Annotated in this window: 95 protein-coding genes and 1 other RNA gene (2 of these 96 only partly in view); 31 read left to right on the top strand and 65 right to left on the bottom strand. The window is 53.9% G+C overall.

Features of this window, described 5'->3' with window-relative positions; genetic code table 11:
* On the top strand, nucleotides 1-244 hold the final stretch of the coding sequence (locus tag GRX76_RS08400) for a LysR family transcriptional regulator (protein ID WP_160152899.1). Its footprint begins 626 nt before the window's first position; the window shows 244 of its 870 coding nt (coding positions 627-870); its start codon lies off the left edge, out of view; its stop codon occupies nucleotides 242-244.
* Between the two features lie 42 nt (nucleotides 245-286).
* Here the strand turns inward: GRX76_RS08400 and GRX76_RS08395 are convergent, their stop codons facing one another.
* The 6 genes from GRX76_RS08395 to GRX76_RS08370 form a co-directional block, all read right to left on the bottom strand.
* On the bottom strand, nucleotides 287-1,186 hold the full coding sequence (locus GRX76_RS08395; RefSeq protein WP_160152898.1) for an ExeA family protein: 900 nt from the start codon (nucleotides 1,184-1,186) through the stop codon (nucleotides 287-289).
* 9 nt (nucleotides 1,187-1,195) lie between these two features.
* Nucleotides 1,196-3,571 carry a tetratricopeptide repeat protein gene (locus tag GRX76_RS08390; protein WP_160152897.1) on the bottom strand — a complete coding sequence of 792 codons (2,376 nt, stop codon included), beginning with the start codon at nucleotides 3,569-3,571 and terminating at the stop codon, nucleotides 1,196-1,198.
* The gene (xrtD, locus tag GRX76_RS08385; RefSeq protein ID WP_160152896.1) at nucleotides 3,571-5,124 is read right to left on the bottom strand and encodes a VPLPA-CTERM-specific exosortase XrtD; all 1,554 of its coding nucleotides are present in this window, start codon (nucleotides 5,122-5,124) and stop codon (nucleotides 3,571-3,573) included. Before xrtD ends, GRX76_RS08390 begins: the two co-directional genes overlap by 1 nt.
* A gap of 196 nt (nucleotides 5,125-5,320) precedes the next feature.
* Nucleotides 5,321-5,782: a hypothetical protein gene (locus GRX76_RS08380; RefSeq protein WP_160152895.1), complete on the bottom strand. Its 462-nt coding sequence runs from the start codon at nucleotides 5,780-5,782 to the stop codon at nucleotides 5,321-5,323.
* A gap of 232 nt (nucleotides 5,783-6,014) precedes the next feature.
* Nucleotides 6,015-7,445: an undecaprenyl-phosphate glucose phosphotransferase gene (locus GRX76_RS08375; protein ID WP_160152894.1), complete on the bottom strand. Its 1,431-nt coding sequence runs from the start codon at nucleotides 7,443-7,445 to the stop codon at nucleotides 6,015-6,017.
* Nucleotides 7,445-8,290, bottom strand: coding sequence for a helix-turn-helix transcriptional regulator (locus GRX76_RS08370; RefSeq protein ID WP_160152893.1), 846 nt, complete (start codon nucleotides 8,288-8,290; stop codon nucleotides 7,445-7,447). Before GRX76_RS08370 ends, GRX76_RS08375 begins: the two co-directional genes overlap by 1 nt.
* Nucleotides 8,291-9,304: 1,014 nt before the next feature.
* On the opposite strand from GRX76_RS08370, the gene GRX76_RS08365 reads away from it, so the two are divergent.
* From GRX76_RS08365 to GRX76_RS08315, 11 genes are all read left to right on the top strand, one after another.
* Nucleotides 9,305-9,883, top strand: coding sequence for a polysaccharide biosynthesis/export family protein (locus GRX76_RS08365; protein WP_160152892.1), 579 nt, complete (start codon nucleotides 9,305-9,307; stop codon nucleotides 9,881-9,883).
* Between the two features lies 1 nt (nucleotide 9,884).
* Nucleotides 9,885-11,042: a hypothetical protein gene (locus GRX76_RS08360; RefSeq protein ID WP_160152891.1), complete on the top strand. Its 1,158-nt coding sequence runs from the start codon at nucleotides 9,885-9,887 to the stop codon at nucleotides 11,040-11,042.
* Nucleotides 11,043-11,047: 5 nt separating this feature from the next.
* On the top strand, nucleotides 11,048-12,637 hold the full coding sequence (locus tag GRX76_RS08355; RefSeq protein ID WP_160152890.1) for a lipopolysaccharide biosynthesis protein: 1,590 nt from the start codon (nucleotides 11,048-11,050) through the stop codon (nucleotides 12,635-12,637).
* An 8-nt stretch (nucleotides 12,638-12,645) separates the two neighbouring features.
* A complete protein-coding gene (locus GRX76_RS08350; RefSeq protein WP_160152889.1) occupies nucleotides 12,646-13,476 on the top strand; it encodes a CpsD/CapB family tyrosine-protein kinase in 831 nt (276 codons plus the stop codon).
* A gap of 129 nt (nucleotides 13,477-13,605) precedes the next feature.
* Nucleotides 13,606-15,975 carry a discoidin domain-containing protein gene (locus GRX76_RS08345; RefSeq protein ID WP_160152888.1) on the top strand — a complete coding sequence of 790 codons (2,370 nt, stop codon included), beginning with the start codon at nucleotides 13,606-13,608 and terminating at the stop codon, nucleotides 15,973-15,975.
* A gap of 543 nt (nucleotides 15,976-16,518) precedes the next feature.
* The gene (locus GRX76_RS08340; protein WP_160152887.1) at nucleotides 16,519-23,730 is read left to right on the top strand and encodes an Ig-like domain-containing protein; all 7,212 of its coding nucleotides are present in this window, start codon (nucleotides 16,519-16,521) and stop codon (nucleotides 23,728-23,730) included.
* Nucleotides 23,731-23,764: 34 nt separating this feature from the next.
* Nucleotides 23,765-24,664 carry a hypothetical protein gene (locus tag GRX76_RS08335; RefSeq protein WP_160152886.1) on the top strand — a complete coding sequence of 300 codons (900 nt, stop codon included), beginning with the start codon at nucleotides 23,765-23,767 and terminating at the stop codon, nucleotides 24,662-24,664.
* Complete coding sequence (locus tag GRX76_RS08330) at nucleotides 24,648-25,595, top strand: sulfotransferase (RefSeq protein ID WP_160152885.1); 948 nt, start codon at nucleotides 24,648-24,650, stop codon at nucleotides 25,593-25,595. The genes GRX76_RS08335 and GRX76_RS08330 overlap by 17 nt, the downstream gene beginning before the upstream one ends.
* Before the next feature lie 175 nt (nucleotides 25,596-25,770).
* Nucleotides 25,771-26,841: a glycosyltransferase gene (locus GRX76_RS08325; protein WP_160152884.1), complete on the top strand. Its 1,071-nt coding sequence runs from the start codon at nucleotides 25,771-25,773 to the stop codon at nucleotides 26,839-26,841.
* A gap of 70 nt (nucleotides 26,842-26,911) precedes the next feature.
* Nucleotides 26,912-28,399, top strand: coding sequence for a lipopolysaccharide biosynthesis protein (locus GRX76_RS08320; protein WP_160152883.1), 1,488 nt, complete (start codon nucleotides 26,912-26,914; stop codon nucleotides 28,397-28,399).
* Entirely contained in the window at nucleotides 28,396-29,364 is a 969-nt protein-coding gene (locus GRX76_RS08315; protein ID WP_160152882.1) for a glycosyltransferase family A protein, read from the top strand. Before GRX76_RS08320 ends, GRX76_RS08315 begins: the two co-directional genes overlap by 4 nt.
* An 8-nt stretch (nucleotides 29,365-29,372) precedes the next feature.
* Here the strand turns inward: GRX76_RS08315 and GRX76_RS08310 are convergent, their stop codons facing one another.
* The 10 genes from GRX76_RS08310 to GRX76_RS08265 all read right to left on the bottom strand — a co-directional run bounded on the left by GRX76_RS08310 (nucleotide 29,373) and on the right by GRX76_RS08265 (nucleotide 39,862).
* Complete coding sequence (locus GRX76_RS08310) at nucleotides 29,373-30,137, bottom strand: SGNH/GDSL hydrolase family protein (RefSeq protein ID WP_160152881.1); 765 nt, start codon at nucleotides 30,135-30,137, stop codon at nucleotides 29,373-29,375.
* Nucleotides 30,121-31,242, bottom strand: coding sequence for an acyltransferase (locus GRX76_RS08305; protein ID WP_160152880.1), 1,122 nt, complete (start codon nucleotides 31,240-31,242; stop codon nucleotides 30,121-30,123). The genes GRX76_RS08310 and GRX76_RS08305 overlap by 17 nt, the downstream gene beginning before the upstream one ends.
* Nucleotides 31,239-32,219: a glycosyltransferase family 2 protein gene (locus tag GRX76_RS08300; protein ID WP_160152879.1), complete on the bottom strand. Its 981-nt coding sequence runs from the start codon at nucleotides 32,217-32,219 to the stop codon at nucleotides 31,239-31,241. The genes GRX76_RS08305 and GRX76_RS08300 overlap by 4 nt, the downstream gene beginning before the upstream one ends.
* A complete protein-coding gene (locus tag GRX76_RS19435; RefSeq protein WP_160152878.1) occupies nucleotides 32,203-32,652 on the bottom strand; it encodes a DapH/DapD/GlmU-related protein in 450 nt (149 codons plus the stop codon). Before GRX76_RS19435 ends, GRX76_RS08300 begins: the two co-directional genes overlap by 17 nt.
* Nucleotides 32,639-33,949, bottom strand: a complete 1,311-nt coding sequence (locus GRX76_RS08290; protein WP_160152877.1) for an O-antigen ligase — start codon at nucleotides 33,947-33,949, stop codon at nucleotides 32,639-32,641. Before GRX76_RS08290 ends, GRX76_RS19435 begins: the two co-directional genes overlap by 14 nt.
* 60 nt (nucleotides 33,950-34,009) lie before the next feature.
* Nucleotides 34,010-34,492: a glycosyltransferase gene (locus tag GRX76_RS08285; RefSeq protein WP_160152876.1), complete on the bottom strand. Its 483-nt coding sequence runs from the start codon at nucleotides 34,490-34,492 to the stop codon at nucleotides 34,010-34,012.
* Nucleotides 34,493-34,621: 129 nt separating this feature from the next.
* Nucleotides 34,622-35,107, bottom strand: a complete 486-nt coding sequence (locus GRX76_RS08280) for a UDP-N-acetylglucosamine--LPS N-acetylglucosamine transferase (protein WP_160152875.1) — start codon at nucleotides 35,105-35,107, stop codon at nucleotides 34,622-34,624.
* Nucleotides 35,108-35,137: 30 nt separating this feature from the next.
* Nucleotides 35,138-35,986: a glycosyltransferase family 2 protein gene (locus GRX76_RS08275; protein ID WP_236250604.1), complete on the bottom strand. Its 849-nt coding sequence runs from the start codon at nucleotides 35,984-35,986 to the stop codon at nucleotides 35,138-35,140.
* A 668-nt stretch (nucleotides 35,987-36,654) separates the two neighbouring features.
* The gene (locus GRX76_RS08270) at nucleotides 36,655-37,836 is read right to left on the bottom strand and encodes a PilT/PilU family type 4a pilus ATPase (protein ID WP_160152873.1); all 1,182 of its coding nucleotides are present in this window, start codon (nucleotides 37,834-37,836) and stop codon (nucleotides 36,655-36,657) included.
* Nucleotides 37,837-38,035: 199 nt separating this feature from the next.
* A complete protein-coding gene (locus GRX76_RS08265) occupies nucleotides 38,036-39,862 on the bottom strand; it encodes a sodium:proton antiporter (RefSeq protein WP_160152872.1) in 1,827 nt (608 codons plus the stop codon).
* 225 nt (nucleotides 39,863-40,087) lie between these two features.
* Between GRX76_RS08265 and GRX76_RS08260 the strand changes: the two genes are divergently transcribed.
* Nucleotides 40,088-40,474, top strand: coding sequence for a DUF2750 domain-containing protein (locus GRX76_RS08260; RefSeq protein WP_160152871.1), 387 nt, complete (start codon nucleotides 40,088-40,090; stop codon nucleotides 40,472-40,474).
* A gap of 57 nt (nucleotides 40,475-40,531) precedes the next feature.
* Here the strand turns inward: GRX76_RS08260 and GRX76_RS08255 are convergent, their stop codons facing one another.
* The 3 genes from GRX76_RS08255 to GRX76_RS19430 all read right to left on the bottom strand — a co-directional run bounded on the left by GRX76_RS08255 (nucleotide 40,532) and on the right by GRX76_RS19430 (nucleotide 42,668).
* Complete coding sequence (locus GRX76_RS08255; RefSeq protein ID WP_201276943.1) at nucleotides 40,532-40,804, bottom strand: YdcH family protein; 273 nt, start codon at nucleotides 40,802-40,804, stop codon at nucleotides 40,532-40,534.
* Between the two features lie 182 nt (nucleotides 40,805-40,986).
* Nucleotides 40,987-41,658, bottom strand: a complete 672-nt coding sequence (locus GRX76_RS08250; protein ID WP_160152870.1) for a hypothetical protein — start codon at nucleotides 41,656-41,658, stop codon at nucleotides 40,987-40,989.
* Between the two features lie 593 nt (nucleotides 41,659-42,251).
* Nucleotides 42,252-42,668, bottom strand: a complete 417-nt coding sequence (locus tag GRX76_RS19430; protein WP_305075899.1) for a prepilin-type N-terminal cleavage/methylation domain-containing protein — start codon at nucleotides 42,666-42,668, stop codon at nucleotides 42,252-42,254.
* A 445-nt stretch (nucleotides 42,669-43,113) separates the two neighbouring features.
* On the opposite strand from GRX76_RS19430, the gene pilB reads away from it, so the two are divergent.
* The 5 genes from pilB to yacG are packed head-to-tail and all read left to right on the top strand — an operon-like array spanning nucleotide 43,114 to nucleotide 47,863.
* A complete protein-coding gene (gene pilB / locus GRX76_RS08240) occupies nucleotides 43,114-44,838 on the top strand; it encodes a type IV-A pilus assembly ATPase PilB (RefSeq protein WP_160152868.1) in 1,725 nt (574 codons plus the stop codon).
* Nucleotides 44,839-44,888: 50 nt separating this feature from the next.
* Entirely contained in the window at nucleotides 44,889-46,112 is a 1,224-nt protein-coding gene (locus GRX76_RS08235; RefSeq protein ID WP_160152867.1) for a type II secretion system F family protein, read from the top strand.
* 1 nt (nucleotide 46,113) lies between these two features.
* Nucleotides 46,114-46,998 carry an A24 family peptidase gene (locus GRX76_RS08230; RefSeq protein WP_160152866.1) on the top strand — a complete coding sequence of 295 codons (885 nt, stop codon included), beginning with the start codon at nucleotides 46,114-46,116 and terminating at the stop codon, nucleotides 46,996-46,998.
* Nucleotide 46,999: 1 nt separating this feature from the next.
* Nucleotides 47,000-47,614, top strand: a complete 615-nt coding sequence (gene coaE, locus GRX76_RS08225; protein WP_160152865.1) for a dephospho-CoA kinase — start codon at nucleotides 47,000-47,002, stop codon at nucleotides 47,612-47,614.
* A 42-nt stretch (nucleotides 47,615-47,656) separates the two neighbouring features.
* A complete protein-coding gene (gene yacG, locus GRX76_RS08220; RefSeq protein WP_160152864.1) occupies nucleotides 47,657-47,863 on the top strand; it encodes a DNA gyrase inhibitor YacG in 207 nt (68 codons plus the stop codon).
* On the opposite strand, the gene GRX76_RS08215 is transcribed toward yacG, so the two are convergent.
* The 21 genes from GRX76_RS08215 to trmJ all read right to left on the bottom strand — a co-directional run bounded on the left by GRX76_RS08215 (nucleotide 47,860) and on the right by trmJ (nucleotide 67,787).
* Entirely contained in the window at nucleotides 47,860-48,312 is a 453-nt protein-coding gene (locus GRX76_RS08215) for a protein disulfide oxidoreductase (protein ID WP_160154887.1), read from the bottom strand. The two genes, yacG and GRX76_RS08215, sit on opposite strands and share 4 nt — an antisense overlap.
* Before the next feature lie 86 nt (nucleotides 48,313-48,398).
* Nucleotides 48,399-49,115: a tRNA (N6-threonylcarbamoyladenosine(37)-N6)-methyltransferase TrmO gene (gene tsaA, locus GRX76_RS08210; RefSeq protein ID WP_160152863.1), complete on the bottom strand. Its 717-nt coding sequence runs from the start codon at nucleotides 49,113-49,115 to the stop codon at nucleotides 48,399-48,401.
* A gap of 28 nt (nucleotides 49,116-49,143) precedes the next feature.
* On the bottom strand, nucleotides 49,144-50,601 hold the full coding sequence (locus GRX76_RS08205; protein WP_160152862.1) for an NAD-dependent succinate-semialdehyde dehydrogenase: 1,458 nt from the start codon (nucleotides 50,599-50,601) through the stop codon (nucleotides 49,144-49,146).
* Between the two features lie 288 nt (nucleotides 50,602-50,889).
* Complete coding sequence (gene der, locus GRX76_RS08200) at nucleotides 50,890-52,284, bottom strand: ribosome biogenesis GTPase Der (RefSeq protein ID WP_160152861.1); 1,395 nt, start codon at nucleotides 52,282-52,284, stop codon at nucleotides 50,890-50,892.
* 128 nt (nucleotides 52,285-52,412) lie between these two features.
* Nucleotides 52,413-53,579 (bottom strand): outer membrane protein assembly factor BamB, encoded by a 1,167-nt coding sequence (gene bamB / locus GRX76_RS08195; RefSeq protein WP_160152860.1) that lies wholly within the window; start codon nucleotides 53,577-53,579, stop codon nucleotides 52,413-52,415.
* On the bottom strand, nucleotides 53,576-54,292 hold the full coding sequence (locus tag GRX76_RS08190) for a tetratricopeptide repeat protein (protein ID WP_160152859.1): 717 nt from the start codon (nucleotides 54,290-54,292) through the stop codon (nucleotides 53,576-53,578). The genes bamB and GRX76_RS08190 overlap by 4 nt, the downstream gene beginning before the upstream one ends.
* Before the next feature lie 66 nt (nucleotides 54,293-54,358).
* Nucleotides 54,359-55,621, bottom strand: coding sequence for a histidine--tRNA ligase (gene hisS / locus GRX76_RS08185; protein WP_160152858.1), 1,263 nt, complete (start codon nucleotides 55,619-55,621; stop codon nucleotides 54,359-54,361).
* 70 nt (nucleotides 55,622-55,691) lie between these two features.
* Complete coding sequence (ispG, locus tag GRX76_RS08180) at nucleotides 55,692-56,813, bottom strand: flavodoxin-dependent (E)-4-hydroxy-3-methylbut-2-enyl-diphosphate synthase (protein WP_160152857.1); 1,122 nt, start codon at nucleotides 56,811-56,813, stop codon at nucleotides 55,692-55,694.
* A gap of 252 nt (nucleotides 56,814-57,065) precedes the next feature.
* Nucleotides 57,066-58,178, bottom strand: coding sequence for a RodZ domain-containing protein (locus tag GRX76_RS08175; RefSeq protein WP_160152856.1), 1,113 nt, complete (start codon nucleotides 58,176-58,178; stop codon nucleotides 57,066-57,068).
* The gene (pilW, locus tag GRX76_RS08170; protein WP_160152855.1) at nucleotides 58,165-58,953 is read right to left on the bottom strand and encodes a type IV pilus biogenesis/stability protein PilW; all 789 of its coding nucleotides are present in this window, start codon (nucleotides 58,951-58,953) and stop codon (nucleotides 58,165-58,167) included. The genes GRX76_RS08175 and pilW overlap by 14 nt, the downstream gene beginning before the upstream one ends.
* A 69-nt stretch (nucleotides 58,954-59,022) precedes the next feature.
* The gene (rlmN, locus tag GRX76_RS08165) at nucleotides 59,023-60,168 is read right to left on the bottom strand and encodes a 23S rRNA (adenine(2503)-C(2))-methyltransferase RlmN (RefSeq protein ID WP_160152854.1); all 1,146 of its coding nucleotides are present in this window, start codon (nucleotides 60,166-60,168) and stop codon (nucleotides 59,023-59,025) included.
* A 119-nt stretch (nucleotides 60,169-60,287) separates the two neighbouring features.
* Nucleotides 60,288-60,713, bottom strand: a complete 426-nt coding sequence (ndk, locus tag GRX76_RS08160) for a nucleoside-diphosphate kinase (protein ID WP_160152853.1) — start codon at nucleotides 60,711-60,713, stop codon at nucleotides 60,288-60,290.
* Between the two features lie 177 nt (nucleotides 60,714-60,890).
* A complete protein-coding gene (gene iscX, locus GRX76_RS08155; protein WP_160152852.1) occupies nucleotides 60,891-61,085 on the bottom strand; it encodes a Fe-S cluster assembly protein IscX in 195 nt (64 codons plus the stop codon).
* A gap of 28 nt (nucleotides 61,086-61,113) precedes the next feature.
* Nucleotides 61,114-61,452 carry an ISC system 2Fe-2S type ferredoxin gene (gene fdx / locus GRX76_RS08150; protein ID WP_160152851.1) on the bottom strand — a complete coding sequence of 113 codons (339 nt, stop codon included), beginning with the start codon at nucleotides 61,450-61,452 and terminating at the stop codon, nucleotides 61,114-61,116.
* An 84-nt stretch (nucleotides 61,453-61,536) separates the two neighbouring features.
* Nucleotides 61,537-63,429 (bottom strand): Fe-S protein assembly chaperone HscA, encoded by a 1,893-nt coding sequence (gene hscA, locus GRX76_RS08145; RefSeq protein WP_160152850.1) that lies wholly within the window; start codon nucleotides 63,427-63,429, stop codon nucleotides 61,537-61,539.
* 94 nt (nucleotides 63,430-63,523) lie between these two features.
* Nucleotides 63,524-64,048: a Fe-S protein assembly co-chaperone HscB gene (gene hscB, locus GRX76_RS08140; RefSeq protein WP_236250603.1), complete on the bottom strand. Its 525-nt coding sequence runs from the start codon at nucleotides 64,046-64,048 to the stop codon at nucleotides 63,524-63,526.
* 101 nt (nucleotides 64,049-64,149) lie between these two features.
* A complete protein-coding gene (gene iscA, locus GRX76_RS08135) occupies nucleotides 64,150-64,473 on the bottom strand; it encodes an iron-sulfur cluster assembly protein IscA (RefSeq protein ID WP_160152849.1) in 324 nt (107 codons plus the stop codon).
* 36 nt (nucleotides 64,474-64,509) lie between these two features.
* Nucleotides 64,510-64,914 (bottom strand): Fe-S cluster assembly scaffold IscU, encoded by a 405-nt coding sequence (gene iscU / locus GRX76_RS08130; RefSeq protein ID WP_160152848.1) that lies wholly within the window; start codon nucleotides 64,912-64,914, stop codon nucleotides 64,510-64,512.
* Between the two features lie 45 nt (nucleotides 64,915-64,959).
* Nucleotides 64,960-66,174: an IscS subfamily cysteine desulfurase gene (locus tag GRX76_RS08125; RefSeq protein WP_160152847.1), complete on the bottom strand. Its 1,215-nt coding sequence runs from the start codon at nucleotides 66,172-66,174 to the stop codon at nucleotides 64,960-64,962.
* Nucleotides 66,175-66,297: 123 nt separating this feature from the next.
* A complete protein-coding gene (gene iscR, locus GRX76_RS08120; protein ID WP_160152846.1) occupies nucleotides 66,298-66,792 on the bottom strand; it encodes a Fe-S cluster assembly transcriptional regulator IscR in 495 nt (164 codons plus the stop codon).
* 215 nt (nucleotides 66,793-67,007) lie between these two features.
* On the bottom strand, nucleotides 67,008-67,787 hold the full coding sequence (trmJ, locus tag GRX76_RS08115) for a tRNA (cytosine(32)/uridine(32)-2'-O)-methyltransferase TrmJ (RefSeq protein WP_160154885.1): 780 nt from the start codon (nucleotides 67,785-67,787) through the stop codon (nucleotides 67,008-67,010).
* 227 nt (nucleotides 67,788-68,014) lie between these two features.
* Here trmJ and GRX76_RS08110 point away from each other — a divergent pair, with 227 nt between their 5' ends.
* Nucleotides 68,015-68,821 (top strand): inositol monophosphatase family protein, encoded by an 807-nt coding sequence (locus GRX76_RS08110; protein WP_160152845.1) that lies wholly within the window; start codon nucleotides 68,015-68,017, stop codon nucleotides 68,819-68,821.
* A 51-nt stretch (nucleotides 68,822-68,872) separates the two neighbouring features.
* On the opposite strand, the gene GRX76_RS08105 is transcribed toward GRX76_RS08110, so the two are convergent.
* From GRX76_RS08105 to GRX76_RS08095, 3 genes are all read right to left on the bottom strand, one after another.
* Nucleotides 68,873-70,294 carry an EAL domain-containing protein gene (locus GRX76_RS08105; RefSeq protein WP_160152844.1) on the bottom strand — a complete coding sequence of 474 codons (1,422 nt, stop codon included), beginning with the start codon at nucleotides 70,292-70,294 and terminating at the stop codon, nucleotides 68,873-68,875.
* Entirely contained in the window at nucleotides 70,273-72,267 is a 1,995-nt protein-coding gene (locus GRX76_RS08100; protein ID WP_160152843.1) for a PAS domain S-box protein, read from the bottom strand. Before GRX76_RS08100 ends, GRX76_RS08105 begins: the two co-directional genes overlap by 22 nt.
* 222 nt (nucleotides 72,268-72,489) lie before the next feature.
* On the bottom strand, nucleotides 72,490-74,490 hold the full coding sequence (locus GRX76_RS08095; protein ID WP_236250602.1) for an ATP-binding protein: 2,001 nt from the start codon (nucleotides 74,488-74,490) through the stop codon (nucleotides 72,490-72,492).
* Nucleotides 74,491-75,112: 622 nt separating this feature from the next.
* Between GRX76_RS08095 and GRX76_RS08090 the strand changes: the two genes are divergently transcribed.
* The 5 genes from GRX76_RS08090 (at nucleotide 75,113) to nagX (ending at nucleotide 82,755) form a co-directional block, all read left to right on the top strand.
* Nucleotides 75,113-76,255 (top strand): fatty acid desaturase, encoded by a 1,143-nt coding sequence (locus tag GRX76_RS08090; RefSeq protein ID WP_160152842.1) that lies wholly within the window; start codon nucleotides 75,113-75,115, stop codon nucleotides 76,253-76,255.
* A gap of 197 nt (nucleotides 76,256-76,452) precedes the next feature.
* Nucleotides 76,453-76,911, top strand: coding sequence for a hypothetical protein (locus GRX76_RS08085; protein WP_160152841.1), 459 nt, complete (start codon nucleotides 76,453-76,455; stop codon nucleotides 76,909-76,911).
* 318 nt (nucleotides 76,912-77,229) lie between these two features.
* Complete coding sequence (locus GRX76_RS08080; protein ID WP_160152840.1) at nucleotides 77,230-80,364, top strand: glycosyl hydrolase family 18 protein; 3,135 nt, start codon at nucleotides 77,230-77,232, stop codon at nucleotides 80,362-80,364.
* A 221-nt stretch (nucleotides 80,365-80,585) separates the two neighbouring features.
* Nucleotides 80,586-81,566, top strand: coding sequence for a glycoside hydrolase family 16 protein (locus tag GRX76_RS08075; protein WP_160152839.1), 981 nt, complete (start codon nucleotides 80,586-80,588; stop codon nucleotides 81,564-81,566).
* A 91-nt stretch (nucleotides 81,567-81,657) separates the two neighbouring features.
* Nucleotides 81,658-82,755 (top strand): transmembrane glucosamine N-acetyltransferase NagX, encoded by a 1,098-nt coding sequence (gene nagX / locus GRX76_RS08070; RefSeq protein WP_160152838.1) that lies wholly within the window; start codon nucleotides 81,658-81,660, stop codon nucleotides 82,753-82,755.
* Between the two features lie 357 nt (nucleotides 82,756-83,112).
* Here the strand turns inward: nagX and mutT are convergent, their stop codons facing one another.
* From mutT to mraZ, 19 genes are all read right to left on the bottom strand, one after another.
* On the bottom strand, nucleotides 83,113-83,526 hold the full coding sequence (mutT, locus tag GRX76_RS08065) for an 8-oxo-dGTP diphosphatase MutT (protein ID WP_160152837.1): 414 nt from the start codon (nucleotides 83,524-83,526) through the stop codon (nucleotides 83,113-83,115).
* An 11-nt stretch (nucleotides 83,527-83,537) separates the two neighbouring features.
* The gene (gene argJ, locus GRX76_RS08060) at nucleotides 83,538-84,737 is read right to left on the bottom strand and encodes a bifunctional glutamate N-acetyltransferase/amino-acid acetyltransferase ArgJ (protein WP_160152836.1); all 1,200 of its coding nucleotides are present in this window, start codon (nucleotides 84,735-84,737) and stop codon (nucleotides 83,538-83,540) included.
* A 118-nt stretch (nucleotides 84,738-84,855) separates the two neighbouring features.
* Entirely contained in the window at nucleotides 84,856-87,600 is a 2,745-nt protein-coding gene (gene secA, locus GRX76_RS08055) for a preprotein translocase subunit SecA (RefSeq protein ID WP_160152835.1), read from the bottom strand.
* Nucleotides 87,601-87,773: 173 nt separating this feature from the next.
* Nucleotides 87,774-88,712, bottom strand: a complete 939-nt coding sequence (locus GRX76_RS08050; protein WP_160152834.1) for a M23 family metallopeptidase — start codon at nucleotides 88,710-88,712, stop codon at nucleotides 87,774-87,776.
* Nucleotides 88,713-88,966: 254 nt separating this feature from the next.
* Nucleotides 88,967-89,881 carry a UDP-3-O-acyl-N-acetylglucosamine deacetylase gene (lpxC, locus tag GRX76_RS08045; protein ID WP_160152833.1) on the bottom strand — a complete coding sequence of 305 codons (915 nt, stop codon included), beginning with the start codon at nucleotides 89,879-89,881 and terminating at the stop codon, nucleotides 88,967-88,969.
* Between the two features lie 531 nt (nucleotides 89,882-90,412).
* Nucleotides 90,413-91,612, bottom strand: coding sequence for a cell division protein FtsZ (ftsZ, locus tag GRX76_RS08040; protein ID WP_160152832.1), 1,200 nt, complete (start codon nucleotides 91,610-91,612; stop codon nucleotides 90,413-90,415).
* Nucleotides 91,613-91,675: 63 nt separating this feature from the next.
* On the bottom strand, nucleotides 91,676-92,911 hold the full coding sequence (gene ftsA, locus GRX76_RS08035; protein ID WP_160152831.1) for a cell division protein FtsA: 1,236 nt from the start codon (nucleotides 92,909-92,911) through the stop codon (nucleotides 91,676-91,678).
* A 92-nt stretch (nucleotides 92,912-93,003) separates the two neighbouring features.
* Complete coding sequence (locus GRX76_RS08030; RefSeq protein ID WP_236250601.1) at nucleotides 93,004-93,708, bottom strand: cell division protein FtsQ/DivIB; 705 nt, start codon at nucleotides 93,706-93,708, stop codon at nucleotides 93,004-93,006.
* Between the two features lie 165 nt (nucleotides 93,709-93,873).
* A complete protein-coding gene (gene murC / locus GRX76_RS08025; RefSeq protein WP_160152829.1) occupies nucleotides 93,874-95,331 on the bottom strand; it encodes a UDP-N-acetylmuramate--L-alanine ligase in 1,458 nt (485 codons plus the stop codon).
* Nucleotides 95,332-95,374: 43 nt separating this feature from the next.
* Nucleotides 95,375-96,475 carry an undecaprenyldiphospho-muramoylpentapeptide beta-N-acetylglucosaminyltransferase gene (gene murG / locus GRX76_RS08020; RefSeq protein WP_160152828.1) on the bottom strand — a complete coding sequence of 367 codons (1,101 nt, stop codon included), beginning with the start codon at nucleotides 96,473-96,475 and terminating at the stop codon, nucleotides 95,375-95,377.
* A complete protein-coding gene (gene ftsW, locus GRX76_RS08015; RefSeq protein WP_160152827.1) occupies nucleotides 96,475-97,704 on the bottom strand; it encodes a putative lipid II flippase FtsW in 1,230 nt (409 codons plus the stop codon). Before ftsW ends, murG begins: the two co-directional genes overlap by 1 nt.
* Entirely contained in the window at nucleotides 97,701-99,095 is a 1,395-nt protein-coding gene (gene murD, locus GRX76_RS08010) for a UDP-N-acetylmuramoyl-L-alanine--D-glutamate ligase (protein WP_160152826.1), read from the bottom strand. The genes ftsW and murD overlap by 4 nt, the downstream gene beginning before the upstream one ends.
* Before the next feature lie 43 nt (nucleotides 99,096-99,138).
* Nucleotides 99,139-100,224 carry a phospho-N-acetylmuramoyl-pentapeptide-transferase gene (gene mraY, locus GRX76_RS08005; protein ID WP_160152825.1) on the bottom strand — a complete coding sequence of 362 codons (1,086 nt, stop codon included), beginning with the start codon at nucleotides 100,222-100,224 and terminating at the stop codon, nucleotides 99,139-99,141.
* Between the two features lie 12 nt (nucleotides 100,225-100,236).
* Nucleotides 100,237-101,607 (bottom strand): UDP-N-acetylmuramoyl-tripeptide--D-alanyl-D-alanine ligase, encoded by a 1,371-nt coding sequence (murF, locus tag GRX76_RS08000; RefSeq protein WP_160152824.1) that lies wholly within the window; start codon nucleotides 101,605-101,607, stop codon nucleotides 100,237-100,239.
* A complete protein-coding gene (locus GRX76_RS07995; protein WP_160152823.1) occupies nucleotides 101,604-103,172 on the bottom strand; it encodes a UDP-N-acetylmuramoyl-L-alanyl-D-glutamate--2,6-diaminopimelate ligase in 1,569 nt (522 codons plus the stop codon). The genes murF and GRX76_RS07995 overlap by 4 nt, the downstream gene beginning before the upstream one ends.
* Nucleotides 103,169-104,929: a penicillin-binding protein 2 gene (locus GRX76_RS07990; RefSeq protein ID WP_160152822.1), complete on the bottom strand. Its 1,761-nt coding sequence runs from the start codon at nucleotides 104,927-104,929 to the stop codon at nucleotides 103,169-103,171. Before GRX76_RS07990 ends, GRX76_RS07995 begins: the two co-directional genes overlap by 4 nt.
* Nucleotides 104,930-105,041: 112 nt before the next feature.
* On the bottom strand, nucleotides 105,042-105,317 hold the full coding sequence (gene ftsL / locus GRX76_RS07985) for a cell division protein FtsL (protein ID WP_160152821.1): 276 nt from the start codon (nucleotides 105,315-105,317) through the stop codon (nucleotides 105,042-105,044).
* A gap of 7 nt (nucleotides 105,318-105,324) precedes the next feature.
* Complete coding sequence (rsmH, locus tag GRX76_RS07980; protein WP_160152820.1) at nucleotides 105,325-106,251, bottom strand: 16S rRNA (cytosine(1402)-N(4))-methyltransferase RsmH; 927 nt, start codon at nucleotides 106,249-106,251, stop codon at nucleotides 105,325-105,327.
* Nucleotides 106,252-106,331: 80 nt separating this feature from the next.
* Nucleotides 106,332-106,775 carry a division/cell wall cluster transcriptional repressor MraZ gene (mraZ, locus tag GRX76_RS07975; protein ID WP_160152819.1) on the bottom strand — a complete coding sequence of 148 codons (444 nt, stop codon included), beginning with the start codon at nucleotides 106,773-106,775 and terminating at the stop codon, nucleotides 106,332-106,334.
* Nucleotides 106,776-107,348: 573 nt separating this feature from the next.
* Between mraZ and GRX76_RS07970 the strand changes: the two genes are divergently transcribed.
* Nucleotides 107,349-108,026 (top strand): phosphoadenosine phosphosulfate reductase family protein, encoded by a 678-nt coding sequence (locus GRX76_RS07970; protein WP_160152818.1) that lies wholly within the window; start codon nucleotides 107,349-107,351, stop codon nucleotides 108,024-108,026.
* Between the two features lie 68 nt (nucleotides 108,027-108,094).
* On the opposite strand, the gene rnpB is transcribed toward GRX76_RS07970, so the two are convergent.
* Together rnpB and rsmI are read right to left on the bottom strand one after the other, a co-directional pair.
* An RNA gene (gene rnpB, locus GRX76_RS07965) (RNase P RNA component class A) lies at nucleotides 108,095-108,472 on the bottom strand.
* Nucleotides 108,473-108,520: 48 nt separating this feature from the next.
* Nucleotides 108,521-109,363: a 16S rRNA (cytidine(1402)-2'-O)-methyltransferase gene (gene rsmI, locus GRX76_RS07960; RefSeq protein WP_160152817.1), complete on the bottom strand. Its 843-nt coding sequence runs from the start codon at nucleotides 109,361-109,363 to the stop codon at nucleotides 108,521-108,523.
* 35 nt (nucleotides 109,364-109,398) lie between these two features.
* On the opposite strand from rsmI, the gene GRX76_RS07955 reads away from it, so the two are divergent.
* Genes GRX76_RS07955 through GRX76_RS07940 form a run of 4 tightly spaced genes read left to right on the top strand, consistent with a single transcriptional unit; the run spans nucleotide 109,399 to nucleotide 112,983 of the window.
* Entirely contained in the window at nucleotides 109,399-111,303 is a 1,905-nt protein-coding gene (locus GRX76_RS07955; RefSeq protein WP_160152816.1) for a penicillin-binding protein activator, read from the top strand.
* A gap of 29 nt (nucleotides 111,304-111,332) precedes the next feature.
* Nucleotides 111,333-111,746, top strand: a complete 414-nt coding sequence (locus GRX76_RS07950; RefSeq protein ID WP_160152815.1) for a YraN family protein — start codon at nucleotides 111,333-111,335, stop codon at nucleotides 111,744-111,746.
* 28 nt (nucleotides 111,747-111,774) lie between these two features.
* On the top strand, nucleotides 111,775-112,368 hold the full coding sequence (locus GRX76_RS07945) for an SIS domain-containing protein (protein ID WP_160152814.1): 594 nt from the start codon (nucleotides 111,775-111,777) through the stop codon (nucleotides 112,366-112,368).
* 42 nt (nucleotides 112,369-112,410) lie between these two features.
* Nucleotides 112,411-112,983 carry a BON domain-containing protein gene (locus GRX76_RS07940; protein WP_236250600.1) on the top strand — a complete coding sequence of 191 codons (573 nt, stop codon included), beginning with the start codon at nucleotides 112,411-112,413 and terminating at the stop codon, nucleotides 112,981-112,983.
* A gap of 114 nt (nucleotides 112,984-113,097) precedes the next feature.
* On the opposite strand, the gene GRX76_RS07935 is transcribed toward GRX76_RS07940, so the two are convergent.
* Nucleotides 113,098-114,288, bottom strand: coding sequence for an acetyl-CoA C-acyltransferase (locus tag GRX76_RS07935; RefSeq protein WP_160152812.1), 1,191 nt, complete (start codon nucleotides 114,286-114,288; stop codon nucleotides 113,098-113,100).
* A gap of 336 nt (nucleotides 114,289-114,624) precedes the next feature.
* On the opposite strand from GRX76_RS07935, the gene GRX76_RS07930 reads away from it, so the two are divergent.
* Both GRX76_RS07930 and GRX76_RS07925 read left to right on the top strand, forming a co-directional pair.
* Nucleotides 114,625-115,221: a LemA family protein gene (locus tag GRX76_RS07930; protein ID WP_160152811.1), complete on the top strand. Its 597-nt coding sequence runs from the start codon at nucleotides 114,625-114,627 to the stop codon at nucleotides 115,219-115,221.
* A 9-nt stretch (nucleotides 115,222-115,230) separates the two neighbouring features.
* Nucleotides 115,231-115,343 carry the beginning of a M48 family metallopeptidase gene (locus tag GRX76_RS07925; protein WP_160152810.1) on the top strand. The gene runs 1,909 nt beyond the window's last position, so 113 of the gene's 2,022 nt are visible here — the first part of the coding sequence; the start codon lies at nucleotides 115,231-115,233; its stop codon lies off the right edge, out of view.

Here is a 115,343-nt window from a genome sequence, read left to right as displayed (position 1 = left end):
CGCCTCGCGCAACGTCTTCACCATCCCCGACCTCAATGGCATCCAGTCGGCACTGGAAGCGGGCCTTGGCATTACCGCCCTCTGCCGCAGTACCGTCCCGGAGTCCCTACGGGTACTCAGACCCTCCCGCAGCCTGCCAAAACTTGGAGAGATTTCCATCGGGCTGCACTTCAAAAACCGCCGGCCGACGGAAGCGGCAATGCGTTTGGCGGAGCACCTACAGAGTGGCCTGAATGCGCAGTGACCCGCCCTTTTACAACATTACCGTCAACGGAAAGTCGGTAGCTCAAGGTGTACGGCTATAAGGCCCGAAATGTTTCCCGGTAGCTAATTCGTCGATCGCGCGGGCAAGGTCGTCTTGGGATGCGACCGGAGAAAAGATCCCGAACACGAGCTTGTCTCCGATAACTTCCTGAATAATCGCCTCGTCGACCAGCTTTCGACTATAAGAGAAACCATAGACCAATGCTGTGTCGCAAAGGATGTTGATCCTGCGGGGAATGCCCTCACTGAAATGGCCAATAACCTTACAGGCTGCCGGGGTAAACAGGGGCGTCTTCCGGCCGGCAACCGACAAACGAAACTCGATATAGCTCTGCACCTCAGACTCTTCCAGCGGTCGAAGACGAAAATCCACCGCAATACGCTGCGCAAACTGGCGAGATTCAGGCCTCTCCAATAGATACTCCAGCGCGGGTTGCCCTGTCACAATAATTTGCAGGAGTTGATGCTTGTCGGCATTGATATTGGACAACAAGCGCAACTCTTCCAGCGCTTCCGGAGTCAGATTTTGACCTTCGTCCACAATAAGAACGACACGTCGCCCCTCGCGATACTGACCGATCAGAAACTGCTGGAATCGATCGAATAGCGCCTGAGGAGACATACCATCAAAGGGCTCACCAAAAGCCTGCATCACCCAGGCGAGTAGATTCGACTGACTCCAGTGCGTATTGCTAACCAGGCCCACAGTGGTTGACTGCGGTAAACTATCCAGTAATCGACGAATGAGTGTGGTTTTTCCTACACCAACCTCACCCGAGATGACTGCGAAACCGGCCCGGTTTTCGATGGCGTATTCGAGCATCGCATAACCGAGCCGATGACGTCGACTGAAGTATAAAAAGCCTGGATCGGGCTGGATCGAAAAAGGCTTTTCTGTCAGACCATAATACGGTTCGTACATCAAAGCCGCCTAAAGACGCCTAATCGCCGATTCAACATCATCGCGAAATGGGAAGTCACCACCCGAGGTAAGCTCCAAGGCTAACTGTAGCTCCCTACGGGCAAGCTCCTTCTCCTCGAGAGCCATGTAGGTCATACCGAGATGGTAGCGGAATACGGGCATAGCCGGCGTTTCTCGGACAGCATCTTCTATTAGGCCGCGCGCGTCCTCGGGTTTACCAAGACGGAAATAAGTCCATCCCAAAGTATCCTTGAAGTGCGGCACCTCAGACTCCTGAAAGCGACGCGCCAATTCATGTGCACGAAGTAAACTGTCGTGGTCGTCTCTGTGTTCAGACAAAAGGCTGGCAAGGTTATTGGCAACAATATCTGCGTTGGGGCGGACATCGATAAGCTTTTCGTACCCGGCTATGGCCTCATCAAAAACGCGCTGATTCTCCAACAGTCCTGCTTTGGCAAGGCTGAGGTTAAAATCGCCGGGAACGAAAGCCAACCCCCGATCAAGGGTAGCCAGCGCCTCCTTCCACGCACCCAGACGAGACTTTGCCAGAGAAAGATATTGATACGCAGCGGTGTTAGCAGGTTCCCGTTTCAATACCTGAGAAAAAGACCGGATTGCCGGCCTTTCCTTCCCCTCGGACAAATAAACTTGTCCCTTTAATAAGCGGGCCGCGGTGCTATCTTCCTGTGCAGAAATTACCGAATCGAGGAGATCGTGCGCTTCGTCCGGCTTTCCGGCGCGCAGGTACGCAGCAACCAATGCATTCATAGAACCCTGCGTATCGGGAGAAATTTGATAAGCCCGTCGGAAAGCATCAATACTCTTTTCGTTATCCGATTGTGCCGCGTACAGCGACCCGAGAACCTCGTAGCCAATTTGTTCATCCACCACCCGTATACGATCCACAACAGAATGTGCACCCGACCAATCACCGGAAATGATGCGTATGCGAGCAAGTAAAATCAGCGACTCGATATTTTCAGGATACGCACCCAACACATCCTCAACCACTTGCGCTGCCCGATGAGGTCGCTGTAACTTGATAAGATATTTTGCCAGTGGCAGCCCAAATTGAGGCGATTGACCACCAACTTCGAAGGCACGAAAATAACGGTCCTCAGCGAGATCTCTCATTCCCGCCAACTCGTGGGCCTTCCCGAGCAGGAAAAGTGCCCTGGTTGAATCGGGGTCATCATTCAGGATCCTTCGCAAGTTCGATACCGCTTCACTTAGTTGTCGCTGTTCGATCTGCCGATAGGATTGAATCAATAACGCCTGTTCATCTCTCGGGTCCTCAGACAGTACTGTATCAACCAGCATCATGGCCTGGTCATACTGACCATTTTCCAGCCGAAACGCAGCCAGTAATCCCAGAGCCTTGTGCTTACTGTCCACGGATGTTGCGATATCAGCAATGACTTCCAAAGTTTCCCCGACGCCCTCGCGATCCCCAATCCTGTGCTGCAATTGCACCATCAGAAAACGTAGGTCTGTAGACGCGGGCTCTTCGGCCAAAAGCTTTTCCAGCTCTGCTATCGCCACCGCCGGACCCCGAGTGCGGTTAAGTAGGCGAATTAATTCCATTTGGGCCCGGCTATCCCCGCCCCTTACAACAATGAGATCACGATATACCCGCTCCGCGTCGTCCACTTTCGATTGGCTCAGGTACAAATGCGCCAACAGATAATGGAACGCATCTGTTTCTGGATATAACTCTATCAGATGCTCGAGAACGCGCTCCGAAGAGCCTGAACGATCCAGACGATTGAGTGCTTCAACCTTGATTAGCTGAAGTGCCACATTCTTTTCATCGTGCGCTATACCACGATCCAGATACTCAAGCGCTTCCGAGAGGTTTCCTCGCTCCAGGCGTTCCGTAGCAAGCACGAGTAGAGCATCAGAGTTACCGGGATCCGCTGCGAGGGCGCGATGAGCCAGATCAGCAGCACCCTCTATGTCCTCCAACGTATATATGATCGCTGCACGTAAAGCCAATACGCGAGCATCATCCGGAGCCAGTTGCAGACTCGCAGTACTAACCCCAAGAGCACGCTCCAATTGGCCAGCCCCGAGTAAAAGCCTGACCTGCTCGATATGAGCGTCCAGGTTTCCCGGGTCAGACTCAACTACCCTGTCGAGTAATGAAAATGCCTCCGACCAGTCCGAATCCTGCTTCGCGACTCTGGCCAATCCGTACCATGCCGGCGCCAGCTGGTCATTAATCTGCAGTGCGTTTTTAAACTCCAGCCTAGCCTTAACAGGGTCACCATTCCCCAGAAAAGCTTCCCCTTTTTCCACGTACTGACGCGCCTTCTCTTCGGGTGAATCGCAGCCGGAGATTAATGCACAAAATACATATACAGAAATTCGATAGGCCAATCGCATCAGATAATATCCTTTTTAAATTTCGAGCCCACTCCCGCCGGCACATAATCGGGAACGACGGAAATTACATCTGAAATAAACGCTTTAATCCGGGCATCCGCCAAGGTTATATCTTCACCACGGTGCACTACCGTGGTAACTCTGATCAGCGCGCCATCCGTTCTATTCATGGTTATTGAGTCAGACATCAAATACCATTTCAGCCAATATTCGTTGGCCAGCCGGCGACCACGCTGCTCAAACCAGTAGTAAACCAGTTGCCTTTCTGAATTAAGCTCCAACTCGGCACGATTCAGCGGGAAGCTGGTGCCATCATCAAGACTGTGATCTACCGTACTGAAATCAGTAATCGTCCATCCACCACCAGGAATACAAATTCTCGGAGAATGTACCGACCTACCCTCTAGCTGCGACGTGTAATACGCAGCATAAAAATTTACTGTGTCACCGTCAGCTTGCTCGAAGTCCACCAGAAGGTAATCGTCTGCAGCCAAAACCTTTTCAACTTCTTCTTCTAAAACAGCTTCAACACCCACCCAGGAGCCAAGCTTAAGTGGGAAATGCGCAAAATCCATACGCGAAGGAATCGAAGCCTTCTCCGTATCCAACATCAAAACTGCTGAAAAGGAAATCGCCAATAAAATTGTTGTGAAAGGCGGCAACCAACTGTATCGACGATCGCCGCTGGTTAAAGGCCTATCTGCCAGTTCCGGAACCCGCAATAGATCACGCATTGGGCGCGCCAGTCCGCTTCTGTCCAGCAACCAGATTTCAAACAAGAGAAGTGCAGCACACACCATGAAAATGAGCCATCCTTCGAAGAAATGCAGGAATCCGTCAGCCATGTCATTCCCCCAGCTGCTGACCAAAATTCCGATTACTGCGATACGAAAGCTGTTCATCATCGCCACAATGGGCACGACCGAAAGAAAAACCAACAGTCTCTTCCAAAGGGGCGCGGCATAAAGATATGCCGCTATAGCACCCAAACTCAGTAGTGGGTATAGATAGCGTAACCCGCTACATGCATCGACGACCTGCAGCTTGTAGTGGCCAAGATCTATCAGATTTCCTTGTAAGTGCACCGAAATACCGACGACCCTCAGTATCTCAACGCCGATACGCGAGGACAGTAGCTGAAGCCCCCAGGAAAGCTGGGAATCAATAAAATTGGGGATAGGTACCGCGAAGAGTAAAAGCACGAGCGATGCAGAAAATACCCGCAGTAGCGAAAACCCACCCCAAATTAGAACAAGGCCTAAAAGGCAGCAGATGAAGCCAATCTGCACCAAGATATATATCGAACCTAGCTCCCCGACAACAAGCAGTATCAGTGCGATTAAAACCAGAAAAATTCCAGATACTGAAGGTGAGTCTATGCTTTTAATTACCAGATCGCGTCGATACCACAGTAAAAATAGACTTAAAACTGGGATAAAAAATCCGTGGCTGTATTCTTCTCGGTCAAGCCAATGCGAAACAAGGTCTTCTAGACCCCTATAGAAGGCTGCCAACGTAAGAACCGACACTAAAAATACGAGTATCAACCCCAAATTAACGCCTAGAATACTTCTCGGCACCATCTTTAAAAAAGCACTACTCATCCTGAGTCAGCACAAAGCGCCTCCACTAAAATTCAATTATTCTCGGCGCGTCAAAAACTGGGGATTCTTAACTTAGCTGCCCGATGAACATCTCGAAACGGCCTATTTAACGTATAGCCTTAAAAATTCAAATTGACTCGCAATATCAAGTTGATTTTCGGTTAGACAAGAATACAAAACCGAGTAAAGCAGACCCGAAAAGCCAAAAAGCGGCCGGCAGGGGTACAGCACTCACTTCAATTTTTGTTTTAATTTTTGCGAAGCAATCGCCGACACAGTGGATACCCAAGATGTAGTCCATACCGCTTAGGAGTGTCGCGGTAAGGCTATTCACCGAAGAGGCGAACCAGGTTAGATCCATGGGGTTATTAAATTCTGATAATGAGTCGATGCCAGCAAGACTGTATTCAATATCCACTTCCCTGAAGTCGATAAAGTTGAAACCAAATATATTCAGCACTGCGGCAGACACATTCGCCCCCTCCTCTACGTGGATGCCAATATATTCACCCGGGCTCCAGTGGGAGCTTTCCAGGGACCATATCCAGGTAGTGTCGTCAGGGGAGATGGTTACCGTAGCATCAAGAGAAGCTGCATTGACGTGCATACTCTGAAAACACAACCAAACGAGTGGAGCAATTAGCAGCGACCTCCAGGGGCGGCATAGAGTCGAAAAATGACTGCGGGTTAAGAATGAAAAGGACATAAGGTTCTACCTTTGAGACGTAGCGCTGAAAGTAGAACAATACGTACCACAAGGAAAGACGACAATGGCCCACTAGGGCTATCTAAACAGCCGTTATTAAAGTGGCGAGTTCCAGGAATGAGAAGCCACTCTTTCAGTAAGCAGACTTACCTGTAAATGCATTAAAAGTACGAACCAAAATGGTGAAATCAAGCCATATTGACCAGTTATTAATATACTCTATATCCGACTCGACCCGCTGAATCATTTGACTGAGTTCAGCGGTTTCGCCCCGGTGACCACGTACCTGCGCCAAACCCGTGATACCGGGCTTGATATGATAGCGGGCAAAATACTCAGCAATACGCCTGGAGTATTCAGCGTCATGCTGGATAGCGTGTGGTCTCGGGCCGACCAGCGACATCTCCCCACGTAACACATTAATCAATTGCGGCAACTCATCCAGGCTAGTGCGGCGAAGAAATGCGCCAACCCGCGTGACTCTAGGGTCACCCCTAAATGCTTGCTGTACATTGCCACCTTCCTGCTGGTGCACATGCATACTACGAAATTTCCAAATATGGAAATTGCGGCCATTCCATCCGGCCCGCTTTTGTCGAAAGATGACGGGGCCGGAACTATCCAGTTTTATCGCAACACCAATTAACAAAAGCAAAGGACTGACCAACACCAAAAGAATCGCGGAAATGACAATGTCTTCCAAAGATTTCCAGAGCAATCGGGTACCAGTTAGGGGAGTTTCCGACAAAGTTAAAACGGGAATGCCGGCAATTTCATCAACCCCATGATTAATCAAACGCAAAGAAAAAATGTCGGGTACCCAATGTATCGCGATTTGGTGATCCAAAAGGGTAAAATACAGCTCATTCAGAACTCGTGAGTTCTCTAGTGGAGTAACGATATATGCAACACGGATGTCATTAGAAACCAGTATCTCTGACAATCGCGAAATACTGCCCAATAACGGCAACTTCTCACCATTAAACCCCAATTCGGCCCTCTCCTGCTCAGGCTCACCCAGTGAAACCGTCCCGATCAACCTCTGACCAAGCCATGGGTTGCTGCGAATCTTCATCGACAGATAGCCCGCCAGATCGCCCTGACCTATAACAATTGCATGTTCAGTAGCCCCTGAACCTTGTGATCGCAACTTTTGAAATCGATAGAAAACGTAGTGTAATAACGCTGTAAAAATAATTCCCAAAACATATAGCTGCGCAACTACCGTTCGCGAATAACTCTCACTTATATTGAATGCGAAACCAACAGAGATAAGTAGCAAGAAAGTCAGGGTCCATGCCTTGAAAAGGTTGAACACCCTGACACTGAAGCGTCTGTTACTGCGATATATTGCCAGGTGGTCAAACGAAACCGCCAAACCAGCGAGCAACAAAAGCATCATCGATAGATATTCGGTGGTAAGAGTACCTACATTTAGGCGAACAAGACCCCATGCGATAGCAATAATGACCACACCATCTAGGGCCGCCAGTGCGGTACTGGACAGATCATCCTTACGCCGAAGGGCGGATCTTCGAGGAATGGACAGCTCAATACCAGACATCAGACCGCCCCAGCGCTGCACTGAACATAAACACCGACTGCCTGCGACCTCGCTGTGACACCCATCTTACTAAAGATGCGCTTGAGGTGATTTTTCACCGTATTGAGACTTATCCCGAGAATCAAGCCGATCTCTTCATTCGACTTTCCCTTACTAACCCAGTTCAGCACTTCGCGCTCTCGCACGCTTAACAAATCGATAGTTACACCGGAGACTTTCGATTTACCACGACACACAATCGACAATGATTTTATTCGCCGCAACGCAACATCGATGTGCGGCATTAACACATCGAGCAATAAAGGATCGAAAACTGCCGGTTGCTTATCAATAGAGAATATGTAAAGACAATCATGCATACTACGCTTGTCTTGCAACGCATACACGAGAAGCATACGGGTGCGAGCCATGGCAACCCGATAAATCCTGGATCGAGTATCGATACCACACTCTTCAGCCAAGCGATGAAAATCCTTATATAAAAGCCATGTTCCACCTGCCTGCGTAACCGTATCGAATAAACGTTCCATAGCACTTTCGACACCGTCAAACCCGGATATCGTTTGCGCATCGATACGCTGGCTAGAGGAAATCACATCATACGAAAGCTCACGCTTGCTGAAATCACCCCAGGCAGCAAAAAAGCTTTCGTGAGGTAACAGAGGATGAATTTCAGAGCGAAGCCAATGATACAAGTCGGGACGACTCGCTACTGCACAAGAAGACCGAAGTGCAGTGAAAAGCTTGTTACTACTAATTGGAGTTTGGGCATATTCATGTACCCTGTAAGAATCAGTACATTCACTCAATGAAGCCAGCCCAGGCTCCTTAACCAAAGTATCCATTTTCCCCACCTGCGTTCTCTAACGCGACGACAAAATCGTCCTCGACGCTATTCCATGAACTTCAAAGTAAAGTGCTTTAACTTCCTGGGGCCCCCCCCAAAAAAAATCGCGCAAATACCGTACGGTCGTACCAGATGTTAGTCCAGCCAGACCAGGCGCCTCTAAAGCTAGCACTACTTGAGGCCCGTGTCACACTCTTCCCTTGAACTCAAACTCACAAAAAACCAGAAAGTGAAAAAAGCAAACTCAAGCGCACCATAATGAGACGAAAATCGCCCCAAAAAGTAACAAAAAATTTGTCGGTTACTTCACGGAAGCCGCGGCCTGGGAAAAAATTTTGATCCAGCCCTCTTCTTCACCTCTGGAATCGTCGCCGAATTCAACGCACTATAGGCATTACCGTCACAACCAAATGAATGGCGTGATGAACGCACCCTTCCTTCTAAACAAAATCTCTCCAGGTACACAATTCTTTCACATGCCTAAAGATAGAATTCAATTCCGACGCCTCTAGATAACGCATAAATCGAGCCAAAAGTACAAAGGCCGAGGTTTAACATCTATTTATTCCGAAAGAAAATCACATTGGAATAACATGACATTTTATTTTCGCACCCTGTCCGGCGCCTGAATCCACATAAACGACTTCCTTAACTTATTCAAATTTTTCACAGGCCTATTCAAATTATTCGAAAACTAATGAATAGACGATCACGAAAAAGCCGAGATTGCTGTTCAATGGGCCATTAGCCCGAGCGGGCCATTGTGGTTACCCGGATCCCCACATAGGATCGCGACTTAAAACCTTGAAACTCTGGAATAGCCTTACCCAGGCACCAATCTACCAATCCATTTGACCCGCATTTGCGGAGACTATTTGATTGCGCTCCCTCAGTTGAAAGCTTCAGAGTCATAAAATCCATGATCGGAAAAAGGGTATGGGAAGTTCACCAAGATCATCTCGCACTGAGGCCCGCAAGCAACTTTTCGGCACAAGCTTCTAGAATCGTAATTATGATTACTCAACACTGGATAAAACCTGGCCGGGTTAGCAGCCTTATTTTTTTTGCCCTATGGATTACGCTAGTCACCATTGATACTCAGGCAGGCGAAGCATATCAGCTGAAGCCAGGAGACAGCTTACACGTTTCTGTATGGGGAGAAGAGAAGCTAAATCGGAAAACACTGGTCCTACCGGACGGCAGCATCAGCTTTCCGCTCACTGGGAGTGTACTAGTAAGTGGCTTATCAGTACCCGAAGTGGAATCGCGACTCGCAAACAAACTCGAGCAATACGTTCCCTCGCCAACAGTTTCTATTATTGTCGAAGCAACGGAGGGAAACCGCATTTACGTTCTTGGGCATGTGAAAAGTCCCGGAACCTACATCATGAGTACACCACTGAGCGTTGTACAGGCACTCAGCTTGGCTGGAGGCCTAGATACCTTTGCCGATGAGAATGACATCCGCATACTTCGATATTCCGATAAAGGGCAAGAACAGATCGAGGTTTTTTATAGCGATATACTCTCAGGAAAAAACCTCTCAAGTAATCATGCCCTTCAAGCGGGTGACACTATTCTGGTTCCGTGACGTGAAAACTATTGGCAGGAGACTGAAGCCTGACCTGAAATTTCCTGGATTTCGATTCCTCCTGAAGCCCTTAACCCAGATATTACTTGCAGGAAGCGTTGTTACAGCGAGTAAAAGTGAAGCTGAAACTTTCGGTTATAGTCTAGCTTTCGGCGGTGATTACGCCACAAATCCTAAACTTGAATCGGAAGCGAAAGACGCAGTCTACAGTGGCCTCATCAAACCAAAAATGTGGCTTCAATGGCAGGCTCCTAGTAGAAGCTTGAATGTGAATGCGGGACTGAACCTAGTAGAGTCGTCAAATACAGATCTCATTAACGATCGAAACGACCCGAATTTGTCGCTCACTTACTCAGAGAACAGATCCCGTAGTGCACTGTCAACTACTGCCAACTACCGGGAGACCTCCACTCTTGTCAGCGAGCTGTATGATACTGGCAAAATAAATTCCGACGAAACTAGAATTGATTCAGAGGCAAGTATTGATTGGCAATATCAGTTAGCAGAAAGGAGCGAAATTGGCCTATCTGGAGGCCTATCGGATGTCAAATACTCGAGTGATGACTTCGTTAGTTATCAAGTCGGTAATCTCGGAACTTATCTTCAGCATCAGGCTAGTGAACAATTTTCTGGACAGCTTGCCTTGAAGGCGCAATTGTTATCCCCAGAAATCGATACCGCGAAGACTTCAGAGCTAGTCGGTTTATTGCTAAACATGCGCTTTCAAATTTCTGAAAACGCTGCGTCTGAATTCGGGGTAGAAACGATATATACGGAAGGTTCAGAGAACGCCAGTGATGAAATAGATTGGAACGGTTTTTTTAAAATCTCCTTTCTTGGAAAAAAAACCAGATATCAAGCGGTCTACGCAAGAGAGACAACGCCCAGCGGACTTGGAAGATTCGTCACTGCTGACAGCCTAAAAGTAAATTTTTCTTATCTTTACTCGCCAAAAACAGAATTCAACATTTCTGCCAGCTTGAGAGATGTGGATTCATTAGAGCGTAACCGTGTGTCGCTCCTGGAATTGCAAGCCAAGCATCGAATTATGGATAGATGGAGTTCTCGAATCGCATGGCAATACAAATACCTGGACCGAATTGAAATGGCAAAAGCAAACGTAATTTCTTTTTCTCTGAATTATAGCTTGGTGGACTAAGTATCATGATAGGCAATCGCTATGAACTTTCACTGGCAGACTATCTTGGAATTTTCAAGCGTAGGTGGCCGATCATGGTTCCACCATTTCTACTTATTTTCGGATTGGCCATTATCGTCGCCCTCAAGATTCCGGCAACGTTCCATTCGAAAGGAACAATACTTATCGAGTCACAGAAGATCCCTGATGACCTGATTCGCTCCACCGTATCGAGCTATGCCGAAGAGCGAATTCAGGTTATACAACAATTGGTGATGACTCGAGAAAACCTGCTCAATGTAATTGACAAGTACGATCTATTCAGTGATGTTCGTGGCAACCTATCATCCTCCGAACAACTCGACTTAATGCGGCAGAAGGTTTCTATCGCAAAAGTTACGGGGGACTCAGGGTCAAACAGGGGACGTACAACACTGGCATTTACAGTGGGATTCGAAGATAGATCTCCCAAGGTAGCTCACGCAGTAGCCAATGAGCTTGTAACACTATTTTTAGAGGAAAACGTAAAAGCTCGGACACGCAGGGCATCCGAGACAACAGAATTTCTTACCCAGGAAGCAACAAAACTTAAAACTGAACTGGAATCAATCGAGGAAAAGATAGCCAACTACAAACAAGAGAACAGTGATTCCCTCCCAGAGCATCTGGATCTGCATATTAAGATGCTCGAAAGAACCGAAGCATCTATTCTCGCCCAAGAGCGAGACATCAAATCGGCGACTGATGAGTTGAGATTGCTGCAGCTGGAACAGAGAGCAATTCGTAGAGGCGTCGGAGTCGATTCACAACCGAATACGCCTTTAAGCCGTGAGCAGGAATTAGCTGTAGCTGAAGAGTACCTTGCGCGTCTCAAAGTTCGTTATTCAGAGCTTCATCCAGACGTAATCCGTCAGCAGCATCATATTCAGAACATAAAGCTATTGGCGGAATCAAGCGCTGCAACAGGGTCTTCAAATGCGCTGCCTAACTCAGCAGAGAATCTGGATAGCGCAAGAATCCAGGCAAAAATTGCATCTGCAATCGGAAGAGAAGAATCTCTCGAGCGAGAGTTACAGCAACTAGAAAATGAGCGGAATCGTTTAGAGTCTATCATTATTCAAACGCCGCAAGTACAACGTGCGCTAATATCTTTAAACAGAAATTACGAAAATACATTAAAGAAGTATAAGGAAATTCAGTCTAAAGAGATTGAAGCAAAAATAGCTGAGAGCCTTGAGGAAGCCAAGAAGGCGGAAAGATTTTCCGTGTTGGAGCCGCCGATTTTACCGGAAAGCCCAATTAAACCAAACAGGAAAAAAATTGCTGCTGCAGGTTTCGTGCTTGCTGTAGCGGGTGCCCTTGGCCTGGTTCTTCTTTTGGAATTAAAAGGTGGCCAGCTGTTTGGAGCTAGACCCCTTACTCATCTTATTGGAGAAAGACCCCTTGTAGTCATTCCATATGTTGCTTCAAGTGAAGAGCTGGTTCACGCAAAGATTGTGAAGCGTGGAATTATCGCTGGAGGTGCGCTAACGACATTAGCGGTATTAACTGGCATCCACTTTCTATTAATGCCACTCGACATTCTCGTGTTCAAGGTAGTAGCCAGAATCGGATAAATAAAGATATGGAAAAGATTAAGGAAGCCCTGGAAAAGACAAGAACGCATAATTTGCTTGAAGTCAGAAGTGAAGGCAACGATCGAAACGTTGTGTCGGAATTACAAAGTATTCGATTACAAGAAAGACCGGCATTACATGATCTTGAACTAGAACCGACACCATTGGACTCTGCGCATCTGGAAAAAAACCGGATATTTGCCTACAGCAAGCGTAATCCTTTTTGTGGCGTATATGATCGTTTACGCACGCATGTACTACATAGAATGACTCTCAACGGATGGCGTTCACTTGCCATTATTTCACCATCACCTGGTGCCGGTAAGTCAGTTGTTGCCATCAATCTCGCGATGAGTATCGCACAACTTCCGAATCGGAGAGCACTTCTTATAGATTTTGATCTGCGCAGCCCCAGTGTGCTTAGTTATATTGGAATTCGCCCGGAACATTCGCTAAACGATTTTCTCGAAGACCGGTGTTTATTCGAAGAAACACTCATAAAACCACAACTCGCGCGGTTGTCAGTCACCGGTGCTGCTCACAGGATTGATAATTCAACCGAGCACTTGGCATCGAAAAAGGTTCAAGATGTTATCACCTCGACCAAGTCAAATAACAATGACGGTATAGTTATCTTCGATTTGCCTCCGATATTACGATCGGATGACACGATTTCGATACTACCATCTATCGACTGTGCGCTATTGGTAATCCCGGATGGATCCTATACGGAGAATGAAATAGACGAATGTTTACAGCAAATTCCTGATACAAATCTCATTGGAACGGTCTTGAACATGGTAAAAAATGAAAAAGAGTTTGCTCATTACGATTATTAAACCCGCAGGGAAAAACCATAACGAGAACAAAAATTGACCAGTGGACAATAGCTAGCCTTAATCCACGGATGAGCCGAACCTTCCGTTAGAAAATTTTCAGTGTGGACGATTTAAAGTGGAGGATCACTCATGCGAAACTTAAAGACAGCTATCTTTAGCATCACTATCAGTACAATTATTGCGACGCAAGCCGGCTGCGGCTCTGATAACTCATCGAGCGGGACACGTACTCCTTCAGAAAGTTGGCGTGAAGGACGTAGAAATGTCGACAACTCAGGTAACATTGTTGTTGTCGGTGTAAGTGCGTCCAACAACGACGGGCATCTTCCCGAATGGACCCTGGATTCATTTCTAGATGACGAATCTCGCTGGTCCGCCGAACCCCTTGAAGGAATCCATCCCTGGATACAATACGATTTCTCAAATCGTAAAACGATTGATTTAGTCAATATTGCTTTTTACCGTGGTCACCTACGGAAAACACACTTCACTATTGAAACATCCTTAAATGGCACCAATTGGGCGCAGGTATTCTCTGGGAGTTCATCCGGAAATACGAGTGATTTAGAATCATTTAGTTTTACGCCTGTTGCAGCCAAGTTCATCCGTATAATCGGAAACGGAAATACAGAAAGTGCCTTTACGAGTATTCTTGAAGTAAAAATCCCAGGAATGACAGTAGAAGGGATCGAAATTTCTGACTACGATCCAGGATCTGAAGACAATCCTGAGCCACCCGATCCCGATGATGAAGTTCAACCTGGTGATGGCAATCCTGAAGACCCGGTGAGCACCCCTCCTCAGGTTGGCTCCCTCCCGGTAGATTTATTGCTGGTGACAGACTCCAATAATGATGGACATCTTCCTGAGTATACCGTCGACGGTGATTTATCTGACGATTCTCGGTGGTCAGCACAACCCGATTCATCAGAGTCCGTTTGGATCAAGTACGACCTTTCGGGGCCAATTGAACTCACGCAGTTTCAACTGGCATTTTTTCGGGGAAGTTTACGTTATACATACTTCGACGTATTAACGACCTACGATGATACTAATTGGACATTAGTTTTCTCTGGTTCATCCTCAAGCGTCACGGATGAGTTTGAAATATTCGATATAGATCCCACAATAGCTACCTCAATAAAAGTTGTAGGTTATGGCAACTCTGAGAGTGACTGGACGAGCATTAGGGAAATTGAGATACCCGATGTAAACAAAAGTGACTTTCTTGCGGATGTAGAAACACCGGTCGAACCAACACCGGATCCAGAGCCAGAGACTGGCGAAGATCCGGCACCAGATCCGGAAGATACGCCGGCAACTGGAGACATCGTAGTCAATAACAGCTCAGAGCTTATCCGCGCTTTAGATTCTGTAACCGGAGGCGAGGTTATTCTGCTGAAAGATGGTAATTATGGTCAACTTACGATATCAAAGCAGTATAGCGACTATGTAATTTTACGTGCCGAGAATTTGTTCGGAGCAATTTTTAGTGACATAGGAATAGATGGTTCCAACAAGGGCTATGTGCACTTCGATAGAATTCTTTCTGCCGGTATTGATGCACGAAACAATGCACACCATCTAAAATATACTAATTCAAAATTCAGCTCCACGGTATATTTCAAGTATGCTGACAATGTCGTTATCGAAAGTAATACTATTGATGTCGATGGAGGCTTGCATGCGCTGCTCGTAAATTCGGTGTCGAATTTCAAAGTAATAAATAATTACATCACCAACGCCCAGGAAGACTTGATGAGGGTTACAGGTGACTCACCAAATGGATTGATAGAAAATAATGTATTTTATGATACTAAACCTCTAAATATCCCTCATTCCGGAAATGCATGTGAGTACCAGCACACTGATGGCCTACAGATGTTTGGCCTTGGTGGCGCAAACCCTAGAAATATCACTATTCGAGGAAACTATTTTTATGATAACCCGGACAATAATGCTATCAGACCCACTGAATGCGTTAGTGGAAAATCCGGGGTGAGGCTAACGATGCAGGGAATTTTCATGTCAGACCCAAGCGGTAACGGTTATGAAGATATGACTATTGAGCAAAATTTTTTACAGATTGGCTCTCCAAATACAATATATATCAATGGCGCAACAAAAAATGTTTCTGTAAAAAATAATACATTACTGACTTGGTCAGGCGGTGCAGGGGGATCAATTCGGGTTGTAGAAAAAGCAGGAAAAACCAATAGTGGTCTTACTTTATCTGGAAATGTTTCTTCTGCTGTCAGTGATGAGACAACAGCTCTTAGCAATGGAATGCAGATAGGGGATAACTTTGTTTACGAAAGAAACAACACTGCTTCAACAATCTTTAAAAACAAGATTTTTGAAGGTGCTGGTGAAGGGTCCCGTTGGCAGCATTTTCTTCCCGTATCTGGGTCGCCGATAGACTTCGGAACTGGATATGGTGCATTGGATCGGCTCAGCTCTCTCAAGGATGGTAGCGAGACAGTCCCCAAAGCCAGGTAATGTGTTTTCCAAGTGAAAACCTGTCCTTAGATATTACATCTAAGGACAGGCTCAAATAAGTGGACATAACATAAAGCGCTGCCCACCAGGCAACAGGGTACTGGAGCACAGATAACGGACTATCGGTTTCTTTGTCGCCATAGAAAACTACTGTCGGCCGAGTAGTTCGCCATCTTCGTTTTGATACCTTTCACCCCTTAATTTAGTCATCGCCTGTCTTTAATAGCTTTCTATCACTTAATGTACGTTTTTTGTCACCATAGACTGTACAGATAGATTCAAAAAAACGAGCTTTATTCAATGCTTATCACACTACCCGAATGGGCCAATGCCAACACTAGTGGCACGTGTGTACTCTATATAAAGAAGTAAAAGGCGAAAGTTATTCCCAGACTGGGCTAGCTATCTCTTCTCATAATGCAGCTCAGATCGTCATATTACGCATTGAACTGGAATACTTTCTGGATCTACGCACAGAGTACCACGTCGAATATGCCATTTAACCGAAATCTAAAGCCCGGTAGATCTAATCCTGTAGGTCTAGTGAAGTTAATCAAAGCTCTTCCCGGAATCGTATGCCTTGCACTTAGCCTGGCTTCTCCCATAGCGGCAGCACTACCGGAAGGATTTCAAAAAGAACTCGTCCTTTCTGGTGTCGATCAACCGGTATATCTGACTCAGCTTCCAGACCAGCGCATGCTGGTGCTTTCCAAGTTAGGCACCATCTATATCTTTGATCCAAGCAGCACGCCTGCTCAGCCCTCCCCTTACCTGACACTTCCAGACGTTGACAGCGCTTCGGAACGAGGTCTGACCTCAATTGCCATAGATCCCGACTTTGAAACATCCGGTAGTATTTATGTTTTTTATTCTCACTCGCCCTCTAGGAGATTTCGGATTTCTCGTTTCACGCATCAGGGGAATTCCGCTGACCTCGCGAGTGAACAGGTAATATGGCAAGACAACGAGAACATTAATGACTGCTGCCATTACGGCGGCGGCCTCCAGTTCGGTCCAGACGGAAAGCTTTATCTCACTACTGGCGAGGAATTCGATGGTCCTCAGTCTCAGGATTTGACCCGGGCTGGCGGAAAAATCATCAGGATAAACAAGGATGGCTCCTCCCCCTCCGACAACCCTTTCGCAGATGGGGTGGGAGGTAATCTTGATGAGATCTGGGCATATGGATTGAGAAATCCCTACCGGGCCCACTGGGACCTGGTCAAGCAGCGCCTTTATATCAGTGAAGTTGGTGGGAATTTACAAGAAACTGCGCGGGAAGATATTCACTTGGGGCGGGCTGGTGCCAACTATGGATGGCCCTATTGTGAAGGCGTGTGCGAAGATGATACCTATGATCCACCAATCTACAGCTATTCCCACAGTGGAACGACTCCCAGTGGAGGTGCGGTAACCGCAGGAACCGTTTACAGAGGCGATCTCTACCCATCTTTATACAATGAAGTATTTTTCTTTGCCGACTATGCGCAAGGATTCATCCGCTACCTGGCAGTCGACCCGCAGGGGAACGTCACTGGAGACTTCGATTTTGCCAGCCGCAACGATGGTGTTATCGCGCCAGTACACGTCATTCTTGGTGCGGACGGCGCACTTTATTATGTCGATTATTATTTGGGCTCCGTAAGTAGAATCACTTATAGCTCTGGCAACCAGGCCCCCGCGATCGACAGTATAGATATATCACCAAGCGAAGGTAATTCGCCGCTTACCGTAACTTTCACTGCTGTCGCCACAGATTTGGAAGATGATCCTCTTACGTATACCTGGCACCTCGGTAACGGGGAAACCGTAAGCGGTGCGTCAGCACAATATACGTACGAACAAAATGGTTCCTACAACGTTTATCTGGATGTCTCGGATGGCGACAGATCTGTAATTTCTTCTCCGTTCAGTGTGCAGGTCGGATTGAAGCCTGAAATCACCATTGACTCCCCCAGTGACGGGATGCTTTTTAGGGCCGGCGATACAATTCATTTTTCTGGTTCGGCATACGACAGTGATGGGATACTTGTCGATGAGTCTTTCGAATGGAACATCGACTTCCTTCACAATGCTCATACACATCCTGTTCTTTCCGGCTACACCGCTGCGAGCGGCCAGTTGGAAATCAACACCAAAGGGCATGATTATCACGACACTACCGGTTATAGACTGAAGCTTAAAGTTACAGATCAAGATGGGTTATCCACAAGCCGTCAGGTATCGGTTTACCCTGACAAGGTCGACCTGACATTCGAGTCTATTCCCGCAGGAATGCCGATATTTATTGATGGCGTGCAGAGTTCTGCACCCTTTGTTTACGACTCAGTCATCGATTTCAATCATGTGATCTCAGTGCCCACAACCCATTGTATTGGCGATGTAGCGTATGAGTTTGTGTCTTGGAGCAACGGGAAAGGCACTACCTACAATTTTCTGGTGCCAGACTCTGATACAACTCTTCAAGCGGAATTCCAGGCAGTAGGTAGTTGCGGTTCATTTCCGAGCGACGGATTGGTGTTCAGCCTTTCCGGAGATATCGGCGTTCAAACCACTGATGGAGTAGTAACCGACTGGCTTGATCAATCTGGCCAGGGAAATCATTTGACGGCCACTGGTAGTCCGGTTCTCCAGGAGAACGCACTGAACCAGCACAATGCAGTAGTTTTTGATGGTGCGTCCGATGCGATGACTCGCATATCCAATATTTCTGGCCTACCGTCCGGCAACGCCGATAGAACGGTCATTGCCATCGTTAACTATTTCGGCGTTGGTATGGGAGGCATTTCTTACGGTGACAAAGGATGCGGCAACACATTCGGGTTAGTGGTGGATTCAAGTGGTGATCTCGTCCTACAGGGATGGTGTAATGACTTCACTTCAAGCTCACATGCCTCCGGTGGTGGCTGGTTCACTCACTCAGTTGTTCTGAAGGACAATGTTTATAGGCACTTTGTAGATGGCGTTGAAATTGATTCAGGAACACATGAATTCAATACTTCTCTAAGTAAGATCGTCGTTGGTTCTGAGATCGACGGCAATCCTTACGTCGATATGGCTGTCGCCGGTATCTATATCTATGATCGGGCGTTGTCGGATTTCGAACTAGGCAACGCTCATGGCCATATAAACAATAACTACTTTTTAGTAAGCGACGGAGCCGCCCCGGTCGCAGCAGATGATTACGCCAATCTCGTGCAAGGAGGCACCGTTGTTATTGATGTATTAAGTAACGATAGCGACGCGGACTCTGCACTATTACCCAGCAGTATTGACGTTACACGACAGCCTCAATTCGGGACAACCTCCGTTAACTATATTGAAGGCACGATTAGCTATAGTCACGATGGAACGGCAAACTTTCAAGACAGTTTCGAGTACACGGTTAGTGATGATCAGTACCTTGCTTCGAACAGTGCCACAGTAAGCCTCGCTATTTCGGAATCACAAGCCAGTATTGGAATCACATCGCCTCTAGAGGGCCAAACGATCAACGATACCCAAGTTATTGTTGATTTTTCCGTCGAAGGTAGCGACTTTGACCATATCGAAATCTCGCTAGACGGACAGCCCGGAATTGATCTGGCCGCTTCCTCCTCGACCTACACCTTCACTGATGTAGACGCCGGCTCACATACTCTGACAGCACGGCTGGTCAATGCCACACATCAGTCCATTGTCGCCACTAATACGTCAGATACTGTAACTATTACCGTGGAGAACGATGGTATCCCCCATGCTCCAGTTGCCGAAGATGACAACGCAGCCCTCTCCATCGGGGAGTCCGTCGCGATCATGGTTCTGGAGAATGACACGGATTCCAATGCTAATCTGGATATCACCAGCGTTGAGATCCTTTCCCAACCAACCCTAGGCAGTGTACAGATCGACGCACAGGGCGTGGTGACCTACACCCACGATCAGGTGGCAGTCGGGTCCGACAGTTTCACCTACCGGGTTTATGACCTGACGGGGCTGGCTTCAAACGAAGCCACGGTTACCGTAACGGTGACAGGCAATGGTCCAGCGGTTCCAGCATCTGGCCTGGTACTGCGACTGGAGGCCGACGAGGGTGTCGCAGCCACCGCCGGTACGGTAACGCTTTGGCAAGACCTTTCAGGCCAGGGAAATGACCTGAACGAGGTCTCCGGAGATCCCCAGTGGGAGCAGGAGGGGCTGAACGGTCACGCCGTAATCAGCTTTGACGGCACGGGCGACGAGCTGCGTCGCTCCACCAATTTCAACAATTTGCCGGCAGGGGCTGCAGACCGAACCCTGATCATGGTCGCCAACTACCGGAGTCTAGGCTACGGGGGCTTTGCTTATGGAGATAATGCCTGCGGCAATGCATTCGGCCTTGGTGTTACCAATACCGGCAACTTGTTTGTCCAACGCTGGTGTGCGGACCAAAAGACGGAAATTGCGGGTACGGGGTCCGGCTGGATAATCCAGGCTGTGACGGTGTCAGCCGATACGATGACGCATTATCTGAACGGTAACGTCATCGCCACCGGTAACAACGGATTCAATACCCTGGTCGATCGCATGGTACTCGGGGCGGAGATTGATGGCTCACCAACGCTGGATATGCAGGTCGCGGCCATCTACATCTATGACCATGCACTGACGCCTCAGGAAATCAGCAGCCTGAGCGAGGAATTGACCGGGCACTTCCTGACACAGCCACTGATCGGAGAGCCACCCATTGCCCAGAATGACATCACCGATGTCATCCAGGGTAGTGAGATTCTGATTGATGTACTGGCTAACGACAGTGATACCGACGGCAGCCTGGTAGCGAATACCGTCGCCGTTGCCACCCAGCCTTCCTTCGGCATCGTAGAAGTTGATACCGAAACCGGACAAATTACTTACCGCCACGGCGGAGCTTCGACAAGCACGGACAGTTTCAGCTACACCGTTGAAGATGATGCGGGCAACACTTCCAACGCCGCAACGGTATCGATCGGTGTGCTAACGCCCGATGCCATGGTCAGTATCACCTCACCCTCCGTCGGGGAGACCATAAATTCGACCGATGTCGTTGTGAACTATACGGTGTCGGGTGCGGACTTTGACCACCTGCACTTGAGTCTCAACGGCGTAGGTCACAATACCATCACAGACTTAACAGGTACGTTTACCTTTAGCGGTGTCGAAGCCGGTACCCACACCCTCACAGCGCAGCTGGTCAATGCTGCCCACCAGCCACTGGTTACCGAAGATGCCGTCGATACCGTGAATTTCATGGTAGAAAACAATGGTGTTCCCGAGGCACCAGTTGCCGTGAGCGATACTGCAACCCTCCCCTCCGGAGAGTCTGTCGCGATCACGGTTCTGGAGAACGACACGGATTCCAATGATGATCTGGATATCACCAGTGTCGAGATCCTTTCCCAGCCGAGCCTGGGCAGTGTGCAGGTCGATGCACAAGGTGTGGTGACTTACACCCACGATCAGGTGGCAGTCGGGTCCGACAGTTTCACCTACCGGGTTTACGACCTGACGGGGCTGGCTTCAAACGAAGCCACGGTTACCGTAACGGTGACAGGCAATGGCCCTGCGGTTCCAGCATCTGGCCTGGTACTGCGACTGGAGGCCGACGAGGGTGTCGCAGCCACCGCCGGTACGGTAACGCTTTGGCAAGACCTTTCAGGCCAGGGAAATGACCTGAACGAGGTCTCCGGAGATCCCCAGTGGGAGCAGGAGGGGCTGAACGGTCACGCCGTAATCAGCTTTGACGGCACGGGCGACGAGCTGCGTCGCTCCGCAGACTTGAACAATCTACCTGCCGGAGCCGCCGACCGAACTGTGATCATGGTCGCCAACTACCGGAGTGTAGGTTACGGGGGCTTTGCCTATGGGGATAACGCCTGTGGTAATACATTCGGCCTCGGCGTTACCAACACCGGTAACCTGTTTGTCCAGAGCTGGTGCGCGGACCACAAGACGGAAATTGCGGGTACGGGATCCGGCTGGATAATCCAGGCTGCTACCGTTTCAGGGAATACGATGACGCATTACCTCAATGGCAATGTCATCGCCACTGGAGCCAACCGTTTTGATACCCTGGTCGATCGCATGGTACTCGGGGCGGAGATTGATGGCTCACCAACACTGGATATGCAGGTCGCGGCCATCTACATCTATGACCATGCACTGACGCCTCAGGAAATCAGCAGCCTGAGCGAGGAATTGACCGGGCACTTCCTGACACAGTCACTGATCGGAGAGCCACCCATTGCCCAGAATGACATCACCGATGTCATCCAGGGTAGTGAGATTCTGATTGATGTACTGGCTAACGACAGTGATACCGACGGCAGCCTGGTAGCGAATACCGTCGCCGTTGCCACCCAGCCTTCCTTCGGCATCGTAGAAGTTGATACCGAAACCGGACAAATTACTTACCGCCACGGCGGAGCTTCGACAAGCACGGACAGTTTCAGCTACACCGTTGAAGATGATGCGGGCAACACTTCCAACGCCGCAACGGTATCGATCGGTGTGCTAACGCCCGATGCCATGGTCAGTATCACCTCACCCTCCGTCGGGGAGACCATAAATTCGACCGATGTCGTTGTGAACTATACGGTGTCGGGTACGGACTTTGACCACCTGCACTTGAGTCTCAACGGCGTAGGTCACAATACCATCACTGACTTAACAGGTACGTTTACCTTCAGCGGTGTCGAAGCCGGTACCCACACCCTCACAGCGCAGCTGGTCAATGCTGCCCACCAGCCACTGGTTACCGAAGATGCCGTCGATACCGTGAATTTCATGGTAGAAAACAATGGTGTTCCCGAGGCACCAGTTGCCGTGAGCGATACTGCAACCCTCCCCTCCGGAGAGTCTGTCACGATCACGGTTCTGGAGAACGACACGGATTCCAATGATGATCTGGATATCACCAGTGTCGAGATCCTTTCCCAGCCGAGCCTGGGCAGTGTGCAGGTCGATGCACAAGGTGTGGTGACTTACACCCACGATCAGGTGGCAGTCGGGTCCGACAGTTTCACCTACCGGGTTTACGACCTGACGGGGCTGGCTTCAAACGAAGCCACGGTTACCGTAACGGTGACAGGCAATGGCCCTGCGGTTCCAGCATCTGGCCTGGTACTGCGACTGGAGGCCGACGAGGGTGTCGCAGCCACCGCCGGTACGGTAACGCTTTGGCAAGACCTTTCAGGCCAGGGAAATGACCTGAACGAGGTCTCCGGAGATCCCCAGTGGGAGCAGGAGGGGCTGAACGGTCACGCCGTAATCAGCTTTGACGGCACGGGCGACGAGCTGCGTCGCTCCGCAGACTTGAACAATCTACCTGCCGGAGCCGCCGACCGAACTGTGATCATGGTCGCCAACTACCGGAGTCTAGGCTACGGGGGCTTTGCCTATGGGGATAATGCCTGTGGTAATACATTCGGCCTCGGCGTTACCAACACCGGCAACCTGTTTGTTCAACGCTGGTGCGCAGACCAAAAGACAGATATCGCGGGTACCGGAGCTGGTTGGATGATTCAAGCTGCGACCATTTCAGGTAACACAATGACGCATTACCTGAATGGCAATGTCATTGCCACAGGTAACAATGGATTCAATACCTTAGTAGATCGTATGGTACTCGGGGCTGAAATAGATGGTTCGCCGACATTGGATATGCAGGTAGCGGCAATCTATATCTATGATCACGCCCTGACAGAACAAGAGATGGCGACACTCTCCGCGACGTTAAGTACCTACTATCTTCCATGACAGATTTAAATAATTAAAGTATCAGGATATTTTAATGAACTCACGACTACTGGTAATAATCTTTGGTGGTGCCGATCACCATTACCTTTCCAAGTTCGATTGCCCAAATTTAAAGCAAGCACATTGGGGGAAAGTCAGTGTTGATAATCTGTGGCAAGACAGAGATGTAGCGACTCAAATTACTGCCCAGTTAATCACCGGAAAAACCTGGGAAGAAAACGGTGTAAACGAACGAAAAAAAGTAAAATATATATATCACGGCCCGATTTCAAACTGGGCTGAAAACACATTATTCAAGAACATTAAAAGAGGTAGAGCGAGACGTAACGCCCTGTACACTCTACTGGGAGAAAGAGTAACAACAATTGCCCGAGAATTTCTCAAGGATGACCTAACCTGCCCTACACTATTTGATCTTGTGGAAAACAGCCAGGCAGTCTATGTACCTTCATACAACCCAGAGCCAACCTGGGCGCTCGACCGAAATATTCTCGATCCAAGGAAATACCCTGAAATGGGTGTTGAAGCAGCGCTTGATCTACGTGAAAAACATTTTTACTGGCGAAAGAAAAGGCTAATGGAGGCACTGGATGGTCCACCCAAAAACCTTCTTATGGCGCAGTTTCAATACCTCGACTCAACGCAACACCTCTATTTGTCTTATCACGAAGAAGACCAAATAGATGAAGTAGAAAAGGCTTATCATCGAATTGATAAATTCGCAGGTGAAATCATAGAAAAAGCCCGTGGCGTATACGACCGTATTTTATTCATCTCAGATAACGGCGCTGCACGTAAAATAGACTACAAGCCGACTCACCACAACAGGCCTTTCTACTCATTAAACAAAAATGAGGAAATCAGCGATACGAATATGAGAGATTTTTTCAATCATATTTTGAACTGGACCGGAAGTTATGCAGGAAGCAACTGAGATGTACAATAGAGAGTCCGATCGAAGCTGTATTATTGTGAAAGATTTTCACGGGAAACAGCTACTCGGATACTGGTACTACACTTTACGATTTGCTCGTACACAGAGACGTGTGATACCCGCATTCCTGTCGGGAATAAAAACGAGAATAGCTGCATTCTCTTCCTTACCAGATCCGATATTCATTCTCGGAAGCCCTCGATCAGGAACCACATACCTCGGAGAATTACTCGAGGAACTTCCCGAAGTTTCTTATTACTTTGAACCTCCATTACTAAAGTACCTGGCCAGAAATCTATATACCAACTCGCCACTAACATCTTCAACGAAAATATTGTACAAACTTGTTTTTCGTACACTACTTTTTTTCGCACCAGGCACTGGCCGCCAAATCGTTGAAAAGAACCCGAATCACACTTTCGTATACAATGAGCTTTTAAAAATATATCCAAACTCAAAATTCATTATTATCACTAGAGACGGTACAGATGTCGCATCTTCTCTACTTAACAAACCATGGCATTTAAAATCTTCTGAAAATTCAGGAAAGCGGGAACCAGGAGGATATCTTTACGGCCCCTACCCGCATTTCTATATTGAAAAAGAACGACAAGAAGAATATTACGATACTCACGACAGCCATAGATGTCTGTGGGTCTGGAAGCGCCACAATGATGCAATTCAAAGTTTAAAAAATACAGTACCGAGAGACAAGTTTTTTGAACTTAGCTACGAAAATCTCGTAAGCACGCCCGGGAATATCATTCCAAAGATGATCGAGTTCCTTGGGATTCACAATAAAGAGTCAGTTGGCTCCGTCCAGGAATCAAGCAAACGTGGAAAAATAGAATCCATAGGCAATGGCAAAACCCTGCTAGAAAATCTGGACCTTAGTAAAATGCAAAAAGAAGTCGAAGCATTAAATAACTAGCTACCGCTTTTGATTTTCACTTGAAAAATGGATGTAATATCAAGCGATAACGTTCGGTCAATCATCTGTAGAGATAAAGGTAACAACAGCAAGCTGGCTAAAAGTGAACTCCACCAACAAATCCGGATTTGGACTGTGAACCACCGGAACAATATGAACCAAGGAGAGATTCAAGGTGGATATAATCGCGAATCAACATATAGAACGGGAAACTAGAGTAGCTTTTCTTCCATATTTTGAAGAAAACCCCTACCAGGAAATGCTGTCAAGCGCACTTTCAAAGCAAGGAATTGGCGTTATAAAGCAGTACAAGCTCCGCGTATTCCTGACATTAATTAATCGAATAAAAGTTATTCATTTACATTGGCTTCCAGTCCTCCAGAATAAAAGATTCGCAAAACTCAGAATGTGGATATTTTGCGCCAGGCTCTTGGTGCTCAGACTATTTGGCGTCCAGGTGGTATGGACCCTGCATAACCTTTATTCACATGACTCCGAAAATCACGGTTTCGAAAAAGAATTTGTGCTCAATATAGCCAGAATCTGTAATCGCGTGATCGTTCATACATACGGAGCGAAAAACGCGTTTGAAGCCGAATTTGGTTCAGACCATTTGAATAAAATGAAATGTATACCGCACGGAAGCTACATCAATGTCTACCCTCGCACGGTCACCAAGAAAGATGCCAGAGAACGGCTAGGATACAGCAACGAAAAGATTCTCCTTTTTTTTGGAAATATAAAGCCGTATAAAGGTATTGACATACTTATCAAAGAATTCAAGAAAATAAATTTTGAAAATGCACGTCTTCTTATCGTTGGAAAGCCAGACAGCAAACAATTAAAAAAAGAAATAGAGGACTCAGCCAAAGAGGATACGCGGATCCAAACGGTATTTTCATATGTTCCAGAAGAGGACGTTCAAGTTTACTTTCATGCCTCCGACGCAGTTGTCTTTCCATACCGAGACATTTTGACATCAGGCGCTGTCATTCTCGCCATGTCATTTGGTAAACCCTGCATCATTGTGGATAAAGGTTGTATGCGAGAAACAATGCATCCAGAAGGTGGAACAACATTTAGCAGCGAACAGGATGATGGACTATACCGGGCACTTCATAGCACATTACTGAAAAGCACAAGCATGCTGGAAAAAATGGGGGAATATAATTATACAGAAGCAGAAGGATTAAATTGGGAAAAGATTGCAAAGCAAACTGCTAACGCCTATGACCTTTGTCAGTAATTTGTGATCAAATATTCTCTGGTAACATTTAAAATAACTTTTCACTAAAATTTGTTGGTAACATTTTATTATGTCGATTCCTTCCTGGGCCATTGAAGGCGAAAATGCAGATGGTCACAGAGTCGCCAAAAGTGCCGTGATTACGATGGCCTCGGGGGCAGCCAGACTTGTAGCAAGTATAGTATCAGCGGTAGTTCTTGGGAGACTACTTACACCTGATGACTTTGGCCTGGTAGCTATGGTGGCCCCACTTATCGCATTCGTTACAATATTCTCTGACTCCGGAATAAGCAACTATACCCTACAAAGAAAAACCATCGAAGAAGAAGAACTGAACCACGCGTTTTGGCTAGGAGCAATTTCAGCAACATTCATTTTTGGACTTCTGATTCTGTTGTCACCTGCAGTAGCCTTTTTTTATGATGAGGAAAGAATTAGCACAATCGTCCAAGTTTTAGCCGCGACGGTTCTTTTGACAATATTTAATAATCAGCATAACGCACTGGTAAAGCGGTGTTTTCGTCAAGATTATTACGCTATCGCGGAGATCGCTGGCGCAGGGTTTAGTCTCCTTGTGGGAATTCTTCTTGCTTTGCGTGGAGCAGAATATTGGGCTTTGGTATCAATACCGCTTACACGTCATCTTGCCCACGCCACAGTGATCTGGAAGTTAACCGGCTGGGTACCCAAAAGGCCAAAACTAAAAGTCAAACTGAGTAAAACAATTTTGACATTCGGTTTCTTCGTTATTTTTTCACAGACGATAAATGTTATTTCCAAAAATATTGATAAAGTACTACTGGGTTGGGCTTATGGCACTCAGGAAGTCGGCTTCTACAATATGGCATATAGCATTATGATGTTGCCATTCTTACAGGTCATGACCCCTGTAGCAGGTGCCGTAATTCCATATTACAGCCAATTAAATCACTCTGGTCGAGCGCTTACCGAGCCACTGTGTAATGTTACTGTAGGTCTCGGTATCATTGTTATCCCCATAATGCTGTGGGCGTCTTACTGGGCACAACCGCTGATTACCATAGTTTTGGGGGACCAGTGGCTCCCATCAGCGAATATTTTTTCGATTTTGGCGCTAGCAAGTATAACTACCGCACTAGGCTTGTGTATCAGTTGGTGTTTACTTGCAACAGGACAACCCGAAAAGCTGGCAAAACTTGCCAGTCTTTCACTGGCAGCAAATATTATCGCCTGCTTCATTGGGTTGCGCTGGGGTGGAATTGGAATCGCTATAGCTCAATTTGCAGTGAGCACTTTCATGTTTTTCATAATCGTGTTTTACGTTTCAAAGTTTGTGAACTTTGCAAAAATCGATTTCTTCAAAACAACTGCAAAAATTCTTCTCTGCTCCTCCTTATCACTGGCACTTACGGCCGGAGTTCATGAGGCAAGCCGTGATACCGATATCTACACACTAGTTGCCAGCTTAATCCAAATGATAGTTATCTTTTTGATCCTCTTTAGACTTTTATTTGGAAAAGGAAAATCTCTTGAAATAGTATCCTTTATCAAAAATACTCGGAGGGGGAATTCACTATGAATAACTTGTCTTCTGCGCCACTGGTTACAGTCGCTATGAGTGCTTTTAATGATGAAGAATATATAACACAGGCAATTGACAGCATCCTAAGCCAGACATACACAAATATTGAATTTTTGATTGGCAATGATGGAAGCACAGATCGCACCGCTGAAATAATTCAGTCCATCAGCAAGCGAGATAGAAGGGTATCTTTTTACAATCACAGTAACAGAGGCAAAGCAGCAACTCTCAACCATTTACTTTCAGTCGCAAAAGGCAAGTATTTTGTCATCCAAGATTCTGATGACTCAAGTGCACCAGATCGCCTTGAAATACTTGTAAAGGAACTCGAAATGCGGCCTCACTTGGCTATGTTACTGTCGGGTCACGCACTGATATTAGATGACAATATTGTCGCACCTAAAGTAAAATCACTAGATGATCGGCAATGTGAAGAATATATAAAGTGCCTTCAGCTTCCCGCGCATGACCCCACCATGATAGTCAAGACGGAAATAGCCAAGAAATTTTTATTTAACCCTGCGCTTAAAATTGGACAGGGAGTGGATTTCATATTTCGAATTGCTGAAAAGCACTCCATAAGTGTTATAGACAAGTGTCTATACCATTATCGAGTTCGCACCGATTCAGTGACAAAAAAAGATCCTGTGGAGAAATCGAAAAATCTGCTTCGAGTGATGAACTTGGCAAAAGAAAGAAGAGGAGAAAAGCCCTGGTCAGAACCAGAGTTTCTTCGAATCAATAGTAGGTGGGCGAAAGATAAATATAATAATCTTTCTGGTCACTTCACGGAAAGTGCATATCAGTCCGTAATGAAAAAGAAACGTTTCGAAGCATGGATAACAGCCGCACATTCCTTGGCCTTCGCACTGCATGGGTTTGCTTATCTCAAGCCCGCAATTTATGCACTATCGCCAAGATTTTTATGCGACTGGGGAAAGAAAAAGTTTGGCATGAGTTAGAGCCAACGCTAATTTGGGAAAGTATTATCTTTGGTTAATGAAGCCCTAAAGCCTCCATCAGCGTCAATGGCATCATATCCTGCGGAATTTAAATGGAAGAAATCCAGACTATATGCGTCATTCACCCTGAGATCAGAATCCCTCAGAATTGAATATGTATCGACGACTGTGATTCGTTCCTCGTACTCCTTTCGGATAAAATCATTTATCTCCAGTATTGCCAGATCTACATCTTCATTCCAGAGGAACTGACGTGCGAAATTCATATCTCCTCTTGGGAAGACCGTCGTCAACACCACTTTGGCATTAGTTTTCCTAACCAAATTCACCAATTTAGAAATATTTACTTTGCAAAGATTGATGATTTCGTTAGTTCGCGACCGATCGAAGCCAATAACTTTCAAATCATTTATACCGACCTGAATAATAATTATATCAATGTCCAAATCTGCAAGTTGGTATCCTATTCGATAGAGAACCTGTGCTGTCGTTTGTCCATCTATGCCAAGATTGATTACATCAACACCATGACGTTTTGAGAAATAGCCAGCCCAGTCGCTCGCACGCGAATCCCCCAGGAATGCTATCTTAGTTATATTGTTATCGGTATCGCCTGAGCTGCCATATTCTTTAAAACGCATTGGTCCGAGTGGTGCAAGCCGCTCTTCACTTATTTGCTTGTACAACAATAGCTTGTGAACAGCCAGCGCAAGTACAGCAAAAATCAGTGTAACTGATACCTGAATGAAACCTCGTTTAATAAGAAGCTGCACTGCTTTTAAATACCCGATTCGTTACCACTTCATAAATGACATTTCTTTTTGAAAGACTTGGCTTTTCGACAAAATACCAACTAAGAACCGAAAGCAGCAAAGTGATTGAAAATGCTCCTAAAACCATCGCCAAAACAGACATATCTTGCCATGTTGAGATCAAGGCCTGCTGAATCGGAAACGCATAAATATAGATACCGTAAGAAAAATCGCCAATCTGGTTAAAACGACGCACCCTTCCTTTTGGAACATAAGCCAAGAAGATAACAATATAGGGAAGAAATATCAGATAGGCTGATAAAAACAGTTCATGCGAATTGAAACTTAAAGCAACAGCCGTTAATGAAATGACAAATAGCTTTCCAGACAAAACAATTTTATCTCTCCACAGGAAAAACAGCGCGCCCAGAAAGAACATGTAGACTAGGCGCCCCCCCTTCCAATAAGGGATAATCGAATCCTGAAGTATAATTCCGGCAATCAAATACGCCAGACTCAAAAGGACAACCACTGACACGCAAGAACGAAAAGTCTTTTCACGTTCATTTATATTTAGAAATGAGCAAACAGAAAATAGTAGCGCGACTAAAAAATACATTTTCAATTCATAGGGAAGCGTCCAAAGCGATCCGTTTACGACGCCCGGATATGGCGCGGAGGCAAACAGATCGGAAAGCTGATACTGCACTCCCAGAAGCAGAGAACCATTTTTAATCAGATACTTCAGCCAGCTTATTTCCAGTATGTACTCAATGAGGGTGTAACCAGTAAATAACGGACCTAAAACCAATACCGTCAAAATATTCGCGACAAATAGTGCAGGTAATATCCGTATTATCCTGGAAATGGCATAACGAGTGTAATTTGGATTTTGAACCAAGCTTCCCGTAATCAACATCCCGCTGATGATAAAGAAAATATCTACTGCAACTGAACCTATAGACTTGTTGATAGAAGAAGAAAATGGCTCTAGGGATGCGTCACCAGTAACTATGGTAAAACTATGTGCAACCAAAACCATGGTCGCAGCGACAAATCGGATGAGATTGAGATTATTATCTCTTCCGGACAAGGCATTTGCCAAAAGTATACTTCGCTCCTTCACGCCCCACTCCGACAATCAGTTGAGTCAGCAATCGCTTCTCGATACCCCCCAGACCATCCCCAAGGCGCTGACACCACCACACGGAACTTCTCCACGAGGTTCCTGGAACTTCCTTTTGACGGAGTCAGACGTAGCATCCAACCTGCAACATAGCGGGACAGCGCGTATAGCCAAAGTAATGTTCCATAAAAAAAACTATAACTTATCCCATAATGCTTCCGGCAATAGTGCATTTTACCCTTGTACATCAACAGAGTCCTCTCACTACTAGAAGAGCTCTTCCCTACAAAATGTGTCACACTTGCTCTATCCGACATCAACAACATTGAATCAGTTATTTTTCTAATTCGAAAGCAGAGATCGACTTCTTCGCTATACAGAAAATACCCTGTATCAAATCCATCTAGCTGACTCCAAATCTCCCTTGAAATCATCATAAATGCGCCGGACAGTACCGGGGTCAACTTGTCTGTTTTATTCAGTGATACACGGCCAGAGAAGAAGCGAGACAATCCCAGGAGGTTGACAAACTCACTTTTCAAGGTGGGTTCAACTTGCAGAGAAGAGTATTCCCTTTTACCATCGGGAAAATATGTACTTCCGCCCCAGGCACCGCACTCGGGATACTCCTGAGAAATCGAGAGTAAGTTGCTAATTGCTCCGTCAAAAACCTTCGTATCCGGATTCAATAATAGAAAGTAATCCCCTTTTGCATACTTGGCAAGTAAGTTATTACCAGCGGCAAATCCCAGGTTGGTATTGTTTTCAATGATCTTCACTGACGGATAGCTTTTCGATACGAAATCAACAGTGCCATCATTTGAGTTGTCTACCAGTAACATCTCAGCGTCAAGTTCATACTTTTGAATATCATTCGTTACGCTGGCTATACATTGCCCTATATCAGCAAGAGAGTTATAGCAAACGATCAAGATACTTACCTTTGTAGATCGGACATCTTCAACCTTCTGTTTCATTGACTAACCTACCCCACTTGATCGTTTTTATGCCTGTTTTAATTACCTTTGCAGGATTTCCCGCGACGATGACATTACTCTCTACATTCTTGGTTACCACCGCGCCAGAAGCAACAACAACAGAATCTCCAATGGTCACGCCGGGCATAATTATGCTGCGAGCTCCGATAAAGCAATTTCTTCCTATAACAACATCCCAATAGATATTTCTGGACATATCATGACATAGGATTGTCGAGTGAAAGGCAACATAAGAACCATCACCGATATGCACACCTCTCGGATGTCGCTTATCCAAGTTCGCCTTTAATGATATACGTACATCTTTACCGATATTCATTCCATAGAAATTAATAAGGATCCACCGGCGAACCGAGAGTAAGTGATGTCGAATGAAGATAATCAATCGCTGAAAACTTTTATTGTAGATCATAGTTGCGCCTCCACATCAGCCCTGGAACCTGTTCTTTTTTATTATTCGAAGGTGATACATCCATAGTTTTTTGTAGCAATACCACCACCGCAGCAGCTGTTCCGATTACAAAGAAAAATAGTGGCTGGGCTTTTCCAAAAAGATGTACCGTCAGGCCAAGAAATAAAAACGCCAAACACATACTAATAACAGAGAACGCGAAATAGTCACTCTCTCCAGGATGAGCGGATACTCGAATTTTTCTAACGCAGTAAATTACCGAATATGAAACCAACAATGGGAATGGTATCCCGAAGAAAAATGCGGTTGCCCACCAAAAATTGTCGATACTTTGCCCCATCCAGAAGGGTGCGGACCAGGGAGCGCCAATACCTGAACCAAAGAAAGGCGCTCGTAGAATGTCATCCTTGAGATGCTCAATAATGAGCAACCTGTGCGTTCCAGTATGGGGATTGAATGTCAAGTTCTGAATAACTAACTTGACCAGCCCCCGATTGGAGACCATTTGAACAACTATAGCCGCTGCGACCACTAACCAAATAACCCGCCTCATTCCGTCGCCTATCTTTTGCTTTAATTTGAAAAAAACAATTACCGCAAGATATATCGCAAGGGCTAAAAATGCCGCGGAGGAAATTGAAGTCACTACTGCCAAAACGAGAGAAAATACTATCAACAAATATCCTATTTTTTTATCTTTAAGGTATCGATAAAAGGCTATTGGCAATACCGTAACGCATATAATTCCGTTTAGAATGGGATGAGAAAAGGCGCTGGCGGATCTCGTCATCCCCATCCGAATATATTTTTCGGTATATAGAGACGCAGGTAAATGCCTATGGCCAGTCATCGAAGACGCAATTTCATGAATCCACTTATCTCCCGTTATAAATTCAATAAAACTAAAAGGCAAGATAACCAAAACCAAAATGATATAAACTTTGTAAACCGACAATATACTATCTATTGATACAAAGGTTCTCCGTGCGAGATAGTAAGCTCCAAACAATTCAATAAAGAGTATGCCCGACTTCTCAATGCCTTTTCCAACGCCATAATTAAGAAATATGGATGCGACTGCCCACAGAATAGCTGCATTTACACATTTATCGCCCAGGTGCAGGACAGTACTCGAGCCGGTTACAAAGCGGAAGCTACTCAAGGTAGAGACCATTAAAATGACCCGATACATCTCTAACCTTAAGCCGCCTAGATTCAGATAGAATTCACCAGGAATAAATAATGAAATAATAAATAATTTTGCCAAAAGACAGTGTTCATTATGAACAGAATCCATCCCCGACCTTTTATAAATGTTTTCTGTTATCACTTTGCTGGCTCGACGTCCGCATTCCTGTCAGGCGGATTCAATCACACTCTCGATGGCTTTGATCAACGTATCGGAAACCTCGAGTCGCGGATTAGAGGTCACCTCAGAGGATTTCATTGCTGCGTTGATTGCGCCAAATAAACTGGCGGAATCTCTGACGACATGTATCAGATCAAAGTGAGAAAATTTTTCAGCTGTCGCTATTTGATGATCGTTCCGATGTTCTCCGCGAGAAAACTCCCTGGGCATTATTATGAGTGGCTTGCGGGTTTCCAAGGCGGTAATTATTGTCCCCATTCCAGCATGTGACACCACCAGATTCGCTTCATTAAAGAAATCGGTATACTCTGAAATACTCAGGCTTTTCTCAAAATTAATATTTCTCGGAACGTATCGACTTTCACCTATCTGAGCAAATACAGAAGAACCTTGGTGGCCTGACGCCCATTCGTCCATAGCTGAAATAAGTCTATCGAACGGTAATTGTGTGCCTACGCTGACAAATATCATAGCCTTATCTATTCCATGTTCTCTATACGGCTTGATAGGCCATTTTTCTATCGGGATAAAAAGCTAGCCGTATAATTCTTTCTGTGTGCAGGCCGGATCATCGTAAAATTTCTGACTTAGAATGTTTAATTAAATTACAGATCCGAAATACTTGGCACCCAGTTCTGAATCCAGGTGCGGCCATTGGGTAACCATCAAATCCGAGTGCTTAATCGCCCTCGACCCTGACATTGATATCTCCCAAACATTGGCGATACTATCTATCCAAATGGTTTTCTTACCCATTTTTTTTGCAAAGAAAACCGCAAAAAATCCTGGCGCCGCGCCTGTTGTAATGACAACCTGTGGATTGACGCGAATTATGGTCAATAGAACGGTGATCGCTTGCGCTAAAATCTTGAAAACTGTATCTGTTCTCGACGCATCAGGCACGTAAAAGAAATGTCCATCAGGAACAGTCGACTGATATGACTTATCAGTACTTGCAAAATACAAATTACACGAAACAAGACTTGGCACAAGTCGGCTTAACTGAACCCAGTGACCACCACTTGATGAAATCAGTAGCACTTTTTTGGAAGTATTTTTGGCTTCGTTAAAGTTACGTTCATCCATAAACGAAAACTCCTGTCTGTGACACAAAAACTAGGCGCGTGAACTCATATCACGTTCCCATTTGAATTTCGCGCCCGAACTCAACGCTTTCCTATTGGTAGAATTAATTCGCAGCTTCACAATCAAATAGACAATAGCCGCAGGTATAAGCCATGGTTTTTTCGTAATTAATACCAACAGATCTTTTGCGGTGTTGTCACGACCAACATCAGCGTTAGGGTTGATCGCGGACAATTCCCGGTTGCCAAAGGCAGATCGCCGTTTTATCTTGATTAACTCTATTAGAGTGTGAGGCACGAAGATTTTGAAATGGCATCCATTTAACGTCTGTCTTTCATGATCACTAAATAATGACCTGATAAAGCCATCATCCGACACCAAGTCTGGGAAGCTCGTGAATCTAGCTCGCCCTTCTTCTGAAAGAATGTAGATTCCGGACCCAATCATTTTCCCACGGGAGAAATACGGTAGTTTGGTCCAAATTGCATAAAACGATTTGACCCAAATATTGGATGAGGTCAGATCAAACTCAGCTTTTGGTGATGCGGCGAGAATTTCAGAAGACTGAATAATTTCAATTGCCTTCTTCAGAGAACCGGAACTGATTTCAATATCCGCGTCCAGGTAGACACGCGGATAAGATGCTGCAACTGAGTCACCCTTATTTAACGCCTTAATCTTGGAAGCTTCGGTGATCTCTACTACGGTGACATTCGGATACTTTTTTGCTCTAAGGGCGGTGTCATCCGAGCAACCGTTACAGACAACAATCACTTCGAACGCATCAGTTTTTGAAGTGCCTTCTTGCAAAATTGAATGTAAGCAACGGTCAATGACGCCTGATTCATTATGGGCAGGAATAATTACACTCGCCATCATCCGCTTCCAACTTTACAAGACACTAGACCAACCCAATGTGCGTTTATGTAGTCACTCACGTTGATCCACGCTTACAAACGTACTGATAGAATGAGGTAAACCAGAAAAATCCCATGACAACTAATCTTTTACCTGCCTCACCAAGACGAATAAAATTGAGATGCTGTTTTTCAGGTACACTCATGCACTGGAAAAAAATTCAGCTTGCCGACTTAAGATTTCTCCAGCGCGATTTACCAGTTTTTACGGTAACGAATGATACCTTCTTAACCGGTTAACCCACTTTGGAGCTAGAATATCGAGGTGCTCGTTTTAAACAAGGGCCCATTCGGGCTATCCGCAATAGCTTCCCTTTAGATAATGAAATGTAACTAGAGAATTAGGAGCATGTGTTTCGGGCTGATCACCGGCAGGAGCCAACAGGAGAAAAGATGATTTATGCGCAGAGTAAGTTACATCGACTTGCCGGGGGGAGAAGGGAGGAGGTGATTCAACCGTTTAACGCACTTTTTTTACGAAAAAACGGAAACAGGATTCTTTGTCGCCGATTTTAGATCGGTCGGTTAAATAGTTAATTTTTCTTTTTGTGTTGGAATTTCCGAGTAGCTTCTACTTATAAGGGTTTGGTAAGCGCACCGTTTGACGCGCTCACCTATATATACAGTAGGTTAGAAGTTGACCACTTCTTCCTCTTCATCAATGGACTCAAGGGACAGCGCGAGCCCACCGCCGGCAATGGCGCCAACGCTTTTCGCCTCATCCTCCTCAGGCACGGCCTTAGGTTTCTTTCCCTCTTCATACATTTTGATACGCAGACGCAGGTTATTGGCAGAGTCCGCGTTCTTGATCGCCTCCTCGTGGCTGATCCGCTCTTCCACGTAGAGTTTGAACAGTGCGGCGTCAAACGTCTGCATGCCAAGGTTTTCCGACTTCTCCATCATTTCCTTGATGTTGTGGAATTCACCCTTGAGGATCAGCTCGTTAATCGTCTGGGTACCCAGCAGGATTTCCACCGCGGCACAGCGCTTGCCATCGACCGTTGGCACCAGGCGCTGTGAAACAAAAGCGCGGATATTCTGCGACAGGGACATCAGCAGTTGTGGGCGGCGCTCTTCGGGGAAGAAATTCACAATCCGGTCGAGGGCCTGGTTGGCGTTGTTGGCGTGAAGGGTGGAGATCGCCAGGTGGCCGGTCTCGGCAAAGGCGATGGCGTGCTCCATGGTTTCGCGATCGCGGATCTCGCCAATCAGAATTACGTCTGGCGCCTGGCGCAGGGTATTTTTCAGGGCGGCGTGAAAGCTGCGGGTATCGACACCGACTTCCCGCTGGTTGATCACACTCTTCTTGTGCCGGTGCACATACTCCACGGGATCCTCAATGGTGATGATGTGTCCACCACTGTTGGTGTTGCGATGGTCGATCAGCGCTGCCAGAGAGGTGGATTTTCCGGAACCGGTGCCACCGACAAACAGCACCAGGCCACGCTTGGCCATCACCACATCCTTGAGGATGGGCGGTAACTTCAGGTCATCAAACTTCGGGATTTCGGTGACGATATTTCGCGCAACAATGGAAACCTGGTTGCGCTGCCAGAAGATATTGATCCGGAAACGCCCCACATGGGGAATGGTCATCGCCAGGTTCATTTCCAGTTCGCGCTTGAACTCCTCGCGCTGCTCCTCATCCATGATTTCTGTGGCGATCTTCTCGATCTCCCCGGGCGCAAGTGGCTCCTTGCTCAGGGGCTTCAGTACACCCTGAAACTTGGCACAGGGCGGTGCTCCGGTACTGAGGTAAAGGTCAGAGCCATCGTTTTTGGCGAGTACACGGAGATAACCGGTGAAATCCATTGATTCAGTTCCTGCTGGCGCGAAAATCGTCGAGTGCAGAGACTACCAAAACCGTGATGCATCGCAAATAAAAAACGAGATCGGAGTCTCGTTTTCAAGATCAATAAATCAACACTTACCTTCGGTAGCTAACAGGACTATGCGCGCAGCCGTTAAAAACCATCGATAATCATTTTCCCTTTTTCGGGGGGCAGAGCCGCTACTCCTTTTCTGCCAATTTCTCGCTACCTTCCTCTGGCGCGATCAGACTGACGAGCTGCCAGTCCGCCGTCAGTTCAAACTCGTGGGAAATCGTATTGATATGAATTTTCCCCTGTGGGTCCACCGCATACAGCTGCGTAGCACGGTTGCCGTAGGTTTCCCGGTAATCCTCGATGGTAAAGGCTTCGGTGATGCGGGTGGTTTTGATCGTTGCCCCTTTTGCCACCAGGCTGGCAAGACGGCTGTAGCTTGCACTGTCAGAGAAGAGCTCCAGCTTTTTCGCGTACTCCTCTGACACCTTGTGGCTAGCTCGCCCTTCCTGGGTACCGCTACTTAATCCCAATACCGAGCCATCTCCGAGGATGTGCTCGAAGTGGTAGGTCACCAAGGGATTGAGCTGTTTGTAGGGCGACAATACCAGCACCTTGCCCACTGTGGATAAGTCCATAGTCAGGCTCGCGTGCTCGGAGATGGGGTTACCGTAATAGGTGGGGATATTTTCCATGCGTGCCTCGCGGATGGCGTCCCAGTTGGTATCCGCAATCCGCACCGGAACGCCCTTCTCCATCAGGTCTTTCGCCAGCATGCGCGCAAACTTGGCACCGCCAAACAACAGGTAGCCATTGGGATAAGGCGCACGCACGCCCAGCAGCTTGGCAACTGTTTTGGATGTGAGGCTCTGCAGCACAACGGTGGCGATAATCACCAGAAAGACCATCGGCACCAACAATTCGGACTTGGGCAGCCCAATGGTGTCCAGCTTCAGGGCAAAAAGTGCAGAGACTGCCGCAGCCACTATGCCCCGCGGCGCTATCCAACTGAGCAGCGCCAGCTCACGCCAGCTCAAACCGGAACCGGGAGACGACAGGAATACCGAGAGCGGCCGGGCGACAAACATGATCGCCACCAAAACCAGCAGCGCGCCCCACCCCAGCTGCGTCAGTGTGAAAAACTCCAGGCGCGCGGCAAGCAGGATAAACAGTGCCGAAATCAGCAGTACGCTGAGGGTTTCCTTGAACTCCAGAATGTCATCGACATCCAGGTTTTTCATATTTGCCATCCAGATGCCCATCACCGTCACCGTCAGGAGGCCGGATTCATGGGTCATCAGGTTGGAGGCGGCGTAGGCACCGAGCATCAGCGTCAGTACCGCCGTATTGCGCAGATAGTGTGGTACCCAGTTATTCCTTAGCAGGGAGCCCACGAAATACCCCATCAAGGAACCAACGCCAAAACCGATAACCACGACTTTGAGGAAAGTGATCAGGGTATGCTCCAGCGCACCGTGCAACGCAACGATGTACTCGTAGACCAGCACCGCAAGCAGGGCACCAATGGGATCGATAACAATCCCCTCCCAGCGCAAAATATTTGAAATGCGGGTATTCGGGCGCACTGTGCGTAACATGGGCACAATCACCGTGGGCCCGGTTACCGTGACAATGGCGCCGAACAAGGCGGCCATTTGCATTGGCATGCCGAGAAAATAGTGTGCAGCAGGCGTCGCAACCAGAAAGGTCACAAGGGCACCCAGAGTACACAAATTGCGCACCATGGTGCCGTGCCCGGCAAGGTCAGAAAACTTGAGGGTAAGCGCCCCCTCGAACAGAATGATGGCAACCGCCAGCGATACAATCGGAAAAAGCAGGTCGCCAAACAGAGCGTCCGGATCGAGAATTCCCGTCACCGGCCCCAGCACCAATCCTGCCAGCAGCAAGGGCAAAATCGCCGGCAGCTTGAGCATATAGGCTAAGTACTGACAGACAATCGAGACAATCCCCACCATCACCAACAACGCCATGGGGTTTGCGAGGATATCTTCCATAATATTTGCCTGCCGAATTCAGGGAATGTTTAAGAGCGAGAGTATCATTGTGCACATATTCGCGGAAAATCTATTGCCTCGACTGTTTGGCGTCGACCATATTAGTATCGACGGTTCGCACCAAAGCCACGTTATAACAGGACCACTCCTCGACAATCCGGCTTCACCCGTCGATCAATCCCCTGTAGGCTCCGCCCAATGCCAACTGAAAACACAGGCCCCAAAATGAGTAACAATGACCTCCAAGCCGTTCTCGACCTCAGTTGCGAAGAACGCTACGAGTACTTTCTGGACCTGGTCGGTGAAGAGCGGGAAGTGTGGATACTGATCAATAGCGACGAGCACTTTCTGAAGCTGCACTCGGACGAAGATGGCGGCTTTGACTATTTGCCAGTGTGGCCCAGCAGCGAATTTGCCGAGGCGCATGCCGGTAGCGACGCGGACCTGAGCCCCAGAAGCATTCCCCTGCCCCAGTTCCTCAACCGCTGGCTGCCGGGCCTGAAAAAGGACGGAATCGAAGTGGGTGTTTTTCCGGGATCGGATGAAAGTGTCTGGATTACCGAGCCTAAGGATCTCGAACAAGACCTGCGTGACGAACTAGCCCGCTTCTGAGCGACCGCCCCGAACCATAGTTCACAGGGCGGGTCTCAAACGGGCTAAAACCGGCCGTCAGTGCTTGTGACTTTTGGCCTGCCGATACAACTGATCCTTGAGGTGGGCCCGCTGGATCTTCAGCTCATTGAAGTGGTTGTCATCGGTAGCCACACCGCGCTCTTCCAGACCGCGGATGGCCTTATCCAGCTTGTGGTAATTGTCTCTGTCGGTCTTGAACTGAATACTGTCTTGAATCAGGTGGCGGATACTGTCGGCGAGATCGGGAAATTCGGTTTCCAGGGTGCGCATGGCCATCGACTGGGACTCCTCGTTAGCGTTGGTTAACACCTAAAGTCTAGTCTCGATTGGCGCGAAATGGATTCTTGGTGCACCAGGCCAGGCTGTCCAAGCGGTCACAGACTCCCGAGATTAGCGCTATTCGGTAGGTCATATACCGACGAGAAAGTACCACCCTCACAAGTACAGTGAGGGTAAGCAACGAAAAAAGTTGGAAATTTACTCTGCCGATACTAGCGGACAGTCGCAGGCATACCATCGGCGATCTGATACACCTTACCGGTCTTGGTCACCCCGGCGACGGAGTACACCTGGTAATAAAACGCCCAAGTACCATTCGTCCGGACCCCCACCAAAGACGCCGCCTCGCCAACATCATTTTTGTAGTCCGTCTTTTTCAGGGACTTCAGCACGCCGCCCGGGAACTGACCAGAAATATCCCCATCGATCGCGTTCTGGTCAATCATGTCATTCGGCCCGGAGACACGATTAAAGTGCCCAATCTTTGGCGGGTTACCCGCGCCGCAGGCAAAAGAGCAGCCGTTCATCGTATCGGTAAAAAAGAAGTCAGCCGCATTGCCGAGATTCATTACCCGGAAATCGTTGTTCATAAAGGGCAAGTAATAGGCGGAGAACTGATGGGAATGTTTCGAAGGAGCGCCACTGGCCTCGGACACTTTATAGGCAACCGCAGAGGAACCAGTGCTCTTCAGCCCCTTGTTGACAGGGTCCTTGGCGATATTGACGGTAACCAGCCCACCCTGATTGTGCTTCGCAGAGTAGTTGGCCAAACCCCCGTTTTGCGAGGGGGTGGTCACCATTGACTGCACGTCGATAGTCAGGACGTTATTTCTCAAAAAGCTGATAGGGTTGCTTAAAAATGATTTGTTGGCACCGCCGGACATAGCACAAATTCCTTTTATTTTAGAAATTCAAAGGATTATATGTGCACTTTGTGTGAAGACGGTGAGGATTCAGCCGAAAGGCACAAAATTCATTCTATAGCACCAAGAACAGAGAGCCCTCGGCGCAATGTACACCATCGAACGGCAGGCCAATCTGCTGCCGTAAAAGCCCCGTTTAATCGCGGTAAAGCCAAATTACAACGTTGGTGCCGGGTTATAGCCCTTGTGGCTAGGCAAGAGCAGCCGTCCATCGACACTGTTTCGAGGGAACGCGACAAGTTCCCACATCAAGCAATAGCGTGGGCTTGAATCGGAAATTGTTGGTGCACATCTGCCAAAATATCGAGAAAGGAGAAGTAGTAATCCGTACCGGGAAATATTTTCTGCCGGGCCAATCCACAATTCCAAACATGATATAGGGCGTACCAGTTGTAATGGTCTACCCGCAAAGAAAGATTGGCAAGAATACTTTATGTCACGATTTGATTTCACCATCTAGCCCGAAACAAAAAAGCCCCGCATTTGCGGGGCTTTTTTTAAGCTAAATATCAAAGTCAAATTTGAATGTTAGCTTAACCGTTCACAACTAATCGTTACAGGTTTGTATCGGTAGTCGCAGTAGAACCTTCCAAGCACTGAGCGGCAGTAGCAATAGAAGAGTTCGCAGTGTTGGAGGTATAAACTACCTGGCCGTCACCACTAATAGAAGCCGCTACTTTACAGCCAGCATTGGCCCAAGTCAGAACTGACGCAGTTGCTTCAGCAAGAGTAACTGACGCAGTCAGTTCAGTAGTGTTACCAACTTCGGTGTTAAGAGTGTTACAGCCAATGCCGGTACCAATACAAGCTTGCGCTTTGCCAACAAATCCAGCTACGCCTTTCATAGCGGCACCGCCGTAGGAGGTAGCGACGTACTCGCGATAAGCAGGAACTGCAACCGCAGCAAGAATGCCGATAATCGCTACCACGATCATCAATTCAATAAGAGTAAAGCCCTGTTGCTTTTTCATTGTAACCGTCTCCATACAGACTGTTGTTGTTAGTGAAATCCCGTGAGGAAGTCGGCAGTTAAGATACAGGGGTTGTGGCAAAACGCGCAAGCGCGAAAATTGCCTTATCCCCCCGCACCTGGGGGGGAAATACCCACAAAATGGATATTTATTGACCAATCCTCCTACCCAGAAGCAGGTAATAGGCAAACTGTGACACAAATTGTCACATCCAGTTGAGAATGAGAGGCCTAGCTTCGAAGCAAATGGGGCGAATTGCGCCACTACCAATTCATCGCACAACTCCAACCTTAACAAGTCACATTAAATTTGCGTCTTAACGCTGTGAACAGATTGGCTCTTGGGGTAATTGGCGGCCAAGCCTTTATTCGTTATATTGATGCTCAATACAACACTGCTCTACGAACAACAAACATACAAACTTACATAGTAATCAGTTCCCAAAATGAGCTCCACAAACAGCCCCCCCCTGAGCGGTCTGGCCAAGCGGCTGGTGCTCGACAAAGTAATCGATGAAGCCACAGCAGCCTCAGCACTAGAGGCTGCAAAACGTGAACGCCAGAGTTTTGCCCAACACCTGGTGGAATCCAAACTGGTCAAAAGCAGAGAACTGGCCAACAGTGCGGCAGTGGCATTTGGCAGCCCTCTATATGACCTAGGCAGTTACAACTTCGAACTGCTTCCCAAAGATGTTGCCGATGAAAAATTGATCAGCAAGCATTTTGCTCTTCCCCTCTACAAACGGGGCAGTCGCCTTTTTATTGCGGTGGCGGATCCAACCAACCTCGCGGCACTGGACGATTTCAATTTCAATACCGGCTTGAACACTGAAGCGGTATTGGTAGAGTCAGATAAACTAGCCAAAGCGATTGAAAGCTATCTCTCCAATAGCGGCGATATGGGTGGCGGTCTAGAAGGGCTTGATGACGACGATCTTGACAATCTAGATGTGGACGGGGGGGATACACCCGACCAGGATCGAGATAACGAGCCTGGAGGAGACGAAGCCCCTGTTGTACGTTTTGTGAACAAGGTGCTCTTGGACGCGATACGTACCGGTGCCTCCGATATTCACTTCGAACCCTATGAAAAGATCTATCGGGTACGCATGCGTACGGATGGTATTTTGCACGAGGTAGCGCGCCCTCCAATCCAGTTAGCCGGCCGCCTTTCAGCCCGACTCAAGGTAATGTCCAAAATGGACATCTCCGAACGGCGAGTACCCCAGGATGGGCGGATCAAGATGAAGGTCTCCAAGACCAAGGCCATCGACTTCCGGGTGAATAGCCTGCCTACCCTGTGGGGTGAAAAAATCGTACTGCGGATTCTTGATCCCTCTTCAGCCAAACTGGGCATCGATGCCCTCGGCTACGAAGAAGAACAGAAACAGATTTACCTGGATGCGCTAGATCAGCCCCAAGGTATGATTCTGGTAACTGGACCTACAGGCTCCGGTAAGACCGTATCCCTGTATACCGGCCTGAATATTCTCAACACCCCGGAGCGCAACATTTCTACTGCGGAAGATCCGGTGGAAATTAACCTGGAGGGGATCAACCAGGTCAATGTATCCAACAAGGTAGGTTTGAATTTCGCTGAGGCACTGCGCTCCTTCCTGCGTCAGGATCCGGATATCGTGATGGTGGGGGAAATCCGGGATCTGGAAACTGCCGAGATCGCGATCAAGGCGGCGCAGACGGGTCACTTGGTACTATCGACCCTGCATACCAACTCTGCACCGGAAACATTGACCCGCCTGATGAATATGGGGGTTCCCACCTTCAATATCGCCACCTCGGTTAGTGTGATTATCGCCCAGCGCCTGGCGCGACGCCTTTGTAACGAGTGTAAAAAGCCCGCACAGCTTCCAGACGAAGTATTGCAAGATGAAGGATTTGATACGGTAACCATCCCAAAAAGCGAATGGCAGATATTCCAGCCAGTGGGCTGTGAGCACTGTACCAAAGGCTACAAGGGACGCGTGGGTGTGTATGAAGTGGTTCGCATCACTGATGGAATTTCGCGCATTATAATGGAGGGCGGTAATTCAATTCAGATCGCCGACCAAGCACGCAAGGAAGGTTTCAATAACTTGCGCGTCTCCGCATTGCGGAAAGTGGTGATGGGGGTCACCAGCCTGGAAGAAGCTAACCGGGTTACTAACGATTAATCCCTTTAAGACAACACTATAGATTAGCAATAACAATCGGGAATTACACCATGGCCAATGCCGCCGCCAGTGCAGTAGCAACCACCTATATATATAAAGGCGTGGATGCCAAGGGCAACAAGGTCGAAGGAGAGGCAAGCGGCACCAGTCCCGCACTGGTGAAAGCCCATCTCCGTCGCAAGGGTATTATTGCCAATCGAGTGCAGAAAAAATCCGCCCCTCTGTTTGGCGGTAAAAAGAAAATTAAAGCTGGTGATATCGCGCTGTTTACCCGTCAGTTGGCAACTATGACCAAGGCTGGTGTACCCCTAGTTCAGAGCTTTGAAATCGTCGCCGATGGTAGCGATAACGCAAGCTTAAGAAAATTAATTCTTGAAATTAGGGATGAGGTAGCTTCCGGCACCAGCTTCGCCGAAGCATTGCGTAAACATCCACTCTATTTTGATGAGCTGTTCTGCAACTTGGTGGATTCTGGTGAGCAATCGGGTGCTCTCGAGACCATGCTGGGAAGGATTGCCACCTACAAAGAAAAAACGGAGTCATTGAAGAAGAAAATCAAGAAAGCAATGACCTACCCTATTGCCGTAGTCATCGTTGCTGTTGTTGTAACTGCTATTTTGCTCGTTAAGGTGGTACCCACTTTTGCTGAAACCTTTGCCGGCTTTGGTGCAGAGCTCCCTGCATTTACACTGTTCGTGCTCGGAATTTCTGACTGGATGCAAGCCAACTGGCTCATAGCCTTTATTGGAATCGTTATCGGCATTGGCGGCACTCTTGAAATTAAAAAGCGTAACAAGAAAGTGGCACACTTTTTCGACCGACTTGCACTGAAAATTCCAGTGCTCGGCCAGATCACTTACAACTCAATTGCTGCACGTTATGCCCGCACACTCTCAACAACTTTTGCAGCAGGTGTCCCCCTGATTGATGCACTTAGATCCGTTGCTGGCGCCACAGGTAATGTAATTTATCAGGAAGCAACCTTCAGAATTCGTGACACTGTTGCTACTGGCGTGCCGCTCAATACTTCCATGAGCACATCTAAGCTTTTCCCACCCATGTTAATCCAGATGACCGCCATCGGTGAAGAAACCGGTGCTCTGGATGAAATGCTGAGCAAGGCCGCAGACTTTTACGAAGAAGCTGTGGACAATATGGTTGACAATCTTACTGCCCTCCTTGAGCCCATGATCATGGCTGTATTGGGAATTCTAGTAGGTGGCCTGTTGATCGCCATGTACCTCCCCATCTTCCAGCTCGGCAAAGTTATCTAAAATGATCGAAACGCTAATTTCCCACCCAGCGCTGCTACTAAGCAGCGCTTTTGTTTTAGGCCTGCTAGTCGGCAGCTTCCTGAATGTCGTCATCCACCGCCTCCCGATCATGATGGAGCGCGAGTACCAGCGGGACTTTTACAGCTACTTTGAAAAAACGCCCTCTGCGGCAGAACAAAAGCAGCTGGATGAAACCTACAACCTGGTGCTGCCCCACTCCCACTGCCCCAAGTGCGAGACGATCATCAAGCCCTGGCAGAATATCCCCATCATCAGTTACCTGCTGCTGAGAGGTAAGTGCGGCAATTGCAATGCACCGATTTCCAAGCGCTACCCGATGGTGGAGCTGGTTACGGGTATTCTGACCGTTATTGTGGTGTGGCAGCTGGGCTTTACCTGGCAGGCGCTGGCCGGGGTGTTTTTTACCTGGGCGCTGGTGGCACTGACCGGGATTGATTTCGACAAGCAGTTACTGCCAGACAGCATTACCCTGCCGCTGTTGTGGGCGGGCCTGTTGATTAATATCTGGGGCGTGTTTGCACCCTTACAAGATGCAGTGATCGGCGCTATTGCCGGCTACCTGGCACTCTGGGGTGTGTTCCATATCTTCAAGCTGGTGACCGGCAAGGAAGGGATGGGAGCCGGGGACTTCAAGATCCTTGCGGCCATCGGAGCCTGGTTTGGCTGGCAGGTACTGCCAATGGTGATTCTGCTCTCTGCCGCCGTCGGTGCGCTGGTGGGTATTTTGTGGACACTGATTTCCGGGCGGGACAAGAACCTGCCAATCGCCTTTGGCCCCTATCTCGCCGGCGCGGCCTGGATTGCCATGCTGTGGGGCGAGCAGATTATGGGCTGGTACTTCCGTGTTTCCGGGCTGAGCAGTTAAGGTGACTTTTACCGTAGGGCTCACCGGCGGTATCGGCAGCGGAAAATCCGCAGCAGCGGCACGGTTTCGCCATCACGGTGTGAATGTGGTGGATGCGGACTGGGCTGCGCGGGTTGTGGTGGAGCCCGGCCGACCGGCACTGCTGGCCATTGCCGAACATTTTGGCGATGACATTCTGCTCGCCAACGGTTCGCTGGATCGCGCACAGTTGCGCAAACTGGTGTTCGACAACCCGGTGGAGCGGGTCTGGCTGGAACGGCTGACACACCCGCTGATCCGGGACGAGATCATTGCGTCGCTGACTGCAAGTAAAGAGACTCACACTGCGCCTTACGCCATGCTGGAATCTCCCCTGTTGATCGAGACCAGCCAGTCTGAGCTGGTGCAACGTATCTGTGTGGTGGATTTACCGGAAGAGGTGCAACTGGCCCGCGCCAGTGCGCGGGATGCCAATTCTGTGGAGCAGATCCGCAAGATTATGGCCGCCCAGCTGCCACGGGCAGAGCGGTGTGCAAAGGCGGACGATATTCTGGATAATAGCGGCTCATTGGCGTCGCTGGAGGCCCAGGTGGACAAGCTCCACCAGCAGTATCTGGCGATAGCAACGCGCTCATGACCAACACATCATGACCCGCCCACCGTAACCAGCAGTTTTATCATGTCCGACAAGCCGACCGTCCCCTGCCCTACTTGTAAAAAGCCGATAGAGTGGAGTTCAAGCAACCCCTTTCGGCCATTTTGCTGCGAGCGCTGCAAGTTGATCGATCTGGGTGAATGGGCCAGTGAGGGGCACAAGATCCCGGGTCAGCCGGTGTATGACGATGTACTGAGTGACGACCTGGATCCGAACAAGACTCGGCACTAATCCGCCAGCCACATCCTTGCCTGCAGCCCCCACTTGGACGTCATTCCGGATGTTACTGCGCTGACCTTGCCCTCGCGATCGACAATGGCGATTGTTGGGGTCACCTGTAACCCCCAGCTGGCACTGAGTGCCCCACTCGGGTCGTTGATCGTCCGAAAATTGAGGTGGTGTTGCTGCTGGTAAGTGGCCACTTCCTCCGGGGTGCCCGACTGCAGGGCGACGGTGATGACCTGATGATCTTGCGCGAGGTCGGAAACCGCCGGGGAAATCACACGGCAATAGCCACACCAGGTTGCCCAGAAATAGATCATTACCGGGCCCTTCTGCGTCATTGCTTGCAGGTCGAGTGGCAAACCGTTGATATCCGGTGCAACCAGCACTGGAGCCACGCCCTTGGGCATATTGCGCCCGTGGTACCAGGAAACCGCGCTGACAATGACCGCGGCCATCAGCAGAAACTTGAGAAGCGACCACAGCCGCCTTTTCCAGACTCCTGTTTTTCGCAACGCTGACTGCTGACTCACTGGTTGGCTCACTAACTGCTTTCCTCGATCAGCGCATTCAGCCCGGTCACTTCAATCTCTCCACTGACGTAGCGCCACTGCAGGTTAAAACCGCAGAGTTCCATACCGTAAATCCGCTCAGGATCCGGCTGCTGGTAAGCCGGCTTGGGGTCCTGAGACAGCACCTGTTTGATGAGCTCGGGCAAATCCGTGCCCCAGTCATCGCGATAGTTTTGCGCGACCTGAGCAATCGCCTCGGGAAGATGTACCGGGGTTGCCGCCGGTGCCGCTTCTGCCAATGCACTAGTGGCAGCGGGGACACTGTCGGCATAGGGAATATAGGGTTTGATATCCAGGATCGGGGTGCCATCCAGCAGGTCGGCGCCGGCTACGATCAGTTCAACCCTGGGGTGCGTGCGCACTTCGATCAAGCGCACTACCGACAAACCGATATTGTTGGGCCTGAACGGAGAGCGTGTGGCGAAGACACCGAGCTTTTTGTTGCCCCCCAAACGCGGGGGACGCACCTTGGGGGACCATTGGCCGGCGACCTGGTGAAACTGCCAGGTAAGCCAGAGGTGGCTGTGCTGCTCCAGGCCGGCAACTGCATCCGGGTCGTTGAATGGGGGGATTAGTTCAATGGAAGCACGGCTGGCATCCGCCAGCAGGGGCTGGCGGGGGATGCCGAACTTTTCGCTAAAGCAGCTGTGCGCTACGGCTACAGGCGTGATATTTAAATTCGGGCTCAAATGTCACCCATTTTAAATTCCGTCCATACTAAATTCCGCCCATACACAGATACTTGATTTCCAGGTAGTCATCGATGCCGTACTTGGAGCCTTCACGGCCGGAACCGGATTCTTTAATACCGCCGAAGGGTGCCATTTCGTTGGAAATGATACCTTCGTTGATACCCACCATGCCGTATTCAAGCCCCTCCGCCACACGCCAGATACGGCCAATATCGCGGGAGTAGAAATAGGAAGCGAGTCCGAATTCGGTATCGTTGGCCATGCGAATGGCTTCTTCTTCGCTGGAAAATTTAAACAGCGGTGCGACCGGGCCGAAGATCTCTTCCTTGAAGAGTTTCATGGTGTCATCCACACCGGTCAATACGGTGGGGGTATAGAAGCACTCACCCATGTCACTGGGGCCACCGTCATTGAGCGCCTTGGCGCCTTTACCCAGGGCGTCGTCCACCAGGGCCTTTACGTCTTCCACTGCGGTAGCATTGATCATGGGGCCGACTTCAATTCCCTCTTCCGCGCCATTTCCCATTTTCAGCGCACTGACGGCAGCGGAAAATTTCTGCGCGAACTCGTCGTAGACTTTGTCCTGCACAAAAATGCGGTTGGCACAGACACAGGTCTGCCCGGCGTTGCGGTACTTGCAGATGATTGCGCCTTTTACTGCCTCATCGATATCCGCGTCGTCGAATACGATAAACGGGGCATTGCCGCCCAGTTCCATCGATGTTTTCTTGACGGTCTCGGCGCACTGGGCCTGCAGCAATTTACCTACCGCGGTGGAGCCGGTGAAGGTGAATTTACGCACCAATGGGTTGGTGGTCATTTCCTTGCCGATTTCCCGCGAACTTTTACCCACGACGACGTTGAAGACACCTTTCGGCACACCGGCTTCTTCTGCCAGTACGGCGAGTGCCAGTGCGGACAGCGGGGTTTCCGACGCGGGCTTGGCGATGAAGGTGCAGCCGGTGGCCAGTGCCGGGGCGAGCTTGCGCGCGATCATGGCGCTGGGGAAGTTCCAGGGAGTCACCGAGGCGGTAACGCCCACCGGCTGTTTGATCACCACGATGCGTTTGTCGCTGGAGGGCGGCGCTATAACATCGCCGTAGGCGCGCTTGGCTTCCTCTGAAAACCACTCGAGGTAGTTGGCCCCGTAGATGATTTCGGTTTTGGCTTCAGCCAGGGGTTTGCCCTGTTCGGCGGTGAGGATTTTTGCGAGGTCGTCGGCGTTGTCGACGATGAGGTTATACCAGTCGCGCAGGATTTTTGCGCGGGCTTTGACGGTGAGGTCTCGCCAGGCAGGCCAGGCGGTATTGGCCGCTTCGATGGCACGCCGGGTCTCGATTGCTCCGCAGCTTGCGATGGTGGCGACGGTTTCGCCGGTGGCGGGGTTGGTGACGTCGAGCGTGTTGCCGTTGTCGGCATCCACCCACTGGCCGTTGATATAGGACTGTTTGCGCAGCAGGTCGGGGTTTTTGAGATTAAGCATTTGGGGTCCTTTCCTCGTAGTTGCCGGCGAGCTTTGTGGCGGCACAGCTGGCTGGGTCAACCTTGCCAGACACGCCGTACACCCATCCATGGGGGCTCGGCTGCGGCCGGTCCGGCCGCTTCAACGCGGCGCCTTCGGCCCTGGCCGCAGACGGTCTGGCAAGGTTGACCCAGCCATCTGTACCTTCAATTCAAGGTTCAGTTATAACCGGCAAGTTTAGCTTTGCGCCGCATTAAACGCCTTTACCTTAAGGGTATTGCGGCGCCCCTTGACGACTGCAACCAACTACTATTTTTTCTTCTTCACAAACTTCATCAAGCGACGCTTCTTCGCTTTCTGGCGGTCGCTGAGTTTGTTTTTCTTGTCCTTGTAGGGGTTGTCACCGGTGCGGAATTCGATTTTTACCGGGGTACCGTGCAGATCCAGGGCTTTGCGATAGGTTTTTTCCAGGTAGCGCACGTAGTGGTTCGGTACCTGCTCTGTCTGGTTGCCGTGAATCACAATGATCGGCGGGTTCTGACCACCGGCGTGGGCATAGCGCAGTTTGATGCGGTGGCCGTTAACCAGTGGAGGTTGGTGCTCACTAATCGCCCACTGCAGGATACGCGTAAGGTGATTGGTTGAGAGCTTGTCGGTAGCGGACTGGTAGGCGGCCTCAATGGACTGGTAGAGGTTGCCAACGCCGGTGCCGTGCAACGCGGAGATAAAGTGGATATCCGCAAAGTCCACGAAACGCAGGCGGCGCTCCAGTTCGGTTTTTACGAAGTCGCGGTGATCCGGATCTAGCCCGTCCCATTTGTTCAGGGCGACGACCAATGCACGGCCCGCCTGAATGACACTGCCCATCAGGTGCAGGTCCTGGTCAACGAGGCCTTCGCTGGCGTCGATTACCAGCACCACTACGTTGGCATCTTCCACGGCCTGCAGGGTTTTGACGATGGAGAATTTCTCCACGGACTCTTTGACGTTTTTGCGGCGGCGAATACCGGCGGTGTCGATGATGGTGTAGGGCTTTTCGTCGCGGGTGTAGTTGATGTACACGCTGTCACGGGTAGTGCCGGGCTGGTCGAATACCACTACGCGGTCTTCGCCCAGCAGGCGATTCACCAGGGTGGATTTACCCACGTTGGGGCGGCCGACGATGCCGATCTTAATGCCTTTGGCTTCTTCCTCTTCTTCCGCTTCTTCCGGTGCTGGCAGGCCTTCGATGAGGCGCTCCATCAGCGAGCGCACGCCGCGGCCGTGGGTGGCGGTGGTGGGGAAGAGTTCGCCGATGCCTAGCTCATAAAAAGGTGCCAGGGCGATGTCCGGGTTCACGCCGTCCACTTTGTTGGCCACCAGGATGGTGGGCTTGGAGCGGGTGCGCAGGCGCTCGGCGATCATGTCGTCGGCGGGGGTGAGACCGGCACGACAGTCCACCATAAACAGGACAAAATCCGCTTCTTCGATGGCTTGCATGGACTGCTGGGCCATGGCCGCGTCGATGCCCTCTTCACCACCGCTGATACCACCGGTGTCCACCAGGATCATCTTGCGGCCTTCAAATTCCGCCTCGCCGTATTTGCGGTCGCGGGTGAGACCGGCGTAGTTCGCCACCAGAGCATCGCGGCTCTTGGTCAGGCGATTGAAGAGGGTGGATTTACCCACATTTGGGCGCCCTACCAGGGCGATTACAGGCAACATAATTTCGTTCTACTCAAAATTCTGGCCACTGCCAGAAATACAAACGCCCGCATACTGCGGGCGATGATCAATTGGAGTGGCGAGGTTCGGTTGTGAACTTCGCCAACTACAAATGCATTACTACCGGATTACTGCAGCCGCTCGAGGCTCAGTGCGACCAGTTCGCCGTCATCTGACAGGGCAAACAGCAGGTCACCATCCGCCAGCAGCGGAATCCGCACCGGGTCGCGGTCGATGCGGGTACGGCCCACAAAACGTCCGGTGGTGGGATCCAACGCGTGCAGGTAACCCTCCAGGTCACCAACTACGACCACATCACCCAGATACGCCGGCCCACTCAGCTGGCGGCGCAGCAGCTCGCTGTTGGTCCACTGGATCTGCCCATTACCCACATTGTAGGCATGGACACTACCGTTGGCGTCGCTCAGGTAAACCTGGCCCGCGCCTACGGCCACATTGTGGTTGGTAGACGCGTCACGGGCCCAGAGGCCACGGCCATCTTCCCGAGACAGGGCAACAACACGGCCCTGGTAGCTGGCGGCAAACACCAGCTCACCGCGCACCAGTGGTGCGCCGTCGATATCCACTACCCGCTCCAGTTCCGCAGAACCCTGGGGAATGGCAACCCGCTGTTCCCAGCGGGAGAGGCCATCGGCGGCACTCAGCGCAATCAGCTTGCCGTTATCCAGGCCGGCATAGACCACACCGGCAGAAATGACCGGGCTGGCAGTGCCGCGCAGGGTCAGCACCGGCAGCACGGTATTATGGCGCCAGCGCTGTTCGCCAGTGCTGGCATCCAGTCCCAGCAGCTTGCCGTCTACGGTCTGCACTACAACGACGCCGGAACCCACTGCCGGCGTGGACACCACTTCACCGCTCAGCTGGGTCGCCCAGCGCTGGCTGCCGTCGTTCAAATCCAGCGCCACCACTTTGCCGCGAAAATCCGCAACAACCGCAAGGCCCAGACCGACGCCAACACCACCGCTGATGGACTGGTCGATATCCACTCGCCACAGACGCTTACCGGTGGCGCGATCAAAGGCGTAAACATCACCATCACTGTTGGCGGCAATCACCTTGCCGTCGATGATGCCGGGCTTCAGCATCGCGTAGCGCAGGGCGTCGATGTCGCCGATATTGTTGGACCAGACTTCGCGCAGCTTAACGCTCTCGCTGATTTCCACCAGTTCTACGGGATCTGTGTCTTCCTTCTCTTCGTTGGAAGCACAGGCACTGATCACCGCGGCCAGGGCAACCGCTACTATCCGGTTAAGTGCCTTTTGAGTGCGTATCATTGCGCATCACTCTCCTTGTCTGCGTCCTTCGCTTCTGCATCACTGTCGGACTCTGCAGCGGCGCTGCCCAGGCTTTCGATCTTCAGGTCCAGCAACTGGGAACCGGAAGACTGCTCCGGCAACAGTTGTGCACGGGCCTGCTGGTAGGCGGCGCGGGCAGCGTCTTTATCGCCCTGCTGCACCAGAATATCGCCACGGGTTTCCGCGTAGAGTGCGGCGAATGCGGCGGGCACATCGCCCTCCAGCAACGCCAGCGCTTCTTTGGTTTCACCGCGGGCGGCCTTTACTGCCGCCAGACGGCGCTTGGCAACGAACTTGAGCGCGTCATCACTGGAGTTATCCAGTGCCCACTGCAGCTCTTTGATGGCCGTTTCCAGGTCGTTTTTCTTTGCCGCCATCGCTGCCAGTTCCAGGGAGGCTTGGGTGGCGTAGATGCGCGTGGCGTAATCGTCTTTCAGTTCGCGGGCCAGGGACTGAGCCGTGGTCAACTGCTTGTTATCCGGTTTGCCCTGATTGGCAGATACGGCTTCAACAAAACCCTGGTACAGATTAGAGGCCGCTTCCGCTTCGCTGCGCTCCTTGCCCTGCCACCACTGCCAGCCAAAGTAGCCGGCCAGCGCCAGTACGATACCGGTGACGATGCCGGTGCCGTTTTCTTTCCACCAGCGCTTGATCGATTCAATCTGTTCTTCTTCGGTCAAATGGTCAGCCATTTCTTATTCGCCTTATTTTTAAATCCAATATCCGAGTCAACCAGGGGCGATCAGCTCTTTAGCCAATCAGCCCTGTAAAATGCTTGCCAGTTCCGCCAGTGCGACGGTCTGCTGTTCAACCTCTGCGCGCAGGGACTTCACGGTTACCTGCCCCGCCGCCGCTTCATCTTCACCGATGATCAATGCGTAGTCAGCGTTGCTTTTATCGGCCTTTTTCATCTGGCTCTTGAAGCTGCCGCCACCGCAGTGGGTCTGCAATCTCAGCCACGGCAGCTCGCTGCGCAGTTGTTCCGCGGCCGCCAAGGCAGCGGATTGTACATCACCCACCGCAACCAGGTAGGCGTCTACCTGCTGGTCCAGGGTATCCGGCAGCACTTCAAGGGTTTCCAGCAACAGCACCAGGCGCTCGACGCCCAGGCCGAAGCCCACCGCCGGGGTGGGTTTGCCGCCCATCTGCTCGACGAGGCCGTCGTAACGGCCGCCGGCACACACGGTACCCTGGGCACCGAGACTGTCGGTCACCCATTCGAAAACCGTTTTGCCATAGTAGTCGAGACCGCGCACCAGGCGCGGATTTACCTCGTAGACCACACCGGCCGCATCCAGGAATGCGCGTAACTGATCGAAGTGTGTACGGGATTCCTCGTCAAGGAAGTCCAGTAGACAAGGGGCATCGGTCAGCAGTTCCTGAGTATCCGGATTTTTACTGTCCAGAATGCGCAGCGGGTTGCGCTCGAGACGGCGCTGGCTGTCTTCATCCAGCTGATCTTTACGCACCGACAGGTATTCCACCAGGGCGTCGCGGAAGGCCGCTCGGCTTTCGCTGTTGCCGAGGGAGTTCAGCTGAAGGGTTACATGCTCGGAAACCCCCAGCTGCTTCCACAGGCGTGCGGTCATCATCAGGATTTCTGCGTCGATGTCCGGGCCTTCGATGCCAAAGACTTCTACACCAAACTGGTGGAACTGGCGCAGGCGCCCCTTCTGTGGGCGCTCGTAGCGGAACATGGGGCCGAAGTACCACAGGCGCTGGGGCTGAATCAGCAGGTTGTTCTGAATGGCCGCGCGCACGGTGCCGGCAGTGCCTTCCGGGCGCATGGTGACACTATCACCGCCCTTGTCGTCAAAGGTGTACATTTCCTTTTCGACGATATCGGTGGCCTCGCCCACGGCGCGGGCGAACAACTGAGTCGCCTCAAGGATGGGCGTGCGGATCTCACTGTAGCCGTAGCGGGCGAAGAGTTCGCTGAGGGTGCTTTCCACGTACTGCCACACCGGAGACTGGGTGGGCAGCAGGTCGTTCATGCCGCGGATGGCGCGAAGTTGTTTCAACGGTAATCCTTACTTACTAATCGATCGTCACACCGGCCGCTGCCGGTATCCTGATTTCTGCGGACGCTGCTTACTCGGCAGTTTCTTTCGCAATGATGCTGGCTTCCTGCTCTGCCTTGGCCGCGGCTTTCTCGCGGATCAGCTTTTCCAGGTCGTCCACCAGATTGTCGTTCTTGAATTTGCGGTCCGGCTGGCCGTCCACGTAGATAGCGTGGCTCGGAGTACCACCGGCAAGTCCGATATCCGCCTCTTTGGCTTCACCGGGACCGTTGACGATGCAGCCGATTACCGCCACATCCAGCGGCGTGGTGATATCTTCAAGGCGGCTCTCCAGCTCGTTCATGGTTTTCACCACATCGAAGTTCTGGCGGGAGCAGCTGGGGCAGGCAATAAAGTTGATGCCCTTGGTGCGCAGGCGCAGGCTCTTGAGCAGATCCCAGCCCACCTTCACTTCTTCTACCGGATCCGCCGCCAGGGACACCCGCAGGGTATCGCCGATGCCGTCCAGCAACAGCGCGCCCAGGCCAATGGCGGATTTCACGGTACCAGCGCGCAGGCCGCCGGCTTCAGTAATCCCCAGGTGCAGGGGCTGTTCAATCTGGGTGGCCAGTTTGCGGTAGGCCGCAGTGGCCATAAAGATATCGGAAGCTTTTACGCTGACCTTGAAGTCCTGGAAGTTCAGGCTGTCCAGTATGTCCACATGACGCAGGGCGGATTCCACCAGCGCGTCCGGTGTTGGTTCGCCGTATTTTTTCTGCAGGTCCTTTTCCAGGGAGCCGGCATTCACACCGATACGGATCGGAATATTCAGGTCGCGCGCTTTGTCGACCACGGCACGGATACGCTTCTCGCGACCGATATTGCCGGGGTTGATGCGCAGACAGTCGACACCCAGATCCGCCACGCGCAGGGCGATGCGGTAATCGAAGTGGATATCGGCCACCAGCGGCACATTCACCTGTTTCTTGATCTCGCCGAAGGCCTCTGCGGCCTCCATGGAGGGCACGGAAACCCGCACTATGTCGGCGCCGGCGCGCTCCAGCTGCTGTATCTGCCCTACCGTGGCAGCCACATCACAGGTTTCGGTGTTGGTCATGCTCTGCACCGAAATGGGCGCACCGCCGCCGACCGGCACATTGCCCACCATGATCTGGCGCGACACGCGGCGAACTATGGGTGACTCGAACTGCATAACAAAACCTGTATTGGTTACTGAGCGGGCCAAAAGGCTGGAGATGGAAAAACGGGGGGATTATAGAGAGATTGGGCGCAAACCTACAGCGCACCCCTAAAAATCTACTGCGCGTGCGCCTGACGGCGTCCGGCGGTGCTCGGCACCCTCATGTACGCCAAGTACACTCCGGCGCCTCCGCTCCGGCGGCCACCGTCAGCCACCCGCTCGCTACGATTTTAAGGGGTGCTTCAGAGCCTAAACGAACAGTTGTTAGCCGCCAACAACAAGCTTGCGGGTGCGGCGATTGCCCAATGGGGCGCTGTCCACCACTTCACCGCCATAGCTGACAGTGGCCGCCGCTGCATTGCCCAGCATGACGCTGAACGGCGCTTCGCCAGTCAGTTCGATGCTGGAGCCCGCAGGCTGTAACTTGGCCAGCAACTTGCTGCCCGCGGCATCGGTCACCTCAACCCAGGATTCCTCGCTGAAGCTCAGGGCCAGAGCACCTTCGACTGCAGGCACTGTATTCTCGACAACGGGCGAGGAATCCTCAACTGCAGCAGGCTCCTCAGCGACATCCTCAGCCGCTACCGAGGGCGCATCAGCGACAGAAGCGGCATCACCGGTGGTGGCAACAGATTCCTCAGTTTCCGCAAGAACGGCCTCCACCGCAGGCGCCGCACTCTCAGGCTCGAGCATGTCATCTTCACTGAAAGCACCGGCTTCCGCGAGCTCGACATCGGATTCCGGCTGCGCGTCACTCACGACATCCTGCGCTTCCGCATCCGGCTCAACAGTCTCTTCCTGCTCGGCGCTCGCCGTAGCGTACGTCTGGTATTGAGGCGCACTCTCGAGCTCGGATACCGCGGCTGCGGCCGGCGCTTTGGCACTTTCGCTATTTACTACGGACACCGCGGCAGGTGCGCCCTGCTGGCCATACCACCAGTAACCACCGACTGCCGCGGCAATGATCGCCAGTGACAGCGGGGCAAACAGCGAGCCGCCCTGGGAAGCATTCTTGCCCTTCGGGCGATCTGACATCACCGGTCTACGCGCGGTTTGCGCCGGCCGCTGAATGGCTTCTGCCGGCACCTGGGCCGCGAAGGCTTCCAGCACCGGGGCCGCATCCAGGCCCAACTCTTTACACGCATTGCGGATATATCCGCGTACATAAGTGGCGCCAGCCAGGCGATCGAAGGCGTCCTTTTCCAGGGCTTCGAGCTTGTCCGGCGTCATGCACAGGCGCCGCGCCAGCTCCTCGCGCTCGAGGCCGGCGGCTTCACGGGCCGCCAACAACTGGCTACCGACGGTATTGGCTGTCGACTCTGACGCGGTCATTTCTGCAGAACCGTTGGAATCTGGGATCGAATTACTGCTGCTCATTTTCGGCCATCATCTGCTGATATTTCAGCGTTTCCGCTGAGTAGGGAAAGAGGTTTTTCAGCGCCAGGGCATAACTCCTTTCCTTGTCCCGATTGCCGAAGATTTTTTCGATGCGAATCCCCAGCCATAGGGATTGCGGAATCTGCCGGTTCTTTTCGCTGAAGCGGTCCAGGTACTGTTTTGCCTGACTGAACTCCTGCTTCTCGAATTTCAGTTCCGCCAGCTCCAGTAGCGCTACGGGCAGGTCGGCGCTCAGCGCCAGGGATTTCTTGAACGCCTTTTCAGCCCCGTCCAGCTCGTGCAACTTCAGCTCAGCGCGACCCAGGTTGGCCAGCGCATAGGAGCGACGGTTGTAGGTCAGATCTTCGGAGGCGACCAGAAACTGCTCTTTGGCTTCCTGGTAGCGTTCCTGCTTGTACAGGAAAGCCCCGTAATTGACCCGCGCCATGGAAAAATCGCGGTTGTAGCGCAGCGCCTTTTTGAAGTGGGATTCCGCTACTTCCAGCTCGTTGTCTGCCTGATACAGCAGCGCGAGACCGTGGTGGGCATCGGGATCTTTCTTGCCCAGTTTCAGCGCTTCCTGGAAGTGGTGCCGCGCGATCTCGCGGTTATCGTCACCGCTCTGGAGATAGCGCAGTCCCAACTGAATATGGGTCTCACGGGCTTTGTCGAGATCGATTGACTTGCCACCGGGACCTGTGGAGACACAGCCACCCAGCAAAAGCATTGAGAGTACGCCGGCCAACAGGGCCGGATGGGAAATTCTTGCAAACACGAGCTTCACCTAGTCGTTATTGGGTGCGTTTTTACAGCGCGTTGCACCAACGTTGACGTCGGTGAATGATCAGGCTTGTCCGACGATCCGCACCGGGCGTTCCGCATTGCGGTAGCGCTCCGAGCGACGGGTGCGGTCGTTCACCTGACCTGCCAGCTGACCACAGGCCGCAGCGATATCATCGCCCCGGGTGGTACGCACGGTTACGGTATAGCCTTTGTCCAACAAAATCTGTTGAAAACGTCGCAAAGCGTTGTTGCTGACCCGCTGATAGTCGGACAGCTCGAACGGATTGAAGGGTATCAGATTTATCTTTACCGGCACATCACGCAGCAGCTCCGCCAACTCTTCGGCGTGCTCCGGGCGGTCGTTCACCTCCCGGATCATGGTGTACTCGATAGTCATCTTGCGATGATTGTCCGGCATATTCTCGATATAGCGCTTGGCGCTGTCGAGCAGCATGGCGATGGGGTACTTCTTGTTGATTGGCACCAGTTCGTTGCGCAGCGCATCGTTGGGCGCGTGCAGCGAAATCGCCAGGCTCACATCGGTCACTTCCGCCAGGCGATCCAGCGCCGGCACCACACCGGAGGTACTCAGGGTAACCCGACGCTTGGAGATGCCGTAGGCATTGTCTTCCATCATCAGGTTCATGGAGTCGACCACATTATCGAAGTTGAGCAGGGGCTCGCCCATGCCCATCATCACCACGTTGGTCACTTTGCGCGGACCGTTGGGCTGCAACTGACCAAAGGATTTACACGCGATCCACACCTGGCCGATGATCTCTGCCGCAGTCAGGTCGCGGTTGAAGCCCTGCTTGCCGGTGGCGCAGAAGCTACAATCCAGGGAGCAACCCACCTGGGAAGACACGCACAGGGTGCCGCGGTCGCCATCGGGGATATACACGGTCTCGATCACATTGCCGCCGCTGACTTCGATCAGCCATTTGCGGGTGCCATCGGCGGAGTCCATCTGTTTCAGGACTTTGGGGGCACGGACTTCGGCGATCTCGCACAGCTTAGCGCGCATGGCCTTGCTGACGTTGGTCATCTGCTCGAAATCGTCCACGCCATTCTGGTGAATCCATTTCAGTACCTGCACCGCGCGGAAGCGCTTCTCGCCCAAACCGGCAAAGAAGTCCGTGAGCTTGTCGACGGACAGGCCCAGCAGGTTTACTTTTTCGATTTGTACTGTTTCAACAGTCGCAGTCATGGATTCACCTTGCACCGGTTGCGGTGCGGAAATTGGGGCTGTTGCAGGAGCCGGCTACGCAGCAGACTCCCGCGAAAGTACTTGCCCTATTCCTTAAAAGGAAAAGGAAAGGCGAGTACTTAGCGTGCGCAGATTTCTTCAGCGGAGAAGAAGTAGCTCACCTCACGCTCGGCAGAAGCCGCGGAGTCAGAACCGTGTACTGCGTTGGCGTCGATGCTGTCAGCGAAGTCTGCACGGATGGTGCCAGCTTCGGCCTCTTTCGGGTTGGTTGCGCCCATCAGGTCGCGGTTGGCCAGGATGGCGTTTTCGCCTTCCAGAACCTGTACAACAACCGGGCCAGAGGTCATGAATTCAACCAGGTCTTTGAAGAAAGGACGCTCTTTGTGCTCAGCGTAGAAGCCTTCAGCCTGCTCCTGAGACAGCTGAACCATCTTCATAGCAACGATGCTCAGACCAGCTTTCTCGAAGCGGCTCTCGATTTCACCGATAACGTTCTTGGCTACGGCGTCCGGCTTGATGATGGACAGGGTACGTTCCACGGCCATGATTTTCTCCATTTCTAGGTTTTGCAAAAAATTTGTCTTAAGACAGATACGAAAAGAGCAACTTCCGTTGCTCTTCCCTGAATTCTCTACCGCGCGAACTGGTGATTAATTAACCAGCGCCATGCGCGGAGCGCGGATTATACGCGTAGTGGAGTGAAGTTTGTACTGTCGATACGACTATTCGTTTTCTTCAATCCAGGCAGCCTGAATGGCTTCCAGGATTTTCTCGCCGCAACGCTCGGGATCGTCGTCAAATCCTGGCAGATCCATCACCCACTTGCGCAGATCGACGAAGTTAACCGCCAGCGGATCCTTGTCCGGGTAGTTGTCGCTGAGCTCGATGGCAATATCGTGAATATCGGTCCACTTCATCTCGGAGTCCTCGGTGCCTCTCAATCTCTCAGTGTTTCTCAGAAACCTGATTGATGGTGTATTTGGGAATCTCGACCACCAGGTCTTCATTTTCCACAATTGCCTGACAGGAAAGGCGTGACTCCGGCTCCAGGCCCCAGGCCTTATCCAGCAGATCCTCTTCCAGCTCGTCCGGCTCGCCCAGGGAGTCAAATCCCTCGCGCACGATGACGTGGCAGGTGGTGCAGGCACAGGCCTTTTCGCAGGCGTGCTCGATCTCGACGCCGTTCTGCAGAGCGGCATCACAGACACTGATACCCGGCTCTACCTCAATGACCTTGCCTTCCGGGCACAATTCTTCATGGGGCAGAAAAACAATCTTCGGCATACTTTTAAACTCCGAGTCCCAACTCTCAATCAGTGACCGCCCCTCGGGGCTTGTCGAATAGCCCTTAGGGCTTGTCGAATGGCCCTAGGGCTTGTCGAATTCATCCAGGCTGTGGCCTTGCATGGCGCGCTTGATGGACTTGTCCATCCGGCGGGCAGCAAAAGGTTCAGACATACTGTTCAATGCATCGATACGGCTGCGGATTTCCTCTGGGGTGCCGCCGTTGTGCGCCAGGCGCAGTGCTTCCATAGCGCGCTCAAGATCAGCCAGCTCCTGTTCCGCCAGCAATTCAGCGCCATCTTCCTGCAGGGCCACCAGCATGGCCTCCAGGGTACGCTCCGCCTCGACCTGGGCCTCGCGCAGTGCGCGCGCTGCGATATCTTCTTCCGCATTCGCGTAGGAATCCTGCAGCATGCGGGTAATATCGTTGTCTTCCAGGCCGTAAGACGGCTTCACGGTGATCTCAGCCACCACACCACTGCTTTTCTCCATCGCCGTCACCGACAGCAATCCATCCGCATCCACCTGGAAGGTCACGCGGATATGCGCCGCACCCGCCACCATCGGCGGAATGCCGCGCAGTTCAAACCGCGCCAGGGAGCGGCAGTCCTGCACCAGTTCGCGCTCACCCTGCACCACGTGAATGGCCATGGCGGTCTGGCCATCCTTGAAGGTGGTGAATTCCTGGGCTTTGGCCACGGGAATGGTGGTATTGCGATGGATCAGCTTTTCGGTGAGGCCACCCATGGTCTCGATACCGAGCGACAGCGGGATCACATCCAGCAGCAGCAGATCATCGCGGGACTTGTTACCCACCAGCACATCCGCCTGCAGCGCAGCGCCGACCGCCACTACCTGGTCCGGATCAATATCCGCATGGGGTTCGCGTCCGAAAAAGTCCTGCACCTGCTCACGCACCCGCAGGGTTCTGGTAGATCCGCCCACCAGCACCACTTCGGCAATATCGTCCGCGGTAAGGTCTGCGTCCCGCAGCGCGCGTTTACAGGCGCGCAGGGTTTTATTGATCAGCGAATCCAGCAATTCCGCGAGCTTGTCCCGGCTCAGTTCCGCCGTCCAGTTGCCGTAGGTCACCGCAACCGACTCCTGCTGCGCCAGCGCCTCTTTGGCAGCGCAGGCGCAATCCAGCAGCTTGCGCTGGGTGGCGGCATCGAGATCGGTGCCAAGGCCCGCTTCCGCCACTATCCATTCCGCCACTGCGCGGTCAAAGTCATCGCCGCCGAGGGCGCTGTCGCCCCCCGTGGAGAGCACTTCGAACACACCTTTGGACAGGCGCAGGATCGAAATATCAAAGGTGCCGCCGCCCAGGTCGTAAACCGCTACGGTTTTATCGGCTACATCGCCGCCGTCATCGGATTTGTCGAGGCCGTAAGCCACCGCTGCTGCAGTGGGCTCGTTGAGCAGTCGCAAAACTTTCAGGCCCGCCAGTTTGGCGGCATCTTTGGTGGCCTGGCGCTGGGCTTCGTCAAAGTAGGCGGGAACCGTAATCACGGCACCATCCAGCGGTCCGCCCAGAGAATCGGCGCCGCGCTTGGCCAGCACTTTGAGAATTTCTGCAGACACCTGCACCGGATTGACTACGCCGGCGACGGTTTCAATGGCTGGCATTCCGCCAGCATTCTTGCCCGTCTGTTCGTAGAATTTGTAAGGCAGCTGCTCGCCAAAACTTTTGATATCCGCAAGGCCACGCCCCATCAGGCGCTTGATGGAAACCAGAGTGTTGAACGGATCTTCACCTGCAGCGGCGCGAGCCGCATAACCCACGTCCACACCCGCGGCACTGTAACGCACGGCTGACGGCAGAATCACACGGCCATCATCTGCAGGCAGCGCTTCCGCAGAACCACTGCGCACCGTGGCCACCAGCGAGTTGGTTGTACCCAGATCGATACCCACTGCGCGCTTGCGCTGGTGGGGTTCGGGAGTCTGGCCGGGTTCGGAAATCTGCAGTAATGCCATAATTCTTAAAAACAATTCTTTAAATAACAGTGTTTTCAGTTACCGCGCTTTCAAGAGCGAACAGAATCAGGCGGCAACTGACAGCAGCTGGCAGTCAGTCCAGTAAATCTTCTTCGAGCTCTTCGATCTGCCGTTTCAGCTTGGCAAGAAACTGCAGCTTCAAAAGCGCGCCTTTCGCATCGTCGAGGGCCTTGTTTGCCAGCGCCCCGGAAAACGCCTGCTCCTGCACTTTGAACAGGCTTGCGGCCTCACTGCCGAGATCATCCAGCTCGCCTTCCGGATCCGCCGCGCTGCGCACATCTTCGAGACGTTCGCGCAGGATCATCTGCTGCATCAGGAACTCGCCGTCAGCGGTCGTCTGCTCCGGGTTGATCGTCACCCCGGCCAGCTGCAGCAGGTAGGCCGCGCGAGCCACCGGATCCTTGAGGGTATTGTTAGCCTCGTTAATCTGCGCCGCGTACTGCATGGACAGCATCTGCTCGCGCTCGGATTTGGCGGCAAACCGGTCCGGATGAAATTCCTGCTGCAATTCCCGGTAACGCTTTGTTAGCGCCTGGCGATCCACCTCGTAGGCCATCGGCAGGCCAAAAATTTCAAAGTAGTTCTGCTGCAATTTCATATTCGCTGACCCGGCATGAAGAACTATTTATTCAGTCGATAAATAACAAAAAGGCCGGTATGCACCTGCGCACCCGGCCTTCTGCTGCCAGAAAAGCTTCCTCACACGTGGAAGCTTTCGCCGCAGCCGCACTCATTTTTGACGTTGGGGTTTTTGAAGGCGAAGCCTTCATTCAGCCCTTCTTTCACAAAATCCAATTCGGTGCCGTCCAGATAGGCGAGACTTTTCGGATCCACAACCAGCTTCACGCCACCGGCCTCGAACACCTCGTCTTCTGCCTCTGCAGAATCGACAAACTCCAGTACGTAGGCCATACCAGAGCAGCCGGCGGTTTTAACCCCGACGCGAATACCAATGCCTTTACCCCGGCTGGCCAGCTGTTTGGCCACGTGGGCCTGGGCCGCTTCGGTCATGGTGATTGCCATGTCGCTTGCTACTCCTTAACCGCGCCTAGACCAGAATCAGCCCGCGGCTTCTTCGGTTTTCTCACCGCGCTTTTCGCGGATGTTTTTCACTGCCGCTTTGATGGCATCTTCCGCCAGTACGGAACAGTGAATTTTCACCGGCGGCAGTGCCAGCTCTTCGGCGATTTCGGTGTTTTTAATCTGCGCCGCTTCGTCCAGGCTCTTGCCTTTTACCCACTCGGTGAGCAGGGAGCTGGAAGCGATGGCAGAACCACAACCGTAGGTTTTGAACTTGGCGTCTTCGATGATGCCGTTGTCATTCACCTGAATCTGCAGGCGCATCACGTCACCACAGGCCGGTGCGCCGACCATGCCGGTACCCACGTTGTCCGCCTTGTCGTCGAGGCGACCAACATTGCGGGGGTGTTCATAGTGGTCAATTACTTTATCGCTATAGGCCATGACTATACCCTCTCAATTCGTTTCTGTGCCGCGCTCAGGCAGCAATTAGTGTGCTGCCCATTCAATGGTACTGAGATCAATGCCGTCTTTGTACATGTCCCAGAGCGGCGACAATTCACGCAGTTTTTCAACTGCCTGCCTTACTTCTTTGGCCGCAGTATCCACGTCCTGTTCCGTAGTAAAACGACCGAAACTGAAGCGCAGGGAACTGTGGGCCAGCTCGTCGTTCACGCCCAGGGCGCGCAGAACATAACTGGGCTCCAGGCTGGCAGAAGTACAGGCGGAACCGGATGAAATGGCCAGATCCTTCAGGGACATGATCAGGCTTTCACCTTCAACAAACGCGAAGCTCACGTTCAGGTTGCCCGGCACGCGGTGCTCCATGGAACCGTTGATATGCACCTCTTCCATGTCGCTGATCTGGCTCCAGAAACGCTCACGCAGGGCCAGCAGGCGCTTGGTCTCTTCCGCCATTTCTTCCTTGGCGATACGGAACGCTTCGCCCATGCCCACCGCCTGGTGGGTAGGCAGGGTACCGGAGCGCATACCGCGCTCGTGACCACCACCGTGCATCTGGGCTTCAATACGTACACGCGGCTTGCGGCGCACATACAGGGCACCAATACCCTTGGGGCCGTAGACTTTGTGGGCGGAGAAGGACATCAGGTCCACTTTCAGTTCCGCCAGGTCGATATCGATCTTGCCGGCGCTCTGGGCCGCATCCACGTGGAAGATGATCTTGCGCTCGCGGCACAGCTCGCCAATGGCAGCAATATCGTTGATCACGCCGATCTCGTTATTGACGTGCATCAGGCTCACCAGAATGGTGTCTTCGCGCAGCGCTTCCTGTACCTGCTCCGGGTAGACGATGCCGTCTTCCTTGGGATTCAGGTAGGTAACTTCGAAGCCCTCGCGCTCCAGCTGGCGGCAGGTATCCAGCACCGCTTTGTGCTCGATCTTGGAGGTAATGATGTGTTTGCCGCGGCCCTGGTAAAAGTGCGCGGCACCTTTGATGGCCAGGTTGTCAGACTCGGTCGCGCCGCTGGTCCAGACGATTTCGCGAGGGTCGGCATTGACCAGTTCCGCCACTTGGCGACGGGCGTCTTCAACCGCCTCTTCCGCTTTCCAGCCAAACAGGTGGGAGCGGGAAGCCGGGTTACCGAAGTTGCCGTCCATGGTCAGCTGCTCCGCCATTTTACTGGCGACGCGCGGGTCCACCGGACAAGTTGCCGAATAATCCAGGTAAATGGGAAGCTTCATAATCTTTTGTCTCCACTCGCTGACATCTGTCAGCGCCTAACTGCTTTCGCTTGCTGCGCACTAAATTCTGGGGTCAGTTAAACCTGCCGCCAGGTTCTGCCGCCTGACCGGGCGGCCGGCACCTTACTGTAAGCCGCCAATAATCGCTACTTTCTGCTCGACCAGCTCGTCGACCGCGCCATTGCGGCCGTCCTGACGGCGGGCCACTTCCTGCACTTCGGCACGGGCCACCAGATCGGCGAGGCTGATACCGTCGAGGAAGCTGTGAATCTGACGACTGAGGTCAGTCCACAGATAGTGGGTGAGGCATTGCTCGCCGCCGGAGCAATCGCTGTTGCCGCCACAGCTGGTGGCATCTACGGATTCGTTCACGGCGTCGATGATCTCCGCCACACAGATTTCCGCACCCGGCCGCGCCAGGCGGTAACCACCACCGGGGCCGCGCACACTGGATACGAGGCCGGACTGACGCAAACGGGAAAAAAGCTGTTCCAGATAGGACAGGGAAATATCCTGGCGCTTGGAAATATCGGCCAGGCTGATAGGGCCCCGCTCGGCGTGCAACGCCAGGTCCAGCATTGCTGTGACCGCATACCGCCCCTTGGTTGTTAAACGCATATCCCCTCCTGTCGGTCCGGTTTGTGGGCCTACCCCAGCATCTTCTGATGCCTGCAGCCCTCACCAGCACCACTGAATCGGGGCGCGAGTATGAAATAACCCACTAGTTCAGTCAAGTATATAGCCCAGTAGACTGGTCGGGTATTTGGCGGCTGGTTATACCAATTTGTTATCCAGCAGGCACACCGGGCTATATGACGGATTAGCCGCAGCCGCTATTCCGGGCGCCCCTGGCCACCGGCGCGGTGGATATGGTTCTGGATGGCCGTCAGCATCCCCCGCAGAATGCCCAGTTCCATATCATCCGGACGCACCCGACTGAACAGACGACGCAGTCGAGTCAGGGTCTGCCGGGGATTGTCCGGGTCGATAAAACCCAGCTCCGCCAGAGCCAGTTCCAGGTGCTCGTAGTAAAGCTCCATGTCCGCGGCTTTCGCCGGCGGCCTGTCCCAGTCGGCAAAGTTCAGCTCTCCGCCCTTCTCGGATTCCAGCGCCGCCATACGCGCTTCGTAGGCCAGTACCTGGACTGCGGTGGCCAGATTCAGGGAGCTGTACTCGGGGTTGGCCGGAATATGCACATGGAAGTTGCACGCCTGCAGCTCCTCGTTGGTCAGCCCGCGGTCTTCGCGCCCGAATACCAGTGCCACGGGGTGAGACTTGGCTTCTTCCACCGCGCGGCGACCACACTCCCGCGGCGTAAGCAGCGGCCAGGGAATGCGGCGCTCGCGGGCGCTGGTGGCGACCACCAGGCCGCAGTCGGCTACGGCCTCTTCCAGGGTCTCCACCACCACTGCGCTGTCCAGCAACTCGGCCGCACCGGCGGCACGCCAGACGGCATTGGCAGCGGGGAATTCCCGCGGCTGCACCAGGTAGAGCTGGCTCATCCCCATATTCTTGAGGGCGCGGGCGGCGCCGCCAATGTTGCCCGGGTGAGCGCTGTTCACCAGCACCACGCGAATATTGTCCAGCGCGGCAAGTGCCGACTGGGAGGCCATCTGGGCTGCGGATTCGGAAGGAGACGTCGCCATGGGAATTTCCGGATATAGATAGAGGTAGCTTGGGAAGTGCACCAGAGGATTGGCAACGCCCTGCGCGCCTACCCTACACTTAGCTGTTATAAAACGGGCGCGGAGTGTAGCAAAATTGCACAGGAATCCCTACAATCGCGCCCGCCCGGCCTGCCCGGACCTGCTTTTTAAACACATTTGAACGCGGAATCGTTATGGAACCCATGCTGAATATTGCCCTGCGCGCTGCGCGCAAGGCCGGTGAACTGATCGAGCGCGCCTGGGAGCGCGGCGACCTGATGAAGTTCGAAGAGAAAGGCCGCAACGATTTCGTGACCGAGGTGGACAAGGCGAGCGAGCAGGAGATCATCTACCACCTGCGCAAAGCCTTCCCCAAACACAGCATCCGCGCCGAAGAAAGCGGCCTGCAGGAAGGCGCCGAGCCGGAATATGAGTGGATCATCGACCCACTGGACGGCACCACCAACTTTATCCACAACTGCCCGCACTTCGCGGTTTCCATCGCCTGCCGCTACCGCGGCCAGATCGAACATGCGGTGGTACTGGACCCCATCAAGCGTGAGGAATTCACCGCCAGCCGTGGCCGCGGTGCAGCACTCAACGGTCGCCGCATTCGCGTCTCCAATCGCCAGGGCCTGAACGGCGCCCTCATCGGCACCGGCATCCCTTTCAACGGTGATTCACTTGAGAACATCGACGCTTACCTGGGCGCGATGAAAGAAATCGCAGGCCAAACTGCGGGCATCCGCCGCCCTGGCGCGGCTGCACTGGACCTGGCCTATGTGGCCGCGGGCCGCTTCGACGGCTTCTGGGAGATGTACCTGAATACCTGGGACATCGCCGCGGGCTCCCTGCTGGTGAAAGAGGCCGGCGGCCTGATCAGCGATTTCCGCGGTGGCAATGACTACCTAGACTCCGGCAACCTGGTTTGCGCCACCCCGAAAACCTTCAAACCGCTGCTGCAGATCGTCGGTAAGCACCTGGGCAAAATTCGCCAGTAAGCTTCCAACTCCCCGGGAGCAATTCCCGGGGAGCCCCCTCTCTTTGCCCTGCTAGTCCTGCTCCAGCTCAATCACCGGGCGATGTTCTTCAAGGTCCTGCTTATCGAAATCCCGCCTGTCCGATTCCGGCTTACCTGCGGCGGCTTTGGCCAGCACCTCTTCCAGCGGTAACGGGCGACCAATATGGAAACCCTGCACAAGATCCACGCCGATTCTGTTCAATCGCTCCGCCGTTGCCGAATCTTCAACAAATTCAGCAATCGTGCGCGCCTTGAGCCGGTGGGCTACCTGGTTAATGGACTCCACAATCATCAGGTCCACAAAGTTGGACTCCACCTGACGCACAAAGCTGCCGTCGATTTTGATGTAGTCAATAGCAAACGCCTTCAGGTAATTAAACGAGCTGAGGCCATTGCCGAAGTCGTCCAGCGCCACCTTGCAACCGAGCTCCCGTAGCGAAACGACGAACTGGCTGGCACTCTCCATCTGGTTGATCATGGCGGTCTCGGTAATTTCAATACCAAAACGCTCGGCCACCAAGGGCGACGTCGCCAGCAGGGACAACAGCTGCCGCTGAAACCCACCATCGCCGAGCGCATCCGCGGACAGGTTCATGGCAAAACTCAAGCCGCTGGCCGCTACAGCAGATGCCTGGCGCAGGAGGAATTCCTGTAGCACCCAGTGATCCACCTGCAACATCAACCCATAGCGCTCCGCCGCAGGAATGAACGCACCCGGCAGAATCAGATTGCCATCCCCATCCACCATGCGCACCAGTAGTTCGTAGTGGCTGACCTGGGTAATATCCCCGGCACTGGCGACCGGTTGCGCAAATAACCGCAGGTGATTCAGGTCCAGCGCCTCGCGAATGCGGGATGCCATATGAATTTCCCGGTGCTGCTCCGCCGCCGCGCTGCTGTCCGCCTCGTACAACACCACCGCACCACGCCCGGCGTGCTTTGCGGAATAACAGGCGACATCGGCCTGACTCATCAGGTCCACCAACTGGTTGTTGTCCCGGCGGATTTCCGTCACCCCCACACTGGCACCTACATCGAAAATGCGTCCATTCCAGGGGAAGCGCAGGGCAATGATTTTCCTCACCAGCTGTTCGCAGCGCAGGCGCCCCTGTTCTTTGTTGCAGTTGCGCAGCAACAGGCCGAATTCATCGCCACCCAGACGTGCGACGCTGTCAACCTCCCGCAACTGGCCACGCAAAAAGCGTGCGACATTTTTCAACAGCGCATCACCCGCCATATGCCCGGCACTGTCGTTGATAACCTTAAAGCGATCGAGGTCCATATACGCAAGCACATGCACGCTGTCGCTCTCCTGCACGTTATCCACAGCATCCATCAGATCCCGTTTAAAGGCTTCTCGGTTTGGCAGGTGGGTGAGGTCATCGTGATTGGCTTTGTAGCGCAGCTGACGAATCAGCTGGCGGGTTTCGGTCACATCCTGAAAGGCGAGCACGGCCCCAGCAGTTGGCCATTACTGGTGCGCAGCGGCGAGGCCGAACATTTGACATCGTAGCTGGCACCACTGCGGTTGTGCAGTACGGTACCGTCTGCGGAAAACACCGGTAAGTTGTGGGCCAGACACTCCTCGACCGGGCCAGTCACCGGCGCGCCTTGCCGGCCACTGGAAATCTGGAACACCAGCCCGACTTCGCGCCCTTTCACCTCTTCCAACCGCCAACCGGTAAGCTGTTCTGCCACCGGGTTCATAAAGGTAATGCGGCGCAATCTGTCGGTGGCAATCACCGCGTCGGCAATGGCGGTCAGGGTAACCTGCAGATGCTCTTTTTCTTCCGCCAGCGAGCGCGCCATATTTTTATTGTCGGTAATATCCCGCAATACACCGATCAGTCGCAGGGGCTGTCCGTCGTCACTGGACTCCATCACCCTGGCCACCTCATGGATCCAGCGCAAGGCTCCGGAGTCCGTACGCACCCGATACTGACAGTCAATATCCCGCACGGCGCCGGCAAAGTGCGACAACTGCGCCTGCAGTAAACGCTCACGATCTTCACGATCCACGCGCGCCAACCAGTCCTGCCGGCTGGCCAGGCGGGAGGAGTCAATACCGATACCACTGCTCAGCCACTCGGAGTAGAAGGTTTTGCCGGAAATCAGATCCCAGTCATACACCACCTGACCGGTGACGGTGAGTGAGAATTTCCAGCGCTCTTCTGCGCGGGCAAGCTGTGCTTCACTGCGTTTTCGCCAGTCAATATCTTCCACCTGCACCACTGCATAGAGCGGCTCATTGTGCGCTCCCCGGGCGAGGCTGCAGGACCAGTGTCCCCACACCAACTCGCCGTTTTTACGCACGAAACGCCACTCCGCATCCTGCACAAAGCCCACTTCAAAATCGATCAGCGGCTGCCGGCCACCCCCGGCTTTTCCGTCACCGGCCCCGGGGGCATCACTGAGTACCACTTCGCGGATACTGAGCCCCTTGAGCACCACCTCGGTGTAGCCGATAAAGCGGCAGAAGCTGGCATTCGCCTGAATAATCCGATTGTCCAGCGACACCAGCAGCATACCTATCCGGGAGGACTCCATGGCCGCACGAAAACTACTTTCCACCTCCATAATGCGCTGACTGCGTTTCCGCTCGATACTGGAAGCAACCGCCATCACATACGCAGGTACTATCCCCGCATACAACGGTAGGAAATCCAGCGGAGTTTGGATAACCGGCAGGGTATCCGGCAGCCAGGCGACGCCTTTGGTAAGGATCATCACTAAACTGACTGTGGCCGAGAAAATCACCAGCAACGCCTGTGGTAATTCCAGTCGCGATGCAGCCCAGATAAGTGGCAGGGTAATAAAGACAAACGGATAAGGAAAAATCGCTAGAACTGCCACCACACAGACCAGTGACGTCAACCACACCAGCACCAGGTGCACAATGGAGCGGAACGAAAAAATTCTGACAGCCGCTTCGGAATTGATCAGGTAAATCAGCGGGAGAAATATGCAGATCCCGATGGCATCAGCCAGATACCAGTACAGAAAGACATCGGTGAAAGGCGCCCCGCGAAACAGGGCGGCAACCGATGCGCCGACTCCAGCGCCGGCCAGCGTCGACAGCAAGGCACCAAAAAATATAAACCGGAGCCAGCGCCACATACTGCCGAAGAAATCGCCATCGGCACAGAATGTGCGCAGCAGGCAGGCTGCCGTCAATGCCTCTGCGGCGCCAGCCAGAGAGTACATGGCGGCAATTCCCCATTCAAAACCGACACTTATTGCCGCAACAAAATTGCCCGCGAATGCCGCCGTCAACAATAGCGGCCAATGGCGTACGGAGTAGCGATAGAGAAAGGCGATGGCCAGAGCATCGGCCAACCAGACGGCGGCGATGCCTCCTGACAGAGAAAGAAAGTTTTTACAGAAAAACGCTAGACAGAAACTGCCAACAGCCAGGAATAGCGCCATCGGCAAAATACGCTCCCGCTGCCCAGGCTGAACAACCCCAGCCCCCATTTTTATTCTATTTCCACCCGGGGTATACGCGGACATTAAGCATGACTTCCTTTTGCTAATCCGTTGTTTTTCTTGAGACTCTAACTGAGAGTCTAATTAGTGACGTTTTTCCTTTTACCCATTTACCCTGCGCGACCTTTCACGACCTTGCAGAAAAGAACTGTCCCGTACAGATCAGTCCACCACTGCCATCGTAGATGACAGGCCATAGCGCAAGCCCTCGGCCAGTGCAGCCAGATCGTAAGAAGCCGGCACACAGACATCCACATGTGCACTGCGCTGCTCGACGATACCCACAAGTGGAATATCTGCCGTCACCGGGTCGCTGCGCACGATGTTTGAAAAGTCTTTCAGTGATACACCGGGCAGCTCACCATCGACCAGAATCACCTCGGGCCTCGCGGTGCGCGCGGCGTAAATACCCTTCATGGCATCTGTGGCTATTTGCAGCTCTACCTGTGGTACCGAAGCCAGCACGGCTTTCAGCCGGTTTCCGTTGGAAGCCCGACCGGTAACGAAGAGCACCCGGCACCTTGGCAGCATACGCGCATAATCCGGCCGCGCCGCCATCTGTAATACGGCCTCTGGTGCATCGTTCATCAGGAACTCGATCCAGAAAACGGAGCCCTGCCCCTCTTCGCTGTCGAACCCGATGCGCCCACCCATGGCCTCAGTCAGCTGCTTGGCAATCGCCAGCCCCACCCCGGTGCCTTCAATTTTGCCCTGCTCAGCCCCCAGCCGATTAAACGGCTCAAACACCTGCGGCTGTTTGTTGACCGCGATGCCGTAGCCGGTGTCCAACACACTGAGGCGCAGCCATCCCTCGGCCTGGGGGGCAAAGGTAATCACCACTCGTCCACTTTCGCGGTTGTACTTGATCGCATTGCCCACCAGGTTCAGCACCACCTGCTTGAAGCGCACCGGGTCCGCCAGGATATAGGCCCGCTCCCAGCCGAGAGGCTCAAAGGTGAGATTGACCTTGCGAGTGTCCGCCAGGGGTTCCAGCAAGCGTCGACAGTCAGCCACCAGGTTGGCGGGCTGGACAGGCTCAATCGAAGGCGCGAGCCGGTTGCTGTCGATACGCGCCAGGTCCAGCACATCCCCCACCAGGTGCAACATATGCTGCCCCGCCTTGCGAATTTCCCCCATGCGCAAGCGCTGATCCGGATTCAGGCTCTGGTCCAGCTCTACCATCTGGCTGTAGCCCAGGATGGCATTCAGGGGCGTGCGCAATTCATGGCTGAGGCTGGACAATAACTCCGAGCGGTCGCGACTTTCCCCCCGCAGACGCTGCAATTCTTCTTCCAACCGCAACTGCTTGGTTTTGCTGGCAGTAATGTCCTGAAGAATACCCAGTACCCGGATTGGGCGCCCGGTACTGCTCCGCTGCACATTGCCCCGACAGCGCACCCAGACAATACTGCCCTCGCGGTGCTTGAGGCGGAACTCGACATCCAGCGGCAACTGCTCCCGGACATTGTCCTCCATGGCCTGCTTAACGTCGGCATAGTCTTCCTCGACCATATGGGTCTTCCAGCGCACCAGGGAAGCGCGCGCATCCGCTTCGCTCTGGCCGCGGCCGTATCCCAGCATGCGCCAGCAGGCGCTATCCAACACCACTTCATCGACCCGCAGGTCCCACTCCCAAAGGCCATCACCCAGGGTATCCAGTGCGTAGTGGAAGCGTTCGCCAGAAAAGTAAGACAGCGATTTGGGGGATAGGGATTCGCTGTAGTCGGTACAGCCGCCAAGGAAGAAGCGCTCGCCGTCGGGCGCGGTGTAAGCACGGGCCCAGAGCCGCAACCAGAGGGGCTGCCCACCGCTGCCGTAGGCCCGGATACTGGTATCGACAAAGGTACCCTGCTGGCACAGTCGGTTGCGCAACGACAACAGACCGGTGCGGTCGTCGGAGTGCACCAGTTCCAGGTCGCCGGTCCAGATATGAGACAGGGCGACTTCAGGATCCCGGTGCAGCAGCGACCAGATATTGCCGGTGGCTCGCTGCGCCCCGCTTTCAGGATGCCACTCCCAGACACCGCGGTTGGCACTCAACAGCAGGCTGTGCAGATACTGCACCTGCTTTAATGCCTGCGCTGGCTGCAAACCTTCCAACTCGCCGGGGGTGGCGAGATTCAGGCTGACCTCGGAGGGTTTTGGGGGAGCAGAGTTCGACACCGTCTTGCCGCCTAAGCCACTTGTGTTGCCGTGATAATCTTCGGCTAGTGAATCACTTATCGGCAGATAAAAAAAGGCCCCGCAATGCGGGGCCCAAAATAGCGATGATGAGAGAAAACGGGAAGTCACGCATTATTAACGTTTGCCATAACCCGTGATGGATTCCCGGAGCGCAGGCCAAGTGGCCTACACAATAGATAAAGCAATTGGTGTGCCAACTTTTTAAAACGAGCAATAAACACACGAAATTCAGTATTTCGGATAAATTTTATACACCAACATTCCCTACTAAGCCGAGATCTATTACTAAAGTCACGCGGGTTACCGATAAATGACAGCGCTTGACCCACAAATGAACGCAAATTTCCACTTTCGCACCAAAACAGCGCACTCAACCATTCAAACATAGATAAACTGACTAAACATTCTCAAATTCCCCTCTCTGTCCTCGATGAAAGATGTTCGCCGAGGGCATCTGGGGTAGCATCTACCCTTAAGGATCCGTCGGTTTTGGCTCGCCGCGGCCTCACCTGGGCCGACACCAAAATTGACGGGCAACCCTTTATTAGTCAGAGCACTATAAAAGGGTACGCATCAGAAGATTCAAACAAGGTTGTAAAGTATGAAAGCAGTTCCCGAAGCCCCCCGTATCTGGCTGACGACGATTCTGTTCGCCAGCACGGGTCTGGCGGCCCTGACGCTGGTGCCGCTGTACGGCGTGATGGTTGGCTACCACTGGTACCAGTGGCTCGCATTCGCGGTGCTGGGTGCCTTCTGTGGCTTCTCCATTACGGCCGGCTACCACCGCCTGTGGTCCCACCGCACTTACGAAGCCCACTGGTCGCTGCGACTGTTCTACGCCCTGTTTGGTGCCGCCGCCCTGCAAAACAGTGCACTGATCTGGTGTTCCGGTCACCGCCGTCACCATCGTCACTGCGACGACAACGACCAGGATCCATACTCCGCCAAGCGCGGCTTCTGGTTTTCCCACATTGGCTGGATGTTGCGGGAATACCCCAGCGGCGAAGTGGACTTTGACAACGCCAAAGACCTGCAGCGGGATAAAATCGTGATGTGGCAGCACAACCACTATGTGCCCATCACCGTCGCAATGAACATCGGTGTACCGCTGGTCCTGGGCCTGCTCACCGGCGATGTCATCGGCATGCTGCTGCTGGCTGGCGTACTGCGAATTGTGGTGAACCACCACACCACCTTTTTTATCAACTCCCTTGCACACATCTGGGGCCGCCGCCCGTATACCGATGAAAACACTGCCCGCGACAATGACCTGCTGGCGTTTTTCACCTTCGGTGAGGGCTACCACAACTACCATCACATTTTTCAGACCGACTACCGCAACGGTATCCGCTGGTACCAGTGGGATCCCACCAAGTGGCTGATCAAAACCGCCAGCTGGCTGGGACTGGCCCAGAACCTGAAAACGGTACCGGCCATGCGTATTCAGCGCGCCATGCTGACCATGCAATTCAAGCGCGCGGAACAGCGCCTGGAAAACTCCAAGCACAAGGAGAGCTGGAAAGAATTACTGGAGCGCGAGGCCCAGGATTTTTCCTCCGCCTTGGCAGAATGGAAAGAGCTGCAGCAGCAGCGCTATGAGAGCGCCCGCGAACGCCTGCTGAGCAAGTGGGAAAACGTCGCTATCCGCACCCGGGTAAAAGAGCTGGAATACAGTCTCAAAATGCAACGCAAGCGCCTGCAGATCATGATGGAACAGTTCCATTTGGCGCCCGCTGCAGCCTGAGAAATGCAGTAAACCGGTAGCAAAGGCGGCCCATTGAGGCCGCCTTTTTTGTTTCTGCGCAGTGGGGGCAATATGTAAAAAGAAGCCTTGAACGCCGCCAAATATGCACTATAACCATAAGAGAAACATCGCACTTGCCACACCCACCAGACCACGGCAAAAACTATAATTAAATCAATCACACAGAAGGCGTAGAGATGAAGACGTTCAAACAGGCCCACGAAGTTCTCAAGAACGCCCAGAAGTTTCATCTGGATATGGCGGGGGTGTACCAGCAACTACTGGAGAATGCCCACGATAACCGCACCCAGTTGCTGCTCAAGCACCTGCACGAGCACGAGCTGCGCATGGCCAACAACCTCAAGAATTACGGCGCTGTGGCCGAGCAGAAGGTGATGCAGACGTGGCTGCAGTACACCCACGAGGAAACGGCGGGCGACCTGATCAAAAACCTCTACCTGAGCGACAAACCCTCCATTGAGGAAATCAACCAACTGGGGCGCGAAGTCGACAAGTACTTTTCCGAGCTGTATCACTCGGTCTACGGCTCTATCGAATCCTCAGAAGTGAAAGAGGTGTTCGAAAACCTGAAGCATATTCAGGACAAAGAGCGCATCACCCTTTCGATGGCGACCAATTCCCTCTGGGACATGTGACGTTCACTACACACCGGAAACTATGTGGCGCACTACTCCCGCCTCACGGCGCCTCGTAACCGTTCCGGTCCCCCACAACCACTCCAGCCACCCCGTCTCAGCCCATTCCACCTTTGAGACGCCATGTGAACCAGCTCTCAAACAAAACCCAACACCGGAGAATTTGGCGCTAAAAGCCGCGATTGTTACCGCTTTGTGAAAAGTGGGTGTTGCTTCAGCGTAACGCGATTGCTATTTTTGACAGCGATGTCATTTCGTGGCGCCGAGGTAATAGCGTCGTATTTATATAAAAATAATCTGCCGCAAGGTGAACATTATATGATCAGCAACAAGCTCCGGCTCGGTCTGGTGACCGCTGCCATGCTCTCAGCAGGACACAGCTACGCCGCTGTCGACTGCACTTCCCTCCCGGTCTGGGAAGCGGGCCCCTCCTACTCTACCGGTGCCCAGGTCCAGTACAACAACAACGCCTACGAGGCAAAGTGGTGGTCCCAGAATTTCAACCCTGAACAGTATTCCGGCCAGTACCAGGAATGGAAACTGCTGGGGGCCTGTGGCGACGAAAATCCGCCGCTGATACCTCCGCAGGGCTCGATTACCGCGCCGACTGCCGGATCTACTCTTAGCGAAAATGACAGCGTTGTCTTTTCAGCTTCCGCCTCGGACGAAGATGGCGAGGTCACATCCGTCGCCTTCTTCGTAGACGGCGCGCTGGTCGCCACCGATACCGCGGCCCCCTGGCAAGCCACCTGGATCGCTGCCGCCGGTGAACACAGTCTCACCGCACAGATCACCGACAACGACAACCTGAGCACCACTACCGCCCCGGTAACCTTCACCGTTGAAGAAGACATCGTCATCGGCCCGTTCGCTCCCGAAGTGAGCATCACCTCACCGGCAAACGGCTCCAGCCACACCACCGGTGACAGCCTGACTATCACCGCCAACGCCTCCGACAGCGATGGCACCGTCAGCCAGGTCGCCTTCTACGTAGACGGCAGCCTGATAGCTACCGACACCAGCGCGCCCTACAGCACAGAGTGGACCGCTGCTACCGTCGGCAACCACACCATTTCTGCAGTTGCGACCGACAACGACGATCTCGAAGGCTCTGCCGAAGCGATCATTTCCGTAGAGGACGAGCAAGTCGTCACCGGCGACTACCCCTGCCGCCCGGACGGGCTTTACACCACCCCAGGCACGGCCCCCAACTACTGTGACATCTACGACGCAGAAGGTCGTGAAGACATGGGCGCAGACCACCCGCGCCGTATCATCGGTTACTTCACCAGCTGGCGTAACGGCGCCAACGGCCAGCCCAGCTACCTGGTGAAAGATATTCCCTGGGGCAAGATCACCCACATCAACTACGCCTTCGCCCACGTGGGCAGCGATTACTCCGTATCTGTCGGCAACACCAGTGATCCGGGTAACCCCGCCACCGGTATGGAATGGCCCGGCATCGCCGGCGCGGAAACCGATCCGGACTACCCCTACAAGGGCCACTTCAACCAGCTGTCCAAATTCAAGGAACAGCACCCGGAAGTGAAAACCCTCGTATCCGTGGGTGGCTGGGCCGAAACCGGTGGCCACTTCAATGAGAACGGCGACCGTGTGGCCGACGGTGGTTTCTACACCATGACCACCAACGCCGACGGCAGTATCAACCACCAGGGCATCGAAGCCTTCGCCAACTCCTCCGTGGATTTCATCCGCGAGTACGGCTTCGACGGTGTGGATATCGACTACGAATACCCCACCACCATGAATGATGCGGGTAACCCGCTGGACTTCGGTGTATCCAACCCCCTGCGCGGTTCGCTGATGGCGTCCTACGTCGAGCTGATGCGCGTACTGCGCGAGAAGCTGGATGAAGCGGGCCAGCAGGACGGCACCCACTACATGCTGACCATCGCCTCGCCCTCTTCCGGTTACCTGCTGCGCGGCATGGAAACCATGCAGATCACCCAGTACCTGGATTACGTCAACATCATGACCTACGACCTGCACGGGGCGTGGAATGAATACGTTGGCCACAACTCCGCGCTGTTCGACAACGGCAACGACCCGGAACTGGCCGCCGCCAGCGTGTACAGCACTTCCCAGTACGGTGGCATCGGCTACCTGAATATCGACTGGGCAGTGAAGTACTTCCGCGGCTCCATGCCCGCAGGCCGTATCAACGTGGGTATCCCCTACTACACCCGCGGCTGGCAGGGCGTTTCCGGCGGCAACAACGGCCTCGGCGGCTCTGCAGCACTGCCGGCACAGTCCGAGTGCCCTGAAGGTACCGGCGGTGCGTCCGATTGTGGTCACGGCGCCATCGGTATCGACAACATGTGGCACGATCTGGACGAAGGCGGCAATGAAATGGGCGCCGGCTCCAACCCCATGTGGCACGCCAAGAACTTGGAAAATGGCATCCTCGGCAGCTACGTCACCGACTACGGCCTGGACCCGGCCAACAACCCGGATGACGCGCTGACAGGCACCTATGTACGCAACTACGACAGCGTGTCCGAAGCGCCGTGGCTGTGGAACGCCCAGAAGAACGTATTCATCTCCACCGAAGATGAAGAGTCCATGGACGCCAAGGTGCAGTACGTCATCGACCAGGGCGTGGGCGGCATCATGTTCTGGGAACTGGCCGGTGACTATGACTTCGACACAGCGAAAGGTGAGTACTACATGGGTGACACCCTCACCACCCTCGCCTACGACAAGTTCGCCAATGCCAGCGACTACCGCCACCTGCGCACCGATCGCGTAGTACCGGACGAAGCACTGGATATCGGTATCGAGATCACCGGGTTCAAACTCGGTGACCAGAACTACCCGCTGAATCCGAAGCTGTACATCACCAACAACACCGGTGGTGTTCTGCCCGGCGGTACGGTGTTCGAGTTCGATATGCCCACTTCCACTTCCAACATCATCACCGACCAGAGTGGTGCCGGTCTGGAAGTGATTGAGGACGGCGCCAACGCCGGCGGCGGTAACGCGGGCGGTCTGGAAAATGAATTCCACCGCGTGCGCTTCAGCCTCCCGAGCTGGCAGGACCTGGCCGATGGTGAATCCTGGGATATGACCCTGAACTACTACCTCCCGGTTTCCGGCCCGCAGGCCTATACCGCCACCGTCAACGGCACTACTTACGCGTTGGCATTCGAGTACCCGGATCTGCCGGTAGCGGAACTCAGCAGCGGCGGTGGCAGCTCCTCTGGCGGTAGCTCCTCTTCAGGTGGCAGTTCCTCGGGTGGCGGCGGTGAAACCTGTGCCGATGCCGGCGTCAGCACCAGCGGTCTGGTGACCTATCCGGAATGGCCGCGCAGTAACCACGCCGCCAGCGGCGATCAGATCATCCACGACGGCAGTGTTTTCAAAGCCAACTGGTGGACCCAGTCCGTTCCCGGAACCGCGGATGGCAGCTGGTCGTTTGTCTGCTCACTTTAATTAATCGAATCAAGGAAATTCATCAGCCGGCGGCGCAGCGTCGGCCAACTCTCACAGGATGGATAACATTGATCTAGAAGTTTCTCTCTCTGCGTTGTGACTTATAGGAAAACACCTGTACAGGCAATGTTCCTATTTCGCCCCGACTCCGGTTGGGGCTTTTTTCGTTTTCTGGTTTCAGGTTTTTAATTGCGTTGGATTCAATCCACAAGGAAATCTCCATGAACTATTTTTCCCCAACCCATGGCATCTTCGCCGCGGCCTTCGGGGCCGTATTGCTCAGCGCCTGCTCCCAGGAGCCGGCACCGGAGCAAAAAGACAAGCCTCAAGACCCCGCTGCCGAAATCACCAGCTCAACAGCGGATAGCAAGATATTTTTTGATGATTTTTCTTACCAGTCCCTGAGCGAAATGGCAGAAAACCAGTGGAAAGCGCGCACCGAAACCGGTCACCCGGGTATTGCCGGTGCACGCTGGTCTGGTGACGGCATCAGCTTCCTGCAGGACAGTGAAGCGCCGGGTAACACTCTGTTGCGAATGACGTCGTCTACCGACGGCAGCGGTGAGAATACCCAGCACACCCAGTTCTGCCACCAGCGAAAATACCTCTCCGGCACCTATGCCGCGCGGGTTTTCTTCCGTGACGAGCCCACCTCCGGTCCCGATGGCGACCAGATCATCGAGACCTTCTATACCATCAGTCCGCTGAAAGCCGATATGGATCCGGACTACAGTGAAATGGATTTCGAATACCTGGCGAATGGCGGCTGGGGTGAGCCTGACAATGCACTTTTTGCCACCAGCTGGGAAACCTTCAAGCTGGATCCCTTTGTGCAAGACAATGAATCCTCTACCCGCCCCGGTAGCTTTGCCGGCTGGCATACCCTCGTGCTCCAGGCAGGGGAAGGCAAACTCCGCTATTTTGTCGACGGCGAACAGTTTGCGGAACACAGTGAACGGGTTTTCCCGGAAGAACCGATGTCGATCAACTTCAACCTCTGGTTCACCGCCGAAGGTCTGGTCGACTCTACGGAAAACCGCGTTTATCAACAGGATATCGACTGGGTTTACCACAGTGCGAGCCAGATCCTGAGTACCGAAGAGGTCACCAATGCAGTCGACGCCCTGCGCGCGGATCAAGTAGCATTTACCGATACCGTGCCGGATTGGGAGCCAAAGCTCGAATCCCCTTGCGGCCTTTAAGCCCGGATAAGCCCAGAAATTCCACATCATTCCGCTGCGGGGTGGCGCAACCACACTCCGCGGCCAGTGACTGAATATTGAAGTAGTTATTATGGTCAACAAAAAACAGCGACTCGCCTCCGTGGACGCCCTGCGCGGATTCGATATGTTCTGGATTATCGGCGGCGAAGCCCTCTTCCTGCCCCTGTTTGCCCTCACCGGCTGGTCGATTTTCCACTTCGGGCACGGGCAGATGCAACACACTCAATGGCACGGGTTCAGTTTTTACGATCTGATTTTTCCGCTGTTTATCTTCCTGTCCGGAGTTACCCTCGGCCTCGCCAACAAGTCCCTGCGCGGGCTGCCTGCAAGCCAGCGGACACCGGTTTATCGCAAGGCGGTCAAACGGTTATTTCTGCTGATACTGCTGGGCATTCTTTACAACCATGGCTGGGGCACGGGAATCCCCGCAGACCTGGGTGAAATCCGCTACGCCAGCGTGCTTGCCCGTATCGGTTTTGCCTGGTTTTTCGCTGCGATGATCGTATGGCACTTCGGTTTACGCACCCAGTACCTCATTACCGCTGCGATCTTGCTGGGATACTGGCTATTACAGGTGACCGCGGGCTCACTGACTCCGGACGGTTCCGTGAATGCGTGGGCGGATCAACACTTCCTGCCGGGTATCACATACCAGAACCGCGCTTACGATCCAGAAGGTGTACTTTCCACCATTCCCGCTATCGTCAATGCACTGTTTGGTGTTTTTGCCGGTCACTGGCTGGCAAAGTACGCCGGTAACCACACGGCGATTCTGAAAGGCCTGTTTGTCGGTGCGGCGGTTTGTCTGCTTGCGGGTTTTCTGTGGCACTGGGTTTACCCGGTCAACAAGGAACTGTGGACCAGCTCTTTTGTCCTGATTACCTGTGGCTGCTGCCTGCTGTTACTGGGTATTTTTTATCTGGTGGTGGATATGTGGCACTGGAAGACCTTCACCTATTTCTTTTCAGTGATCGGCTGCAATGCCATTCTGGTGTATCTCGGTACCAGTCTGGTGAACTGGCAGTACAGCAGCAAGAGTATGTTTGGCGGGATTGCGGCTGCCCTTTCCGAGCCGGCCGGTGCTCTGGTAATTGCTATCGGGGTAATTTTGCTGCAGTGGCTGGTGCTGAGATTTCTTTACAAGCGCGGGATTTTTATCAGTCCGTGACTTCCGTGGATCCGCTTAGTGAGAGGGGTGGCGGCAGAGCGCCGGGTATTCGTTTTCAAAACCGCTGTGAATACATCCCTGTACGCTGCGTCGGCGACGTCCATGTCGCCGACGCTTTTGAAAACGAATCCCCGGCACTCCACCTTAAATTCAATTCCTGAGCTCTGTTCAGACAGTGACTAGCGGCTTCGTAATGACTACGAAGTGGATACTTTGACGTGAAGGTAAAGTGCTGGGTGCGGGTTTTCAGGATCGTCGGTAACAGGGATGTTGCCGACGAAGCGTACAGGGACGTATTCACAGCGGTCCTGAAAACCCGCACCCAGTGCTTTGCCGCCACCGAACCAGCTTAAACACCTACAAAGTGCAGGACTTTCCGAGCCATCGTTGCACCGCGATAACGATCGACTGATTCGCATCCGGAAATTCATAGTCGGTGAGTTCAGAAGCGTTAACCCAGGCCAATGTCTGCCCCTCGACTCCGCGCGCTTCACCGGAAAATTCCATCACACACCAAGTATCGAGAAACACCTGCTTTTCACCGTAGTCATGGCGCACCTCGATGAGTTTCTCCATCGCCAGCACGCCAATATCCAGCTCCTCACGCAACTCTCTCGTCATTGCTTGCTGAATCGACTCGCCATCTTCAACCTTGCCACCGGGAAACTCCCAACGCCCTCCCATATGCAAATGGTCCGGGCGCTTGGCCAGCAGAATACGTCCATCGGGACCGAGAATAACCCCAACCGCGACGTGAATATGTTTGACCATCGACTCCCCCATCAGGTGCGGTACTCGGCATTGATGGTCACATACTCGTGAGAAAAATCGCAGGTCCAGATATGCTCGGAACACTCCCCCCGCTGCAAATCGACAGTGATGGTAAACGCCGGCTGCTGAAAGATCTTCTGTCCCGCCTCTTCGGTATAAGCCTCCGCGCGGCCACCGGCGTCCACGATTTGTACATCGTCCAGAAACACACTGATCTTGCCGGTATCGAGGTTTTCCATTCCCGCATTGCCAATCGCCATGACCAAACGCCCCCAGTTGGGGTCTGAAGCGTAGAGTGCGGTTTTCACCAACGGCGATTCGCCGATCTCAAAAGCCACCCGCAGGGCCTCTCGGGAACTGGCGGCATTGTTGACCTGAACAGTGACAAATTTGGTCGCCCCTTCACCATCTTTCACGATCGCCTGGGCGAGTTCGATATGCACCTCAGTGATGGCCGCCTTTAACTCGGCATAGGCATCGCTACTGGTATCGTCGATGGGTATTCCACTGGCGCCACTGGCAATCAGTACGCAGGCATCATTGGTGGAGGTATCGCCGTCCACACTGATGCGGTTGAAGGAGGCTCCCACGGCCTCTTTCACCAGCGCATCCAGCATCGGCTGGGGAATAGCCGCATCGGTTGCCACATAGGCCAGCATGGTCGCCATATTGGGCTGGATCATACCCGCACCTTTGGCGATACCGACAACGGAAATAGTTTCGCCGTCAATCGCCAAGGTGCGGCTGGCGGTTTTGGGGCGTGTATCGGTGGTCATGATGGCTTTGGAGGCAGCATCCCAGCCATCAACCTGCAGGCTTTCGACCGCCTTGGGGATACCGTTGAGGATTTTCTCTACCGGCAGGTGCTCACCGATAACACCGGTGCTGAAGGGCAGCACCTGTTCCGCCGCGACGCCCAACGCAGCTGCCACACCGGCGCAACACTGGTTTGCATCCCTGAGACCCCGTTCGCCGGTTGCAGCGTTGGCATTACCGGCATTGATCAGCAACGCGCGAATATTCCCCTGGCGGATATGCTCTTTGGCCACCAGCACCGGGGCCGCACAGAAGGCGTTCTGGGTGAAGGTCGCAGAGACGCTGGCACCCTCGGCAATTTCGATCAGCAGCAGGTCGTTGCGCTGCCAGTTTTTGATCTGAGCGGGGACGGCGGAGAGACGGACTCCGGGAATCTGGGGAAGGGATTGCGCCATTGTTTTTGGCCTTGTGAGTTGAAAGATCAGGCGGGAATTATATAAACGGGAAGCCATAAACAAAAAGGCCCGCAGGAGTACTGCGGGCCTTTTATCTTATTTCAGCAACGGCCGAATATCAGGAGGTGGTAGAAGAAGTCAGCTTGCCGTGGCACTGCTTGTACTTCTTGCCGGAGCCGCAGGGACAGGGATCATTGCGGCCGACACGGGGGCCGCGGCGCGCGGGCTCAGCCTGTGCGTCACCGGCCATCTCGGCCTCCGGCATTGCAGACGCCTGCGCATGTTGCAGCTCCAGTTGCTGGCGACGCTGGGCCTCCAGGCGACGCTGCTCCATTTCTTCCATCTGCTCACGGGTCATGGGTTCGACATGGGCCAGCACGCGGATGACTTCGTGTTTCAGGTTATCCAGCAGGCTCTGGAACAGGTGGAAAGATTCGCGCTTGAACTCCTGTTTCGGGTTCTTGTTGGCGTAGGCGCGCAAACCGATGCCCGCACGCAGGTGGTCCATGCTGGAAAGGTGCTCCTTCCACAGCTGGTCCAGCACCTGCAACATCACCTGGCGCTCGATCGTAGGCATCAGGTTGGCATCGCCGGTACTCTCGGCAATTCGTGCCAGCTTCTGCTGGTACGCCTGCTGGCACTCTTCGGCAATTTTCTGGCGCAGGCTTTCCTCGTGCAGGGTGCGGTCTTCGTCCAGCCACTGCTGAACCGGCAACTGCAAACCCAGTTCGGCGGCCAGCTGCTGCTCCAGGCCCGGAATATCCCACTGTTCTTCAACGCTCTGCGGCGGCACGTGGCTGGAAATCAGTTCGTACACCACATCCTCGCGAATAGCGCTGATGGTATCGCTGATGGTTTCCGCTTCCAGCAATTCGTTACGCTGGGAGTAAATCACCTGCCGCTGGTCGTTGGCCACGTCATCGTATTCCAGCAACTGTTTGCGGATATCGAAGTTGCGGCCTTCCACACGGCGCTGGGCTTTTTCAATGGCATTGGAAACCATGCGGTGCTCGATGGCCTCACCGCGCTCCATGCCCAGCATCTGCATAAAGTTCTTCACCCGGTCGGAGGCAAAGATGCGCATCAGGTTGTCTTCCAGGGACAGGTAGAAGCGGGTTACACCCGGGTCACCCTGCCGGCCGGCACGACCGCGCAGCTGGTTGTCGATACGGCGGGATTCGTGGCGCTCGGTACCGATGATATGCAGGCCGCCGGCCTCAATCACCGTCTCGTGGCGGGCTTTCCACTCCGCCTTGATCTTGTCGATTTCTTCCGCAGTCGCTTCACGGCCTTCGCGCGTCGCCAGCTCTTCCACTTCGGCTTCCCAGTTACCGCCGAGCACGATATCGGTACCGCGGCCCGCCATATTGGTGGCGATGGTGACGGTGCCGGGGCGACCGGCCTGGGCGATGATCTGGGCTTCCTTCTCGTGGAACTTGGCGTTCAGCACCTGGTGGTCGATCTTGGCCTTCTGCAACAGGCGCGACATCTCTTCAGACGTTTCGATGGAGGCGGTACCCACAAGGATGGGCGCCTTCTTGTCGCGACAGTACTTGATGTCTTCGATGATGGCTTCGAGCTTCTCTTCCTTGGTCAGGTACACCAGGTCGTTGAGGTCTTCCCGCTGCTTTTCGCGGTTGGTGGGAATGACCACTACATCGAGACCGTAAATCTGGCGGAACTCAAAAGCTTCGGTATCCGCGGTACCGGTCATACCCGCGAGTTTGGGGTAGAAGCGGAACAGGTTCTGGAAAGTGGTGGAGGCGAGGGTCTGGCTCTCGCTCTGGATCTGCACATTTTCTTTTGCTTCCAGGGCCTGGTGCAAGCCTTCGGAAAGGCGACGACCGGGCATGGTACGGCCGGTATGCTCGTCAATCAGCACCACCTGGCCATTCTGCACAATGTAATCCACGTCTTTGTGGAACAGCACATGGGCGCGCAGCGCAGCGTTAACGTGGTGCAGCAGGCCCAGGTTACCCGGGGCGTACAGGGATTCGTCTTCTTTCAGCAGGCCGCTGCGGGTCAGCAGGTCTTCGATCAGCTGGTGGCCGTCTTCGCTCATTTCCACCTGACGGGTCTTTTCGTCGACGGTGTAGTGACCTTCGCCGCCCTCTTCGCCGCGCTCCAACTGGGGCACCAGCTTGTTCATCGCCATATACAGCTGCGAGGAGTCTTCCGCCGCACCGGAAATGATCAACGGGGTACGCGCTTCGTCGATCAGGATGGAGTCCACCTCATCCACGATGGCGAAGTTCTGCGGGCGCTGAACGCGGTCTTCCTTGCGCAGAACCATATTGTCGCGCAGGTAGTCGAATCCGAACTCGTTGTTGGTACCGTAAGTAATGTCCGCCTGATAGGCCGCCTGCTTGTCGGCAGGGTGCTGTTGGGACACGACAACGCCGACCGTCAGGCCCAGGAATTCGTAGACTGGACGCATCCAGTTGGCATCGCGGCTGGCCAGGTAATCGTTGACCGTCACAATATGTACGCCCTTGCCTTCCAGTGCGTTCAGGTAAGCAGGCAGCGTGGCCACCAGGGTTTTACCCTCACCGGTACGCATTTCGGCAATGCGACCCTCGTGCAGGGTCATGCCACCGATCATCTGTACGTCGAAGTGGCGCATCCCCATGGTGCGGGCACCGGCCTCGCGCACCGCGGCAAAGGCTTCCGGCAGTATCTGATCCAGAGTTTCACCGCTCTCAAGGCGCTGCTTGAACTCTTCCGTTTTGGCTTTCAGCGCGGCATCGTCCAGTGCCTTGTATTCTTCTTCCAGCGCATTGATCTTTGTGACCGTTTTGCGCATGCGCTTGAGTTCGCGGTCATTTTTTGAGCCGAAGACCGTCTTTATCAGTTTGCCAATCATTATTCAGAAACCACATTAAATGCTGAGTGTGCCCGCGGGCCCGGGCCTCGGGGCCTCTGCGCGGAAAAGGTGCAAGTAAACAGGAAGGCGCCAGACGCCGCAACCGTATAAGAAGTTGCGGGCGCCACTACAGGATTACAAGTCTCCTGCCGCGCAATGATAGAGGATAGTTGTTATCTGCCGGTGCGGCGGATATAGCTGGCGGGGTCTACGGGGCGGTTATTCTTGTACACCTCGAAGTGCACGTGAGGGCCGGTAGAGCGGCCACTGGAGCCCATCAGGGCGATGACCTGGCCTTTCTTCACAATCTCCCCAAGTTTGACCTTGAGCTCACTGTTGTGGCCGTAACGTGTGGTGTAGCCATTGCCGTGGTTGATTTCCACCAGCTGGCCATAACCATTGCGGTCTTCAGCCCAGGTCACGACACCGGCGGCTACCGATACCACGTCCGAGCCATTCTTGCCGGCGAAATCCACACCTTTGTGCCAGGAACGGCGACCGCTGAAGGGGTCGGTACGGTAGCCATAGCGGGAAGACATCCAACCGCGGGTAATGGGGCGGCCGGCGATAAACTGTTCATCCTGCAGCTGGCGACGCGCCATCAGGTCATCAAGCGTAGAGAGCTGCATCTGGCGGTCTTCGATCTGATCCGACAGGTCGCCGATGACTTCAAGAAATTCCGGTGGCTGGTAGGGCAGTTCGCTGGCGCCGGCGATACCCGGGTCTTCCGGGCCACCTACGGCGGGCACGTTGCCAAATTGAAATTCGCCTTCATCGAGCTTGGCGATGGTGGTGAGGCGCTCACCAAGGGCATCGAGACGGGTCAGCCTGGCCTGCATTTCGGCCAGCTTTACGGTCAGGGCGGTCAGCTGCTCACGGGCCTGCTGATCGGCCTCATTGATCTGCTCCTGCTGCTTGCGCAGGGCTTTGTTCCAGGCTTTTACCGCCCGCGAATCAAAGACGTCGGATTCTGTCGCTGGTAGGTTAGCCCCCAACCACAGCGCACCAACAGGCAAGCCCAACAGGCAGAGGCCGAGCAGGGCTTTGCTCAGTCCACCAAAATTGAAGCTGCGGGAGACACCTCCGCGCTCATTGACCAGGATTATTTTCATAACAGGCGTGCGAGACTTGCGACAGTTTGTTGTTTTAGTTGGTTTTCACCCATCGGCAAACTCTGCCGAGTGGTAACGGGACTGTCGCTTCCTGCTTGTCCCAGGCCATCTCCATGGCCAGCTGCCGCCAATGTAACATCGTCTGACGGCAAAAAAAGATCACAAACGCACGCTAAAGACCAAAACTTGCGGCCAAAAGGCAGCGCGCGTAAAAAAGCCGGCAATTTCTGTGCCGGCTTTGCGAGAGGCGCCTCTTACACTGCCAGGATTGGCTTGACGTAAGAGATGGGCGCTTCTTCCTGCTCACCCTCAAAGGTGACCATTTCCCATGCATCTTCCTGTGCCATCAGGGTGCGCAGGGATTTGTTGTTCAGTGCATGGCCGGATTTGAAGGCCTTGAACTCACCAATCACACTGGTACCCAGCAGGTACAGGTCGCCGATGGCGTCGAGGATCTTGTGCTTGACGAACTCATCCTCGTAGCGCAGACCGCCCTCATTAAGGATGCGGTACTGGTCGATAACGATGGCGTTATCCACGCTGCCACCTTGCACCAGACCCTTGGAGCGCAGGTATTCGATTTCATGCATGAAACCGAAGGTACGCGCGCGGCTCACTTCTTTTACGAAGGAGGTGCTGGAGAAGTCTACCGAGGAGCTCAGGTTGCGCCCCTGGAATACCGGGTGGTCAAAATCGATGGTGAAGGACACCTTGAAGCCATTGAACGGCAGGAAGCTGGCTACTTTGTCGCCCTCTTCCACGGTTACTGGCTTCTTGATCCGCAGGAATTTCTTCGGAGCGGCCTGCTCCTGAATTCCGGCGGACTGAATCAGAAATACGAAAGGACCCGCGCTACCGTCCATGATCGGCACTTCCTGGGCGGACAGTTCGACAATCGCATTGTCGATCCCCAGACCAGCCATGGCGGAAAGCAGGTGCTCTACGGTGGCAATACGCACGTCACCTTTCACCAGGGTGGTGGAAAGCAGGGTGTCGCCCACGTTTTCAGCACGCGCTTCAATCTCAACCACCGGATCCAGGTCGACCCGACGGAATACGATACCACTGTTCACCGGCGCCGGTTTCAGGGTCAGAACGACCTTTTTGCCGGTATGCAGGCCAACACCAGTGGCTCGAATAGCGTTTTTGAGAGTGCGCTGTTTGATCATCTATATCTAGGTTCCCAATCGGTGAGCTGCGCACGAACCGCAGCGAGCCGGCGATAGTATCAGAAAATATACGCCAAAACTACAGAAACCCGTCTGGTCATTTCTGTAATTGCGGCATGTCATTTCCATCCTGACTTGAGTAAGCATAGCCCAGCGAGAAGACTACAACGCCAAACCAGCGCACAGGATCGCCATTAATTGTACGCCCTTGCCAGGTAACAGACAGTTAACAAGTGTTAACCAAGGTCCGGAAACCTGACAGTCACCCGATATTCTATTGCGGGTTACTGAATTCTCCCTGAATAACACCGGCATCCTGCGGTGTACTGCACTGTTTCTTCCCTGCTTAACGTCATCTAAAGGCTTGCGCATTTAGACCCTCTGGTCCCGGGGCAACTCCATTTCGGGAGCACCCCAGAACCGGCACCGGCGTCACAGCCGGAGCGGGCGAAAGCCCGGAATTTCACCGGGCGAGGACATGAGCAGATTCCGCCACTACTCCGGAATAAAAAACCCGGGGCCGGACGGGACTCAGTCGGCCTGGCGGCGCAGGAAGGCTGGAATATCCAGGTATTCCATATCCTGATCAGAACCGAGCGGCGGCATTGCGCGCGCGGGGCGCTCGCTTTCCACTCGACCGCGGGCTTCCTTGGGTTCGCGGACACTCTCCGTCTGCGCAGTCGGGCGCACGGTCTCACGGGTCTCCGGGCGGCGGGTGTTATCCACAACCTTTGTGGGGCGGGCAACCTGCGCGGTGGCCTCACCGAGACCGGCGGCAACTACAGTGACTCGCATCTCGTCACCCAGCTTGTCGTCCACTGCGGTACCGATAACCACGGTGGCGTCGTCGGAAGCGATCTCCTGAACAATCTGGCCAACCTCGGAGTATTCACCCAAGGTCAGCTCCTGACAGCCGCCTTCTTCGCTACCGGTGATGATGTTCACCAGGATACCGCGGGCACCCTGCAGGTTAACGTTATCCAGCAGCGGGCTGCGCACCGCCTTCTCTGCCGCTTCGCGGGCACGATTTTCGCCAACGGCGGAACCGGAGCCCATCATCGCCATGCCCATTTCAGACATGACAGTGCGTACATCCGCAAAGTCCACGTTCATGATGCCCGGGCGGATCATCAGATCGGCGATACCCTGTACCGCACCCAGCAGCACATTGTCGGCCTCCTTGTAGGCGGCCTTCATGGTGATTTTGTTGCCGAGCACTTCCAGCAGGCGATCGTTGGGGATGGTGATCAGGGAGTCGACCTTGTCACGCAGCTCAAGGATGCCCTCTTCCGCAACGGTCGCGCGCTTGCGACCTTCGATCATGAACGGGCGAGTCACTACCGCGACAGTCAGGATACCCAGGTCTTTGGCAATTTCCGCTACGATGGGGGCACCACCGGTACCGGTACCGCCACCCATGCCAGCGGTGATAAACACCATATCGGCACCGGTCAGCACTTCGGCGATACGCTCGCGATCTTCCAGCGCAGACTGGCGACCTACATCGGGGTTGGCACCGGCACCCAGACCGCGGGTAATGGTATTGCCCAATTGCAGAATGGTCTGCGCTTCCACATCTTTCAGCGCCTGTGCATCGGTATTGGCGCAGATGAAATCAACACCATCCACTTCGCTGGCAATCATGTGCTTGACGGCATTACCACCACCGCCACCGACACCGATCACTTTGATTACAGGCTTATCCTGTACGCTGTCTACGAGTTCGAACATTGCTGTTCCCCTTTTTTGCTCATGTCTAAATTTAATTATCGATCCTGGTAATTATTTTCTGAATCAGAGATTGCCTCTGAACCAGTGCTTCACCTTGTCCCACCACTGATTATCGTTGCGCTGGACAATCGGGCGGCTGCCTTTGTTTTCCTGCGACTTCAGTGCATACATCAATAGGCCAACACCCGTGGAGTAAATCGGGTTGCTGACGATATCCGTAAGGCCTGCAATCCCCTGGGGTACCGCGAGACGCACTGGCATGTGGAAAATTTCTTCCGCCAGCTCTACCGCGCCCTCCATCTTCGAGGAGCCACCGGTCAGCACAATGCCCGCTGCACACAGGTCTTCGAAGCCACTGCGGCGCAATTCCGCCTGCACCAGGGTGAAGAGTTCGTCGTAACGGGGTTCCACCACTTCCGCCAGCGCCTGACGAGACAGATCGCGCGGTGCGCGGTCACCCACACTCGGCACCTTGATGGTTTCCCCTTCCCGCGCCAGTTTGGCCAGGGCGCAGGCGTATTTGATTTTCAGCTCTTCCGCGTGCGGCGTCGGTGTGCGCAGCGCCATGGCGATATCGTTGGTCACCTGATCGCCAGCAATGGGGATAACCCCGGTGTGGCGAATGGAGCCACCGGTAAATACCGCGATATCGGTGGTACCACCACCGATATCCACCATGCACACGCCCAGCTCTTTTTCATCGTCGGTCAACACCGCGTAACTGGAAGCCAGCTGTTCGAGGATGATGTCTTCCACTTCCAGACCACAGCGGCGAATACATTTTTCGATATTCTGTGCCGCATTGACGGCACCACTCACCAGATGCACCTTGGCCTCGAGGCGTACGCCGGACATTCCCAGAGGTTCTTTTACCCCTTCCTGGCTATCGATCAGGTATTCCTGTGGCAGGGTATGCAGAATTTTCTGGTCCGCGGGAATCGCTACCGCACGCGCGGCATCGATCACCCGATCCAGATCCTGCTGAGTCACCTCACGATCCTTGATCGCCACGATACCGTGGCTGTTCAAACTGCGAATATGACTGCCGGCAATGCCCGCATAGACAGAGTGAATCTCACAGCCGGCCATCAGCTCAGCCTCTTCGACCGCGCGCTGGATGGACTGCACCGTGGATTCAATATTCACCACCACGCCCCGCTTCATACCGGTGGAGCGATGAGAGCCGATGCCGACGATATTCAGCTCGCCGTCTCCGGAAACCTCACCGACAATCGCCACCACCTTGGATGTACCTATATCCAGGCCGACGACCATGCGTGGATCCGTTGATTGTGTCATTTGATTTTCAACCTCGCTGGGCAGTCGCTCCGACCCACATGTAGCATGTCGGATCAGGGGAAAGCCCACCTTTTTATCTGCCTATTTTGTTGTCAGTTTTCTGTCTTTTCTTTCGGTTTCCATTGCACCGCAACTGCGTTGTTATAGCGGGTATCCACCCCCGCAACTTTCTGCAGATGCGGCGCCAGTACGCCGCGGGTCAAACTGAGGAAACGGTCAACTCTTTCCAGGAGTTCATCGTGTCCCAAATGCAAGCGGATACCGCTCACCAGTTCCAGCTGCCAACCTGCCAGGTCGTCAAACGACAGGCGACGCACTTCCATATCCTTGGTGGTAAGCAATCCGGCCAGTGCCTGGTACTGGGCCATGATCCGCTCTACCAGCTCTGCGTCTCCTGCCAGTTCTGGCAGTCGCAGATCCTTCAAATTTTCCGGCCGCGGCAATAGTTCGCCACTGGCGATCAACAGTTGATCGCTACCCCAGATGGCCAGCGGCTCCGCCTCTTGCACTTCGACTTCAACGCCGTTGGGCCAGCGACGACTCACCGACGCCCCTACAATCCAGGGGTTGCTCAGCAATGCCGCGCGCATCTCGTCAATATCCAGTGAAAAGAATCCGTGGCGCAAATGCGGCAACAGGATATCTTCCACTTCTTTTTCAGTGACCGCTCGAAACGGCGCTTTTACCCGCACATTTTCCAGCGCATCTACCCGACTCAGCTCAACCGCCGGCGCCTGATGCCAGAGCCAGCGGGCACTGTATCCAAGCCCCAGTGCAACCAGCAGCAGAAATGCCACCAGGAAAAAAAGTTTTACCGGACCTGGCGCAGATGCTTCATCAGGGCCTGGTAGTGCCCGTGCGCCCCGAAGGGGTTGCTTCCCCTTCCTTCCGCTCGCTGCTTTCTTTTCCTTCGGCCTTTGCCTTACTTTTTTTTCACTGGCCACGGTCAGCTTCTATTCCGCTCATTTGCCGCCGGAGGGCTTATCCCCCAGGCGCCACTCCGACAACTGTTGGGCCAAGCCACCGACATTACCGGCGCCCTGCGTGAGGACAATGTCGCCGGGCTCCAGTAGATCCGCCAGGATGGGTGGAACCTGATCCACCTTTTCCACAAAAATCGGATCAACCTGGCCCCGGTTGCGAATACTACGCGCCAGGGTACGGCCATCGGCGCCGGGAATTACAGCTTCGCCCGCGCTATATACATCCAGAAGAACCAGTTTGTCGACCTGTGAAAGCACCTGCACGAAATCTTCAAACAAATCCCGGGTACGGGTGTAGCGATGCGGCTGATAGACCATCACCAGACGGCGCTCTGGCCAACCATCACGAACCGTTTTGATGGTCGCGGCCACTTCGCGTGGGTGGTGGCCGTAATCGTCCACCAGCATGACTTTTTCCGCAGCCGCATCATCGCTGACCGGGTACTCCCCATAAATCTGGAAGCGACGTCCCACCCCCTGAAATCCTTTCAGGCCTTCACGAATGGCTTCATCACTAACGCCCTCTTCCGACGCCACTGCAATGGCCGCCGTTGCATTCAGCACATTGTGAATGCCCGGGATATTGACACACACATCCAGCGCACTACCGTCCGGGCGATGCACGGTAAAGAAACTACGCAGCGGCTCCTGGCGTACGTCGCTGATACGAAAATCGTTATCTTCCGCGAAACCATAAGTGGCCACTGGCCGCGCCATTTTCGGAATGACAGACTGCACATTGGCGTCGTCACCGCACACTACCGCCAGCCCGTAAAATGGCAGGTTGTGGATAAAATCGATAAAGATCTGTTTAACCTTTTCGAAGTCGCCACCGTAGGTTTCCATATGGTCGGCATCGATATTGGTGACCACGGTGACCATCGGCTGCAGATGCAGGAAAGACGCATCACTTTCATCGGCTTCCGCGACCAGATAGCGGCTTTCACCCAAGGCGGCATTTGCACCGGCGCTGTTTACCAGCCCCCCGATCACAAACGTCGGGTCTGTGCCATCGGCGGCAAAAATAGAGGCAATCAGGCTCGTGGTGGTGGTCTTGCCGTGTGTTCCGGCTACCGCAATACCGTAGCGATAGCGCATCAACTCGCCCAGCATTTCCGCGCGGCGCACCACCGGGATACGGTTGTCCCGCGCGGCAATCAGCTCCGGGTTATCTCCGTAGATGGCCGAGGAATTCACTACGACATCCACATCGCTGACATTCTCGGCGCTGTGTCCAATCTGCACTTTGATACCCAGGCTGCGCAGGCGCTCGGTGACCTTGCTTTCGCGCAGATCTGAACCGGACACTTCGTAGCCCTGGTTCTGCAGCACCTCTGCGATACCGCTCATGCCGGCTCCGCCCACGCCAATAAAGTGAATGCGGCGGATGCGGCGCATGGCCGGTACCTGGTAGTGGCTTTCGCCTTTGTTACTCATAGCTGTTCCTGCACTGGCATTCAGTTTTGTCTCGCGAGACATATCAACACCCCATCTCTTCGCGACATACGGCCAACACGCGATCGGTTGCATCCGGCTTGGCTACGCGACGCGCGGCTTCTGCCATTGCCAGTAATTTATCCGGGTCGGCAAACAGTGATTCCAGCATTGCGGCCAATTGGTCTGGATCCAGCGCGTCCTGCTGGATGACTTTTGCGGCCCCGGCCTGCGCCAACCACTCACCGTTTTTGGTCTGGTGGTCATCGATGGCAAACGGAAAGGGCACCATAATGGCTCCGAGCCCCGCGGCGGCAATCTCAGATACCGTGAGTGCGCCCGAACGACAAATCACCAGATCTGCCTGTCCGTACGCCGCCGCCATATCCGCAATAAAAGGCACAACCTCCGCCTCGACGCCGGCATTTTCATAGGCTTCTTTGGCCACATCCAGGTGGCGCTGGCCAGCCTGGTGTATAACCTGTGGACGCTTGCTCGCATCCATTTTCGCCAGTGCCTGCGGCACCAGCTCATTGATGGCGACCGCACCGAGGCTACCGCCAAGAACCAGCAGGCGCAGTGGCTGATGCTTGCCTACACGCTCCGACGGGGCGGGCAGCGCGGAAATTTCGGTGCGCACCGGATTACCCACCTCCAGAGCCGCCGGCAAACCGCTGGGAAATGCCTCCAATACGCGACTGGCAATTTTCGCCAGCAGGCGATTGGTGGTGCCGGCCACCGCATTCTGTTCATGAATAATCAGCGGCACGCCGCCAAGCCGCGCGGCAACACCGCCTGGGCCAGTGGCGAAACCTCCAAATCCCAGAACCGCATCTGGACTCACAACCTTTACTACGCTTCGCGCCTGCCAAATCGCCTTGGCGATTTGGAAAGGAGCCTTCAGCAAAGTGGTGACACCTTTACCCCGCACACCTTCCACACGAATACAGTGCAGTGGAATATTCACAGCGGGAATCAGCTGGGATTCGATACCACGCTGGGTACCCAGCCACTCTACCGATGCCCCCTGTTCCTGCAGCGCTTTGGCAACCGCCAGCGCCGGGAATACGTGTCCGCCGGTGCCGCCAGCCATAACCAGAAATTTTTTACCGGCGAAAGGCGCGGTCACGCTTGATGATTCAGTCATCATGCCGCCTCCTCGGTTTTTCTGTCGCCCAGCTGCAGCGGGTTGAAAATAGGCAGCTGGCTAATTTTGCCGATACCACTCGCGGCCTCTTCTGTATCACTATTCACTTCTTTCTGTGCACGCCATGCCAGCGCAAACAGCGCAAAGCACACTACCAGGCTGGAGCCTCCGGAACTGACAAATGGCAGTGTCAGGCCCTTGGTGGGCAACAGCCCCGAGGCTACGCCCATATTGACGAATGCCTGTCCGGCCAGCAGTACAGCAATGCCGAACGTCAGCAGGGCTGCAAAAAAGGCCTGCTTTGCCAGGGCTTTGCGCACCAGTCGCAGTAGCGACCAGGTCAAGGCGGCATAGAGCCCGATGACGACTAGGCCGCCGACCATGCCCCACTCCTCAGCGAGGATTGCAAACACAAAATCGGTGTGTGCTTCCGGCAGGTAAAACAGTTTTTGCACGCTATTGCCCAGACCGACACCGAACCATTCGCCACGCCCGAAGGCAATCAGTGACTGGGTCAGCTGATAGCCACCAGCAAACTGCTCTCCCCAGGGATCAAGGAAAGTCGTCAAGCGCTGCAGCCGGTAGGGGCTTACCAGTGCCATCAGTCCCAAGCCACAGGCGGCCAGGGCCACCAGTAAAAAGGTGTGCGGCAAACGCGCACCGGCGAGAAACACCATCGCCAGCGCCGTGCCAGAGATCACCACTACCGAGCCAAAATCCGGCTCCAGCAGCAACAGCAGGGCCACTATTCCCAGCACAGAAATCGGCACCATAAAGCTGGTCCAGTGCCGCAATTTTTCATGGCGGCGAGTCAGGAAGCTGGCGAAAAAAATCAGACAGCAGAACTTGGCGATTTCTGCCGGCTGTACGGTAATCGGCCCCAATGCGATCCACCGGCTACTGCCGTTCACTTCGCGCCCGATACCGGGAACCAGCACTGCGAGCAACATGCCACAGGCAAACATGAGCAGGGTCCACGACAGACTGGACCAGGTTTGCAACGAGATTCTGCTAACCACCAGAGCACCCAGGGCACCGGCAGCAAGAAACACCAGATGGCGCTTCAGGAAATACCAGGGATCGTTGTACACGTCCGTGGCGAAAGCGATGGATGCCGAGGCCACCATCACCACGCCGATACTGGCCAGCGCCAGCACACAAAATGGCAGGACCCAGGCAAACTCGTCGGCCTGCTCGTTGGCCGCAGCTTTAAGATCCAGCTTGCTCACTCGCCACCTCCAGCACCCGGTGCCGGGGAAGACGCAACCCACAGATTGACGGCGCGGCGAAACGCATCACCCCGGGCCTCAAAGTTGCGGTACATATCAAAGCTGGCACAGGCTGGAGACAGCAACACAAAGTCGCCTTCTTGGGCCAGAGACGCGGCCTTGGCCACCGCCTCGTCCATATCCAAAGCTGCCTGCTGCTCAGTACGCGCGGCCAGTGCCGAAGCAATTTTCGGCCCATCCACTCCGATGGTAACCAGGCCACGCAGTGCAGCAGCCGCGTCCGCTAGCGGAGAAAAATCCGCACCCTTGCCGTCGCCACCGGCGATCAGGACAATTTTGCGCTGACCGTCCGCAAGCCCGTCCAGGGCAGCACGCGTTGCACCCACATTGGTGCCCTTGGAGTCATTTACAAATGTGATACCCGCATGGTCGGCAACACGCTCACAGCGATGACTGAGGCCACTGAAGCTGCGCAACACCTGCAACATTGCCGCCATCGGCAGCCCTACGGCATTACCCAACGCCAGTGCCGCCAGAGCGTTGGCCACGTTGTGACTTCCCACCATGGCCATATCTGCTGCCGGCATCAGTTTTTCGGTGCCCTGAGCCAGCCACAGCTGCTGGCCATCGTTGATTACGCCAAACTGCTGTAAGTCGGGGCGCTCGAGCCCGAAGCTCCATTCGCGACTGTCTCGCGACAGGGGACCACGAGTCAGCGGATCAGCGCGGTTGATCACCAGCTGCCGGGCATTGCGATATACCCGCTGCTTGGCGTGATGATAAGCCGCCAATGTGGGATAGCGGTCCATGTGATCCGCGCTGATATTCAGAATCGTCGCCACTTCTGGAGCCAGCGAATAAGTGGTTTCCAGTTGGAAGCTGGACAATTCCAGTACAAATATTTCCGGCAGTGGCTGTTCCAGCAGGTCCAGTACCGGCACACCGATATTGCCACCCACTTTTCCACGGATACCGGCCGCTTCCACCATCAACCCCAGCAGGGTTGTAACGGTACTCTTGCCGTTGGAGCCGGTGATGGCGATCACCCGGGGCTCAGGCTTGGACTTTGCCAGCTCGCGGGCAAACAGTTCGATATCGCCAACCACCGGAATACCTGCGGCTACCGCTGCGGCAATCGCCGGCTCCGCCAAGCCAATGCCCGGGCTGGCAATAATTTCACTGGCAGCCAGTAAGGTTTCAGGATTCAGAGGACCACATTCCACCGGTACTCCGGGAAACTGAGCGGTAAAGCCGTCCAATGCCGCTGGCGCTTCGCGACTGTCCACAACAATGGGAGAAAAACCCTGGCGCAGCAGAAAGCGCACCACCGATTGCCCGGTAGCGCCCAATCCGATAACCACTTTTTTCTCTGATGTTGCGATCAAGCTCATTGCTTTGTTATCAGTCTCGATGCGTTATTTACATGTGTTATTGCTAGCGCAGCTTCAGCGTCGCCAGCCCGGCCAGAACCAGCACCACGGTAATAATCCAAAAGCGCACAATCACCCGAGGCTCCGGCCACCCCTTCAACTCAAAATGGTGGTGCAGCGGAGCCATACGGAAAATACGCTTTCCAGTCAGCTTGAACGAGGCCACCTGCAGGATCACCGATACCGTTTCCATCACGAAAACACCGCCCATGATGAACAGTACGATTTCGTGCCGGGTAATCACGGCGATAATGCCCAGAGCGGCCCCCAGGGCCAGTGCTCCTACATCGCCCATGAAAACCTGTGCGGGATAGGTGTTAAACCACAAAAAGCCAAGCCCGGCGCCACCCAACGCGGCACAGAAAACGGCCAACTCACCAGCGCCGGGGATAGATGGAATGTGCAGGTAACTGGCAAATTCCACGTGCCCCACGAGGTAGGCAATCATTCCCAGTGCACCACCGACCATCACCGAGGGCATGATCGCCAGGCCATCAAGGCCGTCCGTCAGGTTCACCGCGTTGCTGGAGCCGACCACAACGAAATAGGTCAATAAAATGAAAGCGATGGGGCCAAGGTTGATGGCAACATCTTTAAAAAACGGTACAAACAGCTGGGTTTCAGCGGGCGTCGTCGCGCTCATAAAAAGGTAAATTGCTGCACCGAGCCCCGCCACCGATTGCCAGAAATATTTCCAGCGGGCAATCAGGCCGCGGGAATTTTTCTCAACGACCTTTTTGTAGTCATCCACAAAACCCACCGCGCCGAACACGAAGGTCACCAGCAAAGTAACCCAGACATAGCGATTGCTGAGGTCGGACCACAGCAAGGATGCGGAAAAAATGGCCGCGAGAATCAGGGTGCCGCCCATGGTAGGGGTTCCGGATTTACTCAGGTGGGACTGAGGGCCATCGTCGCGTACCGCCTGCCCTACCTGCAGCCGGTTCAGCCAGGTAATCATGCGCGGCCCCACAATCAGGGAGATTCCCAGTGCGGTCAGGGAGCCCAGAATCGCGCGCACGGTCAGGTAATTGAAGACCGAAAAGCCTTTCCAGAACTGTTGTAAATATTCAGCCAGCCATAACAGCATCGTCGTAACCTTTTATTGATTCCCGGTGGTCAGTGCCTGCACGACCAGTTCCATACGCGCACTGCGGGAACCTTTCACCAGCACGGTGGTGTTTTCATCCAGCTCCGTTGCCAGCGCCCGAACCAGGGACTCGCGATCGGAGAAATTTCTCTGTACATGTTGGCGGCCAGCGGCAAACTCGATACTTGCCGCTGCACTCAAGGTGCCGAGCGTGAACAGCAGATCGATACCGCGTTCACGCGCCAGCTGTCCCATTTCCCGGTGGGCCTTATCCGCTTCCGGGCCAAGCTCGGCCATGTCGCCCAGTACCAGGATTTTCTTTCCATCCCGCTGTGCCAACAATTCGATGGCCGCGGTAACAGAACCCGGATTGGCGTTGTAGCTGTCATCAATCACCGCCGCATTGTTGTCGCCAACCAGCGATTGCATACGGCCACCAACACCCGCGAGGGCACTCAAGCCAGAGGCGATTTCCACAACGGGGATGCCCGCGGCATAGGCACAACCGGCAGCGACCAGCGCGTTGTGTACATTGTGCTCACCGAGCAACTGCAACTGCACCGGGTGCGAGACACCTTCGATCACCAGGTCGAACGCCGGACAGCCGCGGGCATCGAGCACAATATTGTCCGGGTGTATCGCGCAGTTGTGGCCAAACCCGACTTCCAGTGTGCGCACGCCTTCCGGCATCTGACCGCGCCAGTAATCCGCGTAATTGTCATCGGCATTCACTACCGCGATACCACCGGGCTTCAGACTGGTGTATATCTGCCCCTTGGCAGTGGCAATGCCATCGACGGAACCGAACCCTTCCACATGCGCTGGCATGACATTGTTGACCGCGGTGATACCCGGCTCGGCAATAGTGCACAGGTAACCAATTTCATCGGGCCCACTGGCCCCCATCTCCACGATCAGTACCTCGTGCTCGGGTGCCAGGGAAAACAGGGTCATGGGCACACCGAAGTGATTGTTCAGATTGCCGCGGGTAACACAGACCTTGTGGCGCTGCGCAAAAATGCCGGCAAGCATTTCCTTTACGGTGGTTTTGCCACAGGAACCGGTAATCCCGATCACCGGGCCGGTGAACTGATCGCGGCAGAGACGGCCGATCTGCCCCAGAGCAACGGTGGTGTCAGACACCAACCACTGAGGTATTGTCGATCCCGGAACCTCTTTTTCAGTCACTACCCCCAGCACCTTGCCGTCTACTTCTGCAAGAAACTCGTGGGCATCAAAGTTCTCTCCACGCAGCGCAACAAACAGCGCCTCGGCGTCCAGCTTACGGGTGTCGGTGCAGACAGTATCGAATTCAACGGAACCGTTGATCAGCTCACCACCGAAGCGCTGTTGCAACTGCTGCAGGGAAATGGGGGCGATCATTGGGTGCTGCCCTCCAGATTCCCGGTAGCGCGCAGTGCCAGCGCCTGGGATGCCTGCTCCCGATCGCAGAAGTGCAACTTCTCACCCGCGATCAACTGGTAATCTTCGTGTCCCTTTCCGGCGATCAACACGGTATCGCCCGCGGCCGCCTGGGTGATGGCGTAACGGATCGCATCGGCGCGATCAACCTTCACCACGCAGCGCTGCCCGTCGGCACCGCCATCAATACCTTCAAGATCAATACCTTCAAGAATATCCCGCACAATCACCTGCGGATCTTCGCCGCGGGGATTGTCACTGGTAACGATGGCGTAATCGGCCAGCTCGGCGGCAATGCGCCCCATGGGTGCACGCTTGCCTGAGTCGCGGTCGCCGCCGCAGCCAAACACACACCAGAGCTTGCCGCGGCAATAGGGTCTCGCCGCTTCCAGCGCCGCGCGCAATGCGTCCGGGGTATGGGCGTAATCCACCAGCACACTGATATCTTCTGCCGCTACATTTGTACCGGCCGCGACGGAAACCCGCTCCATACGTCCAGGCACCGGCTGGATATGCGGGAAGGCCGCCAGAATATCTGCCAGTGGCATACCCGCAGCGCCCGCAGCAGCAACCACTGCCAGCGCATTGTGAATATTGAAATCCCCGATCAACGGCGCCCGCAACTCACCTTCACCCCAGGGGGTGATCAGGTCCACGGAGAATCCGCTGTCCAATCGCTTGAGGTTGCGCACCTGCAGATCACCGGCCTGGAGGCCGTAGGTCAACAGTTTCAACCCACGTAACTTGCAGCGCTCGACCATCTGCGCGCCAAAGGGATCATCGATATTGATCACGCCACGCTTCAGTTTTGGCAGGCCGAACAGCTTTTCTTTGGCCGCGCCGTAGGCCGCCATGTTGCCGTGGTAGTCCAGGTGGTCCCGGGTCAAGTTGGTAAACACCGCGGTATCGAACACCAGGCCGTGCACCCGCCCCTGGGAAAGCGAGTGGGAAGACACTTCCATCGCCGCCGCCTTCGCGCCCTCAGCCACAAATTCGGCGTAATCCGCCTGCAGTCGCACAGGGTCGGGGGTCGTCAGCCCGGTTTCCACCAGGGTGATAGCACCGTCTTTCCAGACCCCATTGCCGATGGTGCCCATCACCGCCGCACGGCCAAAGTGTTGCGCCAACAACTGGGAGGTCAGGTAAGCGCAGGTGGATTTGCCATTGGTACCGGTGACACCCACCAGATACATGGACTCAGACGGATGCCCGTAAAACCGTGCAGCAATCTCACCGACCCGGGCCGCCAGGCCCGGCACGGTCACTACCTGAACGCCGTTGCGCTCTTCGCTGCCAAGTACCTCGCCGTCGGCCAATACCACGGCGGCACCCTTGGCAATTGCCATATCGATGTATTCGCGCCCGTCTACCTGGGTTCCGCGCAGCGCCATAAACACATCGCCGGGTTTAACTTGGCGACTGTCCAGCGCCACACCGGTGACATCGATAGCGGGAATACCGGCATACCCCGGCACCAGGGTAACCAGGGAGGCGTTGCGAGCCTTTAATTCATTGCGCTGGGTCACGATGTGGTACCTCTCTCGTCCAGCTGCGTCGCCAACTGTTGATCAGCGGGCGCGATTTCTTCCGGCGGCACCTGTAGCAGGCGCATGGCACCGGTCATTACTTTGCCAAACACCGGCGCCGCCACCTTGCCGCCGGAGTAAGTGTCCTGGCCGGGATCATCGATCACGACAACCGCCGCCAGACGCGGATTTTCGGCCGGGACAAAGCCGGCAAACACAGAACGATAGTGGCTGTCGGCATAGCCCGCGCTGCCGATCTTGTGCACTGTGCCGGTCTTGCCGGCCACTCGATATCCCTCAACCGCGGCGAGGGTACCGGTACCGCGCGGACCGATAACGGTTTCCAGCATGGCAGTAACCTTGTGCGCCAGATCAGCCGCCACCACCCGCTCTGGGTCAGCGTCTTTTTTACCCTGCTCCAGAATCAGCGAAACCGGGCGCTTGAGCCCGGCGTTGGCGACCACACTGTAGGCCTGAGCCAATTGCACCGCATTGACTGTTAAACCGTAGCCGAATGCAAAGTTGGCCAGCTCAATGGGGTGCCATCGTTCCCGGGAGGGCAGGATTCCCGGGACTTCGCCGGGGAATCCGCTGCCAACCGCTTCTCCGAGCCCCATCCGGTAAAAAAGTTCACGCAGGGTTTCCGGCTCCAGCTCCATCGCCACCTTGGTGATACCCACCTGGCTTGACTTGGTGATCACACTGGTGAGATCCAGCTGGCCGTAGTTCACCGGGTCTACCAGGGTCTTGCCCGGCAAACGAATGTATCCGGGGCTGGTATTGATCGGCGTGTGCGGCTGGAAACGCCCGGTTTCCATCGCCGCCAGCGCGGTAAGTGGCTTGATGGTGGAGCCGGGCTCAAACTGATCGATCAGGGCGCGGTTGCGCATGGCCGCCGCCTTCACACCCTGACGATTGTTCGGGTTAAAGGAAGGCTGATTGGCCATCGCCAGCACATCGCCACTGCGGGTATCCAGAATCACCATAAAACCGGAAGCAGCGCCATTTTCCGCCACTGCTTTCTTGAGCTCCCGGTAGGCCAGATACTGCAGGCGCATGTCGATGGTGAGCTGCAGGTCCCGACCAGGGCGCGCTTCCTGCTTGACCGCCAGGTCCTGCACCGTGCGCCCTTTCAGGTCCTTCACCACCTGGCGCTTGCCAGGCTCTCCGGCAAGGGATTGCTCGTAGGCCAGCTCGAGCCCTTCCTGACCAAGGTCGTCAATATTAGTAAAGCCCAGCAACTGGGCAGTCACTTCGCCGGCAGGATAAAAACGACGGTATTCTTTCTTACTGTAAACCCCGGCCAGGTCCAGGCTCAGCACCTTTTGCGCGCCTTCCGGCATCATATGCCGACGCAGATACATAAAACCTTTATTGCGGTACTTTTCCAGGCGCTTGGCGAGCCGGGCAGGCGGTGTTTCCAGAGCGGCCGCCAATGCGCGCAACTCATCGGCACTGGCTTCTTTGAGTAATTGCGGATTGGCCCAGATGGTCTGCACTGGCGTGCTTACCGCCAGCAGTTCGCCATTGCGGTCAACGATGGAACCCCGGTAAGCGGCGATTTCTTCGGTACGAATGGTGCGGGCGCGGCCCTGATCTTGCAGGAACCGGTACCCTTTATCCTGTTCTGGCAGCACTTGCAGACCGGCCAGGTGCACCACCAAAGCCACGGCGAGCAGGCACAGCAAACCGGCCACCAGCGCAAAGCGCCAGCGGGCAATACCCGGCTGTTGTTGCTGTTTTTTCACTGCACCCATGCTTGAATTTTCCCCGACGCTCTCCCGCGCCTATTCCTTCTTTTATATTGACGCCCCTACTCCGGGACGGTTTTAGTTATTCCAATCTGCTCCCAAACGGCCATTTTCAGGTTTAGCGGCCCGCCGGCACCAGAATCCGCTCGGCCGGCGTCGGTGCGCGCATATCCAACTTTTCTTTTGCCATCTGTTCAATTCGGCTGTAGGCAGACCAGGCGCCGCGCTCCAACAGCAGACGCTCCTGCTCGTAGCGCAGCTCGTCGCGATGACGTTGCGCCTGCTCCAGCTTTGCCGTCAGTGCCCGACTCTGCTGCGTTGTGTGCACAACTCCCAGGGCCGACACCATCAACAACCCCCAGAGCCCTGCCAGCAACCATTTATTACCCGCCACTGCGCACTCAACCCAGGCGCTCGGCGACGCGCATCACGGCACTGCGCGAACGCACGTTGTCACCCACTTCCTGCGCCTCCGCCTTGACCGCCTTGCCCACGGAGCGCAAGGTTTTGCGGATCTGGCTGTCCATCACCGGCAGCCCCCGGGGCAACTGCGGCCCCTTTTCCTGCTCGCGGATAAACCGCTTCACAATCCGGTCTTCCAGCGAGTGGAAGCTGATAACTACCAGACGGCCACCGGGCTTCAGCAGCTTCAGCGATTTATCCAGCACCCGGTGCAAATCATCCAGCTCACCATTCACATGAATCCGGATTGCCTGAAACACACGGGTGGCGGGGTGCTTGCCTTTTTCCCAGGCCGGATTCGCTGCCTTGACCACCTCCGCCAGATCCAGAGTCCGTTCGAAGGGTCGCTCGGCGCGGCGACGGATGATCGCGCCAGCCATACGGCGGGCAAAACGCTCCTCACCGTATTCTTTAAACACCCGCACCAGCTCCGCTTCCGACTCAGTGTTGACCCAGTCCGCCGCACTGATGCCGCGACTGGTGTCCATGCGCATATCCAGCGGCCCATCCTGCATAAAACTGAAACCGCGCTCCGGCTGATCCAACTGCGGTGAGGAAACCCCCAGGTCCAACAAAATGCCGGTCACCTTGCCCGCCATTTCTCCGGCGGCCTGATCCATATCCGCAAAAGAGCCATGCCAGATCTCAAAACGCTTTTCTCCAGCAAAGCGGCTATTCGCGAACGCGATCGCCTGTGGATCCTTGTCGACCGCCAGCAGGTGGCCTGACTCCCCCAATCGCTCCAGCACCAGTGCACTGTGCCCGCCGCGACCAAAGGTGCCATCTATGTAGAAACCCTCAGGATCCACCACCAGGGCGTCCACAGCCTCGCGCAACAACACACTGCGATGCAGATCTTGGGACACCCGTTTCTCCTGCGATAGCTCAACTATCGTTCAATTCGTTTAAGCCGGCTCTAGTCCAGCCGTAAATCAGCCAGCCGACGTTACAGGGACAGAGATGCCATCTCTTCAGGCATCTCGCCATCGCCTTCACTGTCGTCCAGCCAGTCCATCCAGCGCTCTTCACTCCAGAGCTCCAGCTTTTTGCCCTGCCCCACCAGCATCAGCTTTTTCTCCAGGCCCGCGTACTCCCGCAGAGTCGGCGGAATCAGCACGCGGCCGTTGGTATCCACCTGCAGCTCACATGCATAACCGATCAGCAGGCGCTGCGCCCGCCGGGCCACTTTGTTGAAGCTGGACAGCGCCTCAATCTTAGGGAGAATTTCACGCCACTGCGCCTCTGGATAGACGAGCAGGCAGCGCTCTTCCGTATGCGCAGTCACGACCAACCGGCCACCACAATCTTCCAGCAGCGAGTCGCGGACTCGTGCCGGAATGGCCAGACGCCCCTTGGCGTCCATATTGATTGCGTGACTACCCAGATACATGGATCAGTTTCTGCGGTCCGGTTGCTTCAAATGTTTCAAGGGAGGTGAAAATTTGTTCGATTCACATCCGGTCTCCGTCAAAAGTGCGTGATCAACCACTCACAACCACTTTGATTCCACCAAGACCCACAAATATCCACTTTTCTCCACCTACGACACTATAAATCTGGACCGGCTAAAGTCAAGGAAATCCACCGAAGGAAAAGAGAAAAAGCCCAGTAATTTCGCGGCCTACAGGCGAAGTGTTCACATTTCAGGCAAAGCGACAGGTGATCAATTTCACACCAAAGCAAGCACTTACTCATGCATGCTGACAAGTTACATTAAGTTTGAAAGGGAGCCCCCTGACGGGAAACGAAAAGGAAAAGAGTGAGCAGGCACTAACAAAGCCGGTAGCAATACCGCCACAAGCCACTAGAGGTACGACATCAAGCCGATGATCGCCGCACCCCTGGAAGGCTATGACAGCAACAACTTAGAACCTGAGGATATATAAAAATCAGCTTTTATTATTTTTAATGGGCAACAAGTCGCTGTAGCTTTGCCCTATCCGTAAACGAGCAGGAATCCACCATGGGCCTTTCAGCAGCACAGAGCAAGCAGACCGCGGCCAGCCGCACCTTTCATCACGGTGCCGACCTGGACGCGCTCAACCAGCGCTTCAAAGGCTGCAAACCCAGTGAAATCATGCAGTTCACCATCGCAGAAGCGGAAAACCCGGTGGTCTTCACCAACTTCCGCCCACTGGCGATCGCCTTTTTGCACCTGGTGACCCGCGCCAAGCCGGACATCCCCGTTATCTGGGTAGATCACGGTTACAACACCCCGGAGACTTATCGCCACATCGAGAATGTGATCAAGCTGCTGGATCTGAACCTGCACACCTTCTCACCCAAGATGTCTGCCGCCCACTTCAACGCGGTATACGGCGGCATTCCACCCCTGGACACACCGGAACACGACTTCTTCTCCCGCACCGTCAAGCTGGAGCCATTCAATCGCGCCATGCAGGAACTGAAGCCGGACGTATGGCTGAACGGCATCCGTCACGACCAGAATGCACACCGCAAGGGGCTCGACATTTTCACCAAGGGCAATCACGGCACCATCCGCGTGGCGCCCATGTTCCACCTCAAGGAAATTGACGTGGAAGAATATGTGTACGAAAACGATCTGCCGGACAATGATGTGTATTTCGACCCAACCAAGGGCGAGGAACACCGGGAGTGCGGGCTGCTGCTACAAAAGTAACCCATCAGCACACGCAGGGAAGGCAATCAATCAGCGGCGCAAGCGCCGCGATTGATATCATACGGAATTAGGTGAGTCAGCCGATAAGCCGGGTTCTGTCGCGGACAATCATTCATCTGGGATGCCTGTCACCAGACACCTCAAGCGACCTACCCGCCCCCAGTGCGGGTCACACCTACAAGCTTTCGCTATTGGGGGCCTATTTGGTCTTGCTCCGAACGGGGTTTACCGTGCCACGAACTGTTACCAGTCGCGCGGTGCGCTCTTACCGCACCCTTTCACCCTTACCTGTGCTTCCGAGGAAGCCATCGGCGGTCTACTCTCTGCTGCACTTTCCGTAGGCTCGCGCCCCCCAGGCGTTACCTGGCGTCCCACCCTATGGAGCCCGGACTTTCCTCCACCTCACCGCCCGAAAGCGACGAAACAGCGATTGCCTGGCTGACTCGGCGCGAAGAGTAATGAGGCCCCCCGCCTATTGCAAGGACAAAAGGCGGTTACTTTTGCGCCAGCGACCAGTTGTAAAGGAGCTTTTTGTTTACCCCGGTAATTTCCGCGGCGACTGCCGCCGCTCGCTTTGGCGGCAATTCGGCCAGCAGCAATGTCATCACTCTTTCTGACTCGGCATCCAACTCCGAAGCGCGCCCCTCGGTTGCGCCCCGCACCAGCAGCACAATCTCCCCGCGCTGCTGATTGCTGTCGGCAGCGACCCAATCCACCAGCTCGTCCAGAGGCAGCAGGTGTATGGTCTCAAACGCCTTACTGATCTCCCGCGCGATCACTGCCTCGCGCTCGCCGCCGAAGCAGTCGCGCATGGCTGCCAGGGTATCCAGCACCCGGTGCGGCGCCTCGTAAAAGACCATGGTGCGAGACTCACCGGCGAGCGCCTGTAGCGCCTTCTCCCGTGCCAGCGGCTTGGCGGGCAGGAAACCCTCAAAGGAAAAGCGGTCACTGGGCAGACCCGCGGCGGAAAGTGCCGCCACAAAGGCGCAGGGACCAGGGATGGGGACCACCGCAAAGCCCCGTTCGCGGGCCTCGCGTACCAGCCGGTATCCGGGGTCGGAGATCAGTGGGGTGCCCGCATCGGAGATCAGCGCCACATTTTGTCCAGATTCCAGTCGCTCCAGGATTTTGCTGGTTCGCTGGTCATCGGAGTGGTCGTGGTAAGCCACCAGAGGGGTATCGATGGAAAAGTGGGAAAAAAGTCGCTGACTGTGACGGGTGTCTTCCGCCGCCACCAGATCCACGGATTGTAGAACTTCGACCGCTCGCGGTACCATATCCGCCAAATTGCCAATGGGCGTCGCGACGATATATAGCACTGCTGTATCCAGCCCCATAGTTCACTCCAGAATAAGTTTTGTGGGAGAAGAATATGTCCGCCCTGAACCGGCGCATCCCCTTCATGATCAACGGTCTCGCTGCCAGCCTGCTGGCGGTGACCCTGGCCGGCTGTCAGACACCGAGCTCTGAGCCCGGCGCCCAGATACCAGCCGATACCAGCAATGTAGCCACCGCGGACCGGCAGAGTGCCATCCGCCTGCTGAACAATGCCAAACAACTGCAGTCGCCGGAAAGAGACCAGGCGCAACTGCAAGCGGCCGCCATTCTATACACTCTGGGCGAGAACGCGACGGCTCGCCAAGCCGCCAGCAACATCGATGCCGCGCAATTGACCGATATCGAGTACGCCAAGTACGCCCAGGTTTACGGTGGCGCCCTGGCCGCCGATGACGACTTCTTCGTGGCCCTCGACCTGGTGAGCGCACCGCGCCTGGAGCAGGCCTGGCACCAGATTCCGGCAGCGACGGCGCTCCCCCTGCGCAATCTGCGGGCGGACCTGTGGAGCCTGATGGGCGATATCGACAGTGGCATCGCCGAGCGCCAGCGCATTTCCGCCATCGCCCAGGATGATGCCGCCATCTACGCCAATAACGACGGCCTGTGGCAATTGCTGACCCAGTTGCCGTCCAGTGAGCTGCGCCAGCGCGCGGACGAGAGCCTGGACTCTAAAATGCGCGCCTGGTATCAACTGGCGCTGCTCGGCCGCGACACCCAGGCGGATATCAGCAGCCAACTGACCTCTCTCAGTCGCTGGCGCCAGCAGTGGCCCAGCCACACTGCCGTCTCGCACCCACCGCAAGCACTGCAATTACTGGAACGCCTCGCCTCCCAACGCGCGCAGAATGTCGCCCTGCTGCTACCACTTTCCGGCTCCCTGGGGTCTGCCGGGCGAGCCATCCGCGATGGCTTTATGGCCGCTTACTACAGCGCGCTCGATGCCGGCGCACCCACTCCGCAGGTGCAGGTCTACGACACCGGCAGCAACCAGCCATTTGACGAGATTTACCAGACCGCCATCAACAACGGCGCTCAGGCCATTGTCGGCCCGCTGGACAAGAGCAAGGTAGCCAACCTGCTGGCCACAGAAAAACTGCCGGTACCCACACTGGCACTGAATTATGGTGACGAAGGTCGCCTGACCGATGACCTGGTGCAATTTGGCCTCGCCATCGAAGACGAAGCTCGCCAGGTCGCCCGCCAGGCCTATCGCCAGGGTCACCGTCAGGCCATGATCCTGGCCCCGGAATCCAGTTGGGGGCAGCGCGGACTGGAAGCCTTCACCGCGGAGTGGAACAACCTTGGCGGCAGCGTCAGCGTGAGCCGCAATTACCGGGACAACACCAATTTTTCCCAGCTGGTGAGCGACGCCCTTCTGATTCCCGACAGCAAAAGTCGTGAGCAGGAATTGCGTAGCAAGCTCGCTTCTCCGCTCAAATTTACCCCGCGTCGACGGGGCGATGTCGACATGCTGTTTGTACTGGCCCAACCCCAGCAAGCGCGCCAGATCAAACCCATGCTGTCCTTCTTTTACGCGGGCGAACTGCCGGTGTATTCCACCTCGCAAATTTTTGCCGGCAGTATCGATCGCCAGCGGGACCGCGACATCAACGGTGTGCGCTTTACCGCACTGCCGTGGCTGTTTGAAGACGACAATCAGACCAAGCAGAACATTGTCAAACAGGCTGCCCCTGCGCCGGCCTTTGCACGCCTTTACGCGCTGGGCGCCGATGCATTCCGCCTCTACCCTCGCCTGCCAATGCTGCGCCAATTCCCCAACCAGCAGGTCTACGGCCTGACTGGCGCTCTCAGTCTGAGCGCGGATGGCCGCATCGTGCGCGAACAGATCTGGGCAAAAATCGACAAGGGCGCCCCGGTACCGATTACGTCAGCGGAAAACAGCACACCGCTGTCGGACGATCGCGTACAGGTGGACTAATCCAGAACCATCCATAGAAAGGGAATTTTATGGATACGAAAAATATCGAGAACGACACACACAAAGCTGCACACAAAAACGGGCGCAAAACCACTAGCGTCGGTAGCGAAATGGAAGCGCTGGCGGAACGCCATTTGGTTCGTGCCGGCCTGCGTATTGTGGAGCGTAATTTTCGTGGGCGTTTTGGCGAGATAGACCTGATTGCCCGTGACGGGGCCACGTTGATATTTATCGAGGTGCGCTATCGTCGCTATCACCAGTTTGGTGGTGCCGGTGCATCGGTGGACTTTCGCAAGCAGCGCAAATTGCTGGCAACGGCCAACGGTTACCTGCAGTATCGCAAAATAGATTGCCCCTGCCGGTTTGATGTGATCACCATCGAACCGGCGCCAAATAGCAAAACACTGAGCGTAGACTGGATACAAAACGCCTTCGGGCAATAGGCTCACCCAAACGGAAACCACAGAGTAAATGGAACAAAGAGTTGTAACCCTGTTTCACCACAGCATTGAAGCAACCATGAATGCCGGTGAACTTTTGGCTCCTTTGATTGCCGAAGCCAGCGAAATGATCGTGCATACGCTGCTGGCCGAAAATAAGCTCCTGATCTGTGGCAATGGGCTCAGCGGTGCGCTGGCCCAAAGTTTTTCCGCGCAACTGATGGGCGGTTTTGAGCGGGAGCGCCCGGGATTGCCCGCACTGGCACTGAACGGCGACGCCATCACTACCAGTACGGTATCGCGTAATCACGGACGCGCTGAGTCCTTCGCTCGCCAGGTACGCGCTTTGGGCCAGCCCGGCGACTTGCTGGTAATCATCAGTACCGATGGCCGCGACTCCAACCTGGTACAGGCGGTTCGCGCTGCCCACGATCGAGATATGGGTGTACTCGCCCTAACCGGCGGCGAAGGCGACGGCGACTGCACCGCCCTGCTGGACGTGCACGATATCGAGCTATGCGTGCCGTCACTGGTAGCCTCAGAAGTACACCAGGTTCACCTGTTAACCCTGTTCTGCCTGTGCGACCTGATCGACAGCAGCCTGTTTGGCGGATACGAGGACTAATTCATGCAAACAAAACACCCGACGAGGCGTCACATCTCCTTCATGCATCTATGCAAATTGACCGCTGCCGCCTGCGCAATCGCGCTGGTCGGCGGTTGTGCCACCGTACTGGACGCCACCCACGACGGCCCCATCCAGCCCGACCCGGGCGAACGCAGCTTTGGTACTTTTATTGATGACCAACAGCTGGAAACGATTACCAAGGTGAATATTGGCAAAGCCCACGCCGGCCTTAAAAATGCCAATATCGATGTAGTCGCCTTCAATGGTGTCATCCTGCTCACCGGTCAGGTGCCCGATAACGACCTGCGCAATCTGGCCGGACGCACCGCGCAGCAGGTACACTCTGTGCGCCAGGTATACAATGAAATTCAGGTGCGCGGCACTACCTCTTTCCTTGCCCGCACCAGTGATACCTGGCTGACGTCCAAGGTCAAAGGCGTACTGCTGGCCGACAAGGAAATTGACAGTGGCCGCATCAAGGTCGTGACCGAAAACGGTGTCGTTTACCTGATGGGACTGCTTACTCGCCAGGAAGCGGAGAATGCTGCGGAAGTGGCACGCACCGTAGGCGGTGTACAGAAAGTAGTGAAAGCCGTGGAATACATCGACTGAACAAGCCCATTTTCTGGCATAAAAAAACGGAGGCAAATGCCTCCGTTTTTTGTTTCGGCTCAAGTAGCCTCGCGACCTTACTTTTACAAGAAGTGCTCGGCTAGGGATACTCGACTAGGGGCGCTCGATCGCGATTGCCGTGGCTTCGCCACCGCCGATACACAGGCTCGCCACACCTTTCTTCAGGTCGCGACTTTCCAGTGCGGCAAGCAGCGTAACAATTACGCGAGCACCACTGGCGCCCAGCGGATGGCCCAGCGCACAGGCGCCGCCATTGACGTTAACCTTGTTGTGCGGCAGCTCCAGATCGCGCATCGCCGCCATGGTCACGACCGCAAAGGCCTCATTGACCTCAAACAGGTCCACATCACCCGCATTCCAACCAACATTTTTCAGCAGGTTGGACATAGCCGACACCGGTGCCGTGGTAAACCATTCCGGTTCGTGGGCAAACTGACTCTGGCCGCGCAGCACCGCCAGTACGTTGAGACCGCGGGCCTTGGCTTCGCTCTCGCGCATCAGTACCAGAGCCGCCGCGCCATCGGAAATGGAACTGGCGTTGGCGGCAGTCACAGTGCCATCCTTGCGGAAGGCCGGGCGCAATTGCGGAATCTTGTCCGGACGCGCGCTGCCGGGCCCTTCGTCGACGGAGACCTGGATTTCGCCTTTACGGGTAGACACGGTTACCGGGGAAATCTCCCGCTCGAAAGCGCCGGATTCAATGGCGGCATTGGCCCGCGCCAGGGATTCCAGAGCGAAAGCATCCTGCTCTTCCCGGGTAAAGCCATACTTGTCGGCGGTGCACTCGGCAAAATTACCCATCAATTGGCCGTCGTAGGCGTTCTCCAGGCCGTCGGTAAACATATGGTCCAGAACTTCACCGTGACCGAGGCGCATTCCACCACGGGCCTTCGACAGCAGGTAAGGCGCATTGCTCATGCTTTCCATACCGCCGGCCACCACCACTTTGGCGTCGCCCGACAGCAACGCATTGCGTGCCATCATTACGGTTTTCATGCCGGAACCACACACCTTGTTGACCGTGGTCGTCGGGGTCGCCTCAGGAATACCTGCGCCCAGTGCCGCCTGGCGCGCAGGCGCCTGGCCGAGGCCAGCAGGCAGTACACAGCCGAACAGCACTTCGTCGACATCCTTCGCACTCACGCCAGCATCCGCCAGGGCACCACGAATGGCAACCGCACCCAGTTCCGGTGCGCTGAGGCCAGAGAGTGCACCCTGCATTGCCCCCATGGGCGTACGGGAAATACCAACTATGACCACTTGGTCAGTGACTTGATCGCTCATGCTGTACTTACTCCAGATTTAACGGTAACCACCCCTATGGGCTGACCAGTATTTCGGTGTTTCGTCATTTCGCGGCGAATTATACCCCAGCAGCCCCGCCCGGTGGCTATCCACCTTTCGTTGTAACCGGTGGCGAAACGGCCAAATTCGAGGCCATTTCGCATGGTAGTATTTGACGCAATATCGGGATAACCCGATTCCGGCCAAGTTCACTGACTTTTCACAACAGTCTGAACTCGTAACAACAGCCTGAACTCGGGCTGGCAACTGCCAGTCGCCGCCGACACAGCGATAAAGAATACATCGGGCAACCAAACCGACTACCGGGGGAAATCCATGGAAACCTCAACCATCATCTGGCTGGTGGCATTGGCTGCCCTGGCGTTTTACATCACCAGTATTTACAACAAGCTGGTCTCTCTCAAACACCGCTATGAAAACGCCTTTGCGCAAATCGAAGTGCAGCTCAAGCGGCGATACGACCTGATCCCAAACCTGGTGGAATCCGCCAAACGCTACCTCAAGCACGAGCGGGAGACCCTGGAAGCCGTCATCAGCGCCCGTAACTCAGCGCTCGCCGGACTCAAAGCGGCCACCAGTAATCCCGGCTCAGCAGCAGCCATCACCGACCTGGGTAAAGCGGAAGGCGTGTTGACCAATGCCCTGGGACGCCTGAACGTGGTGATGGAGGCTTATCCGGACCTCAAAGCCAACCAGACCATTCAACAAGTGATGGAAGAGCTGACCAGTACCGAAAACAAGGTGTCCTTCGCGCGCCAGGCCTTCAACGACAGTGTCACCAGCTACAACATATTCCGGCAGAGCTTTCCGCCGGTGTTCTTCGCGGGTTTTTTCGGCCACCGCCAGAACGGCAAGCTGCTGGAATTCGCGGGCGCCGAAACTTTCCAGGCAGCGCCCAGAGTAGAGTTCTGACCAACCCCAATGAATTTCTTTGAACACCAGGACAAAGCGCGCCGCAATACGCTGCTACTGATCGCCCTGTTTCTTTCCGCAGTCCTCGGGCTGATCACGATTACCACGCTGTTTATTGCCTT

The sequence above is a fragment of the Microbulbifer sp. ALW1 genome (assembly GCF_009903625.1).
Lineage (GTDB): Bacteria > Pseudomonadota > Gammaproteobacteria > Pseudomonadales > Cellvibrionaceae > Microbulbifer.
Note: the sequence above shows the minus strand (reverse complement) of the source record. Positions and strands in the feature narration are given on the sequence as shown.

Excerpts from the sequence above, each read along its gene's own strand:
- GRX76_RS07940 (WP_236250600.1), top strand. The coding sequence starts at position 112,411 with ATGCATCTATGCAAATTGACCGCTGCCGCCTGCGCAATCGCGCTGGTC.
- GRX76_RS07945 (WP_160152814.1), top strand. The coding sequence starts at position 111,775 with ATGGAACAAAGAGTTGTAACCCTGTTTCACCACAGCATTGAAGCAACC.
- GRX76_RS07990 (WP_160152822.1), bottom strand. The coding sequence starts at position 104,929 with ATGGGTGCAGTGAAAAAACAGCAACAACAGCCGGGTATTGCCCGCTGG.
- fdx (WP_160152851.1), bottom strand. The coding sequence starts at position 61,452 with ATGCCGAAGATTGTTTTTCTGCCCCATGAAGAATTGTGCCCGGAAGGC.
- GRX76_RS19435 (WP_160152878.1), bottom strand. The coding sequence starts at position 32,652 with ATGATCTACAATAAAAGTTTTCAGCGATTGATTATCTTCATTCGACAT.
- murF (WP_160152824.1), bottom strand. The coding sequence starts at position 101,607 with ATGATCGCCCCCATTTCCCTGCAGCAGTTGCAACAGCGCTTCGGTGGT.
- GRX76_RS08315 (WP_160152882.1), top strand. The coding sequence starts at position 28,396 with ATGAATAACTTGTCTTCTGCGCCACTGGTTACAGTCGCTATGAGTGCT.
- GRX76_RS08375 (WP_160152894.1), bottom strand. The coding sequence starts at position 7,445 with ATGTCTGGTATTGAGCTGTCCATTCCTCGAAGATCCGCCCTTCGGCGT.
- GRX76_RS08085 (WP_160152841.1), top strand. The coding sequence starts at position 76,453 with ATGAAGACGTTCAAACAGGCCCACGAAGTTCTCAAGAACGCCCAGAAG.
- lpxC (WP_160152833.1), bottom strand. The coding sequence starts at position 89,881 with ATGATCAAACAGCGCACTCTCAAAAACGCTATTCGAGCCACTGGTGTT.
- GRX76_RS08365 (WP_160152892.1), top strand. The coding sequence starts at position 9,305 with ATGATTACTCAACACTGGATAAAACCTGGCCGGGTTAGCAGCCTTATT.
- GRX76_RS08100 (WP_160152843.1), bottom strand. The coding sequence starts at position 72,267 with ATGGCGCTATTCCTGGCTGTTGGCAGTTTCTGTCTAGCGTTTTTCTGT.
- GRX76_RS08110 (WP_160152845.1), top strand. The coding sequence starts at position 68,015 with ATGGAACCCATGCTGAATATTGCCCTGCGCGCTGCGCGCAAGGCCGGT.
- mraZ (WP_160152819.1), bottom strand. The coding sequence starts at position 106,775 with ATGTATCTGGGTAGTCACGCAATCAATATGGACGCCAAGGGGCGTCTG.
- rsmI (WP_160152817.1), bottom strand. The coding sequence starts at position 109,363 with ATGGGGCTGGATACAGCAGTGCTATATATCGTCGCGACGCCCATTGGC.
- nagX (WP_160152838.1), top strand. The coding sequence starts at position 81,658 with ATGGTCAACAAAAAACAGCGACTCGCCTCCGTGGACGCCCTGCGCGGA.
- secA (WP_160152835.1), bottom strand. The coding sequence starts at position 87,600 with ATGATTGGCAAACTGATAAAGACGGTCTTCGGCTCAAAAAATGACCGC.
- GRX76_RS08215 (WP_160154887.1), bottom strand. The coding sequence starts at position 48,312 with ATGGCCGCGGTCATTGTCAGCGCGGTTTCCTGGTACCACGGGCGCAAT.
- yacG (WP_160152864.1), top strand. The coding sequence starts at position 47,657 with ATGTCCGACAAGCCGACCGTCCCCTGCCCTACTTGTAAAAAGCCGATA.
- mraY (WP_160152825.1), bottom strand. The coding sequence starts at position 100,224 with ATGCTGTTATGGCTGGCTGAATATTTACAACAGTTCTGGAAAGGCTTT.
- GRX76_RS08285 (WP_160152876.1), bottom strand. The coding sequence starts at position 34,492 with ATGATATTTGTCAGCGTAGGCACACAATTACCGTTCGATAGACTTATT.
- GRX76_RS08050 (WP_160152834.1), bottom strand. The coding sequence starts at position 88,712 with ATGAAAATAATCCTGGTCAATGAGCGCGGAGGTGTCTCCCGCAGCTTC.
- ndk (WP_160152853.1), bottom strand. The coding sequence starts at position 60,713 with ATGGCCGTGGAACGTACCCTGTCCATCATCAAGCCGGACGCCGTAGCC.
- iscR (WP_160152846.1), bottom strand. The coding sequence starts at position 66,792 with ATGCGTTTAACAACCAAGGGGCGGTATGCGGTCACAGCAATGCTGGAC.
- GRX76_RS07950 (WP_160152815.1), top strand. The coding sequence starts at position 111,333 with ATGGATACGAAAAATATCGAGAACGACACACACAAAGCTGCACACAAA.
- pilB (WP_160152868.1), top strand. The coding sequence starts at position 43,114 with ATGAGCTCCACAAACAGCCCCCCCCTGAGCGGTCTGGCCAAGCGGCTG.
- iscU (WP_160152848.1), bottom strand. The coding sequence starts at position 64,914 with ATGGCCTATAGCGATAAAGTAATTGACCACTATGAACACCCCCGCAAT.
- GRX76_RS08230 (WP_160152866.1), top strand. The coding sequence starts at position 46,114 with ATGATCGAAACGCTAATTTCCCACCCAGCGCTGCTACTAAGCAGCGCT.
- GRX76_RS08075 (WP_160152839.1), top strand. The coding sequence starts at position 80,586 with ATGAACTATTTTTCCCCAACCCATGGCATCTTCGCCGCGGCCTTCGGG.
- GRX76_RS08175 (WP_160152856.1), bottom strand. The coding sequence starts at position 58,178 with ATGAGCAGCAGTAATTCGATCCCAGATTCCAACGGTTCTGCAGAAATG.
- GRX76_RS07970 (WP_160152818.1), top strand. The coding sequence starts at position 107,349 with ATGGGCCTTTCAGCAGCACAGAGCAAGCAGACCGCGGCCAGCCGCACC.
- GRX76_RS08320 (WP_160152883.1), top strand. The coding sequence starts at position 26,912 with ATGTCGATTCCTTCCTGGGCCATTGAAGGCGAAAATGCAGATGGTCAC.
- GRX76_RS08330 (WP_160152885.1), top strand. The coding sequence starts at position 24,648 with ATGCAGGAAGCAACTGAGATGTACAATAGAGAGTCCGATCGAAGCTGT.
- GRX76_RS08390 (WP_160152897.1), bottom strand. The coding sequence starts at position 3,571 with ATGCGATTGGCCTATCGAATTTCTGTATATGTATTTTGTGCATTAATC.
- ispG (WP_160152857.1), bottom strand. The coding sequence starts at position 56,813 with ATGCAGTTCGAGTCACCCATAGTTCGCCGCGTGTCGCGCCAGATCATG.
- GRX76_RS08335 (WP_160152886.1), top strand. The coding sequence starts at position 23,765 with ATGAACTCACGACTACTGGTAATAATCTTTGGTGGTGCCGATCACCAT.
- murD (WP_160152826.1), bottom strand. The coding sequence starts at position 99,095 with ATGAGCTTGATCGCAACATCAGAGAAAAAAGTGGTTATCGGATTGGGC.
- GRX76_RS08080 (WP_160152840.1), top strand. The coding sequence starts at position 77,230 with ATGATCAGCAACAAGCTCCGGCTCGGTCTGGTGACCGCTGCCATGCTC.
- GRX76_RS08345 (WP_160152888.1), top strand. The coding sequence starts at position 13,606 with ATGCGAAACTTAAAGACAGCTATCTTTAGCATCACTATCAGTACAATT.
- murG (WP_160152828.1), bottom strand. The coding sequence starts at position 96,475 with ATGACTGAATCATCAAGCGTGACCGCGCCTTTCGCCGGTAAAAAATTT.
- GRX76_RS08280 (WP_160152875.1), bottom strand. The coding sequence starts at position 35,107 with ATGGATGAACGTAACTTTAACGAAGCCAAAAATACTTCCAAAAAAGTG.
- GRX76_RS08260 (WP_160152871.1), top strand. The coding sequence starts at position 40,088 with ATGAGTAACAATGACCTCCAAGCCGTTCTCGACCTCAGTTGCGAAGAA.
- GRX76_RS08270 (WP_160152873.1), bottom strand. The coding sequence starts at position 37,836 with ATGGATTTCACCGGTTATCTCCGTGTACTCGCCAAAAACGATGGCTCT.
- rlmN (WP_160152854.1), bottom strand. The coding sequence starts at position 60,168 with ATGACTGCGACTGTTGAAACAGTACAAATCGAAAAAGTAAACCTGCTG.
- GRX76_RS08205 (WP_160152862.1), bottom strand. The coding sequence starts at position 50,601 with ATGCTTAATCTCAAAAACCCCGACCTGCTGCGCAAACAGTCCTATATC.
- ftsZ (WP_160152832.1), bottom strand. The coding sequence starts at position 91,612 with ATGTTCGAACTCGTAGACAGCGTACAGGATAAGCCTGTAATCAAAGTG.
- GRX76_RS08125 (WP_160152847.1), bottom strand. The coding sequence starts at position 66,174 with ATGAAGCTTCCCATTTACCTGGATTATTCGGCAACTTGTCCGGTGGAC.
- GRX76_RS08235 (WP_160152867.1), top strand. The coding sequence starts at position 44,889 with ATGGCCAATGCCGCCGCCAGTGCAGTAGCAACCACCTATATATATAAA.
- trmJ (WP_160154885.1), bottom strand. The coding sequence starts at position 67,787 with ATGGCCTCCCAGTCGGCACTTGCCGCGCTGGACAATATTCGCGTGGTG.
- GRX76_RS08380 (WP_160152895.1), bottom strand. The coding sequence starts at position 5,782 with ATGCACGTCAATGCAGCTTCTCTTGATGCTACGGTAACCATCTCCCCT.
- bamB (WP_160152860.1), bottom strand. The coding sequence starts at position 53,579 with ATGATACGCACTCAAAAGGCACTTAACCGGATAGTAGCGGTTGCCCTG.
- GRX76_RS08090 (WP_160152842.1), top strand. The coding sequence starts at position 75,113 with ATGAAAGCAGTTCCCGAAGCCCCCCGTATCTGGCTGACGACGATTCTG.
- GRX76_RS08190 (WP_160152859.1), bottom strand. The coding sequence starts at position 54,292 with ATGGCTGACCATTTGACCGAAGAAGAACAGATTGAATCGATCAAGCGC.
- GRX76_RS07955 (WP_160152816.1), top strand. The coding sequence starts at position 109,399 with ATGTCCGCCCTGAACCGGCGCATCCCCTTCATGATCAACGGTCTCGCT.
- der (WP_160152861.1), bottom strand. The coding sequence starts at position 52,284 with ATGTTGCCTGTAATCGCCCTGGTAGGGCGCCCAAATGTGGGTAAATCC.
- murC (WP_160152829.1), bottom strand. The coding sequence starts at position 95,331 with ATGAGTAACAAAGGCGAAAGCCACTACCAGGTACCGGCCATGCGCCGC.
- mutT (WP_160152837.1), bottom strand. The coding sequence starts at position 83,526 with ATGGTCAAACATATTCACGTCGCGGTTGGGGTTATTCTCGGTCCCGAT.
- ftsA (WP_160152831.1), bottom strand. The coding sequence starts at position 92,911 with ATGACACAATCAACGGATCCACGCATGGTCGTCGGCCTGGATATAGGT.
- hscB (WP_236250603.1), bottom strand. The coding sequence starts at position 64,048 with ATGAAATTGCAGCAGAACTACTTTGAAATTTTTGGCCTGCCGATGGCC.
- GRX76_RS08250 (WP_160152870.1), bottom strand. The coding sequence starts at position 41,658 with ATGTCCGGCGGTGCCAACAAATCATTTTTAAGCAACCCTATCAGCTTT.
- GRX76_RS08370 (WP_160152893.1), bottom strand. The coding sequence starts at position 8,290 with ATGGATACTTTGGTTAAGGAGCCTGGGCTGGCTTCATTGAGTGAATGT.
- GRX76_RS08355 (WP_160152890.1), top strand. The coding sequence starts at position 11,048 with ATGATAGGCAATCGCTATGAACTTTCACTGGCAGACTATCTTGGAATT.
- GRX76_RS07930 (WP_160152811.1), top strand. The coding sequence starts at position 114,625 with ATGGAAACCTCAACCATCATCTGGCTGGTGGCATTGGCTGCCCTGGCG.
- GRX76_RS08290 (WP_160152877.1), bottom strand. The coding sequence starts at position 33,949 with ATGGATTCTGTTCATAATGAACACTGTCTTTTGGCAAAATTATTTATT.
- GRX76_RS19430 (WP_305075899.1), bottom strand. The coding sequence starts at position 42,668 with ATGAAAAAGCAACAGGGCTTTACTCTTATTGAATTGATGATCGTGGTA.
- GRX76_RS08395 (WP_160152898.1), bottom strand. The coding sequence starts at position 1,186 with ATGTACGAACCGTATTATGGTCTGACAGAAAAGCCTTTTTCGATCCAG.
- GRX76_RS07935 (WP_160152812.1), bottom strand. The coding sequence starts at position 114,288 with ATGAGCGATCAAGTCACTGACCAAGTGGTCATAGTTGGTATTTCCCGT.
- iscA (WP_160152849.1), bottom strand. The coding sequence starts at position 64,473 with ATGGCAATCACCATGACCGAAGCGGCCCAGGCCCACGTGGCCAAACAG.
- GRX76_RS08350 (WP_160152889.1), top strand. The coding sequence starts at position 12,646 with ATGGAAAAGATTAAGGAAGCCCTGGAAAAGACAAGAACGCATAATTTG.
- hscA (WP_160152850.1), bottom strand. The coding sequence starts at position 63,429 with ATGGCATTACTGCAGATTTCCGAACCCGGCCAGACTCCCGAACCCCAC.
- GRX76_RS08300 (WP_160152879.1), bottom strand. The coding sequence starts at position 32,219 with ATGAAACAGAAGGTTGAAGATGTCCGATCTACAAAGGTAAGTATCTTG.
- argJ (WP_160152836.1), bottom strand. The coding sequence starts at position 84,737 with ATGGCGCAATCCCTTCCCCAGATTCCCGGAGTCCGTCTCTCCGCCGTC.
- GRX76_RS08275 (WP_236250604.1), bottom strand. The coding sequence starts at position 35,986 with ATGATGGCGAGTGTAATTATTCCTGCCCATAATGAATCAGGCGTCATT.
- iscX (WP_160152852.1), bottom strand. The coding sequence starts at position 61,085 with ATGAAGTGGACCGATATTCACGATATTGCCATCGAGCTCAGCGACAAC.
- GRX76_RS08265 (WP_160152872.1), bottom strand. The coding sequence starts at position 39,862 with ATGGAAGATATCCTCGCAAACCCCATGGCGTTGTTGGTGATGGTGGGG.